The sequence below is a fragment of the Haemophilus haemolyticus genome (assembly GCF_003493685.1).
Classification (GTDB): domain Bacteria; phylum Pseudomonadota; class Gammaproteobacteria; order Enterobacterales; family Pasteurellaceae; genus Haemophilus; species Haemophilus haemolyticus_O.
Map to the genome: position 1 here is coordinate 57,672 of NZ_QQJW01000005.1, position 102,878 is coordinate 160,549.

A 102,878-nucleotide genomic window follows, 5' to 3' on the forward strand; every position below is an offset into this window, starting at 1 on the left:
CACGGTAGTAAGCAACTAAGTCACGATCTGACGGAACATAGTTTTGACCATGTGGGTTATAAATACCAACTTGACGGAATAACCCTTCCATACCAAACGTACGTGCTTCATCAGCAATCATTGGAACGATAGTTTTACCAATGTTTTTATCTTTTAATAAGATGTTTAATGCACGAGTAAATGCCATTGTGGTTGAAATACCACGAGGTTGTTCTTCTAATAATGCTTTAAATTCCTCTAATGCAGGAATTTTGTATTCCACATCAAATTTAGAACGACGAGCAGGAACATAGCCGTTTAATGCTTTACGGTGGCCATGTAAGTATTCATACTCAGGCGTGCCTGCAGCAAATTTAATATATTCTAATTTTTCTACTTGCTCATCAGTCAATGGTAAATCGAAGTAGTCACGGAAACCTTTAAGGCTTTCGTAAGACATTTTTTTAGATTGGTGAGCGGTGTTTTTACTTTCAGCTTCAGGAATTTTATAACCTTTAACTTGATGCGCTAAAATCACAACTGGTTTCGTTGCATTTTGTGCTTTTGCATAGGCAGCATATAATTTTTCGCTATCATGTGCACCGCGACGTAATGCCCAGATTTCATCATCTGTCATATCCGCTACTAATGCTGCAGTTTCTGGGTAGCGACCGAAGAAGTGTTCACGAACATAAGCACCGTCTTTTGATTTGAAGGTTAAATAGTCACCATCAACTACTTCCATCATTAACTGAGTTAATTTACCTGAAGTATCTTTCGCGAATAATTTATCCCAATCACTTCCCCATAAAACTTTAATCACTTCCCAGCCCGCACCAGTAAACAATCCTTCTAATTCTTGAACGATTTTACCGTTACCATTAACTGGGCCGTCTAAACGTTGTAAGTTACAGCTGATAGTGAAGATTAAGTTATCTAATTTCTCACGAGCTGCAAAAGTTAATGCACCTTTAGACTCAATTTCATCCATTTCACCATCGCCTAAGAATGCATAGACTTTTTGATCTTTGGTATCTTTTAAACCACGGTTATCTAAGTATTTCAAGAAACGCGCTTGGTAGATGGCATTCACAGGGCCTAAACCCATAGAAACCGTAGAGAATTGCCAGAATTCAGGCATTAATTTAGGGTGTGGATATGAAGATAAACCATCGGTAAATGCTTCTTGACGGAAGTTATCCATTTGTTCTTCAGTTAAACGACCTTCTAAGAATGCACGCGCATACATACCTGGAGCAGCATGGCCTTGGAAGAAAATTAAGTCACCACCGTTTTTCTCGGTTGCTGCTTTGAAGAAGTGGTTATAGCAAACTTCATACATGGTTGCTGCAGATTGGAAAGTTGAAATGTGACCACCTAAGTCAAGATCTTTCTTCTGACTGCGTAAAACCATTGCGATCGCATTCCAACGTACTGCTGAACGAATACGACGTTCGATGGCATGATCACCTGGGTAAGCAGGTTGTTCAGAAGCAGGGATAGTATTGACATAATCGGTCGTTACACCTGTAGGTAATGAAACACCGTTGGTGCGTGCTTGGCCGATAACTTGCTCAATAATATATTGTGCACGTTCTACGCCTTCTTCACGAATCAAAGAATCTAATGATTGTAACCAATCTTGAGTTTCGATTGGATCAACGTCATTTTTTAAAATCTCAGACATAGGTTTTCCTTATCTGTTAATTAAGTGAACATTAGTTTAGTAAGTACTAAACACGAATATCAGAAATGCTTGCCTTTTTACAAACATTTAACAAATCTTGTAAATTTTAGAAGATTTTTTGAGATAAAGATAGTAAATTTTCATCAAATATCCCTGTTGAGGGCCTTGTTAATCGGTAATCTTTTGAAAGTGCGGTAATTTTTTCTTGTGTTTTTTATGCTCACCGAAATCATCAGTAAAACATTGCATTCTGTAGGGCTTTGTTTTAAAGTTTTCAAACTTATTTCAAAAGGAATCAATAATGCATACAACCACACGAACCCTCACTCAACACAAACGTATTGCACTTGTGGCTCATGATAGCTGCAAAAAAAATTTACTGAATTGGACGCAAAAACACAAAGATGCACTTAAGCCTCATATACTTTATGCAACAGGTACCACAGGGCATATTTTAGAACGAGAAACAGGTTTAAGCATTCAATCTTTATTAAGTGGTCCGATGGGCGGCGACCAACAACTTGGTGGATTAATCGCAGAAAAGAAAATCGACATGATGATCTTCTTTTGGGATCCAATGAATGCCGCACCACATGATCCTGATGTGAAAGCCCTCATGCGTATTGCAACAGTGTGGAATATCCCCGTTGCGATTAATCAAAGCTCTGCAGATTTCATGTTAACTTCAGTTTTATTTGAACAAGATGTCGAAATTGACGTGCCAGATTATGAAGGGTATTTAGAAGAGCGGTTAAAATAACATTCATATTTTTCCCCTGATAAACGTACTTTCTAGTGTTCAGTTGTAGGGTGGGCTTTAGCCCACCAATTAACCATAAAAATGAATAAAAACGGTGGGCTGAAGCCCACCCTACGATACTGCCGATTCCCATCATCCTTATTTTTCCCATTTTATAACGCCCTTCAATTAGCAAAAATAAATAAAAAAATTTCTTTATATTTAATCGTTTGCGCTTGCATTTTTTTTTTTTTTTACAATCGGAAAGTTTTTATTGGTGTTTTTGTAAATAGATTTTTTATTTATAAAACCTCTCCTTTTCAATAAAGACATTCCTCTATTTTTATTTATTCCAAAGGAAAAATTATGAAACCAACTTTTAAAACAACCGCACTTGCGATTTTAGTTTCATTGGGTGCGACGGCTTGTCTTTCTAATTCTGATAATTCGCCAGCAAAACCAACACCCGTTCAACCGCAAAATTCATCAGATGCGCCAGCTATTAAGGTTGCAACACCTGAAGGCTATAATTATGAGGAAGCATCTAGAACGTCAAATGGAACGAATTGGCGTACATTAGATTTAAATAATACAGCTTCAGATAATAATCCATCAGGCTCTAATGAGCGTTCTGGAATCAAGATGGTAGACCCTAATGAGTCTTTAATGAACGGTAAATTAGATTTAAACGAAATTTCAGGGAATAAATTAGGTTCTTATGAAGGGAAAAGAACAATAAACAATAAAGAAGTAACATATGATGTAGTCAATTTGCCATATGCTAGCTATGGTATGGTAACGGGTGAGGTTGAGCCAGATTCAATGGTTCGTGCGAGCGAACTAAAACATCATGTAAAATATATACTATATTTTGGGGGAGCATATTTACCTCAATCTGATGGACCTGGTTTGGGCGGTATTGGAGGTGGTAAGTTTACATATGAAGGAAATGTTAAGGCAATGGTAAAAGATATTCAGGGTGAGGTAATTGCTTATAATAAAAATGATGGTGTAGTAAAGCTAACTATAGATTCTAGTGAATTCTTAGCGGGGCGATCGAAACTACTTGATTTCTCTGGTGAAATGAGTAGTAAGCTATTAGGGCGTACAATTCAACTTAAGACTGATAAACCAGAGGACTTTATAACTTATCAAGATTATAAGGTTACTGGCGATGCAGTCTATAACACTGATACTGGTGGAAGGTTTAAATTAGAATTTTATGGTAAGGGCGGTTTTTCTGATATGGCAGGTACAGCCACTATTTATAGCAACCCTAATTTACCAAATGGTGATTTAGGTAGTATTGATGGCAAAAAAATCAGTAGTTATGAAGCTGTATTTGGCGGACAAATACAACCATAATAATTTAGCTATCGCATTGTCGGCGGACTCTAGTCCGCCATTTTTATTTTCTTTTATAATGAGCTAATGTTCGCTTCAAATAACATATTGACCATAATGAAAAAAACATCCCTATTTCTCACCGCTCTTTTTCCCATTTTTGCCTCGGCAGAAATCTTAGTGCAAGATGTTCGTCAAATCCCAGTAAATACTGACTTTGATAATAAAATTAATATTGCGAAACCTGAAAAACGAGAACCTAATCTACCTCAGTTGGCGACAGCGCAAACGGAACAGATTCAGATTACCCTTGAACAACTTCAACAAAATCCAGCTTTAACCCACGAATTATTAAGCCGTGCCATTTATGCCCGAAATCCTGATATGATTAAAAAATTGCTGGAAATTTACCGCACTTTTCCAAATCGTGACCCGATTATGGAACGCTTTGCGGAGGGAAAATTGGCTGCGATAACGGAAAACTATACTGTAGCCATTGATAAATATCGAGAAATTTTGGCGAAAAATCCAAATTTAAACCCTGTGCGAATTGAACTGGCTATCGCTTTATTCAATCAAAAACAAGATAGTGCCGCCAAAGACCAATTTGAAAAAGCGCAAACTGTAAATGATTTGCCACTTCAAGCTAAACGCTTAATTGGTGCTTATTTAGAGGCTTTAAAAGAACGTGATAGCTGGAATGTGGATTTTTCTTTTAACTATGTGCGAGACACCAATGTGAATAATGTCGGCAGTGGACGCCGTTTAGTCCTCCGTAATGGTGGGGTGATTACTCGCCCTGAATCAATGTTGCCTCAAACTGCACATGGGGTGGCTTATTCGCTGGGGGCTTCAAGAGATTTTAATTTGTGGGATTCTCATTATCTCACCTTTGGTAATGAATTGAATGGTAAAAGTTATTGGGATAACCATCAATTTGATGATATTTCCAACCGCACTTTTGTTGGCTATGTATATAAAACTGCGAAACAAAATTTCCGTATTAAACCTTTTTATGAAAAACGTTGGTATGGCGGTGAAAGTTACCGTTGGTCTAATGGGGCAAGGGCGGAATTTTCTCGTTGGTTAAGTCCTAACTGGCAACTTTCTACGGCAGGAGAATTTTCTAAACAACGTTATTTAGACAGTACATCACAAAACGGCAATAACAAACTGATTTCCGCAACCTTGCTGTGGGCAAGAACACCGAAACAGTTTTTCTACCTCGGTTCTGATTTTCTAGCAGAAAGAACGAAGGTTCGTCAATATAGTTCAGATAGTAGAAGCCTGCGTTTAGGGTGGGGACAAGAGTGGGGATGGCTTGGTCTTTCTTCTCGTTTAAATTTATCTTTTACACAAAAGCAATACAAAGATGTATTAACTTTTGGTTCGTTCCAAACCCCGTTAGGCTTGCTTGATCTTTCCGTAGGAAAAAGACGAAAAGATAAAATTTACGGCGTGAATTTATTCCTATGGAAACGCGACTGGCATATTTTGGGAATTACACCAAAACTCCAATTAAGCTGGCGTAAACAAGATAGTAATATTCCAGAAATGTATTCTTACATTCAGAAGAATTTGAATGTGTTGTTTGAGAAAACGTTTTAATTAAATACAAAACAGGGCGATAATTTATCGCCCTGTTTTTGTTATCACCCAAATCCCCCCATTACAAGCATAAAGAGTACCATTTTCAACTGTTCTTCTGGTATTGCTTTGCCGTTTAGTTTCAATTCGTTATTCTCTAAAGCAAGGGTTAATGTGACGGTTTTGTCCGTGTTTACGATAATGCCATTTGCTTCGTCTTCAGCAATTAATTCGTCCATTCTGTAAACTAAATCTTGCTTTTGGTTTTCTGGTACAAATTTAGATAACAATGAAATCGCGGTTTCTTTATTCACATCAAAATTGATCGAAAAATCTTTGAATTGTTTGTATAAGCCGCTGCGCATTAAATCGAATTTAGGATTTGGCACTAAAGCAATATTCAGATCCAATGCTACTTTGCCTTTTTCATCAGAAATAGAAAGAGGGGCAAATTTAATTTGAGGCTGATTATTCGCAATGGCCATGCCTGCTTGTTGTAATTTTTGCACCAATGCTTTAGGTAACGGCGTATCTGAGTCGGCTTTGCCTATTGCAACTAAAATATTTAAAAGTTCTTGTAATGCATTGCCATCAATATGGTTGAATTCTACATTGTTGGTCACTTTACCTAAGTTGTTACCGTTAATATTTAATTCATCCAGATTTGTTTTATTGATGATATTTACTGTATCACCCTCAACTTGTGTAGTTAAATTTGCTTGGTTGTTTTTCTGAATAAGAGAGAGTTTTTCTCCAGTCTCTGCAGATTCGGTATTTTGCTCAAAATAGCCTATTTTGCTATTGATGCTTCCACTATAAATAAATGGCCATTTTGTGCTTTGTAGTGAGCCTTGTACGACAAGATCTTTTACTTTAATTGATGAAGCTGTTGAAGCTGTATGATTAGGGTAATTTGAATTAAATGCATCTACAGATAGCGTATAATTGCTTGGTTCGTTTTTGTCTAAATCTACATTTAATACGACATTTGACCAACCAAAATCTGCCTTATATTGCTCATTGTGATATTGCCCCGATGCAAGTTTTAATTCCGCATTACCGCTTAATGAATAATTCATTACGAAATTCAGTTGTAACGGTTTCTCTGATTTTGTGATATCAAAGAGTGCCTGAGTTGTTGCATTTTTTCCTAACAAGGTTTGGCTTGAAAAAATGGTTGGAACGAAATTCAGTTTCGCCACACGGTCAAGCGGCAAAGGCCCGTGATAAAGCGTTGATGATAAAGGAATAATGATCGTTTCATTTGCTTTGTGGATTTCTAATTGATCTTGAATATGAGACGCAAATAATCCCCTATCAAATTTTATATTTTTATAAAAAATTTTACTTTCTTCTAATACCTCAGTTTTGGCAAATAGTTGATTTAACTGTTTTAGTTGATGTAAATATTCTTCCTCAGCTTTTTTCCCAGTAAACCATGCACCTGTACACCAAACGGCAGCAAGAGCAACGACTACGCCTGCAGCAATTTTTGATTTTTTCATTTATTTCTTTCCTATTTTAAAGTAAAAATTTTCGCCAAATTTATCACAAATCCCTTTTTCTTGCCTGAAAATTTTTGTTTTCCCCTTGAAGTTCATCATTTGAGACTTATCTTGAAAACAAGAACGGAAATCACCGCACTTTAAGAAATGAAAAATTTTTAAAATTTTCTCTTGAAATGCGAAAGAATATCCACATCTTACAATTCGTAATAAATAGGGCTACAAGCCTTACCCCGAATTTTAAAATTTTTACTAGGAGTACAAAATGGGAAAAATTATTGGTATTGACTTAGGTACAACAAACTCTTGTGTAGCTGTAATGGACGGCGACAAAGCGCGCGTGATTGAAAATGCAGAAGGTGCACGTACAACCCCTTCAATTATTGCTTATACAGATAATGAAACCTTAGTGGGTCAGCCTGCAAAACGTCAAGCAATCACTAACCCGAAAAATACATTGTTTGCGATTAAACGTTTAATTGGTCGTCGTTTTGAAAGCGAAGAAGTTCAACGCGATATTAAAATTATGCCTTTCGAAATTACTCGTGCTGACAATGGTGATGCTTGGGTAAATGTAAAAGGTGATAAATTAGCACCACCACAAATCTCTGCTGAAGTATTGAAAAAAATGAAAAAAACTGCAGAAGATTTCTTAGGTGAATCTGTAACAGAAGCGGTAATTACTGTTCCTGCATACTTTAACGATGCGCAACGTCAAGCAACGATTGATGCAGGTAAAATTGCTGGTTTAGACGTTAAACGTATTATCAATGAACCAACAGCGGCTGCGTTAGCATTCGGTTTAGGTTCAAGCAAAGAGAACCAAGTGATCGCAGTTTATGACTTAGGTGGTGGTACATTCGATATTTCAATCATCGAAATTGATAACTTTGATGGCGAACAAACTTTCGAAGTATTGGCTACAGGTGGTAACACTCACTTAGGTGGTGAAGACTTTGATAACCGTGTCATTGATTACATTATTGATGAGTTCAAAAAAGAACAAAACATCGATTTACGTAATGATGCAATGGCATTACAACGTGTGAAAGAAGCTGCAGAGAAAGCAAAAATTGAACTTTCATCAGCTCAATCTACTGAAGTGAACCTTCCGTATATCACTGCAGATGCGACTGGCCCTAAACACTTAGCATTAAATATCACTCGTGCCAAATTAGAAGCATTAGTAGAAGATTTAGTGGCAAGCTCAATTGAGTCTTTGAAAGCGGTATTAAAAGATGCAGGTAAAGGCGTGAGTGAAATTCACGACATTATTCTTGTGGGCGGTCAAACTCGTATGCCACTTGTACAACAAAAAGTGGCTGAGTTCTTTGGTAAAGAAGCTCGTAAAGATGTTAACCCTGATGAAGCGGTAGCAATCGGTGCGGCAGTTCAAGGTGGTGTATTAAAAGGTGATGTGAAAGACGTTCTTTTATTAGACGTTACTCCGTTATCACTTGGTATCGAAACCATGGGCGGGGTGATGACCACTTTAATTGAGAAAAATACCACGATTCCAACCAAAAAATCGCAAGTATTCTCAACAGCAGAAGATAATCAAAGTGCGGTAACCATTCACGTTCTTCAAGGTGAACGTAAACGTGCGGCAGACAATAAATCTTTAGGTCAATTCAACCTAGAAGGTATTAATCCTGCACCGCGTGGTATGCCACAAATCGAAGTAACATTTGATATCGATGCAAACGGTGTAATCAACGTATCTGCAAAAGATAAAAATACAGGTAAAGAGCAACAAATTCGTATTCAAGCATCATCTGGTTTATCTGATGAAGAAATTCAACAAATGGTGCGTGATGCAGAAGCAAATGCTGATGCAGACCGTAAATTTGAAGAAGTTGTTCAAGCGCGTAACCAAGCAGATGGTATTGCACACGCAACACGTAAACAAATAGCAGAAGCGGGCGATGCATTGAGTGCTGCAGACAAAGAGAAAATTGAAGCAGCAGTCGCTGAGCTTGAAACTGCAGCAAAAGGTGAAGATAAAGCAGAAATTGAAGCAAAAATTGAAGCAGTAATTAAAGCCTCTGAACCGTTAATGCAAGCAGCGCAAGCAAAAGCTCAACAAGCTGGTGGCGAGCAACCACAACAATCATCAGCAAAAGATGATGGCGTGGTAGATGCTGAATTTGAAGAAGTGAAAGATAATAAATAGTTATTAAGGGGTATTGTGATGAGTAAAGATAATTTCTCGTATGAGAAAGAGGATTTGGAGAATGAATTTGAAGATGAATCTGATGATGAGTTTGAAGATGAATTAGCACCTCCGCCAGAGGATGAAATTTGTGAATATTGCGATGCTCCAGCTACAACTTGGGTGCAGGATCACCCAGCGTGTGATGACTGCTTTACAACAGCATATGAAAAACTCATTTATGATTAAGTAAATAAGGGCGTGGTAACACGCCCTTTTGGTGTATCTAACAAGTCCCCCTCTTTGCTAAAGAGGGGAGTATGTTACAAGCAGTCAAATTTCTATAAAATTTACAAACGAAACACTATGGCAAAAAAAGATTACTACGAAGTCCTTGGCCTACAAAAAGGGGCGAGTGAGAATGACATTAAACGTGCGTATAAACGTTTAGCGTCTAAACATCACCCGGATAAAAACCAAGGCAGTAAAGAAGCGGAAGAAAAATTTAAAGAAATTAATGAAGCTTATGAAGTATTAGGCGACGATCAAAAACGCGCAGCCTACGATCAATATGGTCACGCAGCCTTTGAACAAGGTGGTGGCGCAGGTGGTTTCGGTGGCGGCTTTGGTGGTGCTGATTTTGGTGATATGTTCGGTGATATCTTTGGCGATATTTTCGGCGGTGGTGGACGCGGTCGTCAACGAGTTGTTCGTGGCGAAGACTTACGCTATGACTTAGAAATTAGCCTAGAAGAAGCCGTAAAAGGTACAACCAAAGATATTCAAATCAATACTCTTGCCCATTGTGATAGCTGTGGTGGCTCTGGCGCAGAAAAAGGTTCTAAAGTGGAAACTTGTCCGCATTGTCACGGTTCTGGTCGAATTCGTCGTCAGCAAGGTTTCTTTGTATCTGAAAGTATCTGTCCAACTTGTCATGGTAGCGGTAAGAAAATTGAAAAACCTTGTCGCAGTTGTCATGGAGAAGGGCGAGTTCATAAGAAAGAAAATCTTTCAGTAAAAATTCCTGCAGGCGTAGATACGGGCAACCAACTTCGCTTAGCTGGAAAAGGTGCAGCAGGTGAAAATGGCGCGCCAGCTGGAGATTTATATGTTGTGATTCACGTGAGAGAACATAACATTTTTGAACGTGATGGTAATAACTTATATTGCGAAGTACCGATTAGCTTTGCCACAGCAGCCCTTGGCGGTGAAATTGAAGTGCCAACTTTAGATGGCAGAGTGAAACTTAAAATCCCTGCTGAAACGCAAACAGGAAAATTATTCCGCATGCGAGGCAAAGGTGTCGCCTCTACACGTAGTGGCTATGCGGGCGATTTAATTTGCCGTATTGTGGTCGAAACACCCGTTAATTTAACCAGCGAGCAAAAAGAATTACTCCAAAAACTTGAAGAAAGTTTACAAGGTAAAGATTTAAGTAAACATGCACCAAAATCTTCAGGATTTTTGGACGGTGTGAAAAAATTCTTTGACAACTTGGGTAAATCTGACAAATAAAGATAATGAGAAAGTCCGCATTTCGCGGACTTTTTTATATGCAAATAATCTCTTCTAAAAATTACCGCACTTTAGGTTTTATTTGCGAACGGTATATTCGCCTTCACACACCCATTTATAACTTGTTAATGCTTCTAATCCCATTGGGCCACGAGCGTGAAGTTTTTGGGTACTCACGGCAACTTCTGCGCCTAATCCAAATTGTCCGCCATCAGTAAAGCGTGTGCTTGCATTCACATAAACGGCGGCGGCATCGACTTGATTAATAAATTGACGGGCTAAGTTTTGTGAGGCAGTTAAAATACTTTCAGAATGTTGCGTACCATATTCTCGGATATGCTCAATAGCGGCATGAATATCTTCCACAACAACGACATTCAAATCCAATGATCCCCATTCTTCGCGCAATTCTTTTTCTGTCACTTCGCAGACATTCGCACCCGCTTGTTTCAATATATTAAGTGCGGTGGATTTTGCATGATATTTTACGTTTTTAGCGGAAAGGTGAGAGACGAGTTTAGGTAAAAATTCTTCAGCAATAGAACGCTGAACTAACAATGTTTCCAATGTGTTACAAGTGCTTGGACGTTGGGTTTTAGCGTTATCGATAACACAAATCGCTTTATTTTGATCCGCACTTTCTTCAACGAAAGTATGGCAAACACCCACGCCACCCACAATAACTGGAATTGTCGAATGTTGTTTACACAATTCATGTAAACCCGCACCACCACGAGGAATAATCATATCCACATAGCGATCTAGTTTTAGTAATTGCATAACGAGTTCACGGTTTGGATCGGTAATGGCTTGCACAGCGAATTTTGGTAAGCCAGCTTGCTCTAAAGCATTTTGTACAACTTTGATTAGAATCTTGTTAGAAAACTGTGTTTCTTTACCACCGCGTAAAATCACTGCATTACCCGTTTTAAGGCAAAGACTTGCCACATCAATAGTGACATTTGGGCGAGCCTCATAAATTGTGCCAATGACGCCGAGCGGCGTGCGTATGCGTTCGATTTTAAGTCCGCTATCCAATGTACCGCCGTCTATGATTTTCCCTACGGGATCTGCAAGTGAAATAACATGGCGTACATCATCAGCAATGCCTTGCAAACGTTCTTGTGTGAGCAGTAGGCGATCAATCAAGGCATCAGACAATCCATTTTGTTTGGCAAGGTTAATATCTTTTGCGTTTTCGGCTAAGATAAGCGGTGCTTGTTGTTCGAGTTGTTCTGCAATAATGGATAATGCACGATTTTTTTCAGCAGTGGTGAGCTGAGCTAAGATAAATGCTGCATCTTTGGCTTGTTTACCCATTTGTTCTAACATAGTTATTTCCTTTATTGTATTTATTTCTTTTTATTTGGCAGTTTATCTTGTTCTTCCGATGTGAGTTCTTGGTAATTAAATACTGGTAAACCCCATTCGAAATGAATAGCTAAAAGACGTAAAGTAAAGCTGCTAATAAGTGTGAGTAACACGGCAAGTGTATGTTCTACTTGAAGTGTGCTTAATGCGTAATAAGTCAGCGTGGCAAATAGCGCAATGCTGGCATAGAGTTCTTTTTGGAATACGAGAGGAATTCGATTGCATAGCATATCGCGTAGAACCCCGCCAAAGGCACCGGTAATACAACCTGCAATACAAACAATGGTAAGGCTATGTCCCATATCCATTGCAATTTGCGCGCCAATAATGGAATATACCACTAAACCCATCGCATCAAGCACCAAGAAAATAGTGCGGAAATAGCGCATAAAATGATTGATGAAGGGTGCAACATACACGGTAATTACCGCCGCACTTGCCACCATTAAAAAATATTCTGGGTGCTTAACCCAGCCGAGAGGGTAGTGTCCGAGTAGTACATCACGCACAGAGCCGCCACCAATGGCAGTCACAGATGCGATAATTATCACGCCAAAAATATCCATTTTTTCACGACCAGCCGCAAGTGCACCTGTCATTCCTTCAGCTGTGATACCGATGATATATAAAATACTAAGTAACATTCATGTACCTAAGTGCGGTTATAATTGGTTTCATTCTACTTTAAAATTTAATGAATTTTTAGCATAATGGCGCATTATTTTTTCAGACGTCAAAATTATGTCAGAACAATCTTCTAAATATATCGCGGCATTGCTTGCGGTATTATCGATCTCAATGGTGCTTGGCATCGATCTATTTATTTTTTCTTTGCAATCTGAAAAGCAAATAATGCCTCATTTAGGTGTCGGCGTGTTGGTTGCACAGTTAATTTCGTTGTTGGTGTTTTATCGAGGCGAAATTTGTCCAGGGCAACGTGGTCGTTTAATCAAAGTTAATCTGACTTTTGCTATTTATTGGGCGGTGTGGTTGCTGATAAGCCTATTACAGAATAATCACACGCTTACTAACGTGATGAGCGTATGTGGTCTTTCCGTCGTGTATTTTATTTGGAAACAACCAAAAACTGAAAAAATCCGTAACAGCTTTTTATTGATGGCTGCATTAATTGCGGGTTTAGGTTGCTTGAGTTATTTAATGATTTTTACCGTGCTTCCTGCGAGTGCTTTTGCTGAATATAACCCTTTTGCACCGATTTTATCTGGCGTGATTTTGGCAAATCTTGCGCTTGTTATTGCACGAAATCGTTTACAAGGTTTTATTGCATTGTTGCCCTTAGCGATGATTATATTGCTTGCTCTAAATGCTTTGGCAATATTCTTATTTTTACTTTTAAATGGCATGGAAAGTGCGGTTAATTCTGACAGTATTTTCGCTTACATCATTTATTTTGTTTGCCATTTTGTGATTGCCGCTATTCTGATTCTGCATAGTTTCCAAAAGTGGAAATTATCTGCCAATAGTTTATTTATCCTATTATTTATTGCTGTTTGCTTGCCGTTATGGATGGTCTTTGTTTAATAAAGAAAACAATCATTGTACCGTGGGGATATTTACCCACGGCTTTTTAAATTTCGGCTAGTTAGAAAGTAATACGCCAACACGGAAATCGTGACACATGCCCCCATAGTAAGGAGCATTGGTGCGGCAGTATCCATTTTCATTGACGCAACTAAACTTCCCATAATTGCACCCACTGCAAAACGTACGCTACCAATCAAAGAATTTGCTGTTCCCGCCATTTGAGGACATCTTTCTAAAGCTGATGCCATTGAATTTGATGAAATCACTGGGTTTGGACCGACGAAAAAGGCAACGCCAATTGCCATAGGCCAAAAACCGAGATCTAAAAGTGCGGTCAAAATTAGCCACATTCCAGAAAGGAATTGAATTGCGAGGGCTATCCGTAACATTGTTTCTGCGCCCACTTTAGTGACAAATCGGCTATTTAAAAAAGAGGCAAAGATCATCGTAACGATATTCATCATGAAGAAGTAACCGAACTGATCGACAGGAACCCCATAAATGCCGATATAGACAATTGATCCTGCAGTCACAAAAGCAAACAACCCACCAAAGCCAAAAGAGGCGGCAAACATATAGCCGAGCACTTCTTTTTGTTTCCAAAGCAGAAGGAAATTGCGAGCAATAATATTTAAGCGCAGCGGAATACGATTTTCTTTTTTATGGGTTTCTGGAATGATGAAAAAGACCAATACAGCGGCTAATAATCCCACAAGCGAAATAACGTAAAAAATCGCATGCCAATGGAAAAATTTAACGATGTAACCACCAATAATTGGCGCAACTAAAGGCGCAAGCATAAACACTAACGTAATGGTGGACATCACTTTGGATAGCTGATCTTTACTAAATAAATCACGCAATAATGCGCCAGAAAGTACAACAGGTGCGGCACCAAAGAAACCTTGCACAAAACGAAGTGCGGTGAAATTTCCGACTGAATTTATTTCGGTGAGCACTAAAGCTGTGAGTGCACCTACAATGACACCGAGTAAAATGATCGGTTTTCGCCCGAAACTATCACCAAAAGGCCCCCAAAAAAGCTGACCAAACGCCATGCCATAAGCAAAAGAAGTGAGCGTGTGTTGTACTTGTTCTGGACTCACGCCGAGATCTTTCGCAATTTCTAAAAAAGACGGCAAATACATATCCACGCCAAAAGGCGGTAGCATGGAGAGAATACCGAGCGTAAGAATAAAGATAAAAGTAGATTTTTGCTGACTCATCTTATTTCACCAAACTTTCGATTTCGTTTTGAGTCAATGGGCGGTATTCCCCTTCTTCTAAGGATTCATCCAACACTACATCACCAATTTTCCAGCGATGTAATCCAACTACTTTATTCCCAAGTGCGGCAAACATACGTTTTACTTGATGATAGCGACCTTCGGAAATCGTCAGATTCACATTGTAATCATCTAAGATTTCTAATTTTGCTGGTTTAGTGGGTTCTTTTTCTCCGCGTAATAAAATGCCTTCTGCACAAGCTGTGGCATAATTTTCTTCTACGGGATCTGCTAAAGTTACCAAATAGGTTTTTTTACAATGATGCTTTGGGGAAGTGATGCGATGTGACCATTGCCCATCATCGGTAAGCAATACAAGACCTGTCGTATCCACATCTAAGCGACCCGCGCTATGTAATTTTCCAGCTAAAGGGTAATCGAAAAATTGATAAATAGTTGGATAGTCGCCGTCATCATTAGAGCAAACACAGCCTTGTGGCTTATGCAACATAAAATACTGGCCTTCTTCTACCCAAGTTAATAATTCATCTTCAAAATAAATTTCGTCTTCTTGTGAAATTTGCACTGAGCCACTTTTGACAATTTCACCATTAATTTTTACCGCACTTTGACGGATCGCTTTTGTTGCTTGAGAACGCGTTAATCCCGTATTTTCAGCAATAAATTTATCTAATCTCATTATGTTTTCTCTTGTTAAAATTCGCTAGGCATTGTACAGGTTTTTGCTTTTAGAACGAAACAAAAAAGGCTGCAATGCAGCCTTTATCTATTAAGCTTGGTTAAACCACTTCACGTAATCGAATTGATCGTAATATTTTTTCCCATTCCAGTCAGAAAATTCAAAAATATCGCCCACCTGATTTTGCTTCTCGAAGCCTTTTATATAACAAGCCGATTTAAAAGCTGGATAGGGCTTGTGAGTAAAAATCACTTTATTTTTGAAAGGGAGTTGATCAAAAAGTTGAATGTCTTTTTCGGTCACGCCGTCTCGATCTGTCATCATAATAAAAAGATGGTCTAAATTCATTCGTGATGTGCGACGTTGCCATTTTTCATTGGCTTCTTGCTCACTATGATAGTGCATAAAATGAATGTCAAGATCAGCAAGTTTTCCCACTGGATAACTTTTTTCTGTTTGTACGAATGTGAGAGGTTGAGTGCGGTAGAAATCCATATTTTGTAAATAACGCAAAAAATCTTGTGGTGAGAGATAGAGATTCACAAAAGGGGAATTAAACGGCTGGTGCAAATCATGTAAGATAAAAGCTCCCACGCAATTGGCAGAAATGACAGTCATACCTTGATTTTTTAGTTTACCTTGCAGAGTGCGATTAATGAAAAATCTTTGGCATTTATTCACCGCACTTTTGATTTTTTGAAATGGATTCATTTTCTTATCCTTTATGCTTTTGTTGCGAAAATCCTACCTTTTTTGCTGAAAAATGAAAAGTCTAGCTAATGCTTCGCATCAAAAAAATTTTGTTATAAAGTTGTAAAAGTTTGCAGTTCGTCACAATTTTTTTAATAAAAAACAGATATAATTGACGCAATATTTCAATCCTGTTTCAAGAAAATGGAGCACTTATTATGACCGAACAATTACGTCAAGCAGCCTTGGATTTCCACGAATTTCCAATTCCTGGAAAAATCGAAGTTACCCCAACAAAATCACTCGCAACACAACGCGATTTAGCCTTAGCTTATTCGCCAGGTGTGGCAGAGCCTTGTTTAGAAATTGAAAAAGATCCCGCGACCTCTTACAAATATACGGCGCGTGGTAATTTAGTGGCAGTGATTTCCAATGGTACAGCGGTACTTGGTCTTGGTAATATTGGCGCGCTAGCGGGCAAACCGGTAATGGAAGGAAAGGGCGTATTATTCAAAAAATTTGCGGGCATTAACGTATTTGATATTGAAGTAAATGAACATGATCCCGATAAACTTGTAGATATTATTGCCTCGTTAGAGCCGACTTTCGGTGGGGTCAATTTAGAAGATATTAAAGCACCGGAATGTTTCTATATTGAACAAAAATTGCGTGAGAGAATGAATATTCCTGTGTTCCATGATGACCAGCATGGAACAGCGATCATCAGTGCTGCCGCGATCATCAATTCTCTTCGTATTGTAGGTAAAAAAATTGAAGATGTTCGACTTGTGGCATCTGGTGCAGGCGCTGCATCTATTGCGTGCTTGAACTTGTTGGTTTCTTTAGGTATGAAACGTGAAAATATCACGGTTTGCGACTCGAAAGGCGTGGTATATAAAGGTCGTGATGACAAAATGGATCAAACCAAAAAAGATTATGCAATTGAAGATAATGGCTGGCGTAAACTTGGCGATGCGATTCCAAATGCAGATATTTTCTTAGGTTGTTCTGCGGCTGGTGCGCTTACACAAGATATGGTGAAAACCATGGCTGCGCATCCAATTATTCTTGCTTTAGCTAACCCAAATCCTGAAATTACCCCGCCAGAAGCGAAAGCGGTTCGTCCTGATGCAATTGTATGTACAGGCCGTTCTGATTATCCAAACCAAGTAAATAACGTGCTTTGTTTCCCATTCATTTTCCGTGGCGCATTAGATGTGGGCGCAACCACTATTAATGAAGAAATGAAACGTGCAGCAGTTTATGCTATCGCTGATCTTGCATTAGAAGAGCAAAACGAAGTGGTAACTTCTGCTTACGGTGGTGAAGGGGCGACATTTGGTGCGGATTATGTGATTCCTCGTCCATTCGATCCTCGCTTGATTGTGCGTATCGCACCAGCGGTAGCAAAAGCTGCAATGGAATCTGGTGTGGCAACTCGTCCAATTCAAAATTGGGATGCTTATGTTGAAAAACTAACTCAGTTTGTTTACAAAACGAGCTTGTTTATGCGTCCTATTTTCAGCCAAGCAAAAGCAGAAAAACAACGCATTATTTTAGCGGAAGGGGAAGAAAATAAAGCATTGCATGCCACTCAAGAAGTGATTTCAATGGGCTTGGCAAATCCAATTTTAATTGGTCGCCGCAGCGTGATTGAAGAAAAAATTAAAAAACTTGGTTTACGTTTAACTGCAGGTGTGGATTTTGAAATTGTGGATAACGAAGATAATCCTCGCTATGAAGAATGTTGGAAACATTATTACGAGCTTACCAAACGTAAAGGCATTACACCTGCAATCGCAAAACGTGTCGTGCGTTCTAATACAACTGTATTAGCTTCTACATTGCTTAGCTTAGGTTATGCAGACGCTTTAGTATGTGGTTTATTTGGTTCATACGGAAAACATCTTGCATCTATTCGCGATATTATAGGCTTAAAAGACGGTGTGAAAACTGCCGCTGCGTTAAATAGCCTTGTATTACCGACTGGTAACGTATTCTTAACGGATACCCATGTAAACAGTAATCCAACAACGGAAGAATTAGCTGAAATCACTTTAATGGCAGCAGAAGAAATCCATCGTTTCGGTATTGAACCTGCGGTTGCCTTGCTTTCCCATTCTAATTTTGGTTCCTCTAATTCACTCGGTGCACCAAAAATGCGAGAAGTGTTACAGATCGTCAAAGAGCGTAATCCGCACTTAATGATCGATGGTGAAATGCGTGGCGATTTAGCGATGAATGAAGCTCACCGAAAAGAAGTCATGCCTGATAGTCCATTGAAAGGAAGCGCAAATTTATTAGTGTTCCCTGATTTGAGTTCATCACGTATTAGTTATAGCCTATTGCGCGGCACCACTACGGCAATTACTGTTGGCCCGATCTTAATGGGAATGAACAAATCTGCGCATATTCTTAATCCGGGTGCATCTGTTCGCCGTATTATCAATATGATTGCCTATGCTGCGGTGAAAGCACAACAAGAGTAATTGAAAAGTGCGGTGAATTTTTATTAAATTTCCGCCGTTTACTTAACAAAGCCTCGATTTTTCTCGAGGCTTTATTTTTACATTCTATTGAATGTGATTAGCTAAAATTGTTCTACACAGAATTCGGCATATTGTTTGCATTTGAGATTAACTAAAACTATGCGAAAATTGACCGCACTTTAAGACTTTTGTCATGTCGAAAAGGAACCGACCGATAGACAGTTGCCTATCTTTCTTTAATTTAATACGGCTTGGATGCCGTTGCATTAGTGGTTTTTACAATGAAAAAAGCGCACTCCCCTTTATTCCCCATCTTCACATTTGTGTTGATTAATCTCATCATCCTTTCCTTATCCCGTTTGGGACTTGCTGTATGGCAATCAGAGCGTGTATCCGCCGTAGATGGCTGGTTGCAATTATTTTTTCAAGGCGTACGAATGGATGTTGTGGCACTCTGTTATTTATTTGGTGTACCTGCATTACTCACAACGTTATTTCATAGCAGTAAAGTTTGGGTAAAAATTTTACGTATTTGGTTAACGCTTGGTAGTGTGTTTATTATCTTTATGGAAATTTCCACTCCTGCCTTTATTGAAACCTACGATTACCGTCCAAATCGTTTATTTATCGAATATCTGATTTATCCGAAAGAAGTTTTTTCAATGCTGGCGGAAGGGCATTTAAGTGCGGTGATTTTTAGCCTTGTTTTCACAGTTTTAGCTGCCTTGATTTATTGGAAAATTTCTGGTTGGGCAGTCAAAAATTTACGTTCAATCAGTTGGAAACTTCGCCCTGTGATTGCTTTGCTTGTTATTGTCGTGAGCTTCCTTGGGGCGCGTTCAAGTTTTCAACACCGCGGTATCAATCCCGCCATGGTAGCATTTTCCTCTGATGCGTTAGTGAATTCTTTGGTGCTTAACTCAGGCTATTCCGTGATTTATGCCGCACAGCAATTTAAAGATGAAGAAAAATCTTCAGAAATGTACGGAAAAATGGATGCAGATGAAATGTTTCGTATTGTTAAAGCCAGTCGAGGCCGCCCAGACAGCGATTACATTTCAGATAAATACCCAACTTTAACGAAAAATGTCGCGACTTATCAGGGGAAACCTAAAAATATCGTGATTTTGTTACAAGAAAGTCTCGGCGCTCAGTTTATTGGAACGCTCGGTGGCAAACCACTTTCTCCAAATGTGGATCAGCTCGCAAAAGAAGGGTGGTTATTTGAAAATCTTTATGCAACAGGCACGCGTTCAGTACGTGGTATTGAAGCAACAACCGCAGGTTTTACGCCAACACCAGCTCGTGCAGTGGTGAAACTTAATAATGCCCAAAGTGGTTTCTTTACTATTGCGGATTTATTACATAAACAAGGCTATAACACTTCATTTATTTATGGCGGTGAAAAGCATTTCGACAATATGGCGAGTTTTTTCTACGGTAATGGCTTTAAAGATATTTGGGATCAACAAGACTATCAGAATCCAACATTTACTGGCACCTGGGGCGTGAGTGATGAGGATTTATTTGATAAAGCCAATGAAACTTTCACGAAATTACAAAATGAAGGTAAACCGTTTTTTAGTTTAGTGTTTAGCTCCAGCAATCATGATCCATTTGAATATCCAGATGGCAAAATTGAACTTTATGAGCAACCAAAAGCCACTCGTAATAACGCAGCAAAATATGCGGATTATGCCTTAGGCCATTTCTTTAAAATGGCAAAACAGTCTAATTATTGGAAAGATACGATTTTCTTAATTGTTGCAGATCACGATTCTCGTGTAGGCGGTGCAAGTCTTGTGCCAATTAAGCATTTCCATATTCCAGCTTTGATTCTTGGGGAGGGCATTACGCCACGCCGTGACAGCCGTCTTGTGAGCCAAATTGATATGCCAACCACATTGCTTTCTTTAGCAGGCGTAAGTGGCAATTATCCAATGATTGGCTTTGATTTAACGCAAGATGTAAATCCAGATCGTGCCTTTATGCAATACGATCAAACTCAAGCAATGATGAAAGGCAATAATGATGTGGTGATTCAAATGCCAAATAAAACGGCACAAGGTTATCATTATGATAAATCAACAGAAACTTTAACGCCAAAAGACGTGCCTGATGCGATGAAAAAAGAGGCATTAGCTCACGCTTTATTAGGTAGTTATTTATATAAAAATCGCTTGTATTCTTCAGGTGAAAATAAATAAACGGAACGCCAGCTTAAGCTGGCGTTTCTTTTAGTTATCAAAAACAAATTGTTCACGTAATTGATGTAATTGATCTCGAATTGCTGCGGCTTTTTCAAATTCCAAATCTTGCGCAAATTTATACATTTGTTGTTCCAGTTTTTTGATTTGTTGTTGATATTCTTTGGCATTTTTCGGTGCATGATAAAGTGCGGTTGGTTCTGCCACCATTTTTCCACGTTGTTTATTGGCTTTCGCTTTTTGGTTTGCGCCTTGCCCAATATCTAACAATTCCCCTACTTTTTTGTTTAATGCTTGTGGCACAATGCCGTGTTCTTCATTGTATTTTGTTTGTTTTTCACGACGACGATTGGTTTCGGTAATGGCTTTCTCCATCGATTTGGTGATGCTATCCGCATATAAAATTGCTTTACCGTTTAAGTTTCGCGCGGCACGGCCGATGGTTTGGATTAAAGAACGTTCGGAACGTAAAAATCCTTCCTTATCTGCATCTAAAATCGCCACAAGAGACACTTCTGGAATATCTAAACCTTCACGCAATAAGTTAATTCCCACCAATACATCAAATTCGCCTAAACGCAAATCACGGATAATTTCGACGCGTTCTACGGTATCAATATCAGAATGTAGATAACGTACACGAATCCCGTGTTCATCTAAATAATCTGTTAAATCTTCCGCCATTTTCTTGGTGAGTGTTGTCACTAAAACTCGCTCATTTTTATCCGCTCTTTGGCGAGCTTCGGAAAGTAAATCATCCACTTGAATTGAGACTGGACGAATTTCAATGAGCGGATCAAGCAAACCAGTCGGGCGAACCACTTGATCGATGATTTCACTGCCTGATTTTTCTAATTCATAAGGCCCTGGTGTTGCGGAAACATAAATGGTTTGTGGAGCTAAGCGTTCAAATTCCTCAAAGCGTAACGGACGATTATCCAAGGCGGATGGTAAACGGAAACCATATTCTACTAAGGTTTCTTTACGTGAACGGTCGCCACGATACATTCCACCAATTTGAGGCACCGTCACATGAGATTCATCAATAATTAAAATGGCATCAGAGGGCATATAATCAAATAATGTTGGTGGTGGTTCACCCTCATTTCTTCCCGATAAATAGCGAGAGTAGTTTTCAATGCCCGAGCAATAGCCCAATTCATTCATCATTTCAATATCAAATTGGGTACGTTGGCTAATTCGTTGTTCTTCTAAAAGTTTATGTTCTTTAATGAAGTATTCACGGCGTGATACGAGTTCTTTTTTGATGTTTTCTATTGCATCTAAAATACGTTCTCTTGGCGTCACATAGTGAGTTTTAGGATAGATCGTGAAACGTGGTACTGCACCAAAACTACTGCCAGTAAGTGGATCAAATAAACTTAAACGCTCGATTTCATCATCAAATAATTCAATACGCACCGCACGATCATCGGATTCCGCAGGGAAAATATCAATAATTTCGCCACGAACACGGAAAGTTCCACGCTGAAATGCTTGATCATTACGGGTATATTGTAATTCCGCTAACTTCGTTAAAATTTGGCGTTGATCGATAATGGCACCCTGTTGTAAATGCAACATCATTTGTAAGTAGCTATCAGGATCCCCCAAACCATAAATTGCAGAAACGGATGCCACCACGATGGTATCTCGACGTTCTAAAAAAGATTTCGTCGCAGAAAGACGCATTTGTTCGATTTGATCATTAATGGACGCATCTTTTTCAATAAAGGTATCACTGCTAGGCACATAGGCTTCTGGCTGATAATAATCATAGTAAGATACAAAATATTCCACCGCATTTTCTGGAAAAAAGGCCTTCATTTCTGCATAAAGCTGGGCAGCAAGGGTTTTATTCGGTGCAAGTAACATTGCGGGGCGATTTAATTGAGCAATTACATTGGCGATAGTAAACGTCTTCCCCGAGCCTGTTACACCGAGCAAAGTTTGATGTGCTAATCCATCTGTTAGATTTTCAGCTAATTTTTCGATAGCTTGTGGCTGATCGCCAGAGGGACGAAAGTCGGAATGCAGAATGAACGGTTTTGTGTTGATTTTTTCAGACATAAAGTGCGGTCAGTTTTTTCATAGTTTTGAATAATGTCTATTTTAGCATATTTAATGTGTAAAATTGATCAGGCAAAAATCTAAGTTTTACACAGACTTAGCGATGTCAAGAGGAATATGTCACAAATTCATTAAAAAAACTTTTATTTTTTACTAGACAAAACTTAACTTATTGATTTTAAATTAAAATTTAATTTTAGGCTAATCTGTAATCAAGATCGAACAATCCTTGTAAGAACAAGGGATCCGCAAAATTTTAAAAAGTTAATCCACAAAGTTATCCACAGGCTCTGTGGATAGAAAAATAAATATTAGGTGGTATATAAAAGATGAGAAAATTTTTTGTTTTTTATGAAATTTTTTTAAATTTTGCATTGACAAGCTAACTATCGATCATTAAAATTCGCGCCCTGTTCCTTGTGATACAAAGTTTATTCCTCCTTAGTTCAGTCGGTAGAACGGTGGACTGTTAATCCATATGTCGCTGGTTCAAGTCCAGCAGGAGGAGCCAATTTTTCTTTTGGTTTAGAGTTTGTTTGTCTCCTTTTACAAATTCTAAATTAGCAACCAAAAGATTTTGAGCCCATCATGTTGATGGGCTTTATTTTTAACTTCAAAATAGGATTTTGCTTCCGCCAGTTGAGATGGTTGTGCCATATAACAAACTCAAGGCAAAAAATAGCATTATTCCACCTGCGATTAGTTTCACGATGCTTTCGCTTTTTCCTTTCGTATGTTTTGAACTATACCAACGCCCTAAGTGAATTGCGGTATGTCGCGCATAACGTACAATTCCCGCGAAGGCTGATAGCATAAGTCCTGTGCCGAAAGACATGGCCAATACCGCTAAAATTCCCCAGCCATAAAGATCAAGCATATAAGCTAAAAATAAAACGAAAATTGCACCGCTACATGGTCGCATGCCAATTGTTAAAATCACGATAAATTGTGATTTTAGATTGGTTGCTTGTGCAGTTTGCATGGGGCTTGGCAAATGTTGGTGTCCACAGCTACAAGCGTTTGGTTGAAAAGTTCGGTTATTTTTCACCGCACTTTTTTTGTGTAGGGGTAGGGGATTTAGGGATTTAATAGCTAATTTAGCTTTTTTACGATAGGCACGTAAGCCTTGCCAAATCCAATAACAGCCGAGAAATACCAATAATAGCAAGGCAGATCGTTCTAACCAAAGCTGGCTTAATTTGAAATAACGTGATGAAAGATTTAGTACTACAACAAGCAATGTTGTTGCTGTAATTGCGACAATGCCTTGCATTAAGGAAGAAAGTAAGCTCAAGATGGTGCTTTGTTTTAATTGGCTTTCATGAGTGGAAAGATAGCTGGCGATAATAAATTTGCCGTGTCCTGGCCCGAGGGCATGAAGTACACCGTAAACAAAGCTGGCAAAAATAAGCGTGATGCCTGCCTTGATACTATTATTTTGAATTTGATGTAAATTTTCCGAAATAAGTTGATTAAAATCTTTTTGCCATGCAGCAATATATAAGAAAAACCAAGGGGAAAAATAGCCAAGTAAGGCGAGTGCAATCACTAATAACACGAGCCCTGTTTTATATTTTTTCATTTCTACTCACATTGAATTATTATTTTTTGTGCGAACATCACACCTAAGGAATCATCTTCGTTCTTTTGGGATTTATCAAGTGAAGATGCGTAGGCTTGGATTTTTCCATCCACATTAGGTTCAATTAATTTTCCTTGGCAATTTTTCGGAAGTGCGGAAAAATCTACCGCACTTTTTGAGGCGTAAGTCATCGCCACATAATAAGTGGGATCGTAAGTTTGTAAGCTAAATGTGTTTTTTTCTAACTTTTGCGGATGGGCGAGTGGCACATCAAAATAATATTGCAGTTGTAAGCCTTGAACGTTAATGCCGTAATTTTTTGGGTGAGGGGAATATTTGATTTTATTATTCTGAGCATCATATAGATAGCTGAAATAATGTTCACTGACGATATTTCCCATTACATCATCAAGAAGTTTTTGTTTCTCCACTTTAGTTCTAGCTTGTTTCATATCATAAATAACCGCAGACGAACTTGGTTCATCCAACGTCCATTTCATTGAAAAGCCAGTGAGTTGATTATTTTCTATGATAGGCGTGGTTTGCATATCTATAAATGCATGAGGGTGAGCTAAAACTCCACAACTAATGAATAGAGCGAGTAATAATGAATACGTTTTCACAAAAAATCCTATTATTTTGAACACTAGAATTTGAAGTTGTTTATTCTACACGCAAAAAACAATTTTTCTGTCAAAAATGTTGATGTAAATCAAAAAAACTCTCAATAGCATTTCCCTTGCCTTTCAATATTCAGTAGTATAAAGCTCGTCAAGTGATTGCTTGATATTCATAAAGTTCCTAAATAAAATAATCATAAATATAGCTAAACTACTTTCCTGCCACCCGCTTCGGGTGGTTTTTTTTTATCTAAGTCGAAAGATGCACTCTTGCATTGTGCATTTATTCTTATTATGATCAGCTCGAGTATAACCAAGAGAATAATAGATGTTTAATTTAAAACGTGAGCATTTTAGAGATGATTATCTTTATAGGTTTTATCAATATGGTGATGCTCATAGTAAGATTCCTTCTAATTTATCTAAAGTATTGGCAAGAAAATTGGATATGATAAGTGCTGCAGAAGACATCAATGATTTACGTTCTCCGCCGGCTAATCACTTAGAGTTGCTTGAGCCAAAAGAAAATAAAATTTATTCCATTCGAGTAAATAAACAATATCGCCTAATTTTTAAATATGAGAATAACGAAGTAAATAATTTATATTTAGATCCACATTCTTATAATTTATAAGGAAGATAATATGATGACGAGAAAACCCACTTCTGTTGGTGAAATTCTACAAGAAGAGTTTTTAGAACCTTTAAGTCTTAAAATTAATGATTTAGCTCAAATTTTAGATGTACATCGTAATACGGCAAGCAACATTGTTAATAATAGTTCACGAATTACGCTAGAAATGGCAGTTAAACTTGCTAAAGCATTTGATACCACGCCTGAGTTTTGGCTTAATCTGCAAACACGTATTGATTTATGGGAGCTTGAACACAATAAACGTTTTCAACAAAGTCTTGCAAATGTTAAGCCCGCTCTACATCGGCATGGTACTTCTACATTTGCAATGTAATTTAAGTCCTAAAGTGTCTATTTCATTTAGGGAGCTGTTTTACCCTTAAATATTTACAAGCGGTCAATTTCCGCGAAACTTTTGTAAAATCCTACCGCTTGTTTCCTATATTTTCGCCCTATTTTCCAGTAAAATAGGGCGTCATTTTTAATGAGGAATAATTAATGTCAACGCAATTTGTATATACGATGCACCGTGTCGGTAAAGTGGTGCCACCGAAGCGTCATATTTTGAAAGATATTTCTTTAAGCTTTTTCCCTGGCGCGAAGATCGGGGTTTTAGGTTTAAATGGTGCGGGTAAATCAACCCTTTTACGCATTATGGCGGGCGTAGATAAAGAATTTGAAGGGGAGGCTCGTCCGCAGCCAGGAATTAAGATCGGTTATCTTCCGCAAGAACCAAAATTAGAACCGCAACAAACCGTGCGTGAAGCAGTGGAAGAAGCAGTTTTTGAAGTGAAAAATGCACTGACTCGTTTAGATGAAGTGTATGCACTTTATGCGGATCCTGATGCGGATTTTGATAAATTAGCGGCAGAACAAGCGAATCTTGAAGCCATCATTCAAGCACATGATGGGCATAATTTAGATAACCAATTAGAGCGTGCGGCAGATGCATTACGTTTACCTGATTGGGATGCCAAAATCGAACATTTATCTGGTGGTGAGCGTCGCCGTGTGGCACTTTGTCGCTTATTACTCGAAAAACCAGACATGCTCTTATTAGACGAACCAACTAACCACTTAGATGCGGAATCTGTGGCATGGTTAGAGCGATTCTTACATGATTATGAAGGCACTGTTGTCGCAATTACCCACGACCGTTACTTCTTAGACAACGTAGCGGGTTGGATCTTAGAGCTTGACCGTGGCGAGGGTATTCCTTGGGAAGGTAACTATTCTTCTTGGTTAGAGCAAAAAGAGAAACGTTTAGAGCAAGAACAAGCGGCTGAAAATGCGCGTCAAAAATCTATTGCGAAAGAGTTGGAATGGGTGCGTCAAAATCCTAAAGGTCGCCAAGCGAAAAGCAAGGCGCGTATGGCTCGTTTTGATGAATTGAACTCTGGCGAATATCAAAAACGAAACGAGACGAACGAACTCTTTATTCCACCTGGTCCACGTTTGGGTGATAAAGTGATTGAAGTGCAAAACCTCACTAAATCTTACGGTGATCGCACTTTAATCGACGATTTATCATTTAGTATTCCAAAAGGGGCAATCGTTGGGATTATTGGGGCAAATGGTGCGGGTAAATCAACTTTATTCCGCATGTTGTCAGGCCAAGAACAACCAGATTCAGGCTCTGTGACAATGGGTGAAACCGTTGTACTTGCTTCGGTGGATCAATTCCGTGATTCAATGGATGACAAGAAAACCGTCTGGGAAGAAGTGTCTAATGGACAAGATATTCTTACTATTGGTAACTTTGAAATTCCAAGCCGTGCGTATGTGGGCCGTTTCAACTTCAAAGGCGTAGATCAACAAAAACGCGTAGGCGAATTATCGGGTGGTGAACGTGGTCGTTTACACTTGGCAAAACTTTTACAACGCGGTGGTAACGTGCTATTACTGGACGAACCAACCAATGACTTAGACGTTGAAACCTTGCGTGCCTTAGAAAATGCGATTTTAGAATTCCCGGGTTGTGCCATGGTGATTTCCCATGACCGTTGGTTCTTAGATCGTATTGCAACGCATATTTTAGATTACGGCGATGAAGGTAAAGTCACGTTCTATGAAGGTAACTTCTCAGACTACGAAGAGTGGAAAAAGAAAACCTTAGGCGATGCAGCCACTCAGCCACATCGTATTAAATATAAACGTATTGCGAAGTAATTTAGATTGAGAAAGTGCGGTGGATTTTGACCGCACTTTTCTTACTTTTTTGGGAGTGATTATGCTAGTTTATTTACATATTTTTTTCGCCTTTTTAAGTTTTGCCTTGTTGGTGATTCGTGGCGCAATGCAGCTTACTGGCAAAAACTGGCGTTCGATAAAATTATTAAAAATTTTACCGCACTTATCAGATACCTTGTTGATTGTTTCTGGTGTCGTCATTTTATATCTCTTTGTTTTTGATATTGAATGGTGGTTAGTGGCTAAATTCGCATTACTGATTTTGTATATCCTGTTTGCAGCGAAATTTTTCAGTAAAAAAGTTTCTCAACCCAAAAGCATTTTCTTTTGGCTTGCTTGCGTAAGTTTTATTGGTGCGATGCTAATTGCCTATTTAAAATAACACGATGCCATCTCGCCAGCTTCAAATTTTAATCAGCAAAACTTTGCCGCTTGTGCCCGATAACGTGTTAATTATCGGTGAAAGCGGCATTGCTTTTTCTAAAGCAATGAATTTGCTTGGACAAGAATTTGAACATATCTTATTTGATGGACGAAATGGCATTCATCTTGAAGCACTGGCTATTGCAGCCGGAACACTGAAAATGGGCGGTACACTTTGTTTAGTGTTATCCGATTGGGAAAATTTATCTCAGCAGCCTGATCAAGATAGTTTACGTTGGAATGGAAATCAGTCAGCAATCGCCACGCCTAATTTTATTCATCATTTTAAACAGTGCATTGAACGTTATCATTTCCCCATTTTTAGAGAGGAAAGTGCGGTTGAATTTCCTGCGGTTTTTTATTCTAACGAGCATCACAAAAATGCTACGTTAGCGCAACAACAAATTATCGAGACTATTTTACAGGCCGATCAGGATATTTATTTTCTAACCGCCAAGCGGGGAAGAGGGAAATCCGCATTATTGGGGATGCTTGCTAATCAAATTCAGGCAGCAGTTTATCTCACCGCACCGAATAAAAGCGCAGTACATTCGGTTATTGAATTTTCAGAACGAGAGATAGAATTTATCGCGCCCGATGAACTGACTATTCGGTTACAAAATGAACCAGAATTTAGTCAATCCGCTTGGTTGCTCGTAGATGAAGCAGCGATGATCCCATTGCCTTTATTGCAAGAATATTCTCAATATTTTCAACATATTGTCTTCAGCACAACAATTCATAGCTATGAAGGAACGGGGCGTGGTTTCGAATTAAAATTTAAACGGAAAATCCACCGCACTTTTCAGCATTTTGAGCTTAAACAGCCCCTACGTTGGCAAGAAAATGATCCGTTAGAACATTTTATTGATGATCTTTTGTTGCTAAATTCCGAAGATGATTTTCAGCACTTTGACTATAGCAATATTACTTATAACATAGAGGAAAACGCTAAAAATCTTTCCTTCCCCTGCTTGCGGGGGAAGGTGCCCGAAGGGCGGAAGGGGGATTTAGATATAGCTAGCCTCCCTCAAGCTTTGGATGCTCTCCTCACAAGTAAGGGGAGTGAAGGAAAATATAATCGTCAATTTTTCTTTCGAGATTTTTATGGGCTAATGACGATTGCTCACTACCGAACATCGCCACTCGATCTTCGCCGTTTACTGGATGGGGAACATCAACGTTTTTATTTTGCCGAATATCAACAGAATTTGCTCGGTGCAATTTGGGCATTAGAAGAAGGAAATATGGCTGATGATGAGTTGATTATTCAAATTCAACAAGGCAAACGTCGCCCGAAAGGGAATCTTGTTCCACAAGCATTATGTTTCTATGAAAACTTGCCTCAAGCCTGTAAATTACGTTCCTTACGCATTTCTCGTATAGCGGTTCAGCCAAATTGGCAAAAACAGGGTATTGGTCAAAATCTAATGAAATTTATGGAAAATTCAGAAGTGGATTTTCTTTCAGTGAGTTTTGGCTACACTGACGAACTGGCAAAATTTTGGCAAAAGTGCGGTTTTGTTTTGGTGCATTTAGGCGAGCATCAAGAAGCGAGTAGTGGTTGTTATTCAGCGATTGCCCTTAAAGGTCTTTCCAAAGAAGGCTTGGCTTTAGTTGATACTGCGCACAAACAATTTCAGCGTAATATCCTTTTATCTTTTCATCCGTTCGCCATAAATTTTGAGCAAAATCAGCTTGATTGGCAGCTTGATGAGTTCGATTGGGTGAGCTTAAAAAACTTCGCTAATTTTCACCGCACTTTATTTTCGAGCATTCCTGCGATTAGGCGTTTATTAAAATTAGCAGGCAAAGAAAATTTCCCATTAATTTCCGCTTATTTAACAAAAAAACAACTTCTCATTAACAAGAAAAAAGGCGTAGAATTGCTACGTTTAGAAATTAAACAATATTTAGAACGAGGAACTTTATGACAGAACAAACCGAAAAACCAAAAGGTTGGTTTAAACGCACTTTAGAAAAATATGACAATTTCATTAAAGAATGGGGTTTAGATCAACCGAATTGTAGCTGCGTGCCTATGTCAGCAACAGAAGATGAAAATGGTAATTTGAAGAAAGAGGAACCTTCTTTAAAGAAATAAATATTAACTGGTTTTTTAAACAGTAAATTTATTGAAAGATAATTCAAATTCCAGTACACTATGCGTCAATTTTTATACAAGATTGACGCATTATTTATATTTATGAAAACGGCTTTTTTCCAACCTGATATTCCAACCCAACCTAATGATCATAAAATTTTAGGCAATGTCTTACCAGGTGCTGATGCACTGGCGATTAGTGAAATTGCAGAGCAAAATCAAAATTTAACTGTAGTAGTCACACCAGATACACGAAGTGCGGTGCGTTTATCACGTGTTTTATCGGAATTAAGCAGTCAAAATGTATGCGTATTCCCTGATTGGGAAACCTTACCTTATGATACCTTTTCTCCCCATCAAGAAATTATTTCCTCTCGTTTAAGTGCGCTTTTCCATTTACAAAATGCGAAAAAAGGAATTTTTCTATTGCCGATTTCGACATTAATGCAACGCCTTTGCCCGCCACAATATTTACAACACAATGTACTTCTGATTAAAAAAGGCGATCGTTTGGTCATCGATAAAATGCGCTTACAATTAGAAGCAGCGGGTTATCGAGCCGTGGAGCAAGTATTAGAACACGGCGAGTACGCAGTTCGTGGTGCTTTGTTGGATCTTTTCCCAATGGGAAGTGCGGTGCCTTTTCGTCTTGATTTTTTTGATGATGAAATTGATTCCATTCGCACTTTTGATGTGGATACGCAACGTACTCTTGATGAAATTAACTCAATTAATCTTTTGCCAGCGCACGAATTTCCAACGGATGACAAAGGGATTGAATTTTTCCGTGCACAATTTCGTGAAACCTTTGGGGAGATCCGTCGAGATCCCGAACATATTTATCAGCAAATCAGTAAAGGTACCTTGATTTCTGGCATTGAATATTGGCAGCCACTTTTCTTTTCTGAAATGGCGACGTTGTTTGATTATTTGCCAGAACAAACGCTGTTTGTGGATATGGAAAATAACCAAACGCAAGGCGAGCGTTTTTATCAAGATGCAAAACAGCGTTATGAACAACGTAAAGTGGATCCGATGCGTCCGCTTTTATCGCCTGAAAAATTATGGCTTAATGTGGACGAAGTTAATCGCCGATTGAAATCTTATCCACGCATTACATTTAAAGCGGAAAAAGTGCGGTCATCGGTACGCCAGAAAAATTTACCTGTTGCCGCTTTACCAGAAGTAACTATTCAATCCCAGCAAAAAGAACCATTGGGGCAATTACGCCAATTTATTGAGCATTTTAAAGGAAACGTACTGTTTTCTGTGGAGACAGAAGGTCGCCGAGAGACGTTGCTTGATTTGCTTTCAGCGTTAAAACTCAAGCCAAAACAAATTCATTCCTTGGAACAGGCTGAAAATGAAAAATTTAGCTTGTTAGTCAGCTCTATTGAACAAGGTTTTATTATTGAACAATCGTTTCCTGTTGCGATTATTGGCGAAGCTAATTTACTTGGCGAACGTGTTCAACAACGTTCTAGAGATAAACGTAAAACGATTAATCCTGACACACTTGTACGCAATCTTGCCGAGTTGAAAATAGGGCAACCCGTTGTGCATCTTGATCATGGTGTGGGGCGTTATGGCGGTTTGGTCACCTTAGATACAGGCGGCATTAAAGCAGAATATTTGCTGTTAAATTATGCCAATGAATCAAAACTTTATGTGCCAGTCACTTCATTACATCTCATTAGCCGTTATGTTGGTGGTTCTGATGAAAGTGCGCCATTACATAAACTGGGTAACGAGGCTTGGGCGAGATCACGCCAAAAAGCAGCGGAGAAAATTCGTGATGTAGCGGCAGAGTTACTAGATGTTTATGCACAACGTGAAGCGACAAAAGGCTTTGCCTTTAAATATGATCGTGAAGAATTTCAACAATTTGCTGCAACTTTTCCTTTTGAAGAAACCTACGATCAGGAAATGGCAATTAATGCGGTAATTTCTGATATGTGTCAGCCAAAAGCAATGGATCGCCTTGTTTGTGGTGATGTGGGTTTTGGTAAAACTGAAGTGGCAATGCGCGCTGCCTTTTTGGCTGTGATGAATCATAAACAAGTAGCAGTGCTAGTGCCAACCACATTGTTAGCTCAACAGCATTATGAGAATTTTAAAGATCGTTTTGCGAACTTGCCTGTGAACGTAGAAGTGTTATCGCGTTTCAAAACTGCAAAAGAACAAAAACAAATTCTGGAAAATCTTGCAGAAGGCAAAGTCGATATCCTAATTGGTACCCATAAATTAATTCAATCAGATGTCAAATTTAACGATCTTGGCTTGTTGATTATTGATGAAGAACATCGTTTCGGTGTGGGCCAAAAAGAGAAGATCAAACAGCTCCGCGCAAATATCGATATTCTTACCTTAACGGCAACGCCAATTCCTCGAACGCTTAATATGGCGATGAATGGTATTCGTGATCTTTCTATTATTTCTACGCCTCCTGCGCGCCGATTAAGTATTAAAACCTTCGTCCGACAGAATGACGATCTTGTTGTACGAGAAGCGATTTTGCGTGAAATCTTACGTGGCGGGCAGGTTTATTATCTCCACAATGATGTTGCAAGCATTGAAAATACAGCAGAAAAACTGACCGCACTTGTGCCAGAGGCGCGAGTGATTGTGGGGCACGGACAAATGCGAGAACGTGAGTTAGAACGTGTGATGAGTGATTTTTATCATCAGCGTTATAACGTCTTAGTTTGTTCAACCATTATTGAAACGGGTATTGATGTGCCAACGGCAAATACCATCATTATTGAACGAGCAGATCATTTTGGATTAGCTCAGTTGCATCAATTACGCGGACGAGTAGGGCGTTCACATCATCAGGCTTATGCTTATTTACTCACGCCACCGCCAAAAATGATGACAAAAGATGCCGAACGTCGTCTAGATGCGTTAGAAAATCTTGATAATCTTGGGGCTGGTTTTATCTTGGCAACCCACGATTTAGAGATTCGTGGTGCAGGCGAATTACTCGGAAACGAACAAAGCGGACAAATTGAAAGCATCGGTTTTTCGCTTTATATGGAATTATTGGATGCGGCGGTTAAAGCTTTAAAAGAAGGGCGAGAGCCATCATTAGAAGAATTGACGCAACAACAAGCGGATATTGAATTGCGCGTGCCTGCTTTATTGCCAGATGATTATTTAGGTGATGTGAATATGCGTTTATCCTTTTATAAACGTATTGCCGCCGCAGAGAGTAAATCAGAATTGGACGAGTTAAAAGTTGAGTTAATAGATCGATTCGGATTATTGCCTGACGCGGCAAAAAATCTACTGCAAATTGCAGAGTTACGTTTGTTGGTTGAGCCATTGAAAGTTGTGCGAATTGATGCAGGAACGCAAGGCGGTTTTATTGAGTTTTCAGCAAAAGCACAAGTAAATCCAGATAAATTTATTCAATTAATTCAAAAAGAACCTATTGTGTATCGATTTGATGGCCCATTAAAATTTAAGTTTATGAAAGATCTATCCGATAGCAAAGTGCGGTTAGAATTTGTGGTGGATTTGTTAAGAACGATTGCTGCATAAAAAGAAGTCCGATCATTGTGATCGGACTTTTTTCTTAAATATATCAAGCAGATTATTGCACTAATAAATAGAAATTACTGTTACCTCGTAAAATATTAAGTGCAACTGCGGAGGGGTCATTTTCAAGCACTTTATTTAATTCACGAATGTTTTCGATCATTTGACGATTAATACCAATAATAATATCGCCCGCTTTTAAACCACGTTGTGCAGCCAGCGAATTAGGCTGAATTTTTGTGATTTCAATCCCTTTGATGCCTTTTGCATCGTAGTCTTTCAATGTTGCGCCATCTAATGCAGGCAACTCAGTTTTTGAGGAAAGTTGGCTACCATCATCTGCTTGTAATTTCACTTTAACATCGTGGGATTTGCCATCTCGTAAGTAAGTCAAGCTAATCTCTTTGCCTGCACCAGTGGTTGCAATTTTTGCACGCATTTCTGCGAAACTTGAGATTTTTTGACCGTTCATCGCCGTGATAATATCGCCCGCTTTAATGCCAGCTTTTTCAGCGGCAGATTTCGGTAAAACTTCACTCACAAATGCGCCTTGTTGTGCGCTCACATTAAAGGCTTTGGCTAAATCAGCATTGAGTTCGCCACCTTTAATACCCAGCAATCCTCGGCGTACTTCACCAAATTCTAAAATTTGTTGCACTAAATTATTTGCTTGATTACTTGGAATCGCAAAGGCAATTCCGGCATTGCCACCGCTTGGCGAAATAATCGCAGTGTTGATACCAATGAGTTCACCATTTAGGTTGACTAATGCACCACCTGAATTACCGCGGTTTACAGCAGCATCAGTTTGAATATAGTTTTCATAAGTGCCACTGTCAGAACCTGTTGAACGACCCAATGCAGAAACAATACCTGATGTCACCGTTTGACCTAAACCAAATGGATTACCGATTGCAACAGTGAAATCGCCTACGCGTAATTTATCGGAATCAGCAAATTTGATTTCTGTTAAATTACTTGGTTTTTCAAGTTGAACTAATGCAATATCTGATTGCTCATCTTTACCCACTAATTTGGCTTTAAACTCACGGCCATCTTGTAATTGCACGGTAATTTTATCAGCCCCGTCAATCACATGGTTATTTGTTAAAACATAACCTTTGCTTGCATTGATAATAACGCCAGAACCTAAACCACGGAAGTTACGTTTTGATTCACCGCGTCCACTAAATTGTTCAGCAAAACGATCGCCGAAGAAAAATTTAAATTCTTCAGGAATATCGTCTTGAAAAGGAGAACGTGAATCAACTTTTGCTTTTCCTTCAATAGAAAGCGTCACCACAGCAGGTTGAACTTTTTCTAACATAGGTGCCAAACTATTTTGCTGTGAAATGAAGCTTGGTAAATCAGCTTGAGCCATAAATGGTGTACTCAAGACACTTAATCCGAGAGCAATACTGCTTAATACAAAACGTGTTTTTTTCATAAAATACTCCAAAATAGATTTCAGATAACGTGTTCTATGAGACAAAGAAATAAAAAAAATGTTCAATCATGGATTTATTTCTCATATTTATTGAACGTTTCTAAAGGAAATCGGAGCAGTACAAAAACGCCTTACAAGTAGCAAATTCTGCAAATTTATGGTCTAATACGCAGAATTTTCTAGTCAATAAAAAGGTCGAAAAATGAGCTGGATTAACCGAATTTTTAGTAAAAGTCCGTCTTCTTCTACTCGAAAAGCCAATGTGCCAGAAGGCGTGTGGACAAAATGTACTTCTTGTGAACAAGTACTTTATAGTGAAGAACTTAAACGTAATCTTTATGTTTGCCCTAAATGCGGTCATCATATGCGTATTGACGCACGTGAGCGTTTATTAAAATTATTGGACGAAGGTTCAAGTCAAGAAATTGCGGCAGATTTAGAACCAAAAGATATTTTAAAATTTAAAGATTTAAAGAAATATAAAGATCGTATCAGTGCGGCACAAAAAGAGACGGGTGAAAAAGATGCGTTAATTACCATGACAGGTACGCTTTATAATATGCCAATTGTTGTGGCTGCATCAAACTTTGCTTTTATGGGCGGTTCAATGGGTTCTGTGGTTGGTGCAAAATTTGTTAAAGCGGCAGAAAAGGCGATAGAAATGAATTGTCCGTTTGTGTGTTTCTCTGCAAGTGGTGGGGCACGTATGCAGGAAGCATTATTCTCTTTAATGCAAATGGCAAAAACCAGTGCAGTGCTTGCTCAAATGCGTGAAAAAGGTGTGCCGTTTATTTCGGTATTAACGGATCCGACCTTAGGTGGCGTATCAGCCAGTTTTGCGATGTTAGGGGATTTAAATATTGCCGAGCCAAAAGCTTTAATTGGGTTTGCGGGGCCGCGTGTTATTGAACAAACCGTACGTGAAAAACTCCCAGAAGGCTTCCAACGCAGTGAGTTTTTACTTGAGAAAGGGGCAATTGATATGATCGTCAAACGTTCAGAAATGCGTAAAACTTTGGCAAGTGTACTGAGTAAATTAACGAATCAACCTTCTCCTTTTGTTGAGCCTGAACTGATTTCAGAAGATGAATAATATGCAACTTAAAGCCACTTCGCCACTCGCTGAGTGGCTTTCTTATTTAGAAAAAAGCCATTTTAAACCCATTGATCTTGGTTTAGAGCGTATTAAATCCGTGGCAGAAAAATTGGATTTACTTCATCCCGCCCCTTATGTGATAACAGTCGGAGGGACGAATGGTAAAGGCACGACTTGCCGCTTATTAGAAACGATTTTGCTTAATCACGGATTACGTGTGGGCGTGTATTCTTCACCCCATTTATTGCGTTATAACGAGCGAGTACGTATTCAAAATCAAGATTTACCGGATGAAGCGCACACATCCTCTTTTGCTTTTATTGATGAAAACAAAACAGAATCGCTGACTTATTTTGAATTTAGCACCCTTTCTGCCTTGCATTTATTTAAGCAAGCAAAATTAGATGTGGTGATTTTAGAAGTGGGGCTGGGCGGACGTTTAGATGCGACCAATATTGTGGATAGCCATCTTGCGGTGATTACTAGCATCGATATTGAGCACACTGATTTTCTTGGGGATACCAGAGAGGCTATTGCTTTTGAAAAAGCAGGAGTTTTCCGCAAAAATTGCCCTGTCGTGATTGGCGAACCTAATGTTCCGCAAACAATGTTAGATCAGGCTGAAAAATTACATTGCCAAGTTACTCGTCGTGATGTGGATTGGTCGTTTGAGCAAAATGCTGAAAATTGGCAATGGCAAAATAAAAAAGTGCGGTTAGAAAATTTGCCGTTTTGTCAGATTCCATTGGCGAATGCCGCAACGGCTCTTGCTGCTGTTCAATGTTTACCTTTTGATATTTCAGAACAGACTTTGCGAAAATCTTTGCAAGAGGTTGAACTGGTTGGTCGTTTTCAAGCAATAAAAGCAGATAGACGCGAAAAATTAGCAGATTACCTTGGCGTACCAGTTGAAACCTTGCCAACAATTATCGTTGATGTGGGGCATAATCCTCATGCTGCTAAATATTTATCTGAAAAATTGACCGCACTTAAATGCAACATTGAGGGCAAAATTATTGCCGTATGTGGGATGCTCAAAGACAAAGATGCAAATGGTGTATTTGCGCATTTAACGCCTATTATTGATGAATGGCATTGCGTAACCTTAGGTGGCTATCGCGGGCAGTCAGGCGATGAATTAGCAGAGAAATTGAAAAGTCATTTCCCACATGTTCAAGCTACATCAGATAATTCTGTTATGGATGGGGTGTGTACAGCACTTAAAAGTGCGGTAAAAAATGATGTGGTTTTAGTCTTTGGATCTTTCCACACCGTAGCCGAATTTTGGGCTGTGGTGGAATAAAATTTATCATTAAAACAAAGGGCTGATCTTTAAAATCAGCCCTTTGTCTTTTTAAAAGGGGATTATCTCCCCAGATTAATGATCACCAATGATAGCCAACGCCAACACCCGCTGAATAATCCTTACTGGTATTTGCCGTACCGACAAATTTTACAACGGTTTTCCCATTATCGGACATTCTTGAATAGCTAACGGCCACAGCTGAAGAGCCTGCAGAAATACCACTACCCGCAGCAAACATTGATTTACCCGGAATAGTCGATTGTGGTAATGCAGCCGCGGCCGCGATTGTTGCACTTAATCCATTTACGCGTTTATCAAGTTTATTAACACGATTTTCAAGATGATGAATGCGTTGGTCCATAATACGGATTTCTTGTGGTTTCATTCCAGTTGGACCCTGAGGACCAATAGGACCCGTATCTCCTTTATCGCCTTTAGGACCTGTTGCTCCAGTATCACCTTTATCGCCTTTAGGACCTGTTGCTCCAGTATCACCCTTAGGACCTTGAGGACCTGTTGCTCCAGTGTCACCCTTAGGACCTTGAGGACCCGTAGAACCAGTAGCTCCAGTGTCTCCCTTAGGACCTTGAGGACCTGTTGCTCCAGTATCACCCTTAGGACCTTGAGGACCTGTTGCTCCAGTATCACCCTTAGGACCTTGAGGACCTGTTGCTCCAGTATCACCCTTAGGACCTTGAGGACCTGTTGCTCCAGTATCACCCTTAGGACCTTGAGGACCTGTTGCTCCAGTATCACCCTTAGGACCTTGAGGACCTGTTGCTCCAGTATCACCCTTAGGACCTTGAGGACCTGTTGCTCCAGTATCACCCTTAGGACCTTGAGGACCTGTTGCTCCAGTATCACCCTTAGGACCTTGAGGACCTGTTGCTCCAGTATCACCCTTAGGACCTTGAGGACCTGTTGCTCCAGTATCACCCTTAGGACCTTGAGGACCTGTTGCTCCAGTATCACCCTTAGGACCTTGAGGACCTGTTGCTCCAGTATCACCCTTAGGACCTTGAGGACCTGTTGCTCCAGTATCACCCTTAGGACCTTGAGGACCTGTTGCTCCAGTATCACCCTTAGGACCCGTAGAACCAGTAGCTCCAGTGTCTCCCTTAGGACCTTGAGGACCAGCAACTCCTGCATCACCCGTTGTATTTTTCGTATTCGAGCCTACAAAAATAAAGTCACCTTTAGAATCAGTACGTTTTTCTGCATATAAACCATCTCCAAAATCCATGCGCAAGCCATTGACTAAAAGATCTTTTGCAACTTCTGTTGTACCAATTGGTGTTGAGGCATTGCCTTTCGCCCCTCCTGTATAGAAAGAAGCTCGAGGAATAAAACTAAAGAGTTGTGAACCATTGATTGCATCGGTACTGTCCGCTGAAATTAAGCCTGGCGCAACGTGTTGGATTCGGCGAGTTTGTGTTTCATTACCTACGCTAAATACACCTACAACATTTTTGCCACCTGCAAAATTAAATGTGTGGTTATCAATTCCCATAGAATTGTAATTCTTATCAGTACCCATTGAATAATTTGAAGTAGATACTGTGGTTGCATTACTGCCTATTGCTACACTATCTGCAATGCTTGCATTTGCTAGATAACCTAAAGCCAAAGATCGTAATTCTGAAGCTTGGCTTTCATTTCCAAGTGCTGCTGCATTGGCTTTCTTGGCTTTAGATTTTTTACCTATAGCAATTGCATTACTGACTCCTAATTCATCATCTCCAGAATTGGCTTCTTCGCCAATAGAAATATTTTCATCGCCTTTGAGTTTATTACCTGCTTTTTTACCAAGCGCAATGTTGTTATTGCCTTTAACATCTTTTCCAGCATCTTCACCGCCAGCAAAGTTGCTATTGCCAGTAACTTTCTGACCCGCAGATTTACCCATAGCAACATTGTTATCACCTGTAACTTCATTTCCAGCTTCATGACCTGCCGCATAGTTACTGCTACCTGTTACTTTTTTACCCGCTTCGGCACCTACTACAAAGTTATTGCTGCCCGTTACTTTATTGCCGCTTTCATGACCCAAGGATGTATTGAAGTTTCCTGTTACTTCTTTTCCTGATCCTTTACCTAAAACAACGTTGCTTTCACCTTTAATCCAACTACCAGAATTGACGCCAGCCGCAAAGTTATCTTGACCAACAATCCAGCTTCCCGCACTAAATCCAAAAGCGATATTGTGCTCTGCACCATCTACAGTACCAGCATCTGTTGTACTAGATATATTGCCATTAGTATCATAGGTATTAGTCCAATTATGACCGACATAATTCCCTGCATTTTCAGCAAAGGCAAGGTTGAAGTTACCAGCCACATTGCTACCTGCAGCCTTGCCAAAGGCCATATTGTTGGAACCCACGGATTGCCCGTAGACACCAGCCGCATTTTTGTGGCCATCAACATTTTGTCCAGCATTTAAACCCAATGCTAAGTTATACTCGCCTTTTACATTTCGACCTGCGTTTTGCCCTAAAGCTATATTACGGCTACCTGATGTATTTTGACCAGCATCTTGACCATAGGCAAAGTTATGATCACCTGTAACACCTGTTCCTGCATGATGACCTAAAGCAAAGTTGTCATTACCCCTTACGTTTTCTCCTGCATGGAAACCAAAATTGACATTACGGCTACCGTAATTGTTATATCCAGAATTTTGACCAAAATTGAAGTTATAGCTACCCCAGCTGACAGCATCACTAGAATAAGAATCTTGACCGAAAGAAAAGTTATAGTTGCCTGACGCTAGGCGAGCTGCATGATCACCAAAGGCATATACATATGTTCCACCTGCATTCCAGCCAGCTGCTTCCCCAAAGATAAATTTATATTTGCTAACTCCCCACATGCCTTCACCAGCATGTTCACCTACGAGTAAAAGATATTTAGCATTGCCCGTACCATTACCTGCATCATGACCTGCGCTCTCGCCAATAACCAAACTATAGGAGCCGCCAAATCCTTTATTCCCAGTTGTATTCATAATATTATTGCGGGCGTTTGAGTATAAACTAGTACCATCACCAGCGATGATATTATTACCATTATTGCCACCATAGGTAGGATGTGTTCCTGCAATAACATCATCAGAAACTGCCCCAAACGAATAAGTGGACCACAAAGCCAAAGCAATTAGAGAATAAGAAAAAGAAGTTTTTGTATTCATAATAAAAAATCGTATAAAAGAAGAATTTATTACGACAGAAGAAAATTGACTAGATCGAATAGATAGATCCTTATCTTTTCTGTCACCAAATAACAGGAAAAGAGAAGTACTACATTGAATGTTAGTGAGAGATTAGGATTTTAATTTTTTCGATGTGTAACTATGTTACACATCCCCCTGTAGTACTACAGGGCGTTTATACGCCCTGATGATTCTCTTTGTTATTCATTATTTCCAAGAATATTTCACACCCACGGTGCCTTGGTAACCTTTGTGTCGGTTGCTATTGAATGATTTTTCATAGCGAGCATCCGCATAAAGGTAAGTGTTTTCACTTAATGAGAATTGAGAGCCTAAGCCTAATTCCCACCAAGTGCGGTCAAATTTCTCGGTTAATTTGTCACGACCAATTAATGCATTGCCTGTAGCTTTAAAATCGTGCCAAATATTACCGATGAAATAATAGGTGCGAGTGCGTTGTTTATCATTTGGTTTGTTATATGCCAAACGGAAACCAACACGGCCACGCAAGCCATAACCTTTTTGCGAAACTGCACGAGTGCCGTCGTTAAAGTTACCTAAGCGCAAGTATTGTGCAATAAGTTGTGCTTGTGGCTCTAAAATCCAGCTATTTCCGTTGTTGGTTTTATCTTTACCTAAGGCGTAAGGACGACCAGTTTCCACTGAAAGGGCAGCACCCCATCCGTGATTTTTCGCCTGTGTGCCATCAACGGATGAATAACGGTTATTTAACCAAGAGAGTTGTCCCACCCAGTCAATATAAGTGCCATTTTCATTGTAACGCGTGTCAGTTACACCAAGATTAAGTGCGGTAGTTTTTACGCGAGAAGTTAATTTATCTGCAATCACGACACCATTTTTCGCGCGGTATTCATCATAGAATTTGCTGTGAGAACGTAACGCACCGAAATACAAGCCGGTAAAACGACGAGTAAGTTTGCCCTCATCATCTTGTTTGGTTTTAACATCAAAATCGTGTCCCACTTGGAATCCGTACATATTGGTTTTTAAACCAAAACGTTCTTTGCCATCGAGTTTGAGGTGTTTACCAATCACACGACCCCAAGATTGTTTTTCCACATCTTGCCAATAACTGCCTTGTTTATCCCAAGAAAGAGTTTGGTTTTCGCCACGGCGTTGGTGAAGCGTATCCAACATTGTATAGCCTAATTCCAAGTTTTGGCGAGGAACGAGCGTATAAGCCGGTGCGCTTGGTGTGATGATGGTTTTATCTTTATTTGGTGTGGTTAAAGTCCAGAAGTATTCTGTCGCGCCCGCCTCATCTTTGCGTGAAACCAATTGCAATTCCCCCGCCCCTGTGGTTTTTGCTGTACCGGTAAAGGTTGAACGCGTATTGTAAGTGTAAGGTTTGGTTGCATCCGTAGAATTTATTTCATTGCCTTCTGTTCCACTGTCAGCACCTAAAACTTTAATAACAGGGACACTACGTTTGTAGCGATCGGCAAGTTCGCCGATTGAGCCATCAATAACATTTTTAGTACCATCTGTTTTAACGGCTTTAACAGTCGTATTACCGGAGGCATTACCCGTAATCGTTAATAAATCTGATTCTGAATGTGCGCCAGAATAATCGCCCGGGGTATTCCATTTAGTGTTTACTTTTAACACACCGTCTTTACCGACATAATTCCCTTCAATGGTAAGTTTGTCGGCATAGGATTTATTGGCGAGAGTGATGACACCGCCGTTGGTGAATGTTCCGTCATTATCTACACTATTTGATGATACTTTGACAATGTATTCATCGGCTGGATTACTTCCTGCATCTAATATGCCACCTTTACTAAGAGTAACTGATGTTGCAGTAGAACGTTGTTTAGTTTCATCTTCTTTTTTCGCGAGCTTCCAAGTGGCATTACTATCAACATGCATCGTTAATGTTGAGCCAATGTCTTTGTGAATCAAACCAGTTAATGTAGCTTTATCGGCTAAATTTACGGTGAGTTCAGAAGTGGCTTTTGCTGTATTCGCTTTGGTATCAATTGCATCTGATTTAGCATAGACTGCCCAGCCTTTTGATGCAGCTGTGGCGGTAGATTTGCCGCCTTTTAAAGTGAATTGAGCGTTAGTTACGTTGAAGTTGCCAGTGTTGAAATAGGATTGTAATTCACGTAATGCGGCTAGTGCACTGTTAGCCAATTGATTTGCACCAGGGAGCAAGAGATTAACTAAAAAATTATTTGTCAAAGGTGCCAATTTTTCAACCAATTTTCCACCTTTATAAATATCCCCTTCTTCCTTATAACGTGCATTGGCGAGAATAAGTGCATCGGTTTCAGATTTTGTAGTCAATTGAGCGTTATTTAAAATCACCTCATTGTTTTTATTGCTTGTTCCTCTGACGAATTTCTCAGTATGAATAGCATTTTTTGATAACTCATCAAAATTTTTTGATTCTTCCGCGGTTAAGCTACCTTTAACCGTATTACTAATAAGAGGATTTTTAATAATAGAAAAAAGATCTACCTTTGCAGTCTTGCCCAATTGATTCAAATCAACCGTACCTTCAGTTTCAAAATCTACGGTATCAAATACCACAGCAGAATTGGCTGATTTAATTTCAGTTGTTGCTGTTTCGCTACCTGCAATAAAACGTGATTTATTATCAAATAGACGAACGGTGGCGGAATCTTTGGTATTTCTGGTGTCTAATACCATTTTTCCTGTGGATTTAATGGTTGCACCATTATTTGAATTAGGTTTACCAATTTTTAATGCAGATGAAAATTTACCGTTAGCACTTATTGTAATCTTGGTATCTTTTAAATTTACCTCTGCATCATCACCGGCGACATAAATACCCGTCAAATAATCCCCTATTTGGGCAGTTGTTTTATCTTCTACATTAATTGTCAATTGTTTTTCAGAATTAAAAATTGGCGTGGATTTTTGATTGCCAGATCGATAAACGCGTATGCCTGTCAGTTGATGACCGATAGGGGTTGTTGCTCCAGGTTTGCTATAACTACCCAAAACAGTGTTTGGTGTGTTATTAACATCAATTTTGGTATCATCTTTCAATGTTAGAACAGTCTTATTTGTACCCTCGCCCTTCCAATCATACCCAACCGCAATACCGTAAGCCGCATTGGAGTCTGGCGAAGTATTCATATTTTGTTCACTCGCTAAAGTAACAGCGATATTAGTTTTTCCTTGAATTTCTTCGGTACGATCGCCACGAATAATAATGGCTTTAGGATAAGTATGTATTGAAGGATCTGCAGGCGTAACAGTGATATTTACATCACCAGTAACGGTGTTTGTAGCATCGGTTACTTCGTGAACCGGACCTTCACCAGAAATTTGTTTATTTTTATTAATACTAGGATGGTCAGCTGAAAAAGCAGTAGTAGAAAGCGCAGAAGAGATTAGAATACTAAGAAGTTTTTTTTTACAATTTTGCTTGCTTGCTTGCTTGCTTGCTTGCTTGCTTGCTTGCTTGCTTGTGAGTATTTCATAAATTCACCTGATAAGTTTTGTAAGTTTAAATAATTTTAGTATGAAATGCCTTATATGAAATTATCCATATATAGCGTTTGGATTTTAACCAATTTGAAGTAGGCTTGCAAATTTTTAGCGGAAATTTTTGGAAGAGATATTTAGGGATTGCCCTAGATAACTAGCACTTTGAAAAATACTATATAGGGCATGATATATCGTCAATTTGGGTATTATTAAAAAGTTTGCTAAATTTATTGTATAATATGTACCATTAACGATGAAGTTATTGAGGAGAAAACCTATGATTACTGAAACTGAAAAAGAAGCGAGACGCGAGGCAGTTGAATATGCAAAATCAAGTGTAGGTTTAGAAGGTATTACCCTATCTAAAGGTTTATTAGATATTGCTGATAGATATATTCAAGGCATCTTAACAAGAGAAGAATTTACAAAAGAATATATTGAAGCAGTTAAAGCACCCTCTATATAAACCTTTAGAAAAAATTATAAATGATTCTTTAACTCCTTTAGAAAAGCAAAAAACATATTAAGTTGATTTCAACGATTATTTCACTAAAAATTTTTCTTCGGCAAAGGTTCTGGCTCGCCTAAAAAATAAGGCTCAACGCCTAATATCAAATCCAAAACCGCTTTTATACGCGCAAAAACTTCTCTTATTTGTGTGGAAAAATGTAATTCTGGCTGTTTTGCCACAAAGCAAATGGCATCAATATTATGTGCTTTGGCAATTAAAAGTGCGCGTTCGCAATGAAATTTTTGGCTGACAATCGTAAATGCTTGCACTTGGAAAATTTTATCGGCACGAACAACAGAATCAAGGGTGCGAAAACCTGCAAAATCACGGAACATTAAAGTTTCTGGCACGCCCATTTTGCGTAAATCGCGAAACATTGCTCTTGGTTCGTTATATTGCAAAGTTCGGTTGTCGCCACTTAATAAAAGATAATTCACTTTTTGTTGTTCGATTAGGCTTTTAGCTGCCATTAAGCGACTATCGTAATAAACGTTCGGTTTTCCGCTGACGGTGTATTTTGATGTGCCAAGCACAAGGGCGTAAGGACGAAAGGGCAGTTCATCAATATTTGTGAATATTTTATCGCGAACATAAAAACTTACGCCTCGATCAACTAGCAAGCAAAGTATAATCAATGCAAAGATTGCGTAGAGTAGGGCGCGAAAAAGTGCGGTGAATTTTGGGGAGAATTTTTTTACTAGCATAGCGGTAAACATAATGAAAAATCGACCGCACTTCAAGGGGAATTTGATGGATTTTGTGAATCGCATTGATGTGCGATAATTTAGCCGTTTAGACGGCTAAAATTTCTTGACAACCTAATCGACTTACTGATAGTTTAAGTGCCATTCTCATTATTACAATAGGTTTCCAATGTCTGTGCAAAATGTAGTGCTTTTTGATACACAGCCTTTAACCATGACGCTTGGTGGCAAGCTTTCCCATATCAATGTCGCGTATCAAACGTATGGCACGCTCAATGCCGAGAAAAATAATGCGGTATTAATTTGCCATGCTTTGACTGGCGATGCTGAGCCTTATTTTGATGACGGTCGCGATGGCTGGTGGCAGAATTTTATGGGCGCAGGTTTAGCATTGGATACGGATCGTTATTTTTTTATTAGCTCGAACGTATTAGGTGGTTGCAAGGGAACGACTGGGCCTTCATCGATTAATCCGCAAACGGGTAAGCCTTATGGCAGCCAATTTCCTAATATCGTTGTGCAAGATATTGTCAAAGTACAAAAAGCCTTGCTTGATCATCTGGGTATTAGCCATTTAAAAGCGATTATTGGTGGATCTTTTGGCGGTATGCAAGCGAATCAATGGGCGATTGATTATCCTGATTTTATGGATAATATCGTGAATCTTTGCTCATCCATTTATTTTAGTGCTGAAGCCATAGGCTTTAACCACGTGATGCGTCAAGCGGTCATTAATGATCCTAATTTTAACGGTGGCGATTATTACGAGGGTACACCGCCAGATCAAGGGTTATCTATTGCGCGTATGCTAGGTATGCTGACTTACCGCACCGATTTACAGCTTGCAAAAGCTTTTGGAAGAGCAACAAAATCAGATGGCAGCTTTTGGGGCGATTACTTTCAAGTGGAATCCTACCTTTCTTACCAAGGCAAAAAATTTTTAGAACGTTTTGATGCCAATAGTTATTTGCATTTATTGCGTGCGTTGGATATGTATGATCCCAGTTTGGGGTATGAAAATATCAAAGAGGCATTATCACGCATTAAGGCACGCTATACATTGGTTTCTGTGACAACGGATCAACTTTTTAAACCCATTGACCTTTATAAAAGTAAACAGCTTTTAGAACAAAGTGGCGTCGATCTACATTTTTATGAATTTCCATCAGACTACGGACACGATGCGTTTTTAGTGGATTATGATCAGTTTGAAAAACGAATTAGAGATGGTTTGGTAGGTAATTAATTAGTCATAAAAAAGTGCGGTGAAATTTCACCGCACTTCTTCTCTTATAATAGGTTATTCTTCAGAACTACTTTCTTCCAAAGAATCTTCTTCATCTGCATCACAAACACGTTCTAAACTTACTACGTGTTCATCATCGGCGGTACGAATTAAACGGACACCTTGCGTGTTACGACCTACGATACTTACTTCGCTTACGCGTGTGCGAACAAGGGTTCCTGCATCAGTGATCAACATAATTTGGTCTGTTTCTTCTACTTGAGTTGCGGCAACGACTTTACCATTGCGTTCACTCACTTTAATTGAAATCACACCTTTTGTATTACGTGATTTAGTTGGGTATTCACTTAATTGTGTGCGTTTTCCGTAGCCGTTTTGCGTTGCGGTTAAAATGGCACCTTCACCTTTTGGCACAACGAGAGAAACCACTTTGTCGATATTTAAGTCTAATGACGCTTCAGCGTTGTCATCAGAAATATCTTCAATTTCTATCGTACTTTCATCGTCAGAAATATCGTTTGTTAAAGCGAGTTTGATACCGCGAACGCCTGTTGCTAAACGTCCCATTGCACGAACAGCATTTTCTGCAAAACGTACCACGCGACCTTGTGACGAGAACAACATAATTTCGTTGCTGCCATCAGTAATATCCACGCCGATTAATTCATCTTCATCACGTAAATTCAATGCAATGATACCGTTTGAACGTGGACGGCTAAATTCGGTTAAGGCGATTTTCTTCACAATACCGCCAGCAGTTGCCATGACTACGAATTTATCTTCTTCGTAAGCAGAAACTGGCAAGATTGCAGTAATACGTTCGTTTTCTTGTAATGGAAGAATATTTACAATTGGACGACCGCGTGCGCCACGGCTTGCTTGTGGAAGTTGATATACTTTCAACCAATATAAACGACCACGGCTAGAGAAGCAGAGGATCGTATCGTGAGTATTTGCCACCAGTAATTTTTCGATGAAATCTTCTTCTTTCATCTTCGTCGCAGATTTGCCTTTACCGCCTCGACGTTGTGCTTCATAGTCAGTCAGTGGTTGGTACTTCACATAACCTTCGTGAGAAAGTGTCACAACCACGTCTTCTTGTGCGATTAAATCTTCTAAATCAATATCGCCAGAAGCTGCGGTAATTTCAGTTAAACGATCATCACCGAATTGTGCTTTCACTTCTTCCAATTCTTCACGAATCACTTCCATTAAGCGTTCTGCACTACTTAAAATATGGAGAAGATCCGCAATTTTAACTAATAATTCTTCATATTCTTTTACAACTTCTTCAAAGGCGATGCCAGTTAAACGGTGTAAACGAAGTTCTAGAATTGCGTTTACTTGCGCTGGCGATAAGTAATATTGTTCGCCTTGAATACCAAGATTTTCTTCTAAATCATCAGGACGAGCGGAAACATCAAGAAGATTAATAATATCGCTGTGTAACGTCCAAGAGCGTGAACTGATTGCTGTTGCAGCTTCTTCACGGTTTTTAGAGTTACGAATGATCGCAATCATTTCATCGATATTAGAACGAGCAACCGCTAAACCTTCCAAAATGTGCGTACGTTCACGCGCTTTGCGAAGTTCAAAGATAGAACGACGTGTCACCACTTCACGGCGGTGTAAAACAAAGGCTTCAATGATTTCCTTAAGATTAAATAAACGTGGCTGACCGTGATCCAATGCCACCATATTGATACCAAAGGTCACTTGCATTTGAGTAAGTGAGTAAAGATGGTTTAATACCACTTCCCCTACTGCATCACGTTTAATATCAATTTCAATACGGATCCCTTCTTTGTTTGAAAGGTCAGTAATATTGCTGATGCCTTCGATTTTTTTCTCACGAATTAATTCAGCGATTTTCTCGACTAATTTTGCTTTATTTACTTGGTATGGCAATTCAGACACGATAATTTGTTCGCGTCCTTTTTCGTTGGTTTCTACCGTTGCACGAGCACGAACATACACTTTACCACGACCGGTGCGATAGGCCTCTTCAATCCCTTTACGACCATTAATTAACGCAGCCGTTGGGAAGTCTGGGCCCGGAATATGTTGCATTAATTCATCAATGGTAATTTCATTGTTGTCGATATATGCCAAACAACCATTTAATACTTCATTTAAGTTGTGTGGAGGAATGTTAGTTGCCATCCCTACTGCAATACCGGAAGAACCATTTGCTAAAAGTGCTGGAATACGAGTCGGCAATACATCTGGAATCATTAATTCGCCATCATAGTTTGGCGAGAAATTGACAGTTTCTTTATCCAAATCAGTGAGCAATGCTTGCGTGATTTTTTGCATACGCACTTCGGTATAACGCATTGCAGCTGGCGCATCACCATCAATTGAACCGAAGTTACCTTGCCCATCAACCAACATATAGCGAAGTGAGAATGGTTGTGCCATACGAACGATGGTATCGTATACAGCTGAGTCACCATGCGGGTGATATTTACCGATTACATCACCCACAACACGCGCTGATTTTACATATTTTTTATTGGCGGTATTGCCTTCGCGATCCATTGAGAATAGTACGCGGCGGTGAACAGGTTTTAGACCATCTCGAACGTCAGGTAATGCACGCCCAACGATAACCGACATCGCATAGTCAAGGTAGGAAGATTTGAGTTCTTCTTCAATATTGACAGGGGTGATAGATGATTGGATTGAATCCGTCATTGGTATTCCTTTTTTGATCAAAAATTGTGGCGGATTATAGCATAAAGGTATGTTTTTTACATTAGGATTTCGCCTAATGGCGACCTACTTTTTCTTTGCTTTGCCAAAGAAAAAGTAGGCAAAAAGAAAGGCAACCCTGCTTTTCCTTATTCCCTTTGTTCCATTGAATTTGTTTCACGGAAATTTTCTAAACTCGCTGCGCTCAAACAGACGAAAATTTCCTACAAATTCAATTCCACAAAGGTGGAAAAGAAGGGAACCCAATTTGTTCTTTATCCGATTTAAAGTGCGGTCAAAACTCAAAATATTTTTTGTTCTTAAAATGAATTTAAAATTAACCGCACTTTTTAAATAATGCTCTGATAAATTCGGGGCCCCATATAAATCGCCTTTGCGACTTTCAATTTTCAGGCAATTTGCGTCTGTTTGAGCGTAGCGAGTTCAGCAAATTGCCGTTAAGAAAATTGAAACAAAGCAAAGAACAGCGATTTAACTGGGGCGTGTTTTCTTTGTCTACTTTCTTTTACACGAGTAAAAGAAAGTAGGTCGCCGTCAGGCGAAATCCTGACCTAATTATTTCCAATTTTCACGCTTTGCTTTCTGCAACTTCCCATAAGCCCCCAGCAACGCCTGATGTTCCTTAAAGTTTTCCAAATTTTCATTACTTGCTGGAAGATTGTAGAATGGATTACCACCTTCAGCGACAGCAGCCCAAGCTTGTTTAACTGCATCTTTACCATACATTTTCTCAAACACTGAACGATATTGCGCTGGTTCGCGATTTTGATCTAAATGTAATTCAATGATGGAAATTAATGCGCGGTAATAATTCACACGTTCTGTGGTGAATACGGAGCTGTTCATATTCAGCGTCCAATTTGCCCAATCTAATGCTAGTTCTAATTCACCTAATGCAAGGTGAAGCATTGATTTTAATTCACCGACACGTAAGGTTGTCCAGCCGCTATTTTTAGGTGCAACGATGCCGATAAATTCACGCACGCGAGTTGCATCGTCAATATCTTGTCCGTCTAATTCTTCTAATAACTCTTGATAGGTTTCTGCATTGTGATGCCAGTTTGGTAAATCGAGTAAAATTTCGCGCCAATCCATGCCCATATTGTTGTTGGCGTAAATTAAATCGTCTGCAGGATAAATATCAGACATGCCTGGCACAATAATACGGCACGCATAGACATCTAAATGGTTGTAATCCATTACGTAAACTTCTTTTTCATCGGCACGGAAAATTTCCATTAAATTATTGTATTCTTCCTGCGTTGTACCGCTGAAATCCCAATCAGCAAATTCATAATCAGGCGTTTGTTTAAATAAATCCCAAGAAATTAAACCGCTTGAATCAATAAAGTGGGTTTCTAAATTAGCGTGTTCAGCCACATCATCGTTATTGAAAGATGGCGGAGAGAAAACATATAAATCTTTCAAGCTACGACCTTGTAAAAGTTCGGTCACCGTACGTTCTAATGCTACTTGGAAATTTGGATGTGCACCGAAAGAGGCAAAGCAAGTGCCGTTATTCGGATTTAATAATACGACGCAAATAACAGGGTATTTTCCGCCAAGTGAAGCATCAAACGCATAAATTGGGAAACCTTCTTCCTCTAATTTTGCAATGGAAGCCTGAATAGATGGATAGCGATCCATCACAGATTTTGGAATTTCTGGCAGGCTGATCGCTTCGGCGATAATTTTGTTTTTTACATAACGCTCAAAAACTTCTGACAAGCCTTGCACGCGTGCTTCAAATTTTGTATTGCCTGCAGACATCCCATTTGAGACATAAAGGTTGGCAATAATACTTTGTGGAATGTAAACGGTTTGTTCATCTGATTGACGAACATAAGGCATCGCCACGATCCCACGATCATAATTGCCAGATTGTAAATCTACCAATAATTCAGGCGTAAGCTCGGCATTAGGATCAAAATAATCCAATAAATAATCATCTAAAATGCCATTAGGCAGTAAGGCATCATCTTCAATTGGGAACCATTTTTCATTGGGATAATGCACAAAATCGCCGTTTGCAATTTCTTGCCCTAAATAGAAATCAGCAAAAAAATAGTTGGTGGAAAGACGCTCAAAGTATTCGCCAAGGGCAGAGGCTAACGCCGCTTTTTTGCTTGCGCCTTTACCATTAGAAAAACATTGCGGGCAGTCTTTATCGCGAATATGCACAGACCACACATTTGGCACAGGATTTAACCAAGATGCCTCTTCAATATTAAAACCAAGTGCGGTCAATTTTTGCTGAAATTTTGCAATACTATTTTCTAATGCGGCATCTTTGCCGGGGATAAAGGTTTGTTCTGTCATTTTTGTTCCTAAATAAGAAAAAAGTGCGGTGAATAATAGGGGAGTTTTAATAGCGGGGCAAGATTTTTTCGGCAAAAATAAACCCCGAAAAACTTCGGGGTTTTCTACCGAACTTTTAACGTATATTTGATTGGCGTTAAAGTAACGTTGGATTGAACCGCATTTTCAAGGCAATCGTAATTATGGCGAAAATTTTTTCATCGTTGAGAGGAAAGTTTTCGCGTAAAGTGCGGTGGGAATCAGTTATGTTTATTTGAGCTTGTGATAATTCATTTAGTAAAATCGGGAGCGAAAGATTCAGCTGCTCGGCGATTTGTTGAATAGAAAAATGCTCGAAAGTCATCATTAATCGATCTAAATTGCAGTAAGAGGGCATGCGATTATGTGTGATAAGATCGGCAAATTGCGTGTTGATTTTTACCCATTTCTTCTTACGGCTATAAAAATGCAGTAACAAACCAAATACGGTAAATCCAGCAAAGAAAAGATGAATCTCTAAGGCTTGACTAAAAGAAAATCCTAGCCACATTGAAATGCCACTTGCAACAATGAAAAGCAAACTTAAGGCCAGTCCCCACACTAATAAAAATTTATAAATCACTTCAAATTTCATTGAATTATCCTTTTCTACTAAGTAACCATAGGAAAATATAGAACACCGAATATTATAGAATCCTTTTATCTCATTTTACTACGTTATATTTGAATTAATATATCGATGTTGTAGAATTTGTTGTAATGTCTCGTTTTTAAAAAGTTAAAATGAAAAAACGCTTACTATTTTAACCGCACTTCGTCCGAACTTTTACATCAACATTTGAATAACCACATTGAAAAATCACTATGACTATTTACGACATCAATTTTGCTGAACTGTATCAACAACACTTAATCGCTTGTAATCATTACAACTTGCCTCCGACAAAATGGGATAAAAAAGCCGTGAAAATGGCAGAGAATTTAGTCGGCAAACCTTCTGCATATAATCAGCAATTATTGCAAGCTATGAATGTGCAAGCCGATGAAACCGTGTTGGATATTGGCTGTGGCCCTGGTACCTTTGCTGTGCCACTCGCACAACAAGGTTCAACAGTATATGCCTTGGATTATAGCAATGGAATGTTAGATTGCTTGGCGCAATTCAAACAGAAATTTGGTTTGCATCATCTCACGACATTTCATAAATCTTGGGCGGATAATTGGGATGATGTGCCGCAAGCTGATGTGGTGTTGGCATCTCGTTCGACGTTGGTGGACGATTTGGACGATATGATCGAAAAACTCTGTGCCAAAGCGAAAAAACGTGTGTTTTTGACTTCTGTCACACAACGTCATTTTTTAGATGAGGGCGTATTTGAGGCGATTGGCCGTGAAGATATTGGTTTCCCCACTTATATTTATTTACTCAATCGGTTGTATCAAAAAGGCATTCAGGCAAATTTGAATTTTATTGAAACCGAATCGGGTTGTTTTCAAGGTGAAAGCTACGAGGATTTATTAGCCTCGGTGGAATTTTCTTTAGGCGAACTTTCCGAAAAAGAAAAACAAGGTTTAAAAGCCTTTTACGATTATAAACAAGCCAATAACGAACCCATTTCTCACGGACAGAAAAAATGGGCGTTGATTTGGTGGAATGTGGATCGCATCTAATGTTTCAAGCGGAATCAATTTATTTTTCTATCACTAATTAAAAGGACGATTATGTTATTTGCTTTGCCTGCGCTGAATGATAACTACATTTGGCTTTATCAACGAGAAAATCTGCCTCTTATTATTGTCGATTTGCCTGAAACGGACAAGCTGTTTGCGTGGCTAGATAAGCAAAATGCAACGGTTGAAGCGGTGTTGCTTACTCACGAACATGAGGATCATACACAAGGTGTGTCGGCATTTAAAAAACGTTATCCAACGGTGCCGATTTATGGGCCGCAAGAATGTGAGAAAAAAGGTGCAACTCAAATTGTGAACGAAGGGCAGATCCTTACCACACATTATCAAATTGATGTCATTCCGACGGGTGGACACACTAAACAGCACGTTAGTTTTTTAGTGGATAATCATTTATTTTGTGGTGATGCGTTATTTTCTGCTGGTTGCGGACGTGTTTTCACTGGTAATTATGCGCAGATGTTTGAAGGTTTACAGCGTTTGAATACATTGCCTGACGAGACGATTGTTTGCCCTGCTCATGAATACACTTTGGGGAATTTAGCATTTGCGGAAACTGTGCTGGTGGAGAAAAGTGCGGTAGAAAAAAGTGCGGTGGAAAAACAACGTATTTTTGTTGAAAAACAGCGATCTGAGAATAAACCAAGTTTGCCGACCACTTTAAAACTTGAGCGAGAAATTAATCCGTTTTTACAAGCAAAAACACTTGAAGAATTTACCGCACTTCGCAAAGCAAAAGATATTTTCTAAGTGATCTTTTTTATTGAGGCAAAGTGCGGTGATTTTTTAAATTAGCAGATTATTTCTTTCTCGCTAACATGGTGGCAAATTTCATTTTAATGCGATTGCCATTTTCATCGGTTTTGTGTAATTCGCCCATATTTTCGTTATATTCTAAGAATTCCCAATTTTTGTAATATTCTTTCAATTCGTTTTCAGCAAAAGTGAAAGAAAACGGAAGTGGGCAAGGCACATCATCTGTGGACATGGCTGCAACGATTAAGTTATACCCGCCAATATTGGTGTGTTCTTGCATATTTTTAATGATTGACGGCACACGTTCACGATTTAAGAACATAAACACTACTGTTGAAACAATAAAATCATAGTTTTCTTGAATGTTGGCGGAGTTAATGTCGTAAAGTGCGGTAGAAATATTAAGGTTTTCTTTCTCTTTGGTTTCATTTAAAAAGGCAATGCTGTTTTCATTGTGATCCCAAGAGGTCACATCATAGCCTAATAAACTTAAATAAAGTGAATTACGCCCTTGGCCGCAACCTAAATCTAATACTTTACAAGGCGAGATAATTTTTGCTGCATCCACCACATCGCCGTGAGTGGCAGTCATGTTGTATTTTTTACTGAAATAATCTTCTTTTTTGCAATAGAAACCTAGGGTACATTCTAGGTCATCAGAAAGCGCTTCAACACGATGCCATGCTTGAGGTTCCACAAAAGGAATGTCGCTTTCTGGGGTAAAAATATGTTCGGCAATGACATCGCCATTTTCGGTTAGCTCATAAAATTTGAGCTTACCTTTTAATACAGTTAATTTTCCCCAAGTGCCGACTTTTGTGTTGTGCTTTTCTTGGAACATTTGTGGCAATTTGTCTTTTGTCCACACAGGCATTTGTTTATAGCAGATTAATTCGTTTTTCATAATATTCTCCAAATAGATAAATAGTTGAGTGTTATAGTAGGTTATAAGTTACCTCTTTTCAACAAGAAAATAAAAGGGCAACGTAATGTTGCCCTCATTTAGATTGAATTAATTATTTTACTTGCATGCCCGCAGTGACACCGCTATCGGCAGATAATAAGAATAAATTACTACCGCCTGTTCCTGCGGATAGAATCATTCCCTCAGACACGCCAAATTTCATTTTACGTGGTGCAAGGTTTGCCACCATAATCACAAAACGACCTTCTAATTCTTCAGGCTTATTGTAAGCCGCTTTAATGCCAGAGAAGACTTGACGAGTATGATCGCCAAGATCTAATTCAAAACGTAAAAGTTTATTAGATTCTGGCACAGCTTCGCATTTCAATACTTTTGCTACACGCATATCAAGTTTAGCGAAATCATCAATCGTGATGGTTTCCGCAATAGGTTCAACGGCAGAAAGTGCGGTTGGTTTTGCTTCAGTTTTTTCTGCGGCTTTATTGGCTGCTGCAAATAAGGCTTTGGTTTCTTCCACAACAGCATCAATTTGTTTTTTCTCTAAACGAGAAAATAAGGCTTTAAACGGTGCAAGAGCATGGCCAAGCAATGGTTGATGAATATTATCCCAACGTAATTCAGCTTGTAAGAAGGCTTCTGCACGTTCTGCCAGTTTTGGAAGAACAGGTTTTAAGTAAGACATCAACACGCGGAAAAGCTCAATCCCCATTGAACATACGGCTTGCAATTCGGCCTCTTTGCCTTCTTCTTTTGCAATCACCCAAGGGGCTTTTTCATCAATGTATTTATTGGCTTTATCCGTTAATGCCATAATTTCACGAATAGCTTTATTGTATTCACGGCTTTCATAATAAGCGGCGATTTGCTCGGCTTGAGCGGTAAATTCTGTAAATAATGTTTCATCTTCCAGTTTATCCGCAAGTTTGCCTTCAAAGCGTTTCGCAATAAAGCCTGCATTGCGTGAAGCTAAATTCACTAATTTGTTTACAATATCTGTATTTACACGTTGTACGAAATCTTCAAGGTTAAAGTCTAAATCTTCAATGCGATCATTTAATTTTGCTGCATAGTAATAACGCAAACATTCAGGATCGATATGATTTAAATAAGTGCTGGCTTGAATGAAAGTCCCGCGAGATTTTGACATCTTCGCCCCATCCACCGTGACATAGCCGTGAGTGAACACATTAGTCGGTTTACGATATCCACTGCCTTCAAGCATTGCAGGCCAGAATAGACTGTGGAAATAAACGATGTCTTTACCTATGAAGTGATAAAGCTCCGCATCGCTGCCTTCCGCCCAAAATTCATTGAAATCAATGCCTTCACGATTACATAGATTTTTGAATGAAGCCATATAGCCGATTGGCGCATCTAACCAAACATAGAAGAATTTATCTTTTGCGCCCGGAATTTCAAAACCGAAATAAGGCGCATCGCGTGAAATATCCCATTGTTGTAAACCGCTCTCAAACCATTCTTGCATTTTGTTTGCAATTTCAGATTGAAGTGAGCCAGAACGTGTCCATTCTTTTAACATCCCTTCAAATGCAGGTAAGTCAAAGAAAAAGTGTTCAGATTCTTTTACAATAGGTGTTGCGCCAGAAACAGCTGAACGAGGATTAATTAAATCCATTGGGCTATAAGTTGAAGCACACACTTCGCAGTTATCGCCATATTGATCTTCTGCTTTACATTTCGGGCAAGTGCCTTTTACAAAACGATCAGGCAAGAACATATTTTTTTCAGGATCGAATAACTGAGAAATAACTTTACTCTTAATAAAGCCATTGGCTTTGAGTTTATTATAAATTTCTGCAGTGAGCTGTTTGTTTTCTTCGCTGTGAGTGGAATGATAGTTATCAAAACTAATATTGAAACCTGCAAAATCACACACGTGATCGGCTTTTGCTTTGGCAATTAATTCTTCAGGTGTAATGCCAAGTTTATCGGCATTCAGCATAATTGGTGTGCCATGCGCATCGTCTGCACAGACAAAATGGATTTTATTGCCACGCATACGTTGAAAACGCACCCAAATATCCGCTTGGATATGTTCTAACATATGGCCTAAATGAATTGCCCCATTGGCATAAGGCAAGGCGCAAGTGACTAAAATTTTACGGGGTTGAGTTGTCATTTTTATTCTCTTTTTAGCATACAAAAATTGTGGACATCTTACCCGATACAGGGCTTTTTTTCTAGTTTGAAAAACTTTAACTTAACATACCGCACTTTCCGTGATTAAATATGCCTGACAAATTTACTCTACTAAACAGGAAGTTATTATGGCAACCTACTTTTCTGATAATTTGACTGCCGAGCAGCAAAATCAAGTTCAGCAGATTATTCAACAATTTAAACATCCAACCCTGCAAAAGGATCTGATTGCGCTTAATACTTTGAAAAAAGTGGAAAAGGGCGGTGATACTTTACGTATAGAATTGAAATTACCTTTTGCGTGGAATTCTGGTGCAGAACAGTTAAAACAAGCGGTTTCAGATGCGTTGTTGAAAGCAACAGATTGCAAAGCAATTAAATGGGCGGTGACTTATCAAATCGCCACACTTAAACGTGCAAATAATCAACCTGCTGTAAAAGGTGTGAAAAATATTATTGCTGTGAGTTCTGGTAAAGGCGGTGTAGGGAAATCATCGGTTTCTGTTAATCTCGCTTTAGCATTACAAGCACAAGGCGCACGTGTTGGGATTTTAGATGCGGATATTTATGGCCCTTCTATTCCACATATGTTAGGCGCAGCGAATCAACGTCCAACTTCGCCAGATAATCAACACATCACCCCAATTAAAGCACATGGTTTATCTGCAAATTCCATTGGCTTTTTAATGAATGAAGATAGCGCAACAATTTGGCGCGGCCCGATGGCGAGCAGTGCATTAAGCCAATTATTGAATGAAACCCTATGGGATAGTTTAGATTATCTTGTCATCGATATGCCTCCGGGCACTGGCGATATTCAACTTACCTTATCACAACAAATCCCTGTGACTGGCGCAGTGGTAGTGACAACTCCGCAAGATATTGCTTTGCTTGATGCGGTGAAAGGTATTTCAATGTTTGAGCGTGTATCCGTGCCGGTATTGGGTATTGTGGAAAATATGTCAATGCATATTTGTAGTGAGTGCGGTCACCACGAAGCGATTTTTGGTACAGGCGGTGCAGAGAAAGTGGCTGAAAAATACAATGTAAAAGTATTAGCTCAACTTCCTTTACACATTCGTATTCGTGAAGATTTAGATGCAGGCAACCCAACTGTTGTGCGAGTGCCTGAAAATGAAATTTCACAAGCATTCCTACAACTTGCTGAAAAAGTCTCTACAGAACTTTACTGGCAAGGTTCCGTAATCCCAAGTGAGATTTTATTTAAAGAAGTGAAATAAAAGGAAAACTCACACTGCAAATAAACTCTTTAAGGGATTAAGGTAAGTTGTATTTCATACTGAAGTTATATCAGCTTGCGAATTTATTTGCATACAATCAACTTATTTTGCATAAACCTTTAAATGTGCTGTATAAGTCACAGATTATGAAGGAATAAATTAATGAGTACAAAATTTGAAGATGTAAAACAAGCGATAGTTGAGGCTCAACTGGCTTCAATACCGCGTAATGAAATCATTAATGAAATAACCAGTGGAATGGCAAATTTTCTGTCGGCAGATGATATTATTAAATGCTTGGATATTACGCCTGATGAATTTCAGAATTTAGTTAATCTTCCTAATCATTATCTGAAGACTACTGGGAGTCCTCTTGTGGCAACGCTTTACCATAAAAACAGATTTTTTGATTCAAGCCTTGAATTAGTAAATGAATCGTTAGAAAGTAAAGCTACATTTCCTAAACCTGATTTTTACTTATTAGGCAAAGCTCGCTGGAAAAAAGAAACATTTAATCAATGGATTGAAGAACAGTGTCAGTAAAATAAAAGGCAAGCCTAAACGCTTGCCTTTCTGAACTGTAAATCAGTTCTCACACTTTACAAAGCACCCCAGCTCACAAGTCTGGGACTTCGGGTCCATGCCAGTAGTGGGATTATTGCATTAAATAAGAAATGAGTAAAGAAAAAAATGCTTTCCAGACAAATTACAAGTATTTCAGCAAGTCGATTAGATGCCTATCTTCTCTGTTTTTATCAACATAATCAAAATAAACAGGAAGAGGCTATTGCAGTTTACACTGCATTGCAGCATAGAATAGGGATTTATTTTTCGCTTATTCAAGAGATTGAAGTTGCATTACGTAATGAAATGAGCGAATTAATGAGAAAAAGTGCACCGAGTAATGATCTATATAAATTCTTTCATTACTTGGCTAATAATCAGAATGCGCCGCTTACAACAGAATCTAAAAAGCAGATTCAAAAATCAATTAAGGATTGCAAACATAAGAAAAATTATGATGAAAATGATATTATCTCTCGGATTAGCTTCGGCTTTTGGGTAAATTTACTTGATTACGATAAACAAAGAAACCCACACGTATATTATTGGCAGGGTGTTTTTAATAATATATTTGATAAGCGATTTAGCACTTTTAAGGAACTGTATAACTCATTAAAACAAATTATGCGTTTTAGAAATAGGCTTTATCATCAAGAAATTGTATGGAACAAAAAGATAGCTAAGAAACCCGAGCAAGCGCTTCATAATTTAAAAAAGACCTATGATCAATTTGAATCAGTATTACAAAAAATTGCGCCTGAGCGTTATACGTTTCGCTTGCTTTCACAAGCACTAACATGGCAATACAAACTATTTTTTGAACCACAACTTTTTGAAGCAGAAATAGCCGTATTACCACAACATATTTTATAAATAAAAAATCCCAAGAAATCCCTTGGGGTTTCCCATTGTGGATCAATTAAATCTACAAGTTAAATCAAAGCGAGTATTTACCCCACCCATCTCACCACTTCATCCAACCCTTTACGGGATTTTTTCGCAATATCGCGTGAGCGGTAGCCGAAGGTTGCGGCAACAGAAACGGCATATTCTTGAGGATCGAATAATCCTTCTTCGGCGAGGCATTCATTCATTTTATCGTAATGAAAACCTTCGATTGGGCAAGAATCGATGCCAAGGGCGGCAGCGCCAGTAAGCATATTGGCAAGGGCGATATAAGTTTGTTTACTGCACCAATCAAATAAAGTGCGGTCGCTTTCCAGCAATTTCATATCTTCTTTTTGCAAGGCTTTGTATTTGGCGAGGGCGGCTTGTTGTTGCTCGGCATTCAAGCCTTTGCGCGTCATCACATCCACAAAAAATGGGCTGTCATAACGGGCATTTTTCTTCGCTAAAATCACCACAAGGTGACTGCAATGATCAAGCTGATTCATCATTCCCCAGCTAAAAGGTTTCATTTTTTCGCGCAGGGTTTTATTTTGAATCACTAAAAATTTCCAAGGCTCGGAGCCTACAGAACTCGGCGATAATCGACCGCACTCTAAAATACATTCAAAATCTTCATCACTGATTTTTTTTGCGGGGTCGTAATAACGTGTTGAGCTGCGTTGATGAAAGAGTTCAAGAACTTGTTCACGAGTAAGTTGAGTCATTTTATTTCCTCTTTTTTAAACAAAAATGTGGTGCCATATTAAAGATTAGTTTTTGCTAAAACAAGGGAAAGATTCTAGAATAGTCAGCACTTTTATCACAGAGGGTGCAAATAATGACAAGAATTGCAATTATTCCTGCGAGAGCGGGTTCTAAAGGAATTAAAGACAAAAATTTACAGCTTGTGGGGGGCGTTTCTTTGGTGGGGCGTGCGATTTTGGCAGCGCAAGAATCGGGCATGTTTGATCAAATTGTGGTGACATCAGACGGTGAAAAAATTTTAAAAGAAGCCACAAAATACGGCGCAAAAGCAGTGGCACGCCCTGAAAGTTTGGCGCAAAGTGATACACGCACCATTGATGCGATTTTGCATTGCTTAGAAACACTGAATATTTCACAAGGCACCGCCGCACTTTTGCAACCAACCAGCCCATTGCGTAATGCTTTAGATATTCGTAATGCGATGGAAATTTTCCTTGGCGGCAAATATAAATCCGTGGTTTCCGCTTGCGAATGTGAGCATCATCCTTATAAATCCTTCACTTTAGAAGGCACCGAAGTTCAGCCTATTCACGAATTAACGGATTTTGAAGCCCCTCGCCAAAAATTACCGAAATCTTATCGTGCAAACGGCGCAATTTATATTAATGACATCGCAAGTCTCTTTGAAGAAAAACGCTTTTTTATTGCCCCAATGCGTTTTTATTTAATGCCAACTTATCGTTCTATTGATATTGATTCCACACTTGATTTGCAATTAGCAGAAAGTTTAATTTCAAAAGAATTCTAAAAAAAATTGGCCGCACTTTGCGGCCTTTGTTTTTTGATAAGCATATTTGCTTTTCCCCAATAAAAACGCACCTAAAAATCACCGCACTTTTGCTTACTTCTTGCGCAAAAAAAAGCAAACGTTTGCTTTGTATTTTTATGATAGTTTTAAATGTAAATTATTGTAAAGATTGTAGAATTAGTTTGAGTTTAAAGAGGAATTTAATATAATTTTAAAAATTTATTTATCAACTCATTTAGCATATTTATACAGAGGCATTTTTTATATTGCCTAGTCATAGCAGGAGAAAAACTTATGAATAAGATTTTCCGTATTGTATGGAGCCAAGCAACCCAATCTTGGGTGGCGGTATCCGAATTAACCAAAGCACACAAAAAACAAAGCTCATCAAATGCACAAAAAAGTGCGGTCAAATTTTCAGGCAATTTTATTAAATCTTCAGCCATCGCCTTGACGTTATTAAGCGGCCATTCGGCTTATGCGGTTGAGACCGCAGCAAGTGGGTTGATTCAGATTAATTCAAAGGGGATGGCTATTGCTGCAAGTGGTAGCGAATCTATTGCTATTGGTAAAGATTCTAAGGCAGCAGGAAATGATGGTATTGCTGTTGGTAGGGAAGCTGAAACAACTTCAAATGACGCTATGGCATTAGGTCATAAAGCAAAAGCAGAAAATACAAATGCTGTAGCTATCGGTAATGGATCGAAAGCGCAAGGTAATAATAGTCTTGCTTTAGGTTCTAACACAAAAGCAACTGGTGCTACATCTGTAGCATTGGGTGCCGGATCGAATGCGACAGGTAACGATAGTTATGCCATAGGATATGGAAGCGATGCAAGTGCGAATTACTCTATTTCTATAGGGAATAGTTCTGCTGCAAGCAAAGAAGGTAATATTGCTTTAGGTTATAACGCGAAAGCAATGGGAAACAATGGTGCATTAGCAATAGGTAGAGACTCAAAAGCTGGCGGAAATTACGGTATAGCCTTAGGTAGAGAAGCTGAAACATCAACAACTTTCAATAATGCTATGGCATTAGGTTGGAAATCTAAAGCGCTTGGTGCTACATCTGTAGCATTGGGAGCTGGATCGAAAGCACAAGGTCACGATAGTTATGCCATAGGATATGGAAGCGATGCAGGTGCTGAAAAGGCAATGGCTTTTGGTAACTCTAGTAAAGCAAAAAAAATTAAGGATATTGCTTTCGGTGCTGACGCTGAAACTCGAGATCAAGGTAGTAATGGTTATAGTATAGCTATTGGAGCTGGAGCGGTTTCTGGAACTGACAAAGCTGGTCTTAGCCGTAACGGGAACGATGCAGGCGGTGTAGCTATTGGTACTGGTGCTTATACAGGAGTTAATAAAGATGATGGGCGTTCTGTAAATTCTTCTGTTGCTATAGGAGCCGGGGCTGGAGCAGGATTTAGAAAGTTAAATACTAAGAACAATAATATGCCTGTTGATAATGGTACAGATGTTGACTCTAATGAAAATGTGCTGAAAAAAGCGTTTGGTGTTAAAAATGTTGCGGATTATCGAGAAATAGCAGGTGGTGCTAACGGATACACAAATATAGATATTAATGAAGCCACAGCCTTAGGTCGTAATACCCGTGCTATTGGTGACCAATCGGTAGCCATTGGTGCGCAATCTGTAGCAGGTCAAGGGTCTATCGTTATCGGTGGTAATGATATTCGAGCCTATGACCAAAAGAAATATTTTAAAGCCTTGAATCCTGATAGCAAAGATGCCAAAGGCGTGAATGATTTTGACGCTGAGACAACGCCTGGCACAGGAAAAAATGGTAACCCGATTACGATTAGGGACAAATATAAAGAACTAGTAGGCACTGTATTAGATAACTCCTATCGTGCCAGCTATGGTCAAGATGGTTCAACCGTAATCGGTATGCAGGCCCACTCCACTACTCCATTGGGCGTGGCGATTGGTACGAACTCCATCGTCAGAAAAGGTGCTTTTGGTGCCACAGCTATTGGTTCCGGCGCATCCGTATTGGCGAATGCTGAGGCTGCGGTAGCCATTGGTATGGGTTCGGAAGCGCAAGGTAATTATGCGGTGGCTGCAGGTACGGGGGCGAATGCCAAAGAATCAGCCGTAGCCGCAGGTTATCAGGCAAATGCTGATAAATCTGCTGTGGCTGTTGGTGATAGTTCTAAGGCGGCAACCTCTTCTGTTGCAGTCGGTCAAGGTGCAGTATCGGAACAAGTGTCCGACATTGCCATCGGTCAAGGGGCGAAGGCTAAAGGTGAACAGGGTGCGATTGCCATGGGTTTAGGCACCATTGCACAAGGGCACTCATCTATTATGATTGGCGGGTCGGATATTAGCACGGCTGCGGATCAAGTTGTAAGCTATAGCAGAGAAAAAATGAACAAGGATGGCACACCTGAACTATACGATGACACAATTACGGAAGTAATCAATGGTAAGACCGTTACTCGTACTGTCAAATTAGTGCGAACCGAAACGGTGACGGGGGAAAAGCTTTCTGATGCGTACCGCGAAATCACTGGCTATCACCTGAATACCCTCCCCTTAGATTACAGCAGCTCAGACAACAAAAATGGTCATGCCTCTATCTCGATGGGGATCCACTCTCTTTCTAAAGGGGATATGGGCGTAGCGATTGGTACGGGTGCACGAGCAGATGCACTTGGTTCAATGGCATTGGGTACGGGGGCGCACGCCAGCATGCAAAATTCGGTGGCGATTGGTACGGGTGCTGTGGCTGATGAGGTGAGCAAAGGTACACGTCAAACAGATATTTCTTACGATGAAGATGGCAACGTGGTTGAAACTGGTTCAGCGAAGGCAAAATACACCTTCAGATGGGCGGGTGGTATTAACACGTCTGAAGGGGATGTGGTTTCCTTTGGTACACCGGGTGCAGAACGCCAGTTGAAAAACGTGGCGGCAGGTCGTGTGGCGGAAGATTCCACCGATGCGGTCAATGGTTCGCAGTTAAATGCGATCTCCCGTTCACTTTCTCAAACCATTGCTAACGGTTGGCAAGTGGGCGGCAATAATAAATTCCGCTTGTCTAACATTGGTACCAATGGCCGTGTGAACTTCCTAGATGGCTTGGGTACAGCGGTTAATATTGCTGAAATTAATTCAGCAGAAGACACAAAGGGCAATAAGCTGGTCAAAATTGGGAGTGATTTCTATAAAGCAAGCGATTTTACCGATGGTAAGTTGAACGCTGATGCACAAAAAGTGGCTGCAGAGGAGGTTAAAAAACAACCAGCAGGTGCAAATGTTACATTTGATGTAAAAGAAGTGAACAACACCTTGTCGGTTAGCTCTGCGGGTTTGAAAGTCACCACGGGGAAAGTGACAGCAAATTCTGATGGTACGATGAATACGCCAAACGGCACCACAGAAGCAGTCAATGAAGCGGTTACAACAGCGATGAATTCTGCTGAAACGAATTTGATTGCTAGCCAAAATGTATGGCGTGAGAAAAACGATGCGTATCAACGCGCAGAATTAGCATATATAGAAACGGATACTGCCTTAACCAAAGGACAAGAGGCAGTTACAGCAGTGCAAGCCGATATTGTAAGAACAACGCAAGAGTTAACGACAGCACGAAACATATTAGCAACAGACCAAACCGCACTTACAAAAGCACAGAATGATGTAAATGGAGACCCAACTAACACTACAAAACAAAGTGTACTGAATAAAGCCAAAGAGAAGGTAGAGAGCTCTCAGTTTGTTGTGGATCAACGCGAACGAACATTGGAGCAGCTAAAGGTAACATTGGCAGATCGTCAACGCGAGAAGTCTAAGTTAGAACAAGCAAAAACTAATGCTGAGGCAGCACGCAATACGGCAAAAGGTGTTTATGAAGTCGCAAATAAAGATTTAACGGACAAAAAAGAGGCCTTTGAGACTGCGAAGACAGCATTCACTAACGCCGGAGCAAACCAAATTGCCACCGTACAAAACGTGGCGGATTCTATCAACGCAAGCGGTTGGACATTACAACAAGGTACAACCAACAAAGATCTCGTTCAACCGGGTGATAAAGTCGCATTTGTGGATGGTAATGGTACGACTGTAACGGTGACAACGGATGCAGAGGGAAAACGTAGCGAAATCAAGTTTGATGTTGATAAAGCCGATTTGACGACAACTGCTGGCAAGGTGGTTGCACCGGATGTTAAGGCATTAAAAGAGGCAGTAACAGAAGCGGAGAGAGAGGCGACTGCTAACCCAACAGATATAGCGAAACAAAAAGCATTAGCGGATGCGAGAGCGGCGTTAGCGAAGGAAGAGAACAAGGTTGTTACGGCTCAAAACGTAGCGGAAGCGATTAATGATGCCTATTGGATTGCAGCTGCTTCAGGCAATGGCAAAAATGGTACGGAAGACAATGTAAAAGCTGGCACCAAAGTTACTTTTGATGCGGGCAAAAACATTGAAATCGACCACAGCACAGCGAATAAATTTACCTTTAAAACAGTAGATAATCCTGTGTTTACAACCGTTCAAATCGGTGGCGACCAAGGTCCGAAAATCACCAACGATAGTGATAACTTAAAAGTCACTAAAGCGGATGGCACAAGCCCGACCAAAATCACCAACGTAGCTAACGGTAGCGATGACAACGATGCTGTAAACGTAAGCCAATTAAAAGCAAGCGGTTGGAAAGTTGCAGGAAATAACAAAACTGAAGTTGACACCATCAATCCAAGCGAGCAAGTGAATTTCTTGAATGGTAGTGGCACAACGGTATCTGTGACTAAAGATACTGACAAGGCAGGCAAAGAAACTGGCAACGTAAACGTCAAATACGACGTGAACGTTGGCAGTGGTTTACAGAAAGATACGGCAAACAATACTATTTCTGTAAAACCAGCGGATAGCACAATTACCGTTGGTACAGATGGCGTGAAAGTAAACACGGGTGATATTGCAACGGAATCAACGGGTAAGGCAACAACTGCACTAGATAAAGCGATTGCAGAGGCGACCAAGGAATTGGCTGAAGCGACCAAGGCTGGGGATACTGCTGCACAGCAAAAAGCACAAGCGAAACTTGATGCTGCAAATCAAGCAAAAACTGATGCGGGCAAACAGATTGCGACGGTAGAAAATGTCACTGAAGCCATCAACAAGGCGGGTTGGAATGCCATTGCTGCTAAAACTGGAAATGGAGAGGTGTCAGGCGAAGCAACGCAACTTGTGAAACCGGGCGAAACCGTTACATTTGAAGCAGATAAAAACATCAAGATTGCTCAAGATGGAAGTAAATTCACATTCTCGACAAAAGATAATGTTGAATTTAAATCTGTCAAAGTCGGCGAAGAAAAAGACGGCAAAAAACCAGTTAACTTGACGACAGATAAAGCAACCGATGTATCTAATAACGATCCGGCAAACAAACCGACAACAGCATTGAACGTGTCTTCAGACGGCAAACCAACCCAGATTACGGGTGTGGGTTCTACTCTGAACGTTAAACCAGTGGATACCAATCCGAATGGTACGGCGACAACGGGTAATGCACGTCCTAACCTGATTGATTTGGTAGGCACAGACGCTAAAGCAGTGAATAAAAACGCTGCGGCGACGGTAGGTGACTTACAAAATATGGGCTGGGTGGTTTCATCTGATAAAGCAACGGGTACAACAGGCGAATACAAAGATGTAGTGAAAAACGCGGACGAAGTGAAATTCGTCGGCAAAAACGCCGCCAAAGTATCGGGTAAAACCGAGAACGGCGTGCGCACCATTACCGTTGATGTGGAAGTGCCCGATGTTAAAACTGCCAAGCTGGTTTCTAGCACCGACGGTTCTGTGATTGCGCCCTCAACCGATTCCAAACTTCAAGACGCATTAAAAACTGCAAAAGACGAGTTGGCCGCATTGCCTAAAGATGCGACAGATAAACAGAAGAAAGAGGCTGAGAAAAAAGTCGAAGATGCCGAAACGGCATTAAATAAGGTTTTGGATGATAAAGGCGTTGCTACGGCTAAAAACGTTGCGGATATGATTAACAATTCCGGCTTCACGCTGAAGACTTCCGCCACTGCCGATGGTAAGAAAGATGACAAATCGACAGGCAGCGAAGTCATCAACCCGGGTAAAACCGTTGAAATGGTTGCAGGTAAAAATCTGACTGTGAAACAGGATGCGGGCGGCAAAGTAACTTACAGCTTGAATCCGGAATTAATTAACCTGACCAGCGCAGAGTTTAAAGCCAACGGCAAACCGACGGTGAAAATCAGTTCAGACGGCATTACCATTACGCCCGCTGCGCCGACGACCGGCGGTGAGCAAAAACCGAATGTTAGTCTGACCGAAAACGGCTTAAACAACGGCGGCAATGCGATTTCTAATGTAGCCGGCAACCTTGACGGCGCGAAAACCGGTACGACCGCGCCGACAACTTCAGCAATAAAACCGACCGCACTTGCCGAAACCAATGCGGCAACCGTAGGCGACGTGTTGAACAGCGGCTGGAACATCCAAGAAAAAGGTACGGCAAAAGACTTTGTCAAAGCCTACGACACCGTAAACTTCGCACAAGGCGACGGCACGGACGTGTCTGTCAGCGTGTCTGACGACAAGCAGACCTCGACCGTGAAATACAGCGTCAAAGCTGCCGACAAATCTTTGGAAGTTGGCGCAAACGGCGTGAAGGTCAAGACTTCAGACGGCATCGAGACCACGACGGACGGCATTGCCGTGAAAGCCGCCGATAAAACGCTTACGGTCGGCACAGACGGCGTAAAAGTCAATACAGGCGCGATTGCCGCAGCAAATGGCGGCGAAGACCAAACCGCCAATCGCGGTAAGGTAACCGTTACCGCCCAAACCAAGGCGGACGGCAAGCAGGAGACGAAGGCAGAGGCGGAAACCCGCGCGGCTTCCGAGATTGCCACAGTGAAAAACGTTGCGGATGCAATCAACAGCGCGGCGTGGATTGCCAAAGTGGAAAACACGGACGATAGTGTGGACACGCCGACCGAAAACGATAAAGGCACGGCAGTCAAGGCGGGCGACACGTTGAATCTGAAAGCGGGCAAAAACCTGCGTGTCAAACGCGACGGCGGCAACATTACCTTTGCCTTGGCGAAGGACATTACAGTTGAAACCGCCAATGTGGAAAACACGCTGAGCATCGGCAAAGATAGGGCGAAAGTCAATATCGCAAGCGGTGCAAACGGTCTGACCCTCACCGGTACGGAAACCGCCACCGATGGCTCGATAAACAACAAAGCACCGGTCTATCTGAACGGTATCAAGCCGACCCTGACCGACACCTTGGCGGGCGGCACAACCGCGAACATTACCGCCAACATTGATGCCACCGCCTATCACCGCGCCGCCAGCGTTCAAGATGTGTTAAATGCCGGCTGGAACATCCGGGGCGCGAAACAGGCGGGCGGCGAGGTCGAAAACGTCGATTTCGTCCGCACCTACGACACCGTGGACTTTGTCAGCGGCAATAAGGCGACGACGGATGTTACTGTTGCCGCAGAAGACGGCGGCAAACGCGCAGTCGTTACCATTACCGCCAAAAACGACGCCGGCAGCATCACGACGGCGGGCGGCAAGGTTGTCGTCGGCACAAACGGAAAGGCAGACACCGACCCTAAAGCAGGGAACAAAGTGGCAAAAACCGGCGATGTGGCAAACGCCATCAATCAGTCGGGATGGAAAACCAATGCGACCAAAATCGATGGCGCGGCGGTAACCGACACAAACAAAACCCAATTAATCAACCCGGGCGATGCCGTCAATTACGAAAACGGCAACGGCACGGTTGCCAATGTGGAAGTTACGCAAGGCAAGGACGGCAACCCCGATACCGTCAGCGTGAAATACGATGTCAAAGCCGACGGCACGACCATCAAAGTGGACGGCGACGGCAAAGTTACAGCCGTAACGGGCGTAACGGAGGATGCAGGCGGCAAGAACAAAGGGCGGCTTAAAGCCAAAGACGGCGACGGAAGCAAGCTCGCCACGGTGGAAAGCGTCGCCAATGCCGTCAACAGCGCGAAATGGTATGCGAAGGCGAACAACAACGGTGATGCCGTAAGCGATAACGACAAAACCACGAACGATGCCGGCGAAAGCATGGCAGCGGGCGACGAGCTGACGCTGACGGCAGGCAAAAACCTGCGTGTCAAACGCGAAGGCGGCAAATTTACCTTTGCCACTGTGGAAACCCCCGAGTTTGAAGGCTTGAAACTGGTTCAAGGCGGCAACACCGTCAATATCGCGCCGACCGCAAACGGTTTGACCTTCAGCCGTCCTGCCGCAACGGCAGGCGGGAAGGAACAGCCGGTTACCCTTAGCGGCATAAGCAGCGGTTTGGACAAATTCGACGCTGCCAATCCGAAAACCGAGGGGTTGTTGAACCTCAATAAAACCGAAACCGGCAAGACCGAACCGACAGTCAGTGACAATACCGCCGCCACCGTGGGCGACTTGCGCGGTATGGGCTGGGTGCTTTCTGCCGATAAGGAAACAGACAATCCCGCCAAGACTTACAACGCGCAGGTAAAAAATGCCGAAGAAGTGAAATTTGTCGGCAAAAACGCCGCCAAAGTATCGGGTAAAACCGAGAACGGCGTACGCACCATTACGGTAGACGTGGATCACCAGCTTGCGACGAACAATTCGGTCAAACCGGTGGAATATACCAAGAAAGACGGAACAAAAGTCTATCCGAAAACTGTAACCAAAAATGACGGCACGACGGAAACCAAGTTTTATCCGAATGCCGACGGTACGGGAGAAGAAGTGCCGGCGGGCGACGTAATCGTTTCGGTCAACGGCGCAAAAGGCACGACATCTCCGACCACCCTGTCGAATGTTAAATCAAACCTTCCCGAAACCCGCAACACGGCGGATGCCGGCAAACCGGCAAGCAAATCGCAATCCGCCCCGATAATCGGCACGGCGGACGGCAATGTGAATGCGAACAACGCCGCTACCGTGGGCGACGTGTTAAACAGCGGCTGGAACTTGAAGGGCAACGGAAGTGAGGTTGATTTTGTCAGGGCGTATGACACCATAAACTTTGTAAACGGCAAAGGTACGACGGTCAGCATTGAAACCGACGGAGCGGAAAGCCGAGTGAAGGTGGATGTGGATACGGGTGTAATCACTGCGGAAACCAAAGACGGTAAAGCTACGGGTAAAGTTGCAGGTCCGGTTGCTAATGCTGCGGATTTATCGAAAGCAATCAAAGATGCTCAAGATGAATTGGCGAAAGCAGGAGATGAACAGACTAAGAAAGCGGCTCAAACTAAACTTGATACGGCAAATAAAGCGGCAGATGAGGCAGGTTTGAACAAAGTGGCAACCGCTCAAAATGTTGCGGATATGATTAACAACTCCGGCTTTACGCTGAAGACTTCCGCCACTGCTGCCGCCGACAATCTGACTGCCGACAATACCCTGAAGAACGACGGGGAAGTCATCAACCCGGGTAAAACCGTTGAAATGGTTGCGGGTAAAAATCTGACCGTGAAACAGGATGCGGGCGGCAAAGTCACTTATGCGACCAAAGACGACGTTGAGTTTGCAACTGTGAAAATCGGTAAAGATGAAGACGGCAAAAAACCGGTCAGCCTAACGACGGAAGCAGCTAAAGAAGCATCCAATAACGATGCGGCAAACAAACCGGCAACGGCACTGAAAATCTCTTCAGACGGCAAACCGGCCCAACTTGTCGGCGTGGCATCGGTGTTGAATACAAGCGAAGTAAGCACCAAACCGAACGGTGATAAAAAGTCGGACGGTAATCCGGTAGAGTCGAAAACGGAAAAACTGATCGACTTGGCAGGTACAAAAGCTGCACCGGTGAACAAGAACGCCGCCGCAACCGTAGGCGATTTGCAAAATATGGGCTGGGTGGTATCGACCAAAGACGGCAACGGCTACACCGATGTCGTGAAGAATGCCGGCAAGGTCGACTTCAAAGGCGGCAAAGGTATTGAAGTAACTGGAAAAACTTTAACTGACGGCACTCGTGAAATTACAGTAGGCTTAAAAGAGGGGAAAGTTACTAATAATGTAACAATTACTAAAGCTGATGGTACAAAAACAGAGGCTGTTCGTGGTGAAGATGGTAAAATCTATGCGAAAGACCCTGTTACAGGTAAAGCGACAACTACAGAAATTCCAGTGGCTAATGGCGACAAAGTAACGAACGATGGTAACTCCTTCGTAACTGGTAACACTGTGGCGACTGCTATTGAAAAATCTGGTTGGAATATCGGTATCGGTTCTACTACCAAAGAATTTAGTTCGGACGAAAAGGTATATGAAAAAGTTAACCCTAATGACAACGTAAAATATGTGAATGGGAAGGGCACAACAGTATCTATGGCGGTAGATTCAGCTAAAGACGAAGATGGTAAGAACGTAACAACCACTTACGTCAAGTTTGATGTAAATACAAAGTCGATAGGATCTTCTGAAAATGGTTTAGTAACTTCATCAGATACTTCAGCATTAAATAAAGCTTATAAAAATTTAGATAATGCTGATAAAGCGTTAGATTTCGCTACTAAGGCGCTGAATTTAGCTAAAGATAATGTTATTAAAACTGATGTTGAATTATCGAATGCAAATACTAATTTGGGCAAAGCAAAAGCCGATGCGGAGAAAAATGATGAAGCATTAGCTAATGCTAATAAAGCGTTAGATAAAGCTAATTCTGACTTAACTGCAGCAGAAGCAGCAGCTAAAGCATCACCAAATGATGAAAAAGCTAAAAAAGCATTAGATGATGCTCAGAAAGCTCAGGAGTCTGCAGTTAAAGCGAAAGAGGCTGCACAAAAAGCAGCTGATTTAGCGAAGGCGAATGCGGAAGACGCTCAAAATAAAGTGAATGCAGCTCAAGAACTAGCGAAGAAAGCGAAGGAAAGTGCGGTTGAAAAACAGGGTGTATTTAATAACGCTAAAGACGCTGTGAAAACAGCTAATGATGCTCAAGACAAAGCTCAAAAAGCTGCAGAGGAAGCTGATAAGGCTTTAGATAATAAAGTTGCTACTGCGAAAGATGTAATTAATGCAATTAATAACTCTGGCTTTACTTTAAAAACATCAAGTGTTGATGGCGGAGAGAAAGTTTCTGGTGATAAGGAATTAATTAAACCAGGAAAATCAGTGGAAATGATAGCAGGCAAAAATATGTCGGTGAAACAAGAAGCTGATGGTAAAGTTACTTACGCAACTAAAGACGATGTTCAATTCAATAGCGTACAGTTTGGCGGTGATAAAGGACCTAAGATTTCATCTACTGCAGAGGGTAACATCAATGTAAGTGGTGCAGATGGTAAAACACCAACTAAGATTACTGGTGTTGCTGCGGGTGATATTTCACCAAACAGCACAGATGCAGTAAATGGGGCACAAGTCTATGCATTAAGCCGTGGTAATGTACCAAATGTGAAGAACATTACAGTTGATGGTAAAGAGTATAAGAATGTCATTGTTGATAAGAGCGGTACCCCAATCTTGAAGACCTATAATGTTCAAGGTCAAAAAGAGATTATTACTAACTCTGTTGTTGAAGCAATCTACAATATGAATGAGCAAGGTATTAAGTTCTTCCACTCTAATGACGGTGTTAAGCGTACTAAAGTGGAAACTGAGAATGACTTTGACTCAAGTGCATCAGGTAAATTTGCAACAGCGATTGGTTCTAAATCAAGTGCTGAAGGTACAAATGCTGTCGCAATTGGCTTTAATTCTGTTGTAACGGGTAATGATTCAATCAGTATTGGTACGGGTAACCGTGTAACTGGTAATAAATCTGGTGCATTTGGTGATCCAAGTATTATTAATGGTAACAGTAGTTACTCAGTGGGTAACAATAATACTGTTGCAACTGATGATACATTTGTATTAGGTAATGAAGTAAAACATACTGTTGGAAATTCAGTTATCTTAGGAACTAAATCAACTGCTCGTGGCGGTAATGGCTCTAAAACTGGTACTTTACATAACTTGAAACAAGATGGTAAGGATGGAACTAGTACAACAGCTGGTTCAACAGGTACTGTAAGCACCGCAACTGTAGGCTATATGACTTATGGCGGTTTCCAAGGAGCGAAAGCTGATGGCGTAGTATCTGTAGGTGCTGCAGGTAACGAACGTCGTATTCAAAACGTAGCAGCAGGTGAAATTTCATCAACCTCTACTGATGCGATTAACGGTAGTCAGTTATATGCTGTCGCTGCAGGTATTGGTCATAAGCTTGGTGGCTTGGATAACAAGATCAACAAAGTTGGCAAACGTGCAGATGCGGGTACTGCAAGTGCATTAGCAGCGGCGACTATTCCGCAGGCTTATACACCAGGTAAGAGCTTAGTGGGTATTGCAGCTGGTAACTATCAAGGGCAAAATGGTCTTGCAATAGGTATGTCTCGTATTTCTGATAACGGTAAGATCATCATCCGTTTATCCGGTACGGCAAATACCCAAGGTAAAACTGGGGTTGCAGCTGGCGTAGGTTACCAATGGTAATCAGCTGATAGCAAAAACATAATGAAAAAACACCGCAAAAGTGCGGTGTTTTTTTATGTCTTTTTTATTTATTCTCATTTAGAAAAGAGGATTTTATGATGAAAATTCACTTTAAAGTAGTCTCTAAAACTTGCTGGAAATCTACCGCACTTTTGTGCTAAATGAGAAAATGACAACAGGATTTTAACATTGCATTAGCAATTGCTTTTCAATAATTAGTTTAATAGTTTCAATTACTTACAATCTTAACAAATTGAATTGAGAGTCAATCTCAATACGAAATTTTCTCTTCGATAAAAACAAAAAAATTTATGATCTCAGTCAATAAAACAATCGTTTTACTCTAGTCGGGGTAACTCCGAAGGAGTATCCTTATTTCTAGAGTGGTTATTGTGATGTATTGGCGTAATGCCTTCCACCTACTTTCTGTTTCTATCTATACATACTTTGGGGGAAAATATGAACCGTTTTGTTATAGGTGATCCGAAAGATTGCATTGGATGCAATACCTGTATGGCTGCTTGCAGCGAAGTACACAAAGCTTTTGGATTACAATCCTTTCCGCGGTTACAAGTAATGCGTAACGACGATATTACTGTGCCGATCTTGTGTCGCCATTGTGATGATTCACCTTGTGCTACGGTATGCCCTGTGCATGCAATTAAGCACGAAAATGACACTATTCAATTAAACGAAGGTTTGTGTATTGGCTGTAAACTTTGCGCCATTGCTTGTCCATTTGGGGCGATTACTCAACACGGTAGCGCGCCATTAGACGCACCAAACCACTACGACAGTTTCTCTTTCACTGATGCGGTAAAACGTGATATTCGCACTGCACCGAATAATACCGATGTTCATAATATGCTTGCATGGGAACCAGGTGTAAAAGCTATCGCAGTGAAATGCGACCTTTGCTATTTCCGTGAAGAAGGTCCTGCTTGTATGCAAACTTGCCCAACCAAAACTTTATTCTTAATTAGTGATGAGAGTATCGAACAAGCAAATCGCAAAAAACGCGAAATGGCAATGATGGGTTCTCCTGTCGTGCCAAGATAAAAGTTTATTGTTTGTTTACTCGTTAATCAATGGAGTGAAATTATGAGTTCTTCAATCAGTTTGCTCATCACGTCCTTGTTGATTTATGTCGTTGGTGCGTTTATTTCTCTCGCTGTGCGAAAAAATGAACAACTTTCAATCAATATATCCGGCGTGACCGGTGTACTTGGTGGCTTGTTAGGCATTGTTGCCTGCATTCCCGTGCTTATCAGCAACGATACGGTCGTTGATGTGTTTTCAACCCCTTTCGACTTCGCCCAATTTTCAATCCGCATCGACGGATTAGCTGCGTTTATGGTGTGTGTAATTTCTTTAATGGTTATTATCACCGCACTTTATTCCTTTTCCTATGTGAAAGAATACATTGGAAAAGGCGCTGGCACGATGGGTTTCTTTATGAATTTGTTTATCGCCTCAATGGTTGCTTTGGTCACCAGCGATAACGCTTTCTACTTTTTAGTGTTCTTTGAAATGATGTCTTTGGCATCTTACTTCTTAGTACTGACCGAACAAGACGACAACGCAACCAATGCGGGCTTATTGTATTTCTTCATTGCTCACGCTGGTTCTGTGTTGATTATGATCGCTTTCTTTATTTTCTATTGCTACGCAGGCAGCTTTGAATTTGAAGCCTTCCGCCACACCGAGCTTTCAATGCCTTTAGCCTTTACGGTATTTATTTTGGCATTTCTTGGTTTCGGCGCAAAAGCAGGGATGATTCCATTGCATAGCTGGTTACCAAAAGCTCACCCAGCTGCGCCTTCTCATGCTTCTGCAATGATGTCTGGTGTGATGGTTAAAATCGGTATTTTCGGGATTATCAAAGTTGGTATTGATCTACTTGGCGCACACAATATGTGGTTTGGTGTGATTGTGCTTGCTTTTGGCGCAGTTTCTTCTGTGCTTGGCGTACTTTATGCTTTAGCTGAACATGACATCAAAAAACTTTTGGCGTATCACACCGTAGAAAACATCGGCATTATTATGATGGGTGTTGGTGTCGGTATGATCGGTATGGCTATTCATAATCCAGTGCTTGCTATTGTCGGTTTACTTGGCGGTTTATATCACTTACTTAACCATGCAGTATTCAAGGGCTTATTGTTCTTGGGTGCTGGTTCTGTGATGTACCGTTTACATTCAAAAGATATGGATTTAATGGGCGGACTTGGCAAATTAATGCCATTTACTGCTTTCTGTTTCTTGATTGGTACCATGGCAATTTCTGCATTACCACCGTTTAACGGTTTTGTGAGTGAATGGTTTACTTATCAATCTTTATTCAGCCTAAGCCAACACAATGATGTGGTATTGCGTATCGCTGGCCCTGTTGCAATCATTATGCTTGCCTTAACAGGTGCACTTGCCGCACTTTGTTTCGTGAAAGTGTATGGTATTAGCTTTGGTGGTGCACCACGCAGCGAAAAAGCAGCACATGCACGCGAAGTGCCAAAACCAATGGTGATTGCAATGGCAATCTTGGCATTATTCTGTGTACTTTTAGGCGTGGGTGCTTCTGTGGTAACTCCAATTATTGCCAATATTGCAACCGCACTTTCTCATAATGAAATGCTTAATTTAGCAGAAAATGGCGTAGTGGTAGCAAGCAATACACCGAATACTGTGCTTTCTACACCAATGGTGAGTATTATGTTGATTGCATTCTTTGTGTTGCCGTTTATATATTACGCTTACACTAAAGGCAATCGTATGGCAGATCGTGCAAAAGGCAATCCTTGGGCTTGTGGTTATGCTTACGAAATGGATATGGCAGCATCTGCGGGTAGTTTTACTCGTCCGCTCCGTATTATCTTCAAACCACTTTATACCTTGCGTCAAGTGCTCGATCCTGCGCCTGCTGGTGCAAAAGGTATCAATGCATTAATTTCAGGTGCGACCAAAACAGAACCATTCTGGGAAGAAAAAGTAACAATGCCGATTGCGCATTTTATCCCGTGGTTAGGTCGTAAAATTCAATGGCTACAACAAGGCGACTTCCGCGTTTATTGCGTGTACTTCGTGATTGCCTTGGTTGTGTTATTACTTTCCATTGCGTTGATGTAGGAGGAAATTATGATTTCATTACCTTCAGAAATTTCCACTTCCGCTGGAATGTTCCTTTTAGCCATTGTGCAAGCGTTAATTCTTCTTGCTTTGGCACCGCTCTTTTCAGGCATTTCACGGATGATTCGGGCTCGTATTCAATCTCGTCGTGGCCCGGGCTTGTTACAAGATTATCGCGACATTGCTAAATTAATGACGCGTCAAAATATTTGGCCAGATAATGCGGGTTGGGTATCTCGTGTTATGCCTTATGTGTTAATTAGCACAGTCATGGTGGTTGCGATGAGTTTACCCATGTTTACTCATCACTCACCTTTTGGGGCAGGCAGTGATTTAATCACCGTTATTTATTTGTTCGCGTTGTTCCGCTTTTTCTTCTCAATTGCGGGTTTGGATTCCAACAGTACGTTCTCAAGCTTAGGTGCAAGCCGTGAAGTAACATTAGGCGTACTTGTTGAACCAATCTTGATGTTGGCATTTATTGTGATTGCTTTAATTGCAGGTTCTACAAATTTTGCAGTGATTAGCACCGCACTTTCTAGCCAACCTTGGCAATATCCCGTTGCAACAGTAATTGCCTTAGTTGCCGCGGCTTTTGCGATTTTTATTGAAATGGGCAAAATTCCATTTGACTTGGCTGAAGCAGAACAAGAACTTCAAGAAGGTCCACTTACTGAATATTCAGGCCCGTCTTTCGCCTTATTGAAAGTCGGTTTGAGTTTAAAATCAATGGTGGTTGCCTCTATCTTTGTGAGCGTGCTTTTCCCATTCGGTGCAGCACAAGAGTTCACGGTAAGTGCGGTCATTTTAGGTATCGTTTCTTTCTTTGTGAAATTGCTCGTGGTATTTATCGCCGCATGTGTATTTGAAAACACATTGGCACGTACTCGCTTTATGCTAACAGGACGTTTAACTGTGGTCGGTTTCGGCATTTCAGTGTTGGCGTTTGTGTTTTACTTCACAGGATTGTAAGGAGGAAATATGGAACGTTTAGCACTAATTACAATCATTTTGCCGTTTGTCGGTGCGTTTATTGTGGGGTTGAACAAACAATCTTTCCCAAAAATTGCCACCATTTTTGCCGCACTTGCTACCCTTGGCACACTTGCTGTGGCGGGGCAGTGGTATGCAAATGGCGCACAATCTGTCACCTATGATTTAGTCAAATTTGGTGATACCGCAATCTTCGGCGTGACCTTAGATGCAGTGAGTACATTAATTGCCTTTGCCGTTGTGGGTTTAGGTTTCTTAATTTGCTTATATTCTTGTGGTTATTTAACCGATAAAAACCGTGAACATCCGCATAACGGATTACCTCGTTTTTATGCTTTCTTATTGATTTTCATAGGTGCAATGGCAGGCTTGGTGTATTCATCAACTTTAGCTGGTCAGTTGCTTTTCTTTGAAATCACTGGGGGATGTTCTTGGGCATTAATCAGCTATTATCAAAGCCAAAAAGCAATGGCGGCTGCGATGAAAGCGTTGATTATCACTCACGTCGGTTCATTAGGTTTATATCTTGCTGCGGCTTATTTATTTAGCCAATCTGGCACATTCTCTATCACCGCGTTAGAACATCTTGCGCCAGAAGCGAAAACTATCGTGTTATTTGGCGTGATGTTTGCTGCATGGGGTAAATCAGCGCAACTTCCAATGCAAATTTGGTTACCAAATGCGATGGAAGCGCCAACACCGGTCAGTGCGTATTTGCACGCAGCATCAATGGTAAAAGTGGGCGTCTATATTTTTGCTCGTTCCGTGATGTCTGCTGGTGAAATTCCTCACATTGTGGGTGAAGTGGGAATTGTGATGGCAATGATTACATTGATTTATGGTTTCTTAATGTATTTGCCACAAGCGGATTTAAAACGCTTACTTGCGTATTCAACTATTACTCAACTTTCTTACATTTTCATTGGGCTTTCTCTTGCAGCATTAGGTTCTAAATTAGCCTTTGTTGCAGCGATTGCTTATATCTTTAACCACGCCTTTGCGAAAAGTTTATTCTTCTTAGTTGCGGGTTCATTGAGTTATGCCACTGGTACACGTTCAATGCCTCGTTTACAAGGGATTATGCGCACCATGCCTGTTGTCGGTACTGGATTTGGTATTGCCGCATTGGCTATTGCTGGTGTGCCGCCATTTAACGGTTTCTTCAGTAAATTCCCATTATTTGCCGCAGGTTTTGACCTTGGACAAGAATATTCATGGGTAACTTGGTTAATGGTGATTGCGTTGATTGAATCTACGGCAACATTTGTTTGGTTGCTTTATAAATTTGGTCAATGCGTTATCGGTAAACCATCTGAAGACGTGCAAAATGCGCAACCATTGCCATTCTCTATGACATTTGTTTTAGTGATTTTAATGGTGATGTCTGTGTGTTCTAGCTTTATCGCTGCCTATTGGTTAGGCCTTGCGGGTTAAGGAGAGAATTATGTTAATGATCAATGTATTAGCGAGTTTGCTCATCATTACATCGCTTTGTGTCATTATGGCAAAAACCGCAAAAAAATCCGCGTTGTGCTATGGCTTACAGTCTCTTGTATTGGTGGTGTTATTCGTTTATTTGGCATTTGAAATGCAAGCTCACGAACTTTATATGTGGTCCATTAGTGCATTCATCACAAAAGTATTATTAGTGCCAGGAATTTTAATCTTTTCTTTACGAAAAATTGACGAAAGTCAAACTCCTGCAGGAATGAATGTCGCTTGGTTGATCCCGATCACATCTATCATCGTTTGCTTATGTTACTTTGTTGTCATTCCAGTGAACTTACCGTTAGTTGAACATTTAAAACCAGCGTTGTCAGTATCACTTAGCCACTTCCTTTTAGGTTTAGTGTGTATTGTGAGTCAACGCAATATTGTGAAGCAAGTTTTCGGTTATTGTTTAATGGAAAACGGTGCGCATTTAACTTTGGCTTTACTTGCCAACAATGCGCCAGAATTAGTTGAAATCGGCATTGCCACCGATGCGATTTTTGCGGTCATCATTATGGTGGTGTTGGTGAATAAAATTTACCGCACTTTCAACACTGTTGATGCTAAACAACTTATGAGTTTGAAGGGGTAACGCTATGTATGAACAATGGATAATTGCGTTATTAGTCGCACCTTTAGTCATCGCTTTTGAAAGCTTTGCACTACGCGGAACAAAAAATCGGACAGTTTGTACCGCATTCCATATTACCGGGTTAATTTTGATGTTGTTCTTTTCCGTACAAGTCATTTCTGGCGTGTTGGAAAAAGGCAGTATCAGTGCATTTAACAACTGGGTGTATGTTGATAGTCTTTCTGCCATTTTCTTAGGATTAATTGCTGTCGTGGGTTCACTTGCTGGTGTGTATTCCATCGGTTATATGAACACAGAATTGGAAGAAGGGCATATTGATTTTAAAACCTATGCTCATTACCACGGTTTCTTACACTTATTCTTCTTTACGATGATTGTGTCAGTTATCACCAATAACTTGATTTTAATGTGGGTTGCCATTGAAGCGACAACATTAAGCTCCGCGTTTTTGGTCGGTACTTACAAACAAAAAACATCCCTTGAAGCCGCGTGGAAATACATCATCATCTGTTCTGTGGGCGTCGCGTTTGGTTTATACGGCACACTTTTAACCTTTGCTAATGCAAATGGCGTGCTTGCCGATCCAAGCCAAGCGATTTTCTGGTCAGCCGTGAATCAACAAGCCACTGGTTTAAACCCAATGTTGATGTATATCGCGTTCGCTTTCGTATTGATTGGTTTCGGCACGAAGTGCGGTCTATTTCCAATGCATACTTGGTTATCAGACGCACACAGTGAAGCACCAAGCCCAGTGAGTGCAATTTTATCAGCGGTGTTATTAAACTGTGCAATGCTTGTGGTGTTGCGTTACTACACATTAGTTTCAAAAGCGGTTGGCGCAGAATTTCCACAAACTTTAATGTTGATCTTTGGTTTACTTTCAGTGCTTGTGGCGGCGTTATTTATCATCGTGCAATTTGATATTAAACGTATGCTTGCTTACTCAAGTATCGAAAATATGGGCTTAATCAGCTTCGCTTTTGGTCTTGGTGGCCCAATTGGGGTATTTGCAGGTTTACTTCACACCATCAACCACAGTCTTGCGAAAACCTTATTATTCTGTGCATCGGGTAATATTCTATTGAAATATAAAACCCGTGATATGAATCAAGTGCGTGGATTATGGCGTGTTGCACCAGTGAGTGCAGTGCTTTTCGCAGGTGGTGCGTTGGCATTGGGCGGTATCCCTCCATTTAACGTATTTGTGAGTGAATTTAGTGTTGTGGTCGCAGGGATTACAGCGGGTAAAACTTGGTTAGTTATTTTATGCTTAATTTTACTCACTATCGTGCTTGCAGGACTTGCCTTAATGCTATTAAAAACAGTGCTTGGCAAACAACCTGATAATGTGGAAGCAGGCGAAGTCAGTAAAGTCTCTTTGGCGGCAATGGCCATACTATTGTTGTTAATGTTTGTAATGGGTATCCATATTGCAGAGCCAATCTTGCAGTTACTAAAAAGTGCGGTAGGAATTGTGCTTGGATCTGAACATGTGTCCTTTGGCGATATGCTAGTTTTACCTTGGCAAAGTTTAGCGAAATGATCGACAACTGGGGGAAAAAATGGAATTAACTAAAAATACATCGGTCGATCCGGTAAAAATGCTCGGCAAAAATTATATTGAAGCCGTTAATGCAAAATTTCCGAATACCATTTTAGATGAGGAGTGGTCTACACTAAATCAAGTCACTTTAACGGTGAAAACCAATATGTTACCTGATGTGGTGGAATATCTTTACTATCAACATGAAGGCTGGTTGCCATTAGTTTTTGGTAACGATGAACGCTCAATTCATGGTCATTATGCCGTTTATTACGTGCTTTCTATGGAAGGTGTCGTCAAAACTTTTGTGACGATTAAAGCACTCGTAGATCCTGTTACACTCGAATTTCCTTCCGTGACACCGAAAGTCAAAGCGGCGGTGTGGGGCGAACGTGAATTATTCGATATGTACGGTTTAAAGGCCGTCGGTCTTCCCGATCAACGTCGTTTAGTGTTACCTGATGACTGGCCAGATGATCTTTATCCATTACGTAAAGATTCGATGGACTACCGTTTGCGTCCAGATCCGACTACGGCAACGGAAACCTATGAGTTTATTAACGAAAAAGGTGAAGCGCGTATTGTGCCTATCGGCCCTCTCCATATTACATCAGATGAACCGGGACACTTCCGTTTGTTTGTCGATGGGGAAGATATTATTGATGCGGACTACCGTTTATTCTATGTACACCGTGGTATGGAAAAATTGGCAGAAACCCGAATGGATTACGATCAAGTCAATTTCTTGGCTGACCGTGTGTGCGGTATCTGTGGCTTTACCCATAGCGTTGCTTATGCTAACTCTGTCGAAAATGCGTTAGGTATTCAAATTCCTGAACGGGCACAATGGATTCGTGCAATTTTGTTGGAAGTTGAACGTTTGCACAGTCATTTATTGAACTTAGGTTTATCTAGCCACTTTACTGGTTTTGATACTGGCTTTATGCAATTCTTCCGTGTTCGTGAAAAATCGATGACACTTGCGGAAGTGCTTACTGGTGCGCGTAAAACCTATGGTATTAACTTAATCGGCGGTGTACGCCGCGATATGTTGAAACACCAACGTGAACAATGCATTAAGCTTATTGCAGAAATGCGTGAAGAGCTTAAAACTTTGGTAGATATTTTACTCAATACGCCAAATATGGAACAACGTACTGTGGGCGTAGGAGTGCTTGATCGTCAAGTTGCGCGTGATTTCAGCCCAGTCGGACCGATGATTCGAGGTTCCGGCTTCGCACGTGATGTGCGTAAAATTCACCCTTTCTCTGGCTATGGCGATGTACCATTCAATATGTTCACCGAACAAGGTGGCGATGTGATTTCTCGTGTGAAAGTGCGGGTAAATGAAGTATTTGAATCCATGAATATCATTGATTATATGGTGGATAACTTGCCAACGGGTGCGATTATCACTGAAGGTTTCAATTACACCCCTGGACGTTTTGCCTTAGGTATCACGGAAGCGCCGCGTGGTGAAGATATTCACTGGTCAATGCTTGGCGATAACCAAAAATTATATCGCTGGCGTTGTCGTGCAGCGACTTATGCAAACTGGCCAACTTTACGTTATATGTTGCGTGGCAATACGGTATCAGATGCGCCACTTATCATTGGTAGCCTTGACCCTTGCTATTCTTGTACTGACCGTGTGACAGTGGTGGATGTACGTAAACGCAAAGCACAAACGGTTTCTTACAAAGAAATCGAACGCTACGGCATTGAACGTAAAAATTCACCATTAAAATAGGGGGCGCACAATGTTTAAATTACTTAAAACCGTATTAAATGCAGGGGATGTTACCACTAAATATCCGTTTAAACCCTATGAAGTTGATCCTGATTTCCGTGGTAAACCAGAACTGAACTCTGATCAATGTATTGTTTGTGCAGCCTGTACAATGGCATGTCCAGCTAATGCGCTTACCATGCGTACTGATCCTGAAACAGGCGAACGTACTTGGTCATTATTTTTAGGCCGCTGCATTTTCTGTGGCCGTTGTGAAGAAGTTTGCCCGACAAAAGCGATTCGTTTAAGCCAAGATTTTGAATTATCAGTCAGCAATAAACAGGATCTTTATCAAGAAACAACTTTCACTACCACGATTTGTCATCAATGTGGTCAACCTTTTGTTTCTCATAAAGAACTCAATTATGCAGTGGATTTATTCAAACAAACGTTGGATAACGATGAACTGGTAAAACATAAATTAGCGGTGCTCAACACTTGCCCAACCTGTAAACGCCAAAACAGTTTGGAAAAAACCGCCGATATGGAATCCAATATGCGCGTGAAATTGGCGTTATTTGATCACGTTAGGGAGATTGCAAGATGAACACACAAATCCCAATGCCCGTGAATGGTATTTCAACGCCATTTAGTGTGGATGAAAACATTGCGAAAATGAAACAAACTTTGTTGAAAAATATTCAACGTTCCGCTTATGTTTACCGTGTTGACTGTGGCGGTTGTAATGGTTGTGAAATTGAAATTTTTAGTACCATTACACCAACCTTTGACGCTGAACGTTTTGGGATTAAGGTTGTTGCATCACCTCGCCATGCGGATATTTTATTATTTACTGGTGCGGTAACTCGTGCAATGCGTACACCTGCAATGCGTGCTTATCAAGCTGCACCCGATCCAAAAATCTGTATTTCTTATGGAGCGTGCGGTTGTGGTGGTGGTATTTTCCATGACTTGTACTGCGTGTGGGGCGGTAGCGATCAAATTGTACCAATTGATGTGTATATTCCCGGTTGTCCTCCAACTCCAGCGGCGACTATTTATGGTTTTGCAATGGCACTTGGTTTACTTGATCAAAAACTCAAAGGTAAACAAGAAATTGCCGATCCTAATGCTGAGGCTAAATTACGTTTCCCAAATATTCCATTAGATTTACGTGTGGAATTAGAACGTGAAGCACGTCGTTTGGCAGGGTATCGACAAGGTGGAGACATTGCTAATCAATTTATGAGTATGATGTCTGAAAAAGATCAGGTTCCATTTGGAGTTCGCCTTGGCGAATTTTTGGAACGTGAAGCGGATCCTCGTTTGAGTGAAATCGTAAACCGATTACATGCAATTAGTATGCCGTTTTCGGGATAGTCTAACGATTGATAAATAAACTAATAGCTCCGTTTTGATTTCTGCCAAATCTCCCTTTACCCCTCTTTGCTAAAGAGGGGAATAAGTGCGGTCGATTTCAATCTAGTTTTCTGTATTAACAACAGAAAATTAAAATGAGAGAGAAGATACTTTATTGCTAAAGAAGAATCTCCTCTTTAGAAAAGAGAGGAATAAGAACGGTCAATTTCAATCTAGTTTTCTGCATTAACAACAGAAAATTAAAATGAGAGAGAAGATACTTTATTGCTAAAGAAGAATCCTCTCTTTGGCAAAGAGAGGAATAAGAGCGGTCCATTTCAATCTACTTTTCTGCATTAACAACAGAAAATTAAAATGAGAGAGATACTTTCTTGCTAAAGAAGAATCTTCTCTTTAGCAAAGAGAGGAATAAGAACGGTCAATTTCAATCTAGTTTTCTGGATTAACAACAGAAAATTAAAATGAGAGAGATACTTTCTTGCTAAAGAAGAATCTTCTCTTTAGCAAAGAGAGGAATAAGAGCGGTCAATTTCAATCTAGTTTTCTGCACTAACAACAGAAAATTAAAATGAGAGAGAAGATACTGTATTGCTAAAGAAAAATTCCCCTCTTTAGCAAAGAGGGGTAAGGGGAGATTTGGCAGTATTGATTAGCGAAGAAATTACGTTATTATTTTACAAGTTTTATAGGACGTACCATGACAACCCAAGTTTTTTTCTATTTACTCAATGAGCGTTTTGTTGAAAACGATGAGCAAGTTCCAGAGCAAGCCAAGCAAGTAATGTATTATTCTCTTGCGATTGGCCACCACGTTGGCGTGATTGATTGCTTTAAAAAATTGCTAATTTGTGATTATGCAGATTATCAACATTTTGTCGATACCTTCCCTGAAGGAGATGCAAAACGTAAGTTTGCGGGCTTAATGAAATTTGGCGAAATTGTGATTGATTCAAGTCATGTGAATTTATTGGCTAAGGCACTTGATGAAAATAGAGCCAAATTTTCGCCGGAACATCAAAAATGGGTCGATATTTTAATGGACACGCTTGCTTCCATCCAGCGTGAACCTGTGATGTATATTATGGTGAAACGTCGTGATGAATGAAAATGTAATCCTAACTGTTGGTAACACAATGATGGGCGATGATGGGGCTGGTCCTTATCTTGCTCAGCTTTGTAGTGAAAATCCGTTGCCAAATTGGACCGCACTTGATGGAGGTTCAGCACCAGAAAATATTGTGCACCAGATCCGTGCCATGAAACCAAAGCGTTTAATTATCTTTGATGCAACAGAAATGGAACTGCCGGTTGGCAAAATTCGTATTATCGATAAAGAACTCATTGCAGAAATGTTCTTCGTCAGCACTCATAATTTGCCACTTAATTTTTTAATCGAACAATTAGAGGAAGATATTCCTGAGGTTATTTTTATTGGTATCCAGCCCGATCTTGTTTCCTTTGGTTTTTCGATGAGTGAAGCTGTAAAAAGTGCGGTAGAATTTTTCTATGAATTTTTGAAGGATGGGGGCGATTTAGGCGAAATTACTCGATTGTAATTGCTTTCATTCATAAAAAACGATCGCTTAACTTGCGATCGTTTTTTTATATGTTAATAAGCAACATTTGCTAAAATGAATTTGGCATTAGCCAGACAATCTTGATGCGATCATCGCTTGCCCTAAACTTAATCCGCCATCTCCCATTGGATATTGATGTGCACTTAACACATTAAATTCTGCAAGCGCTTGTTTCAATAAACGACGTAATAATTGGTTATGCATTACACCGCCTGAAAGTACAATGGTTTTGCAATTGTGGCGTTTGGCTTGCTGACAAGCTAATTCAGCAAAACCTTTTGCCAGAGCATAATGGAAAATAAATGCTTTGTTTTCTTTTGAATCATCGTAAGCCAACCAATTTTGCCAAAATGTGGCTAAATTCAATTGATTATTTTTGATTGGCATTTTGACCTGAATATTGACCGCACTTTTTTCATCTTTGATAAAGTCAGATTGTGTGGCTAGCGCTTCTAAATAACAAGCAGCCTCTCCCTCCCAAGAGAGTTTGTCACCCACAATACCTAATCCATAAGCTACCGCATCAAATAATCTCCCAGCTGATGAAATAAGGGGAGAATTAAGATTACGTTCAATAGCATTGGAGAGTGGTTCCCAAGGCAATTCTGAACAATTTTTAGCTGCGATGTCACGCCAATTGGGTACAAATTTTTGAAGATGAGCAAGCCAATTACGCCAAGGTTGGGTGGCGGCAAGATCGCCACCAGGCAAAGCAACGGCAGGCAATCCACCTAAATGTTGAGATTGTTCACCATCCACTAATAAACATTCACCGCCCCAGAGTTGCCCGTTAGCCCCCATTCCAATACCATCTAAGACAAGACCAATGACTTTTTCATGACAATGATGTTCTGCCAATACGGCAGCAATATGTGAGTGATGATGTAAAACTTCCACATAAGGTACCGATAATTTTTTTGTGAGGCTTTTCCCCGTTTTTGAAGAAAAGTAACCTGAGTGTGCATCCACCGCGATTAAATCCGGTTTGAATTGATAAATTTGGCAAAATAAGTCGATATTATTTTCTAATTGTTGTTGCACAAGTTCATTAGCGGTATCACCAATATGTTGGCTAACAACGGCTTTATTTTGTTTTAGTAGGCAAAATGTATTTTTAAGATCAGAACCCAACGCTAAGATATTTTTTGTATTTTCCGTTTTCAATAGCATTTCATCAGGAACATAGCCACGTGCTCGGCGTAGCGTTTCTACACCATCAAAAGAGGCTCTCACTAAGCTATCATCAGCGCGTTGCAAAATATCGCGATTATGGCAAAGAGAGAAATCTGCCAAATAATTCAATTTTTTCACCGCACTTTCGTTATCTAAAACAGGTGGTTCGCCGCTAGGATTGGCAGATGTCATGACGAGCGGTTGATTGATTTCACGTAAAAGCAAATGCTGTAATGGATTACTCGGTAACATCACCCCAATTTCATTTAGATTCGGGGCGATATTTTCTGCGAGATTGGACACCTTATTTTTTTGTAACAAAACGATTGGTGCAGCTGTGCTAGTGAGTAGTTTGATTTCGGTTTCTGTTAAATTTTGTAAAAAATCCAAACTTGGCACCATGACGGCAAGAGGTTTGCTTGGACGATGTTTACGATCTCGCAGTAATTGAACCGAATCGAAATTCTGTGCATCACAAGCCAAATGAAAACCGCCGATCCCTTTGATTGCCAAAATTTTCCCTTTTTTGAGCAAAAGTGCGGTTTGTTTTAAGGCCGTTTGATGTGTTGCGAGTTGATGTTCGCTATCTTGTAACCAAATATGCGGGCCGCAAACTGGGCAGGCATTAGGTTGGGCATGAAATCGGCGATCAGCTGGATTTTTATATTCATGTTCACAATCTGGGCAGAAAGGAAAATCCGACATCGATGTATTTTTACGATCATAAGGAATTTTTTTGATGATCGTAAAACGAGGCCCGCAATGGGTGCAATTAGTGAAAGGGTAGTGATAGCGACGATTTTCAGGATTGAATAAATCCTCTACGCAAGCGGGACAAGTGGCGGCATCAGGCACAATTTGTGTGTCCATCGCATTGTTTTCGCTTTCTCGGATTACAAATTCAGTAAAGTGCGGTAGATTTTCCCAGTGTTTTTCACCTTGTTGAATATCTGTGATCAGTGCTAAAGGCGGTAGTTTTTCCTGTAAATCTTTTAAAAAATGTGTAAGCGCATCTTTTTCTGGATTTGCAAATCGAATTAACACTCCTTGCCCATCATTATTTACATCACCCTTTAGGCCATATTCATTTGCTAATAACCACACAAAAGGGCGAAATCCCACACCTTGCACTTTGCCTTTAATGCGTAATTCAATTCCGTTCATAACTTATTCTCTACATCGAATTGAGTGGTTTTTATGGTAACCGAAAATATATGTGCAAGCTGTGATTTTCATCAAAGAAGATTCGTTTTTATAAGCAAATTATTGTGCGTAATGGGCTTTCCAATAACCAATCCACTCTTTTAATAAAACCATATTGCTATTCAATGCACCTAAGTCAGGAACAAAAGATTTTGCAGATAGATTTCCTTTGCTACCATAGCTTGCCGCTGCAGCCGGAAGTACATTAAATCCTTGTTTTTCAAAAAGGTATTTGGCTCGTTTCATATGCCATTGATTTGTTACTAAAATAATTTTTTGAATATGATCTTTCACTAAAATATTTTTAGTAAAACTGGCATTTTCTTCCGTATTACGGGCTTTATTTTCGATCCATTGTGTTGGCACATTAAAGAATTGGTTAAGTTCTTTCGCCATTAAATCGCCTTCAGAAATGCCTATCAAAGAATAGCCAGTAGTTAAAATAGGCAAGCCTGTTTCTTTTTGTAAAAATGCCGCATAACGTAAACGTTCTAGTTGCGGTGCGCCAGAAGCTGTTTCTGCATACAGTTCTTTGGTTGGGTAAGATCCACCGCCTAATATCACGATGGCTTGAGCTTGTTTATAGTCATCTAGGGTAAGGGCTGGAGAATCATCATTATCTGTTAGCAATAAACCAGTAAAAGGCGCACTCATGACATAAAGCCAAGTGAAACTAATAAGCGCAATAAATTTGGCTAATTTTTTGAAATGAGCACGATAAAGAATCGCTGCAATAATCAGTAATACAAAGGTATTGAGAGGCGGTGCGATAAGTGCGGTAAGAAGTTTTCCTAGTTCTAACATAGATAAGATCCTTGATTCCTTGATATAGAGCGGTTTCATTATAATGATTAGTCATAGCTTGTCCATGTTGATTTTGTTAAAATAAGCCTCTTATTTTTTGATAAACAAACGCTCGAATTCATCAAAAGTGCGGTTATATTTATGAAAGTTTTTAAAGACAGTGTCATTTACCTTGTTGGGGAATTATCGTCAAAGTTAGTTCCTTTTTTACTTTTGCCTTATTTATCGCGTAAATTGGGTGTAGAAGGGTATGGATCACTTTCTTATTATCAAACTTTTTTAAGTTTATTTTTAATTGTGGTTTCTTTAACTCAAGAGGGCGCCATTTCCCGTTATTTTTATTTTTACGGAAAACGTTCATTAAATTTAGTAGTGAATACCGGCTATGCTTATACCACGATAATTGGCAGTATTATTTTAATTGGTTGTTGGATTGTTCAGTCTGAAATATTATTTTATGCTGCACTTTCCTCAATTTTCCAATCTTTTTTAAATGTTCAGTTAAGTGTAAGACAATGTCAGAAAAAGGCTTGGTCCTATGCGTTTATTCAATTTTCACTCACAGTCACTGGTGCGGTGTTTACCATCGCATTGCTCGAGTATTATCAAAATGATCTTGTTGAAAAAAGAATTTTGGCAATTTTATTGAGTAATTTAGTCGTCTGGTTTTTTTCTTATTTTCTTTACAGAAAGAGTGCGACATCTAAAAAATATCAATTTAAACATTATCAATCTGCATTATTTTATATTCTAGGATTTGGATTTCCGCTTATTTTGCATCATGCGAGCTTTTTCTTAAAAGGGCAGTTAGACCGTATTTTTATTTATCATAAATTCAGTGAAACAGATTTAGGGCTTTATGCAATGGGTGCTCAACTTGCTTTGGTCGTTTCTATTGCGATTCAAGCACTTAATAAAGCTATTATTCCCTATTTTTATGAAGCCTTAAAACAAAAAAAATTAGTAATTCAACAGCTACATAAATGGGCGTTATTTTCCTTTTTGCTGATACCTATTCCTGCTTTAGTCATGTGGATTATTCCTGAAGATGTGCTAGTTTGGATTTTAGGTAGTCAATTTGTGGGAACGAAATATTATTTTATTTTATTTTTAATTTCGACCACATTAAGTATTCCTTATTTAATTTTAGTTAATTATCTTTTTTATTATGGAAAAAATAAACTTATTTCCCAATGTTCCGTTTTATCTACAATCATTTATGTGGCGAGCCTTGTGGCTTTAACTTTTACAGAAATTAAATATATTCCTTATGCTGGGATTATTGGTTCGCTTTCCATTATTCCTATTCTTTATTTTATGACATCTAAAGTGAGTAAAACCCTATGAATCTCATTCTTTGTTGCACACCATTGCAAGTATTAATTGCGAGAAAAATCATTGAATTACATCCTAACGAGCAATTCTTTGGCGTCATGTTTGGTGGTGTATGGGATAAAAAAAGAACCTTGTACGCGAGTAAATTAGCAGAGGTTTGTAGTGATTCGATGAACATTGATACGGGAAAAGATCTAAAAGGTTTCGATTCTCTCAAGTTAATGCGCCAGCTCAAGAATAAAATTACACATAAAGGTTTTGATAAGGTTTTTCTCGCCAATCTTAATTCATTATGGCTACAAACTTATCTTAGTCATGTTTCATTTAAAGAGCTTTATACCTTTGATGATGGCTCAGATAATATTTTCCCACATCCTAATTTATTGAGAGAGCCTGACACATTTAAATATAAACTGATTAAAGCCTTTATTGGCGATAGATATAGTGTGCATAAATTATTTAACAAAATAAAAAAACATTATACGGTTTATCCTAATTACAAAAATATTGTTTCCAATATTGAAGCAATATCTTTATGGGATAATCAGATAGATTGTGAGATAGATGGTAAGGTCTCATTTTTTATCGGGCAACCATTATTAAATACAAAAGAAGAAAACATCTCATTAATTAAAAAGTTAAAAGAACAAATTCCTTTTGACTATTATTTCCCTCATCCAGCAGAAGATTACCGAGTGGAAGGGGTAAATTATGTTGAATCAGAACTTATTTTTGAAGATTACGTATTTAAGAATTTAGCAAATAAAAAGGTGATTATTTACACGTTCTTCAGTTCTGTTGCATTTAATTTATTAAGTCATCCTAATGTAGAAATTCATTTTATTAGAACGAGTATTCCAAGATGGCAATTCTGTTACGATTCATTTCCAGACCTTGGATTAACGATTTATAAGGAAATTTAAGATGAAAAAAATTGGTTTCTTTATTATGAATATCGAAAGTGCGGGTGGAACGGAGCGTGTTTCCATTAATGTTGCTAATGCTCTTGCTAAACAGGGATATGATGTTTCTTTTATTAGCATTGGCGGTAACAAGCCTTTTTTCCAAGTCGATGAAAAAATTAATATTTACGCAATGAATAAATTGCCCTATTCATTGAAAAAAGATTATTTTTCTATCACAAAAAAATTAAGAGAATTGGTTAAAGAATTACAGCTGGATACCTTAATTGTGGTTGATGGTGCGATTATGCTCTTTTCAGCTTTGGCATTGGTGAATTTAAATATAAAACATATTTTATGGGAACATTATTCCTTTAACTTTACTGGGAATCGTTTAGTTCGTACACTCGGTAAATATTTAGCTTCAACAAGATGTGATAAAGTCGTCACATTAACCGAGTCAGAAAAAACGCTGTGGCAAGAAAAATTTAAAACGAATAATATAATCAGTATTGCTAATCCAAATACACTTTTGCCAAAGAATAAATTAGCAAAATGGGAAAATAAAACCATTTTATCTGTAGGGCATTTATTTTCTTATAAAGGTTTTGATTATTTATTAAAAGCCTGGCAAGTTTTAGCAAAAGATCACCCAGATTGGAATTTAAAAATAGTGGGATCGGGTGAGGAAGAAGATAATTTAAAAAATCTTGCTAAAGCATTGGATATTGAAGATTCAGTTAATTTTATTCCTCGTACCAATGATGTCGCTTTTTATTATGAAAGCAGTTCAATTTATTGTTTACCTTCACAAACAGAAGGGTTGCCTTTAGTCGTTATTGAGGCGATGGCATTTGGCTTGCCTATTGTTGCCTTTAATTGTTCTCCGGGCGTAAAGCAATTAGTGGAACATAAAGAAAATGGTTTTCTTTGTGAACAAAATAATATTGAAGAAATGGTTAATGGTTTAGATTTATTAATGAATAATCCTGAACTTTATCAACAAATATCAGACAAATCTCGTTTAATGAGTGAAGATTATGGCATTGAGAAAATTATTGAAGAATGGAAAGCGATTTTATAAGGAATAATTTTATGTTAAAAAAATATTTGATCTCTTTAGATAAAGATATTCAACGTCGGGAATTATTCTTTTCTCAAAAAAATACTGAGGATTTCCAAATTTTTTCTGCCATTAATACTATGCAAAAAGATTGGAATGAATTAGCTGCTATTTTTAATATTGAACAATTTAAAGCACATTATGGACGTGATGTCACTAAGGGCGAAATAGGCTGTACATTAAGCCATCTTTCTGTGTACCAAAAAATTGTTGAAGACAATGACATCGCCGAAGATAGCTATGCGTTAGTTTGCGAAGATGACGCTTTATTCCACCAAGATTTTCAGAAAAATTTAACCGCACTTTTAGCAGAAAAACTTGAGTCTGAAATTGTATTGGTTGGACAATCAAAGATTAATGATTTCAATGATGTCGATTTAGAAATTAATTACCCGACAACTTTTTCTTTTTTATGCAAAAAAACAGGCGATGTAAATTACGCTTTCCCTTATAAAAGTTATTTTGCTGGCACGGTGGGGTACCTTATAAAAAAATCAGCTGCAAGAAGATTTATTCAGCAAATTTCTCAAAACAAACCATTTTGGTTAGCGGATGATTTTTTACTCTTTGAACAGGATTTTAATATAAGAAATAAAGTGGTTCGCCCTCTCATGGTTATTGAAAATCCTGTATTGATAAGCAATTTAGAAAGTATACGTGGATCTTTATCAAATAATTTGTTTAAAAAATTAATAAAATATCCATTGAAAAAAATCTTTGCGATTAAGAAAAATTTGGCTAATTAAAGGAAGGAATTATGTTAAGCATTATTGTGCCTTCTTATAATCGAAAAGCAGAAGTGCCTGCTTTATTAGAAAGTTTAACTCAACAAACATCGACCCATTTTGAAGTGATTATTGTGGATGATTGCTCCAAAGAGAGAGTAGTCGTTGAGCAACGCTATTCTTTCCCAGTTACAGTGATTCGTAATGAAACGAATCAAGGTGCAGCAGAAAGTCGTAATATTGGTGCGCGTGCATCAAAGGGAGATTGGTTACTTTTTCTCGATGATGATGATCGTTTTATGCCGGAAAAATGTGAAAAAGTATTACAAGTGATTGAGCAAAATCCAGACATTAATTTTATTTATCATCCAGCTAAGTGTGAAATGGTCAATGAAGGGTTTACTTATGTGACTCAACCGATTGAACCTCAAGAAATCTCGACAGAACGTATTTTGTTAGCCAATAAGATTGGTGGCATGCCAATGGTTGCGATTAAAAAAGAGATGTTTTTAAAAATAGGCGGATTATCCACGGCACTTCGTTCTTTGGAAGACTATGATTTCTTGTTAAAACTGCTACAAGAGCCAAGTTTTACCCCTTATAAAATTAATGAACCTCTAACTTATTGTACTTTCCATACCAAACGTTCAAGTGTATCTACGGATACTACTAACACGCAAAAAGCCATTGATTATATTCGTGAGCATTATGTGAAAACGGTAGAGCAAGCTCGTAATTTTGATATTAACGCGAGCTATATTTTGGCTTATCCCCATATCATGAATTTATCGCGTAAAGCAGCGAAATATTATTTTGATCTTTTTAAGAAAACAAAAAACATTAAGCAATTCATTATTACGTTGGTTATTTTAATTTCGCCAAAATTAGCCATTAATTTAAAACGGTTTATGTAGGAAAATAAAATGAAATTTTCAGTCCTAATGTCCTTATATATTAAAGAAAACCCTCAATTCTTGCGGGAGTGTTTTGAAAGTCTTGTTGCACAAACTCGTCAAGCAGATGAAATTGTATTGGTTTTTGATGGCGCAGTAACGCCAGAATTAGAATCTGTTGTGACGGAGTTTGAAATAAAACTGCCATTAAAATTAGTTAAATTGCCGCAAAATAGAGGATTAGGCAAAGCCTTGAACGAAGGTTTATTGCATTGTACTTATGATTGGGTTTTCCGTATGGATACCGATGATATTTGCGTGCCTGATCGTTTTGAAAAGCAAGTAGCGTTTATTGAACAGCACCCTGAAACCATTATTTTTGGCGGACAAATTGCTGAATTTGGTGAAAATGTAAATGATATTGTGACATATCGTAATGTGCCAACATCGGCTCAAGACATTATCAAATTCACGCAAAAACGTTGTCCGTTTAATCACATGACGGTGGCATATCAAAAAAGTGCGGTCATTAATTGTGGTGGATATGAAGATCTTCAAGAAGATTATTATTTGTGGATCAAACTTGTTGCACAAGGTTTATATGTGGCGAATTTGCCTGATATTTTAGTTTATGCTCGAGTAGGAAATGGCATGGTGAGTCGTCGCCGTGGTGTCAATCAAGCCAAGGCAGAATGGCGTTTGTTTAAATTAAAATATCGTTTGGGAATTCAAGGATTATTATCTGGATTATTTACTTTTGCATTGCGCTTTGGTTCTCGTTTATTGCCAACCTCGTTATTGAAAAACTTTTATCAAACTTTTTTACGTAAATAGGAAATCCGATGAAATTGAATATGTTATTTAAAATTTCTGCATTATCCACCGCACTTTTTTTAGTTGGCTGTTCTAGTTCGTCTGATATTAAGCCAGTGGTCAATAGCACCAGTTATACTAAGCAAAGAACACCAGAAAATTTTAATGATTATGTTCAATTTTTAAAAGGTAAAGCAGCCGCTGAAGGCGTGTCATTATCGGTATTAAATGCTCAAAATAATATTCTCTATATGCAAAAGGCAGTAGATTTAGATCGTGAACAAGCCGGTAAAATTCGTAAAAGAGATCCTAATTCCCCTCCAGTGCCTAATCCGAATGGCACGAGCAATTATCTCAATAGAGTGCTGACTCAAAATAAAGTGAATGTCGCGGCTAAGCGTTATTGGGAAGTGCAAGTGCCATTGCAAAAAGCAAGCCAAAAATATGGTGTTCAGCAGGAGTATTTGCTTGCGTTATGGGGAATGGAAAGTAGTTTCGGGCATTATCAAGGCAAATATGATGTACTTTCTGCCGTGGCAACCTTGGCTTTTGAAGGTCGTAGAGAAAAATTATTTACGAAAGAATTTATCTCAGCCATGAAAATGCTTGAAAAAGATCATATTCAACGTGAACGTATGTTAGGTTCATGGGCGGGCGCGATGGGACAAACTCAGTTTATGCCAAGCACTTTCTTACGTTATGCGGCTGATGGAAATAATGATGGCGTAAAAGATATTTGGAAAAACCAGTTTGATACTTTCGCTTCTATCGCCAATTATTTGCATACAGTAGGCTGGGATAATACTTTGCCTTGGGGCGTAGAGGTGATGCTTACGCAACCTATTGATTTGAGTTATTCTGGCACAGAAAGCAATAAAGCTCGCTCTTTGAAAGATTGGCAAGCTATGGGGTTAATTTTAAAAAGCATAAATCCACAGGAGCAAGCAAAATTAAGTATACTTGAAAATGCTCAGCTTTGGTTAGTTCGCCCTGATCGCGAAGCGGGCAGAGCATTTTTAGTTTCAAATAATTTCCGTACTATTTTAGATTGGAATAAATCTAATTATTTTGCGTTGAGCATCGGTATGTTTGCTGAACGGATTAGGGATAACTTAATAAATATGTATAGAGAAAACTGAATTTAAATTTTACTTTTTTATTAGAAGTTTAAATTATGTTAAGATGTAACGATATAGTATTTAATTGTTTATGTAAAATGGTGGGACTAAATGAGCAACTTCAAAATAAACTTAGAAAAAGTCGTAATGGGTTTATGTTCATCGGTGGAGTAACCTACTATCTAGGCGACCTTGAAATTAATTATATGGATGAGTTATTAAAGATAGCACAAAAATCAATATCTGGTGATTATGATGCGTTATTCTTTAAAGGTCACCCAAGTTATTTATCCGATAAATTTAATTATCCTATATTACAAGCTATTGATAATATCATAGAAATCCCAAAAGAACTTCCTACTGAAGTACTGTTAATAACAGGTTTGCTTCCTAGCAAGGTTGGTGGGGTAAATAGTTCAATTTTCTTCTCATTACCTAAAGAAAATATATCCCATATCGTATTTACTGATGAAAAATATTATTGCGATGATATTTCTAATTACAAATTTATAGAAATATTACTCAGGGTAGGATGCGTAAAAGAAGAACAAATATTTTCTTGGTATGATTTTATTAAAACTTAAGGAATCGTAGTGGCATTAGTATTGATGCTATACTGCAAAAATAAAAGTAACCCATTATAACTAACCCTGTGTATATTTACTCACGGAAGGTAAAACCATGACCAACTTTGTAATAGAAACCCAACATTTATATAAACGCTTCGGGCAAGTGACCGCGCTGGAAGATATTAATATTCAAATCAAACAAGGGGAATTTGTAGCCATTATGGGGGCTTCTGGCTCCGGCAAAACTACGCTGATGAATATTTTAACGGGCTTAGATACTGCTAGTGAAGGTAAAGTGATTTTGGATGGTATTGATGCTGCCCAATTAGATGAAGTCGGTCGTCAGCGTTTCCGCGCAGAAAAAATCGGCTTAGTATTTCAACAATTCCATTTAATCCCTTATTTGACCGCACTTGAAAACGTGATGCTGGCACAACATTATCACAGTGTGATTGATGAAGCATCTGCCAAAGCGGTATTGGAGCAAGTAGGCTTAGGTCATCGCATTGACCACCGCCCTAGCCAACTTTCAGGAGGTGAGCAACAACGTGTTTGCATTGCGCGTGCGTTAGTGAATCAACCGCCCGTTATCTTTGCTGATGAACCAACGGGAAATTTAGACGAGCAAAATGAATCGTTGGTTTTAGATTTGCTCACAAAACTTAATCAACAAGGGCGCACCATTGTAATGGTGACGCATAATCCAGAATTGGGTGAACTCACCGATCGTGTTATTTATTTACATCACGGAAAATTTGTAAAGGAAGAAAATCATGCGAACAAATAAACTATTAAAATTAGTTGCCATAAGTGCGGTTATTTTTGGCGCTGTTTCTTGTAAAGATGAAGTTGCCTCAGTAGGGCAAAAAGCACCTGATATTGCCGCCTATGATCTTCAAGGTAATCCTGCAAACCTTGAGAATTGGAAAGGCACACGCTTACTTATTTTTTGGTCAGAAACTTGCGGACGTTGTATCGCAGAGTTAAAAGAATTTGAAAAACTCGCAGAAGAGAATCCAGGAAAAGTTTCACTGATTGCGATTAATGTAGATAGCGATAAAATGGACACCAAAGCCGTCGTGGCTAAACGTGAACTCCATTTGCCTGTAATTAAAGATCAAATGAAAATTACCGCTGAACGTTATCAACTTATCGGCACGCCAACTTCATTTGTCATTAGTCCTGAAGGAAACATTCAAGCTAAATATGAAGGCAAAATTCCCGAAGACGATTTAAATAAATTATTTAAAGGATAACCAATGAAACGAATTTACAAAGCTACTCTACTCTCTTTAAGTTTGCTCACCGCCAGCCAATTTGTATTAGCAGATGTTGATATGGAAAAAGCTGAAAATTTTTATAAACGAACCTGTGCCACTTGCCACGGAAAATCCGCTGAAAAATCAGCATTAGGTCAATCCAAAATTATCAATACGCTAAATTCAGAGGAAATTTACACCGCACTTTCCGATCGTAAAAGCGGAAAAATACAAGGTGCAGGTAATATGATAAAAGGAAGATTGAGTGAAGAAGAGATAAAAATGCTGTCTGAGTTTGTGCCAACATTAAAAAAATAAAAGCTATACAATAATAGTTCTTGCACAAAAAATTCTTTTGTTATACACTCCTTTGCAATTCAACCCTGTAGCAGTAAGCCTTATCAATCATCCAGATATTGTGCCGAACCTCAGGGTTTCTTTGTTTATCATGGAGAATAAATGTCTACTGCAATTCTTATTGACGGAGCTTACTTTATTAATCGAGTAAGGCACTTTGAACCACATAATTATTTTAATGCACAAAGAATTGCAGATTTAGCGATTCGTTGTGCAATGCTACACCTATCAGATAAAAAAAGAGCAAATGAAAAAACTGTTAGGAAAGAGTTATATCGGATTTTCTTTTATGACTGTCCACCGATAGCAAAAAAAATGCATAACCCTATTACAAAAAAAGCTATCGATTTTTCAAAATCTGATGAAGCCATATTTAGACTTGAATTACATCAAAAATTACTTAAAAAAAGAAAACTAGCCTTGCGTTTAGGTGATCTAGCAAAAACAGCAGAGTGGGTCATTAAGCCAGATATAGAACAGTCTATTTTAAAAGGGAAAAGGGATTTAAAACTGACACCATTAAAAGAAAACGAAGTGATCATTAATACTCGTCAGAAAGGTGTTGATATGAGAATTGGTATTGATATCACAACCTTGTCATTAAAAAAACAAGTGACTCAAATAGTCTTAATTGCGGGTGATTCTGACTTTGTTCCCGCTGCAAAACTTGCTAGACGTGAAGGAGTTGATTTTATATTAGATCCCATTCATAAAAATATACCTGATAAACTCAATGAACATATTGACGGTTTACGCACCACATACTTTAAAAAATCTCAACAAAATAGTTTAGTCAATGATGATACCTATATAAATATCTAATTTTATCCTATTCAAAAAAATATAATTTCATAAAGTATTCTGTCCATATAAAAAATTTTCACCCCTCATACAACCAAAATATAATACTAATTAAAGGCTATCTTACAGAGATAGCCTCGTCTTATAACAAGAAAACGTTTCCCTCTCCCTACACGCTAATCTTTACATAACTTTACAAAAATATGATGTTTTTATCGTCTAATGTATGACAAAATACGCGGTCTGTTTTGAATTATAGGATTCTTATTTCTTGATTTTACCGTGAAATTAAGAGGTAACCAATAGCAGGACATGGTGTGCTGCTATTTTTTATCAATTATTTTAGGAAACTAATTAATGAACAAAATTTTTAAGATAATTTGGAATAAAACGACGCAACGATTGGAAGTTGTATCTGAGTTAGCTAAGTCACAAGGAAAAGCAGCCGCCACAACAGATAACCGTGTTTCTGCGGGGGGGGGGTAGCCTCAACCAAAGGTAAACCGTCCTTTACATTAACCCTACTGGCATTGTCGATGTTGATGTTGTCTGGTGAGGTTTTTGCTCATGATTATAGTGACGCAGCCTCAAAGGGTGATACACTAGTTTGGGGGAAGGCTAATACAGCAACAGGCAGTGTTCATAATAGTAATTATAAGTTACCTATCATTGTTGGAGCAGCGAATAACGCGGGCACTAGCGGCGCAAATGAAAATGGTGCCGCAGTAAATATATTTGGTCGAAACAACAAAGCAAACGCAGGTAAAATCGTTACCGTCGTCGGGACTGGCAATGAAATAACATCAAGTGCTGCTACAGAAAACAAAGCTAAGTTATTTGTAGCGGGTAATAATGTTAGTGTGGTAAACCCTTCAGAACTAGGAACTTATATTGGTAATAATGTAAGTGCTAACGCATCACCACTTTCTATTGGTAATAATGTCTTAACACAAATTGGTGGTGTGGGAATTGGTTATGATATTGAATTAAAGGCTCGTCGTGTTCTAGAAAATGGTAGTTATCATGTAATTCCTAATACTACTACCCAGGAGCCAACAGGAATGGCACTAGGTGGCAATATTAAAGGATTTGGTGATAATGTTTATCTTGGACGTAGTATCACTTTAAAACCAACAACAGATAGCGGCCAAAATATTGCAAATGACGCAACAAAGGATAATAGAAATAGCGTCTATGTAGGTCATAATATTACTACAAAAGGCGCAAAAAACAGCGTATTGATGGGGCAAGGTATTACTTCAAATGATGATGTGGGTCATCATTCTGTTGCCTTTGGTACAAATATCACATTAGGATCAACCAACAAACAAACTGAAGATTTAACCGCGATTGGTTCACATATTAATATCACAACAAATGCTAAAAGAAGTGTTGTCGTAGGTAGTAAAGTAAATGCATCAGCTGAAGACGCAGTCGCTATTGGTACAAGTGCAAGTGCCGCAAGACAAGGCGATGTTGTACTTGGTGCGGATTCTGCCACAACTACAAGTACCAACAGTGATTTATCTGATTGGCACGTGGCTGGCGAAAACTTAAAAACACATTACGACAAAAACGATATCAAACAAACCAGCGGTAAAGGCGTGGTTTCTGTGGGTAGCGGTACCGTTAAACGCCAAATCAAAAACGTTGCTGCAGGCGATGTCACTGCCTCCTCAACAGATGCAGTGAACGGCGCGCAGTTATATGCCTTATCCACCAAAGTTGGTTTATTCAAAATCAAAGCTGGGGACAATGAAACCGAGCTAACTTCAAGCACAGATAAACCAATCAAATTTAAATCAGAAAATGCTAACCTTGTTGTTTCCGCAAGCACTACTGACAATACCGTAAAATTCAAATTAGGTGATAATTTGTCTGTAACAACAGTAAGAACAACAGGCGCAATAACAGCCACAGGTGGCGTTAATGCAAATGGTGTAACTATTGGACAAAATGGCGTGGCGATAAATGCCAACAATAAAAAAATTACAGGATTAGCTGACGCCACACTTTCAGCCACTAGCACAGATGCTGTAACTGGCAAACAACTAAACCAAACAAACCAAAATGTAACCACTGCTGCAAGTACAGCAAGTTCAGCATTAACTAAAGCAACTGCGGCTTCAACTGCAGCATCTACTGCAGACAGCAAAGCGGTAGCAGCGTCTACAGCAGCTTCTACTGCAGACAGCAAAGCAGTGGCCGCATCCACGGCCGCATCAACGGCAGACAGCAAAGCAGTGGCCGCATCCACGGCCGCATCAACGGCAGACAGCAAAGCAGTGGCCGCATCAACGGCCGCATCAACCGCTGACTCTAAAGCAACTGCGGCTTCAACTGCAGCATCTACTGCAGATAGCAAAGCGGTAGCCGCGTCTACAGCAGCATCTACAGCTGACAGCAAAGCGGTAGCAGCGTCTACAGCAGCATCTACTGCAGACAGCAAAGCGGTAGCAGCGTCTACAGCAGCATCTACAGCTGACAGCAAAGCAGTGGCCGCATCCACGGCCGCATCAACCGCTGACTCTAAAGCAACTGCGGCTTCAACTGCAGCATCTACTGCAGACAGCAAAGCAGTGGCCGCATCCACGGCCGCATCAACCGCTGACTCTAAAGCAACTGCGGCTTCAACTGCAGCATCTACTGCAGACAGCAAAGCGGTAGCAGCGTCTACAGCAGCATCTACAGCTGACAGCAAAGCGGTAGCCGCGTCTACAGCAGCATCTACAGCTGACAGCAAAGCGGTAGCAGCGTCTACAGCAGCTTCTACTGCAGACAGCAAAGCAGTGGCCGCATCCACGGCCGCATCAACCGCTGACTCTAAAGCAACTGCGGCTTCAACTGCAGCATCTACTGCAGACAGCAAAGCGGTAGCAGCTTCAACTGCAGCATCTACTGCAGACAGCAAAGCAGTGGCCGCATCAACGGCCGCATCAACCGCTGACTCTAAAGCAACTGCGGCTTCAACTGCAGCATCTACAGCTGACAGCAAAGCGGTGGCCGCATCCACGGCCGCATCAACCGCTGACTCTAAAGCAACTGCGGCTTCAACTGCAGCATCTACTGCAGACAGCAAAGCGGTAGCAGCGTCTACAGCAGCTTCTACTGCAGACAGCAAAGCAGTGGCCGCATCCACGGCCGCATCAACCGCTGACTCTAAAGCAACTGCGGCTTCAACTGCAGCATCTACTGCAG

General features: G+C 39.7%; 73 protein-coding genes, 1 tRNA gene and 1 pseudogene (1 of these 75 only partly in view). 53 read left to right on the forward strand and 22 right to left on the reverse strand.

What is annotated here, in order from left to right; all coding sequences use genetic code 11:
- Positions 1-1,666, reverse strand: the 5' portion of a protein-coding gene (aceE, locus tag DV434_RS05725) for a pyruvate dehydrogenase (acetyl-transferring), homodimeric type (protein WP_118784837.1). 995 nt of this gene lie to the left of the window's left edge; 1,666 of the gene's 2,661 nt are visible here — the first part of the coding sequence; it begins with the start codon at positions 1,664-1,666; the stop codon falls past the left edge of the window.
- Between the two features lie 301 nt (positions 1,667-1,967).
- On the opposite strand from aceE, the gene mgsA reads away from it, so the two are divergent.
- The 3 genes from mgsA to DV434_RS05740 all read left to right on the forward strand — a co-directional run bounded on the left by mgsA (position 1,968) and on the right by DV434_RS05740 (position 5,357).
- A complete protein-coding gene (gene mgsA / locus DV434_RS05730) occupies positions 1,968-2,426 on the forward strand; it encodes a methylglyoxal synthase (protein ID WP_118784836.1) in 459 nt (152 codons plus the stop codon).
- Between the two features lie 345 nt (positions 2,427-2,771).
- Complete coding sequence (locus DV434_RS05735) at positions 2,772-3,770, forward strand: hypothetical protein (RefSeq protein WP_118784835.1); 999 nt, start codon at positions 2,772-2,774, stop codon at positions 3,768-3,770.
- 96 nt (positions 3,771-3,866) lie between these two features.
- Positions 3,867-5,357: a surface lipoprotein assembly modifier gene (locus tag DV434_RS05740; protein WP_118784834.1), complete on the forward strand. Its 1,491-nt coding sequence runs from the start codon at positions 3,867-3,869 to the stop codon at positions 5,355-5,357.
- A 44-nt stretch (positions 5,358-5,401) separates the two neighbouring features.
- Here the strand turns inward: DV434_RS05740 and DV434_RS05745 are convergent, their stop codons facing one another.
- On the reverse strand, positions 5,402-6,841 hold the full coding sequence (locus DV434_RS05745; protein ID WP_118784833.1) for a YdgA family protein: 1,440 nt from the start codon (positions 6,839-6,841) through the stop codon (positions 5,402-5,404).
- Positions 6,842-7,106: 265 nt separating this feature from the next.
- Here DV434_RS05745 and dnaK point away from each other — a divergent pair, with 265 nt between their 5' ends.
- The 3 genes from dnaK (at position 7,107) to dnaJ (ending at position 10,508) form a co-directional block, all read left to right on the forward strand.
- Positions 7,107-9,014 (forward strand): molecular chaperone DnaK, encoded by a 1,908-nt coding sequence (gene dnaK, locus DV434_RS05750; RefSeq protein ID WP_118784832.1) that lies wholly within the window; start codon positions 7,107-7,109, stop codon positions 9,012-9,014.
- Between the two features lie 18 nt (positions 9,015-9,032).
- Positions 9,033-9,242, forward strand: a complete 210-nt coding sequence (locus DV434_RS05755; RefSeq protein ID WP_118784831.1) for a hypothetical protein — start codon at positions 9,033-9,035, stop codon at positions 9,240-9,242.
- Between the two features lie 117 nt (positions 9,243-9,359).
- Positions 9,360-10,508, forward strand: coding sequence for a molecular chaperone DnaJ (gene dnaJ, locus DV434_RS05760; protein ID WP_118784830.1), 1,149 nt, complete (start codon positions 9,360-9,362; stop codon positions 10,506-10,508).
- 78 nt (positions 10,509-10,586) lie between these two features.
- Here dnaJ and proA read toward each other — a convergent pair whose 3' ends face one another.
- Together proA and DV434_RS05770 are read right to left on the reverse strand one after the other, a co-directional pair.
- Positions 10,587-11,840, reverse strand: coding sequence for a glutamate-5-semialdehyde dehydrogenase (gene proA / locus DV434_RS05765; protein ID WP_118784829.1), 1,254 nt, complete (start codon positions 11,838-11,840; stop codon positions 10,587-10,589).
- A gap of 20 nt (positions 11,841-11,860) precedes the next feature.
- Positions 11,861-12,523, reverse strand: coding sequence for a trimeric intracellular cation channel family protein (locus DV434_RS05770; protein WP_005652973.1), 663 nt, complete (start codon positions 12,521-12,523; stop codon positions 11,861-11,863).
- Positions 12,524-12,620: 97 nt separating this feature from the next.
- Between DV434_RS05770 and DV434_RS05775 the strand changes: the two genes are divergently transcribed.
- A complete protein-coding gene (locus tag DV434_RS05775; RefSeq protein WP_118784828.1) occupies positions 12,621-13,421 on the forward strand; it encodes a hypothetical protein in 801 nt (266 codons plus the stop codon).
- A 32-nt stretch (positions 13,422-13,453) separates the two neighbouring features.
- Here the strand turns inward: DV434_RS05775 and DV434_RS05780 are convergent, their stop codons facing one another.
- The 3 genes from DV434_RS05780 to DV434_RS05790 all read right to left on the reverse strand — a co-directional run bounded on the left by DV434_RS05780 (position 13,454) and on the right by DV434_RS05790 (position 16,061).
- Entirely contained in the window at positions 13,454-14,650 is a 1,197-nt protein-coding gene (locus tag DV434_RS05780) for a Bcr/CflA family multidrug efflux MFS transporter (RefSeq protein WP_118784827.1), read from the reverse strand.
- A 1-nt stretch (position 14,651) separates the two neighbouring features.
- Positions 14,652-15,350 carry a 16S rRNA pseudouridine(516) synthase RsuA gene (gene rsuA, locus DV434_RS05785; protein ID WP_118784826.1) on the reverse strand — a complete coding sequence of 233 codons (699 nt, stop codon included), beginning with the start codon at positions 15,348-15,350 and terminating at the stop codon, positions 14,652-14,654.
- Between the two features lie 90 nt (positions 15,351-15,440).
- Positions 15,441-16,061, reverse strand: a complete 621-nt coding sequence (locus DV434_RS05790) for a DUF1919 domain-containing protein (protein ID WP_118784825.1) — start codon at positions 16,059-16,061, stop codon at positions 15,441-15,443.
- Between the two features lie 197 nt (positions 16,062-16,258).
- On the opposite strand from DV434_RS05790, the gene DV434_RS05795 reads away from it, so the two are divergent.
- Both DV434_RS05795 and DV434_RS05800 read left to right on the forward strand, forming a co-directional pair.
- Complete coding sequence (locus DV434_RS05795) at positions 16,259-18,529, forward strand: NADP-dependent malic enzyme (protein WP_118784824.1); 2,271 nt, start codon at positions 16,259-16,261, stop codon at positions 18,527-18,529.
- 281 nt (positions 18,530-18,810) lie between these two features.
- Positions 18,811-20,736: an LTA synthase family protein gene (locus DV434_RS05800; protein WP_118784823.1), complete on the forward strand. Its 1,926-nt coding sequence runs from the start codon at positions 18,811-18,813 to the stop codon at positions 20,734-20,736.
- A 30-nt stretch (positions 20,737-20,766) separates the two neighbouring features.
- Here DV434_RS05800 and uvrB read toward each other — a convergent pair whose 3' ends face one another.
- Positions 20,767-22,806, reverse strand: coding sequence for an excinuclease ABC subunit UvrB (uvrB, locus tag DV434_RS05805; RefSeq protein WP_118784822.1), 2,040 nt, complete (start codon positions 22,804-22,806; stop codon positions 20,767-20,769).
- Between the two features lie 435 nt (positions 22,807-23,241).
- Here uvrB and DV434_RS05810 point away from each other — a divergent pair.
- A tRNA-Asn gene (locus DV434_RS05810) sits at positions 23,242-23,317 on the forward strand.
- A gap of 102 nt (positions 23,318-23,419) precedes the next feature.
- Here the strand turns inward: DV434_RS05810 and zevB are convergent.
- Positions 23,420-24,388 carry a zinc transporter permease subunit ZevB gene (gene zevB / locus DV434_RS05815; protein WP_118784821.1) on the reverse strand — a complete coding sequence of 323 codons (969 nt, stop codon included), beginning with the start codon at positions 24,386-24,388 and terminating at the stop codon, positions 23,420-23,422.
- A gap of 2 nt (positions 24,389-24,390) precedes the next feature.
- The gene (gene zevA / locus DV434_RS05820) at positions 24,391-25,011 is read right to left on the reverse strand and encodes a zinc transporter binding subunit ZevA (RefSeq protein ID WP_118784820.1); all 621 of its coding nucleotides are present in this window, start codon (positions 25,009-25,011) and stop codon (positions 24,391-24,393) included.
- Between the two features lie 325 nt (positions 25,012-25,336).
- Here zevA and DV434_RS05825 point away from each other — a divergent pair, with 325 nt between their 5' ends.
- The 7 genes from DV434_RS05825 (at position 25,337) to mfd (ending at position 33,902) form a co-directional block, all read left to right on the forward strand.
- A complete protein-coding gene (locus DV434_RS05825; RefSeq protein WP_012054677.1) occupies positions 25,337-25,642 on the forward strand; it encodes a type II toxin-antitoxin system RelE/ParE family toxin in 306 nt (101 codons plus the stop codon).
- 10 nt (positions 25,643-25,652) lie between these two features.
- Positions 25,653-25,976, forward strand: a complete 324-nt coding sequence (locus tag DV434_RS05830) for a HigA family addiction module antitoxin (protein WP_009499989.1) — start codon at positions 25,653-25,655, stop codon at positions 25,974-25,976.
- A 164-nt stretch (positions 25,977-26,140) separates the two neighbouring features.
- A complete protein-coding gene (ettA, locus tag DV434_RS05835; RefSeq protein ID WP_046939298.1) occupies positions 26,141-27,811 on the forward strand; it encodes an energy-dependent translational throttle protein EttA in 1,671 nt (556 codons plus the stop codon).
- 61 nt (positions 27,812-27,872) lie between these two features.
- Positions 27,873-28,214: a SirB2 family protein gene (locus DV434_RS05840; protein ID WP_111696971.1), complete on the forward strand. Its 342-nt coding sequence runs from the start codon at positions 27,873-27,875 to the stop codon at positions 28,212-28,214.
- Positions 28,215-28,218: 4 nt separating this feature from the next.
- The gene (locus DV434_RS05845) at positions 28,219-30,189 is read left to right on the forward strand and encodes a tRNA(Met) cytidine acetyltransferase TmcA (protein WP_118784818.1); all 1,971 of its coding nucleotides are present in this window, start codon (positions 28,219-28,221) and stop codon (positions 30,187-30,189) included.
- Positions 30,186-30,359 carry a DUF5363 domain-containing protein gene (locus DV434_RS10790; RefSeq protein ID WP_192881450.1) on the forward strand — a complete coding sequence of 58 codons (174 nt, stop codon included), beginning with the start codon at positions 30,186-30,188 and terminating at the stop codon, positions 30,357-30,359. The genes DV434_RS05845 and DV434_RS10790 overlap by 4 nt, the downstream gene beginning before the upstream one ends.
- Before the next feature lie 102 nt (positions 30,360-30,461).
- Positions 30,462-33,902: a transcription-repair coupling factor gene (gene mfd, locus DV434_RS05850; protein ID WP_118784870.1), complete on the forward strand. Its 3,441-nt coding sequence runs from the start codon at positions 30,462-30,464 to the stop codon at positions 33,900-33,902.
- Positions 33,903-33,954: 52 nt separating this feature from the next.
- Here the strand turns inward: mfd and DV434_RS05855 are convergent, their stop codons facing one another.
- Entirely contained in the window at positions 33,955-35,346 is a 1,392-nt protein-coding gene (locus tag DV434_RS05855) for a DegQ family serine endoprotease (protein ID WP_118784817.1), read from the reverse strand.
- 202 nt (positions 35,347-35,548) lie between these two features.
- Here DV434_RS05855 and accD point away from each other — a divergent pair, with 202 nt between their 5' ends.
- Entirely contained in the window at positions 35,549-36,439 is an 891-nt protein-coding gene (gene accD, locus DV434_RS05860) for an acetyl-CoA carboxylase, carboxyltransferase subunit beta (protein ID WP_005646488.1), read from the forward strand.
- A 1-nt stretch (position 36,440) separates the two neighbouring features.
- Positions 36,441-37,745, forward strand: coding sequence for a bifunctional tetrahydrofolate synthase/dihydrofolate synthase (folC, locus tag DV434_RS05865; RefSeq protein WP_192881453.1), 1,305 nt, complete (start codon positions 36,441-36,443; stop codon positions 37,743-37,745).
- Positions 37,746-37,827: 82 nt separating this feature from the next.
- Here folC and DV434_RS11065 read toward each other — a convergent pair whose 3' ends face one another.
- A complete protein-coding gene (locus DV434_RS11065) occupies positions 37,828-40,938 on the reverse strand; it encodes a YadA-like family protein (RefSeq protein ID WP_118811542.1) in 3,111 nt (1,036 codons plus the stop codon).
- A gap of 228 nt (positions 40,939-41,166) precedes the next feature.
- The gene (locus tag DV434_RS05875; RefSeq protein WP_153065759.1) at positions 41,167-44,091 is read right to left on the reverse strand and encodes an autotransporter family protein; all 2,925 of its coding nucleotides are present in this window, start codon (positions 44,089-44,091) and stop codon (positions 41,167-41,169) included.
- Between the two features lie 631 nt (positions 44,092-44,722).
- Between DV434_RS05875 and DV434_RS05880 the strand changes: the two genes are divergently transcribed.
- The gene (locus tag DV434_RS05880; RefSeq protein ID WP_118784813.1) at positions 44,723-44,911 is read left to right on the forward strand and encodes an antitoxin VbhA family protein; all 189 of its coding nucleotides are present in this window, start codon (positions 44,723-44,725) and stop codon (positions 44,909-44,911) included.
- An 83-nt stretch (positions 44,912-44,994) separates the two neighbouring features.
- On the opposite strand, the gene DV434_RS05885 is transcribed toward DV434_RS05880, so the two are convergent.
- Positions 44,995-45,672, reverse strand: coding sequence for a SanA/YdcF family protein (locus DV434_RS05885; protein WP_118784812.1), 678 nt, complete (start codon positions 45,670-45,672; stop codon positions 44,995-44,997).
- Between the two features lie 157 nt (positions 45,673-45,829).
- Between DV434_RS05885 and metX the strand changes: the two genes are divergently transcribed.
- On the forward strand, positions 45,830-46,906 hold the full coding sequence (metX, locus tag DV434_RS05890; protein WP_118784811.1) for a homoserine O-acetyltransferase MetX: 1,077 nt from the start codon (positions 45,830-45,832) through the stop codon (positions 46,904-46,906).
- A 54-nt stretch (positions 46,907-46,960) separates the two neighbouring features.
- On the opposite strand, the gene gyrA is transcribed toward metX, so the two are convergent.
- The 3 genes from gyrA to DV434_RS05910 form a co-directional block, all read right to left on the reverse strand.
- On the reverse strand, positions 46,961-49,603 hold the full coding sequence (gene gyrA, locus DV434_RS05895; RefSeq protein WP_118784810.1) for a DNA topoisomerase (ATP-hydrolyzing) subunit A: 2,643 nt from the start codon (positions 49,601-49,603) through the stop codon (positions 46,961-46,963).
- A gap of 573 nt (positions 49,604-50,176) precedes the next feature.
- Complete coding sequence (gene ycaO / locus DV434_RS05905; protein ID WP_118784809.1) at positions 50,177-51,940, reverse strand: 30S ribosomal protein S12 methylthiotransferase accessory factor YcaO; 1,764 nt, start codon at positions 51,938-51,940, stop codon at positions 50,177-50,179.
- A 136-nt stretch (positions 51,941-52,076) separates the two neighbouring features.
- Positions 52,077-52,553: a hypothetical protein gene (locus DV434_RS05910; protein ID WP_192881449.1), complete on the reverse strand. Its 477-nt coding sequence runs from the start codon at positions 52,551-52,553 to the stop codon at positions 52,077-52,079.
- Positions 52,554-52,783: 230 nt separating this feature from the next.
- On the opposite strand from DV434_RS05910, the gene DV434_RS05915 reads away from it, so the two are divergent.
- Both DV434_RS05915 and gloB read left to right on the forward strand, forming a co-directional pair.
- Positions 52,784-53,590 carry a methyltransferase domain-containing protein gene (locus tag DV434_RS05915; protein WP_118784808.1) on the forward strand — a complete coding sequence of 269 codons (807 nt, stop codon included), beginning with the start codon at positions 52,784-52,786 and terminating at the stop codon, positions 53,588-53,590.
- A gap of 51 nt (positions 53,591-53,641) precedes the next feature.
- Positions 53,642-54,358: a hydroxyacylglutathione hydrolase gene (gene gloB / locus DV434_RS05920; protein ID WP_118784807.1), complete on the forward strand. Its 717-nt coding sequence runs from the start codon at positions 53,642-53,644 to the stop codon at positions 54,356-54,358.
- Positions 54,359-54,407: 49 nt separating this feature from the next.
- On the opposite strand, the gene tehB is transcribed toward gloB, so the two are convergent.
- Positions 54,408-55,268, reverse strand: a complete 861-nt coding sequence (gene tehB, locus DV434_RS05925) for an SAM-dependent methyltransferase TehB (RefSeq protein WP_118784806.1) — start codon at positions 55,266-55,268, stop codon at positions 54,408-54,410.
- A gap of 112 nt (positions 55,269-55,380) precedes the next feature.
- A complete protein-coding gene (gene metG, locus DV434_RS05930) occupies positions 55,381-57,429 on the reverse strand; it encodes a methionine--tRNA ligase (protein ID WP_118784805.1) in 2,049 nt (682 codons plus the stop codon).
- 148 nt (positions 57,430-57,577) lie between these two features.
- Here metG and apbC point away from each other — a divergent pair, with 148 nt between their 5' ends.
- From apbC to DV434_RS05945, 3 genes are all read left to right on the forward strand, one after another.
- Entirely contained in the window at positions 57,578-58,690 is a 1,113-nt protein-coding gene (apbC, locus tag DV434_RS05935) for an iron-sulfur cluster carrier protein ApbC (protein WP_118784804.1), read from the forward strand.
- A gap of 162 nt (positions 58,691-58,852) precedes the next feature.
- Positions 58,853-59,233 carry a hypothetical protein gene (locus tag DV434_RS05940; protein WP_118784803.1) on the forward strand — a complete coding sequence of 127 codons (381 nt, stop codon included), beginning with the start codon at positions 58,853-58,855 and terminating at the stop codon, positions 59,231-59,233.
- Positions 59,234-59,380: 147 nt separating this feature from the next.
- Entirely contained in the window at positions 59,381-60,127 is a 747-nt protein-coding gene (locus DV434_RS05945; protein WP_118784802.1) for an Abi family protein, read from the forward strand.
- A gap of 77 nt (positions 60,128-60,204) precedes the next feature.
- Here DV434_RS05945 and DV434_RS05950 read toward each other — a convergent pair whose 3' ends face one another.
- Positions 60,205-60,867 carry an NAD(P)H-dependent oxidoreductase gene (locus tag DV434_RS05950; protein ID WP_118811544.1) on the reverse strand — a complete coding sequence of 221 codons (663 nt, stop codon included), beginning with the start codon at positions 60,865-60,867 and terminating at the stop codon, positions 60,205-60,207.
- 113 nt (positions 60,868-60,980) lie between these two features.
- On the opposite strand from DV434_RS05950, the gene siaB reads away from it, so the two are divergent.
- From siaB to hycI, 13 genes are all read left to right on the forward strand, one after another.
- A complete protein-coding gene (siaB, locus tag DV434_RS05955; protein WP_118784800.1) occupies positions 60,981-61,655 on the forward strand; it encodes a 5-acetyl neuraminic acid cytidyl-transferase in 675 nt (224 codons plus the stop codon).
- 294 nt (positions 61,656-61,949) lie between these two features.
- Entirely contained in the window at positions 61,950-74,177 is a 12,228-nt protein-coding gene (locus tag DV434_RS05960; protein WP_118784799.1) for a YadA-like family protein, read from the forward strand.
- 459 nt (positions 74,178-74,636) lie between these two features.
- Entirely contained in the window at positions 74,637-75,236 is a 600-nt protein-coding gene (locus DV434_RS05965) for a 4Fe-4S dicluster domain-containing protein (RefSeq protein WP_032803273.1), read from the forward strand.
- Between the two features lie 42 nt (positions 75,237-75,278).
- Complete coding sequence (gene hyfB, locus DV434_RS05970; protein ID WP_118784798.1) at positions 75,279-77,300, forward strand: hydrogenase 4 subunit B; 2,022 nt, start codon at positions 75,279-75,281, stop codon at positions 77,298-77,300.
- Between the two features lie 9 nt (positions 77,301-77,309).
- Positions 77,310-78,272 carry a respiratory chain complex I subunit 1 family protein gene (locus DV434_RS05975; protein WP_005631964.1) on the forward strand — a complete coding sequence of 321 codons (963 nt, stop codon included), beginning with the start codon at positions 77,310-77,312 and terminating at the stop codon, positions 78,270-78,272.
- 9 nt (positions 78,273-78,281) lie between these two features.
- Positions 78,282-79,727, forward strand: a complete 1,446-nt coding sequence (locus tag DV434_RS05980; RefSeq protein ID WP_005631962.1) for a hydrogenase 4 subunit D — start codon at positions 78,282-78,284, stop codon at positions 79,725-79,727.
- A gap of 10 nt (positions 79,728-79,737) precedes the next feature.
- Positions 79,738-80,376, forward strand: coding sequence for a hydrogenase 4 membrane subunit (gene hyfE, locus DV434_RS05985; protein ID WP_005626080.1), 639 nt, complete (start codon positions 79,738-79,740; stop codon positions 80,374-80,376).
- A 4-nt stretch (positions 80,377-80,380) separates the two neighbouring features.
- Positions 80,381-81,919 carry a hydrogenase 4 subunit F gene (locus DV434_RS05990; RefSeq protein ID WP_005634691.1) on the forward strand — a complete coding sequence of 513 codons (1,539 nt, stop codon included), beginning with the start codon at positions 80,381-80,383 and terminating at the stop codon, positions 81,917-81,919.
- Between the two features lie 19 nt (positions 81,920-81,938).
- On the forward strand, positions 81,939-83,669 hold the full coding sequence (locus DV434_RS05995; RefSeq protein ID WP_118784797.1) for a hydrogenase large subunit: 1,731 nt from the start codon (positions 81,939-81,941) through the stop codon (positions 83,667-83,669).
- A 10-nt stretch (positions 83,670-83,679) separates the two neighbouring features.
- Complete coding sequence (locus DV434_RS06000) at positions 83,680-84,255, forward strand: formate hydrogenlyase complex iron-sulfur subunit (protein ID WP_005626087.1); 576 nt, start codon at positions 83,680-83,682, stop codon at positions 84,253-84,255.
- Positions 84,252-85,028 (forward strand): NADH-quinone oxidoreductase subunit B family protein, encoded by a 777-nt coding sequence (locus DV434_RS06005; RefSeq protein WP_005626090.1) that lies wholly within the window; start codon positions 84,252-84,254, stop codon positions 85,026-85,028. The genes DV434_RS06000 and DV434_RS06005 overlap by 4 nt, the downstream gene beginning before the upstream one ends.
- A 697-nt stretch (positions 85,029-85,725) precedes the next feature.
- The gene (locus DV434_RS06010) at positions 85,726-86,133 is read left to right on the forward strand and encodes a formate hydrogenlyase maturation HycH family protein (protein WP_118784796.1); all 408 of its coding nucleotides are present in this window, start codon (positions 85,726-85,728) and stop codon (positions 86,131-86,133) included.
- A complete protein-coding gene (hycI, locus tag DV434_RS06015) occupies positions 86,126-86,584 on the forward strand; it encodes a hydrogenase maturation peptidase HycI (protein ID WP_118784795.1) in 459 nt (152 codons plus the stop codon). The genes DV434_RS06010 and hycI overlap by 8 nt, the downstream gene beginning before the upstream one ends.
- An 87-nt stretch (positions 86,585-86,671) precedes the next feature.
- On the opposite strand, the gene hypF is transcribed toward hycI, so the two are convergent.
- Both hypF and DV434_RS06025 read right to left on the reverse strand, forming a co-directional pair.
- Positions 86,672-88,942 (reverse strand): carbamoyltransferase HypF, encoded by a 2,271-nt coding sequence (gene hypF / locus DV434_RS06020; protein WP_118784794.1) that lies wholly within the window; start codon positions 88,940-88,942, stop codon positions 86,672-86,674.
- A gap of 99 nt (positions 88,943-89,041) precedes the next feature.
- The gene (locus tag DV434_RS06025; protein ID WP_118784793.1) at positions 89,042-89,785 is read right to left on the reverse strand and encodes a YdcF family protein; all 744 of its coding nucleotides are present in this window, start codon (positions 89,783-89,785) and stop codon (positions 89,042-89,044) included.
- Positions 89,786-89,926: 141 nt separating this feature from the next.
- Between DV434_RS06025 and lsgA the strand changes: the two genes are divergently transcribed.
- From lsgA to DV434_RS06095, 14 genes and pseudogenes are all read left to right on the forward strand, one after another.
- Positions 89,927-91,132, forward strand: coding sequence for a lipooligosaccharide flippase LsgA (lsgA, locus tag DV434_RS06030; protein WP_118784792.1), 1,206 nt, complete (start codon positions 89,927-89,929; stop codon positions 91,130-91,132).
- The gene (lsgB, locus tag DV434_RS06035; protein ID WP_118784791.1) at positions 91,129-92,043 is read left to right on the forward strand and encodes a lipooligosaccharide biosynthesis sialyltransferase LsgB; all 915 of its coding nucleotides are present in this window, start codon (positions 91,129-91,131) and stop codon (positions 92,041-92,043) included. The genes lsgA and lsgB overlap by 4 nt, the downstream gene beginning before the upstream one ends.
- Position 92,044: 1 nt before the next feature.
- Entirely contained in the window at positions 92,045-93,106 is a 1,062-nt protein-coding gene (lsgC, locus tag DV434_RS06040; RefSeq protein ID WP_118784790.1) for a lipooligosaccharide biosynthesis family 4 glycosyltransferase LsgC, read from the forward strand.
- An 11-nt stretch (positions 93,107-93,117) separates the two neighbouring features.
- Positions 93,118-93,891: a lipooligosaccharide biosynthesis galactosyltransferase LsgD gene (gene lsgD / locus DV434_RS06045; protein WP_118784789.1), complete on the forward strand. Its 774-nt coding sequence runs from the start codon at positions 93,118-93,120 to the stop codon at positions 93,889-93,891.
- Positions 93,892-93,902: 11 nt separating this feature from the next.
- A complete protein-coding gene (gene lsgE, locus DV434_RS06050) occupies positions 93,903-94,784 on the forward strand; it encodes a lipooligosaccharide biosynthesis N-acetyl-glucosamine transferase LsgE (protein WP_118784788.1) in 882 nt (293 codons plus the stop codon).
- A 9-nt stretch (positions 94,785-94,793) separates the two neighbouring features.
- Entirely contained in the window at positions 94,794-95,597 is an 804-nt protein-coding gene (gene lsgF / locus DV434_RS06055) for a lipooligosaccharide biosynthesis galactosyltransferase LsgF (RefSeq protein ID WP_192881448.1), read from the forward strand.
- An 8-nt stretch (positions 95,598-95,605) separates the two neighbouring features.
- Positions 95,606-96,715: a lytic murein transglycosylase gene (locus DV434_RS06060; RefSeq protein WP_118784787.1), complete on the forward strand. Its 1,110-nt coding sequence runs from the start codon at positions 95,606-95,608 to the stop codon at positions 96,713-96,715.
- A 77-nt stretch (positions 96,716-96,792) separates the two neighbouring features.
- Positions 96,793-97,278 carry a hypothetical protein gene (locus DV434_RS06065; RefSeq protein WP_192881447.1) on the forward strand — a complete coding sequence of 162 codons (486 nt, stop codon included), beginning with the start codon at positions 96,793-96,795 and terminating at the stop codon, positions 97,276-97,278.
- 97 nt (positions 97,279-97,375) lie between these two features.
- Complete coding sequence (locus DV434_RS06070) at positions 97,376-98,050, forward strand: ABC transporter ATP-binding protein (RefSeq protein WP_118784785.1); 675 nt, start codon at positions 97,376-97,378, stop codon at positions 98,048-98,050.
- Positions 98,037-98,519, forward strand: a complete 483-nt coding sequence (locus DV434_RS06075) for a TlpA family protein disulfide reductase (protein WP_118784784.1) — start codon at positions 98,037-98,039, stop codon at positions 98,517-98,519. The genes DV434_RS06070 and DV434_RS06075 overlap by 14 nt, the downstream gene beginning before the upstream one ends.
- Before the next feature lie 3 nt (positions 98,520-98,522).
- On the forward strand, positions 98,523-98,840 hold the full coding sequence (locus tag DV434_RS06080) for a c-type cytochrome (RefSeq protein ID WP_118784783.1): 318 nt from the start codon (positions 98,523-98,525) through the stop codon (positions 98,838-98,840).
- A gap of 141 nt (positions 98,841-98,981) precedes the next feature.
- The gene (locus DV434_RS06085) at positions 98,982-99,701 is read left to right on the forward strand and encodes an NYN domain-containing protein (protein WP_118784782.1); all 720 of its coding nucleotides are present in this window, start codon (positions 98,982-98,984) and stop codon (positions 99,699-99,701) included.
- A gap of 336 nt (positions 99,702-100,037) precedes the next feature.
- Positions 100,038-100,166 carry an ESPR domain-containing protein gene (locus DV434_RS06090; RefSeq protein ID WP_118811545.1) on the forward strand — a complete coding sequence of 43 codons (129 nt, stop codon included), beginning with the start codon at positions 100,038-100,040 and terminating at the stop codon, positions 100,164-100,166.
- A gap of 50 nt (positions 100,167-100,216) precedes the next feature.
- A pseudogene (locus DV434_RS06095) lies at positions 100,217-102,878 on the forward strand (hypothetical protein); the annotation flags it as partial.

Bases quoted from the DNA above. Each gene is read 5' to 3' on its own strand.
- mgsA (WP_118784836.1), top strand. From the start codon at position 1,968: ATGCATACAACCACACGAACCCTCACTCAACACAAACGTATTGCACTT.
- DV434_RS05735 (WP_118784835.1), top strand. From the start codon at position 2,772: ATGAAACCAACTTTTAAAACAACCGCACTTGCGATTTTAGTTTCATTG.
- DV434_RS05740 (WP_118784834.1), top strand. From the start codon at position 3,867: ATGAAAAAAACATCCCTATTTCTCACCGCTCTTTTTCCCATTTTTGCC.
- DV434_RS05745 (WP_118784833.1), bottom strand. From the start codon at position 6,841: ATGAAAAAATCAAAAATTGCTGCAGGCGTAGTCGTTGCTCTTGCTGCC.
- dnaK (WP_118784832.1), top strand. From the start codon at position 7,107: ATGGGAAAAATTATTGGTATTGACTTAGGTACAACAAACTCTTGTGTA.
- DV434_RS05755 (WP_118784831.1), top strand. From the start codon at position 9,033: ATGAGTAAAGATAATTTCTCGTATGAGAAAGAGGATTTGGAGAATGAA.
- dnaJ (WP_118784830.1), top strand. From the start codon at position 9,360: ATGGCAAAAAAAGATTACTACGAAGTCCTTGGCCTACAAAAAGGGGCG.
- proA (WP_118784829.1), bottom strand. From the start codon at position 11,840: ATGTTAGAACAAATGGGTAAACAAGCCAAAGATGCAGCATTTATCTTA.
- DV434_RS05770 (WP_005652973.1), bottom strand. From the start codon at position 12,523: ATGTTACTTAGTATTTTATATATCATCGGTATCACAGCTGAAGGAATG.
- DV434_RS05775 (WP_118784828.1), top strand. From the start codon at position 12,621: ATGTCAGAACAATCTTCTAAATATATCGCGGCATTGCTTGCGGTATTA.
- DV434_RS05780 (WP_118784827.1), bottom strand. From the start codon at position 14,650: ATGAGTCAGCAAAAATCTACTTTTATCTTTATTCTTACGCTCGGTATT.
- rsuA (WP_118784826.1), bottom strand. From the start codon at position 15,350: ATGAGATTAGATAAATTTATTGCTGAAAATACGGGATTAACGCGTTCT.
- DV434_RS05790 (WP_118784825.1), bottom strand. From the start codon at position 16,061: ATGAATCCATTTCAAAAAATCAAAAGTGCGGTGAATAAATGCCAAAGA.
- DV434_RS05795 (WP_118784824.1), top strand. From the start codon at position 16,259: ATGACCGAACAATTACGTCAAGCAGCCTTGGATTTCCACGAATTTCCA.
- DV434_RS05800 (WP_118784823.1), top strand. From the start codon at position 18,811: ATGAAAAAAGCGCACTCCCCTTTATTCCCCATCTTCACATTTGTGTTG.
- uvrB (WP_118784822.1), bottom strand. From the start codon at position 22,806: ATGTCTGAAAAAATCAACACAAAACCGTTCATTCTGCATTCCGACTTT.
- zevB (WP_118784821.1), bottom strand. From the start codon at position 24,388: ATGAAAAAATATAAAACAGGGCTCGTGTTATTAGTGATTGCACTCGCC.
- DV434_RS05825 (WP_012054677.1), top strand. From the start codon at position 25,337: ATGTTTAATTTAAAACGTGAGCATTTTAGAGATGATTATCTTTATAGG.
- DV434_RS05830 (WP_009499989.1), top strand. From the start codon at position 25,653: ATGATGACGAGAAAACCCACTTCTGTTGGTGAAATTCTACAAGAAGAG.
- ettA (WP_046939298.1), top strand. From the start codon at position 26,141: ATGTCAACGCAATTTGTATATACGATGCACCGTGTCGGTAAAGTGGTG.
- DV434_RS05840 (WP_111696971.1), top strand. From the start codon at position 27,873: ATGCTAGTTTATTTACATATTTTTTTCGCCTTTTTAAGTTTTGCCTTG.
- DV434_RS05845 (WP_118784818.1), top strand. From the start codon at position 28,219: ATGCCATCTCGCCAGCTTCAAATTTTAATCAGCAAAACTTTGCCGCTT.
- DV434_RS10790 (WP_192881450.1), top strand. From the start codon at position 30,186: ATGACAGAACAAACCGAAAAACCAAAAGGTTGGTTTAAACGCACTTTA.
- mfd (WP_118784870.1), top strand. From the start codon at position 30,462: ATGAAAACGGCTTTTTTCCAACCTGATATTCCAACCCAACCTAATGAT.
- DV434_RS05855 (WP_118784817.1), bottom strand. From the start codon at position 35,346: ATGAAAAAAACACGTTTTGTATTAAGCAGTATTGCTCTCGGATTAAGT.
- accD (WP_005646488.1), top strand. From the start codon at position 35,549: ATGAGCTGGATTAACCGAATTTTTAGTAAAAGTCCGTCTTCTTCTACT.
- folC (WP_192881453.1), top strand. From the start codon at position 36,441: ATGCAACTTAAAGCCACTTCGCCACTCGCTGAGTGGCTTTCTTATTTA.
- DV434_RS11065 (WP_118811542.1), bottom strand. From the start codon at position 40,938: ATGAATACAAAAACTTCTTTTTCTTATTCTCTAATTGCTTTGGCTTTG.
- DV434_RS05875 (WP_153065759.1), bottom strand. From the start codon at position 44,091: ATGAATACTTCGCCAGACTCCAATGCGGCTTACGGTATTGCGGTTGGG.
- DV434_RS05880 (WP_118784813.1), top strand. From the start codon at position 44,723: ATGATTACTGAAACTGAAAAAGAAGCGAGACGCGAGGCAGTTGAATAT.
- DV434_RS05885 (WP_118784812.1), bottom strand. From the start codon at position 45,672: ATGTTTACCGCTATGCTAGTAAAAAAATTCTCCCCAAAATTCACCGCA.
- metX (WP_118784811.1), top strand. From the start codon at position 45,830: ATGTCTGTGCAAAATGTAGTGCTTTTTGATACACAGCCTTTAACCATG.
- gyrA (WP_118784810.1), bottom strand. From the start codon at position 49,603: ATGACGGATTCAATCCAATCATCTATCACCCCTGTCAATATTGAAGAA.
- ycaO (WP_118784809.1), bottom strand. From the start codon at position 51,940: ATGACAGAACAAACCTTTATCCCCGGCAAAGATGCCGCATTAGAAAAT.
- DV434_RS05910 (WP_192881449.1), bottom strand. From the start codon at position 52,553: ATGAAATTTGAAGTGATTTATAAATTTTTATTAGTGTGGGGACTGGCC.
- DV434_RS05915 (WP_118784808.1), top strand. From the start codon at position 52,784: ATGACTATTTACGACATCAATTTTGCTGAACTGTATCAACAACACTTA.
- gloB (WP_118784807.1), top strand. From the start codon at position 53,642: ATGTTATTTGCTTTGCCTGCGCTGAATGATAACTACATTTGGCTTTAT.
- tehB (WP_118784806.1), bottom strand. From the start codon at position 55,268: ATGAAAAACGAATTAATCTGCTATAAACAAATGCCTGTGTGGACAAAA.
- metG (WP_118784805.1), bottom strand. From the start codon at position 57,429: ATGACAACTCAACCCCGTAAAATTTTAGTCACTTGCGCCTTGCCTTAT.
- apbC (WP_118784804.1), top strand. From the start codon at position 57,578: ATGGCAACCTACTTTTCTGATAATTTGACTGCCGAGCAGCAAAATCAA.
- DV434_RS05940 (WP_118784803.1), top strand. From the start codon at position 58,853: ATGAGTACAAAATTTGAAGATGTAAAACAAGCGATAGTTGAGGCTCAA.
- DV434_RS05945 (WP_118784802.1), top strand. From the start codon at position 59,381: ATGCTTTCCAGACAAATTACAAGTATTTCAGCAAGTCGATTAGATGCC.
- DV434_RS05950 (WP_118811544.1), bottom strand. From the start codon at position 60,867: ATGACTCAACTTACTCGTGAACAAGTTCTTGAACTCTTTCATCAACGC.
- siaB (WP_118784800.1), top strand. From the start codon at position 60,981: ATGACAAGAATTGCAATTATTCCTGCGAGAGCGGGTTCTAAAGGAATT.
- DV434_RS05960 (WP_118784799.1), top strand. From the start codon at position 61,950: ATGAATAAGATTTTCCGTATTGTATGGAGCCAAGCAACCCAATCTTGG.
- DV434_RS05965 (WP_032803273.1), top strand. From the start codon at position 74,637: ATGAACCGTTTTGTTATAGGTGATCCGAAAGATTGCATTGGATGCAAT.
- hyfB (WP_118784798.1), top strand. From the start codon at position 75,279: ATGAGTTCTTCAATCAGTTTGCTCATCACGTCCTTGTTGATTTATGTC.
- DV434_RS05975 (WP_005631964.1), top strand. From the start codon at position 77,310: ATGATTTCATTACCTTCAGAAATTTCCACTTCCGCTGGAATGTTCCTT.
- DV434_RS05980 (WP_005631962.1), top strand. From the start codon at position 78,282: ATGGAACGTTTAGCACTAATTACAATCATTTTGCCGTTTGTCGGTGCG.
- hyfE (WP_005626080.1), top strand. From the start codon at position 79,738: ATGTTAATGATCAATGTATTAGCGAGTTTGCTCATCATTACATCGCTT.
- DV434_RS05990 (WP_005634691.1), top strand. From the start codon at position 80,381: ATGTATGAACAATGGATAATTGCGTTATTAGTCGCACCTTTAGTCATC.
- DV434_RS05995 (WP_118784797.1), top strand. From the start codon at position 81,939: ATGGAATTAACTAAAAATACATCGGTCGATCCGGTAAAAATGCTCGGC.
- DV434_RS06000 (WP_005626087.1), top strand. From the start codon at position 83,680: ATGTTTAAATTACTTAAAACCGTATTAAATGCAGGGGATGTTACCACT.
- DV434_RS06005 (WP_005626090.1), top strand. From the start codon at position 84,252: ATGAACACACAAATCCCAATGCCCGTGAATGGTATTTCAACGCCATTT.
- DV434_RS06010 (WP_118784796.1), top strand. From the start codon at position 85,726: ATGACAACCCAAGTTTTTTTCTATTTACTCAATGAGCGTTTTGTTGAA.
- hycI (WP_118784795.1), top strand. From the start codon at position 86,126: ATGAATGAAAATGTAATCCTAACTGTTGGTAACACAATGATGGGCGAT.
- hypF (WP_118784794.1), bottom strand. From the start codon at position 88,942: ATGAACGGAATTGAATTACGCATTAAAGGCAAAGTGCAAGGTGTGGGA.
- DV434_RS06025 (WP_118784793.1), bottom strand. From the start codon at position 89,785: ATGTTAGAACTAGGAAAACTTCTTACCGCACTTATCGCACCGCCTCTC.
- lsgA (WP_118784792.1), top strand. From the start codon at position 89,927: ATGAAAGTTTTTAAAGACAGTGTCATTTACCTTGTTGGGGAATTATCG.
- lsgB (WP_118784791.1), top strand. From the start codon at position 91,129: ATGAATCTCATTCTTTGTTGCACACCATTGCAAGTATTAATTGCGAGA.
- lsgC (WP_118784790.1), top strand. From the start codon at position 92,045: ATGAAAAAAATTGGTTTCTTTATTATGAATATCGAAAGTGCGGGTGGA.
- lsgD (WP_118784789.1), top strand. From the start codon at position 93,118: ATGTTAAAAAAATATTTGATCTCTTTAGATAAAGATATTCAACGTCGG.
- lsgE (WP_118784788.1), top strand. From the start codon at position 93,903: ATGTTAAGCATTATTGTGCCTTCTTATAATCGAAAAGCAGAAGTGCCT.
- lsgF (WP_192881448.1), top strand. From the start codon at position 94,794: ATGAAATTTTCAGTCCTAATGTCCTTATATATTAAAGAAAACCCTCAA.
- DV434_RS06060 (WP_118784787.1), top strand. From the start codon at position 95,606: ATGAAATTGAATATGTTATTTAAAATTTCTGCATTATCCACCGCACTT.
- DV434_RS06065 (WP_192881447.1), top strand. From the start codon at position 96,793: ATGGTGGGACTAAATGAGCAACTTCAAAATAAACTTAGAAAAAGTCGT.
- DV434_RS06070 (WP_118784785.1), top strand. From the start codon at position 97,376: ATGACCAACTTTGTAATAGAAACCCAACATTTATATAAACGCTTCGGG.
- DV434_RS06075 (WP_118784784.1), top strand. From the start codon at position 98,037: ATGCGAACAAATAAACTATTAAAATTAGTTGCCATAAGTGCGGTTATT.
- DV434_RS06080 (WP_118784783.1), top strand. From the start codon at position 98,523: ATGAAACGAATTTACAAAGCTACTCTACTCTCTTTAAGTTTGCTCACC.
- DV434_RS06085 (WP_118784782.1), top strand. From the start codon at position 98,982: ATGTCTACTGCAATTCTTATTGACGGAGCTTACTTTATTAATCGAGTA.
- DV434_RS06090 (WP_118811545.1), top strand. From the start codon at position 100,038: ATGAACAAAATTTTTAAGATAATTTGGAATAAAACGACGCAACGATTG.